This is a genomic window from Pseudomonas sp. T8 (assembly GCF_024610635.1).
Lineage (GTDB): Bacteria > Pseudomonadota > Gammaproteobacteria > Pseudomonadales > Pseudomonadaceae > Aquipseudomonas > Aquipseudomonas chlororaphis_I.
Genome location: NZ_CP102374.1, coordinates 2,444,315 through 2,558,415 on the forward strand (window position 1 = coordinate 2,444,315; position 114,101 = coordinate 2,558,415).

106 protein-coding genes and 1 pseudogene (2 of these 107 running past the window's edge) are annotated in these 114,101 nt (G+C 63.5%); 35 read left to right on the forward strand and 72 right to left on the reverse strand.

Features of this window, described 5'->3' with window-relative positions; all coding sequences use genetic code 11:
* The 50 genes and pseudogenes from fliR to NRG23_RS11160 form a co-directional block, all read right to left on the reverse strand.
* Positions 1–519, reverse strand: partial view of a flagellar biosynthetic protein FliR gene (gene fliR, locus NRG23_RS10915; RefSeq protein ID WP_009047712.1) — the 5' portion only. It extends 264 nt beyond the left edge of the window; 519 of the gene's 783 nt are visible here — the first part of the coding sequence; the start codon lies at positions 517–519; its stop codon lies beyond the left edge, outside the window.
* 3 nt (positions 520–522) lie between these two features.
* Positions 523–792 carry a flagellar biosynthesis protein FliQ gene (fliQ, locus tag NRG23_RS10920; RefSeq protein WP_003184009.1) on the reverse strand — a complete coding sequence of 90 codons (270 nt, stop codon included), beginning with the start codon at positions 790–792 and terminating at the stop codon, positions 523–525.
* Positions 793–816: 24 nt separating this feature from the next.
* Complete coding sequence (gene fliP, locus NRG23_RS10925; RefSeq protein WP_016702247.1) at positions 817–1,566, reverse strand: flagellar type III secretion system pore protein FliP; 750 nt, start codon at positions 1,564–1,566, stop codon at positions 817–819.
* A complete protein-coding gene (gene fliO / locus NRG23_RS10930) occupies positions 1,566–2,003 on the reverse strand; it encodes a flagellar biosynthetic protein FliO (protein WP_053268492.1) in 438 nt (145 codons plus the stop codon). Before fliO ends, fliP begins: the two co-directional genes overlap by 1 nt.
* On the reverse strand, positions 2,004–2,471 hold the full coding sequence (gene fliN, locus NRG23_RS10935; RefSeq protein WP_009042742.1) for a flagellar motor switch protein FliN: 468 nt from the start codon (positions 2,469–2,471) through the stop codon (positions 2,004–2,006). It abuts the gene before it with no gap.
* 54 nt (positions 2,472–2,525) lie between these two features.
* Positions 2,526–3,494 carry a flagellar motor switch protein FliM gene (fliM, locus tag NRG23_RS10940; protein WP_009042741.1) on the reverse strand — a complete coding sequence of 323 codons (969 nt, stop codon included), beginning with the start codon at positions 3,492–3,494 and terminating at the stop codon, positions 2,526–2,528.
* A gap of 9 nt (positions 3,495–3,503) precedes the next feature.
* Positions 3,504–4,007 (reverse strand): flagellar basal body-associated protein FliL, encoded by a 504-nt coding sequence (gene fliL / locus NRG23_RS10945; RefSeq protein ID WP_009047709.1) that lies wholly within the window; start codon positions 4,005–4,007, stop codon positions 3,504–3,506.
* A 167-nt stretch (positions 4,008–4,174) separates the two neighbouring features.
* Entirely contained in the window at positions 4,175–5,539 is a 1,365-nt protein-coding gene (locus NRG23_RS10950; protein WP_257374614.1) for a flagellar hook-length control protein FliK, read from the reverse strand.
* A 110-nt stretch (positions 5,540–5,649) separates the two neighbouring features.
* Positions 5,650–5,994: an Hpt domain-containing protein gene (locus NRG23_RS10955; protein ID WP_009047707.1), complete on the reverse strand. Its 345-nt coding sequence runs from the start codon at positions 5,992–5,994 to the stop codon at positions 5,650–5,652.
* A 30-nt stretch (positions 5,995–6,024) separates the two neighbouring features.
* A complete protein-coding gene (locus tag NRG23_RS10960) occupies positions 6,025–7,731 on the reverse strand; it encodes a fused response regulator/phosphatase (RefSeq protein ID WP_009047706.1) in 1,707 nt (568 codons plus the stop codon).
* 5 nt (positions 7,732–7,736) lie between these two features.
* Positions 7,737–8,042 carry an STAS domain-containing protein gene (locus tag NRG23_RS10965; RefSeq protein WP_009047705.1) on the reverse strand — a complete coding sequence of 102 codons (306 nt, stop codon included), beginning with the start codon at positions 8,040–8,042 and terminating at the stop codon, positions 7,737–7,739.
* Between the two features lie 119 nt (positions 8,043–8,161).
* Positions 8,162–8,611, reverse strand: a complete 450-nt coding sequence (gene fliJ, locus NRG23_RS10970; protein WP_009047704.1) for a flagellar export protein FliJ — start codon at positions 8,609–8,611, stop codon at positions 8,162–8,164.
* A 6-nt stretch (positions 8,612–8,617) separates the two neighbouring features.
* On the reverse strand, positions 8,618–9,976 hold the full coding sequence (gene fliI, locus NRG23_RS10975; RefSeq protein ID WP_016702253.1) for a flagellar protein export ATPase FliI: 1,359 nt from the start codon (positions 9,974–9,976) through the stop codon (positions 8,618–8,620).
* Complete coding sequence (gene fliH, locus NRG23_RS10980; protein ID WP_257374615.1) at positions 9,966–10,787, reverse strand: flagellar assembly protein FliH; 822 nt, start codon at positions 10,785–10,787, stop codon at positions 9,966–9,968. The genes fliI and fliH overlap by 11 nt, the downstream gene beginning before the upstream one ends.
* Before the next feature lie 9 nt (positions 10,788–10,796).
* The gene (gene fliG / locus NRG23_RS10985) at positions 10,797–11,816 is read right to left on the reverse strand and encodes a flagellar motor switch protein FliG (RefSeq protein ID WP_007922630.1); all 1,020 of its coding nucleotides are present in this window, start codon (positions 11,814–11,816) and stop codon (positions 10,797–10,799) included.
* Complete coding sequence (gene fliF / locus NRG23_RS10990) at positions 11,809–13,596, reverse strand: flagellar basal-body MS-ring/collar protein FliF (protein WP_009047701.1); 1,788 nt, start codon at positions 13,594–13,596, stop codon at positions 11,809–11,811. Before fliF ends, fliG begins: the two co-directional genes overlap by 8 nt.
* 15 nt (positions 13,597–13,611) lie before the next feature.
* The gene (gene fliE / locus NRG23_RS10995; RefSeq protein WP_007922633.1) at positions 13,612–13,938 is read right to left on the reverse strand and encodes a flagellar hook-basal body complex protein FliE; all 327 of its coding nucleotides are present in this window, start codon (positions 13,936–13,938) and stop codon (positions 13,612–13,614) included.
* A 128-nt stretch (positions 13,939–14,066) separates the two neighbouring features.
* On the reverse strand, positions 14,067–15,476 hold the full coding sequence (fleR, locus tag NRG23_RS11000) for a sigma-54-dependent response regulator transcription factor FleR (protein ID WP_110176684.1): 1,410 nt from the start codon (positions 15,474–15,476) through the stop codon (positions 14,067–14,069).
* A gap of 5 nt (positions 15,477–15,481) precedes the next feature.
* Positions 15,482–16,693, reverse strand: a complete 1,212-nt coding sequence (locus tag NRG23_RS11005; RefSeq protein ID WP_016702256.1) for a PAS domain-containing sensor histidine kinase — start codon at positions 16,691–16,693, stop codon at positions 15,482–15,484.
* A 110-nt stretch (positions 16,694–16,803) separates the two neighbouring features.
* Complete coding sequence (locus NRG23_RS11010; RefSeq protein WP_007922638.1) at positions 16,804–18,279, reverse strand: sigma-54 dependent transcriptional regulator; 1,476 nt, start codon at positions 18,277–18,279, stop codon at positions 16,804–16,806.
* A 173-nt stretch (positions 18,280–18,452) separates the two neighbouring features.
* Positions 18,453–18,749: a flagellar protein FliT gene (gene fliT, locus NRG23_RS11015; protein ID WP_009047698.1), complete on the reverse strand. Its 297-nt coding sequence runs from the start codon at positions 18,747–18,749 to the stop codon at positions 18,453–18,455.
* A gap of 10 nt (positions 18,750–18,759) precedes the next feature.
* Entirely contained in the window at positions 18,760–19,155 is a 396-nt protein-coding gene (fliS, locus tag NRG23_RS11020) for a flagellar export chaperone FliS (RefSeq protein WP_016702257.1), read from the reverse strand.
* Positions 19,156–19,283: 128 nt separating this feature from the next.
* A complete protein-coding gene (fliD, locus tag NRG23_RS11025) occupies positions 19,284–20,702 on the reverse strand; it encodes a flagellar filament capping protein FliD (protein ID WP_009047696.1) in 1,419 nt (472 codons plus the stop codon).
* An 82-nt stretch (positions 20,703–20,784) separates the two neighbouring features.
* A complete protein-coding gene (locus NRG23_RS11030) occupies positions 20,785–21,150 on the reverse strand; it encodes a flagellar protein FlaG (protein ID WP_009047695.1) in 366 nt (121 codons plus the stop codon).
* Between the two features lie 72 nt (positions 21,151–21,222).
* Positions 21,223–22,074 carry a flagellin domain-containing protein gene (locus NRG23_RS11035; protein WP_009047694.1) on the reverse strand — a complete coding sequence of 284 codons (852 nt, stop codon included), beginning with the start codon at positions 22,072–22,074 and terminating at the stop codon, positions 21,223–21,225.
* A 250-nt stretch (positions 22,075–22,324) separates the two neighbouring features.
* A complete protein-coding gene (locus NRG23_RS11040) occupies positions 22,325–22,594 on the reverse strand; it encodes a hypothetical protein (RefSeq protein WP_028681933.1) in 270 nt (89 codons plus the stop codon).
* Positions 22,591–23,883, reverse strand: coding sequence for a motility associated factor glycosyltransferase family protein (locus NRG23_RS11045; protein ID WP_257374616.1), 1,293 nt, complete (start codon positions 23,881–23,883; stop codon positions 22,591–22,593). The genes NRG23_RS11040 and NRG23_RS11045 overlap by 4 nt, the downstream gene beginning before the upstream one ends.
* Positions 23,884–23,963: 80 nt before the next feature.
* The gene (locus NRG23_RS11050; RefSeq protein WP_009047691.1) at positions 23,964–24,890 is read right to left on the reverse strand and encodes a ketoacyl-ACP synthase III; all 927 of its coding nucleotides are present in this window, start codon (positions 24,888–24,890) and stop codon (positions 23,964–23,966) included.
* Between the two features lie 224 nt (positions 24,891–25,114).
* Positions 25,115–26,167: a pseudaminic acid synthase gene (pseI, locus tag NRG23_RS11055; protein WP_016702260.1), complete on the reverse strand. Its 1,053-nt coding sequence runs from the start codon at positions 26,165–26,167 to the stop codon at positions 25,115–25,117.
* Between the two features lie 82 nt (positions 26,168–26,249).
* A pseudogene (pseG, locus tag NRG23_RS11060) lies at positions 26,250–27,293 on the reverse strand (UDP-2,4-diacetamido-2,4,6-trideoxy-beta-L-altropyranose hydrolase); the annotation flags it as partial.
* On the reverse strand, positions 27,290–27,997 hold the full coding sequence (gene pseF / locus NRG23_RS11065) for a pseudaminic acid cytidylyltransferase (protein WP_009047688.1): 708 nt from the start codon (positions 27,995–27,997) through the stop codon (positions 27,290–27,292). The pseudogene pseG and the gene pseF, both read right to left, overlap by 4 nt.
* Positions 27,994–29,166, reverse strand: coding sequence for a UDP-4-amino-4,6-dideoxy-N-acetyl-beta-L-altrosamine transaminase (gene pseC, locus NRG23_RS11070; protein WP_103331172.1), 1,173 nt, complete (start codon positions 29,164–29,166; stop codon positions 27,994–27,996). Before pseC ends, pseF begins: the two co-directional genes overlap by 4 nt.
* Positions 29,163–30,164, reverse strand: a complete 1,002-nt coding sequence (gene pseB / locus NRG23_RS11075) for a UDP-N-acetylglucosamine 4,6-dehydratase (inverting) (RefSeq protein WP_009047686.1) — start codon at positions 30,162–30,164, stop codon at positions 29,163–29,165. Before pseB ends, pseC begins: the two co-directional genes overlap by 4 nt.
* 30 nt (positions 30,165–30,194) lie before the next feature.
* Complete coding sequence (locus NRG23_RS11080) at positions 30,195–33,143, reverse strand: TIGR00180 family glycosyltransferase (RefSeq protein ID WP_257374618.1); 2,949 nt, start codon at positions 33,141–33,143, stop codon at positions 30,195–30,197.
* Between the two features lie 50 nt (positions 33,144–33,193).
* Positions 33,194–33,931, reverse strand: coding sequence for a cephalosporin hydroxylase family protein (locus tag NRG23_RS11085; RefSeq protein WP_016702264.1), 738 nt, complete (start codon positions 33,929–33,931; stop codon positions 33,194–33,196).
* A gap of 19 nt (positions 33,932–33,950) precedes the next feature.
* Positions 33,951–35,021: a class I SAM-dependent methyltransferase gene (locus NRG23_RS11090; RefSeq protein ID WP_009047683.1), complete on the reverse strand. Its 1,071-nt coding sequence runs from the start codon at positions 35,019–35,021 to the stop codon at positions 33,951–33,953.
* A complete protein-coding gene (locus NRG23_RS11095; RefSeq protein ID WP_029526187.1) occupies positions 35,011–35,868 on the reverse strand; it encodes an NAD(P)-dependent oxidoreductase in 858 nt (285 codons plus the stop codon). The genes NRG23_RS11090 and NRG23_RS11095 overlap by 11 nt, the downstream gene beginning before the upstream one ends.
* A gap of 5 nt (positions 35,869–35,873) precedes the next feature.
* Entirely contained in the window at positions 35,874–37,100 is a 1,227-nt protein-coding gene (locus NRG23_RS11100) for a class I SAM-dependent methyltransferase (RefSeq protein WP_016702266.1), read from the reverse strand.
* A complete protein-coding gene (gene rfbC / locus NRG23_RS11105) occupies positions 37,097–37,657 on the reverse strand; it encodes a dTDP-4-dehydrorhamnose 3,5-epimerase (protein ID WP_007922673.1) in 561 nt (186 codons plus the stop codon). The genes NRG23_RS11100 and rfbC overlap by 4 nt, the downstream gene beginning before the upstream one ends.
* Positions 37,654–38,736, reverse strand: coding sequence for a CDP-glucose 4,6-dehydratase (gene rfbG, locus NRG23_RS11110; protein WP_029526189.1), 1,083 nt, complete (start codon positions 38,734–38,736; stop codon positions 37,654–37,656). The genes rfbC and rfbG overlap by 4 nt, the downstream gene beginning before the upstream one ends.
* A complete protein-coding gene (rfbF, locus tag NRG23_RS11115) occupies positions 38,718–39,491 on the reverse strand; it encodes a glucose-1-phosphate cytidylyltransferase (RefSeq protein WP_009047679.1) in 774 nt (257 codons plus the stop codon). The genes rfbG and rfbF overlap by 19 nt, the downstream gene beginning before the upstream one ends.
* Before the next feature lie 307 nt (positions 39,492–39,798).
* Positions 39,799–43,371, reverse strand: a complete 3,573-nt coding sequence (locus NRG23_RS11120; protein WP_257374619.1) for a glycosyltransferase — start codon at positions 43,369–43,371, stop codon at positions 39,799–39,801.
* 121 nt (positions 43,372–43,492) lie between these two features.
* Entirely contained in the window at positions 43,493–45,067 is a 1,575-nt protein-coding gene (locus tag NRG23_RS11125) for a flagellar hook-associated protein 3 (RefSeq protein WP_009047677.1), read from the reverse strand.
* A 13-nt stretch (positions 45,068–45,080) separates the two neighbouring features.
* The gene (gene flgK / locus NRG23_RS11130) at positions 45,081–47,132 is read right to left on the reverse strand and encodes a flagellar hook-associated protein FlgK (protein WP_257374620.1); all 2,052 of its coding nucleotides are present in this window, start codon (positions 47,130–47,132) and stop codon (positions 45,081–45,083) included.
* A 10-nt stretch (positions 47,133–47,142) separates the two neighbouring features.
* Positions 47,143–48,423, reverse strand: coding sequence for a flagellar assembly peptidoglycan hydrolase FlgJ (gene flgJ, locus NRG23_RS11135; RefSeq protein ID WP_041987116.1), 1,281 nt, complete (start codon positions 48,421–48,423; stop codon positions 47,143–47,145).
* Between the two features lie 10 nt (positions 48,424–48,433).
* Entirely contained in the window at positions 48,434–49,522 is a 1,089-nt protein-coding gene (locus NRG23_RS11140) for a flagellar basal body P-ring protein FlgI (protein ID WP_053268480.1), read from the reverse strand.
* A 27-nt stretch (positions 49,523–49,549) separates the two neighbouring features.
* Positions 49,550–50,245, reverse strand: coding sequence for a flagellar basal body L-ring protein FlgH (gene flgH / locus NRG23_RS11145; protein WP_009047673.1), 696 nt, complete (start codon positions 50,243–50,245; stop codon positions 49,550–49,552).
* 52 nt (positions 50,246–50,297) lie between these two features.
* Positions 50,298–51,083 carry a flagellar basal-body rod protein FlgG gene (flgG, locus tag NRG23_RS11150; protein WP_009047672.1) on the reverse strand — a complete coding sequence of 262 codons (786 nt, stop codon included), beginning with the start codon at positions 51,081–51,083 and terminating at the stop codon, positions 50,298–50,300.
* 45 nt (positions 51,084–51,128) lie between these two features.
* Positions 51,129–51,869: a flagellar basal body rod protein FlgF gene (locus tag NRG23_RS11155; protein ID WP_009047671.1), complete on the reverse strand. Its 741-nt coding sequence runs from the start codon at positions 51,867–51,869 to the stop codon at positions 51,129–51,131.
* 352 nt (positions 51,870–52,221) lie between these two features.
* Positions 52,222–53,787 carry a sigma-54-dependent phenylalanine hydroxylase transcriptional regulator PhhR gene (locus NRG23_RS11160; RefSeq protein WP_009047670.1) on the reverse strand — a complete coding sequence of 522 codons (1,566 nt, stop codon included), beginning with the start codon at positions 53,785–53,787 and terminating at the stop codon, positions 52,222–52,224.
* 305 nt (positions 53,788–54,092) lie between these two features.
* Between NRG23_RS11160 and phhA the strand changes: the two genes are divergently transcribed.
* The 6 genes from phhA (at position 54,093) to NRG23_RS11190 (ending at position 58,443) form a co-directional block, all read left to right on the forward strand.
* Positions 54,093–54,884, forward strand: coding sequence for a phenylalanine 4-monooxygenase (gene phhA, locus NRG23_RS11165; protein ID WP_124323791.1), 792 nt, complete (start codon positions 54,093–54,095; stop codon positions 54,882–54,884).
* Positions 54,885–54,953: 69 nt separating this feature from the next.
* Positions 54,954–55,310, forward strand: coding sequence for a 4a-hydroxytetrahydrobiopterin dehydratase (locus NRG23_RS11170; protein WP_007930096.1), 357 nt, complete (start codon positions 54,954–54,956; stop codon positions 55,308–55,310).
* A complete protein-coding gene (locus NRG23_RS11175; RefSeq protein ID WP_038630990.1) occupies positions 55,310–56,506 on the forward strand; it encodes an amino acid aminotransferase in 1,197 nt (398 codons plus the stop codon). The genes NRG23_RS11170 and NRG23_RS11175 overlap by 1 nt, the downstream gene beginning before the upstream one ends.
* Before the next feature lie 228 nt (positions 56,507–56,734).
* Positions 56,735–56,866 (forward strand): hypothetical protein, encoded by a 132-nt coding sequence (locus tag NRG23_RS11180; protein WP_009047668.1) that lies wholly within the window; start codon positions 56,735–56,737, stop codon positions 56,864–56,866.
* Between the two features lie 81 nt (positions 56,867–56,947).
* Positions 56,948–57,130: a hypothetical protein gene (locus NRG23_RS11185; RefSeq protein ID WP_041987103.1), complete on the forward strand. Its 183-nt coding sequence runs from the start codon at positions 56,948–56,950 to the stop codon at positions 57,128–57,130.
* 113 nt (positions 57,131–57,243) lie between these two features.
* Positions 57,244–58,443, forward strand: a complete 1,200-nt coding sequence (locus NRG23_RS11190; protein WP_257374621.1) for an MFS transporter — start codon at positions 57,244–57,246, stop codon at positions 58,441–58,443.
* Positions 58,444–58,465: 22 nt separating this feature from the next.
* Here the strand turns inward: NRG23_RS11190 and arfB are convergent, their stop codons facing one another.
* The 3 genes from arfB to NRG23_RS11205 all read right to left on the reverse strand — a co-directional run bounded on the left by arfB (position 58,466) and on the right by NRG23_RS11205 (position 61,433).
* A complete protein-coding gene (gene arfB, locus NRG23_RS11195) occupies positions 58,466–58,879 on the reverse strand; it encodes an alternative ribosome rescue aminoacyl-tRNA hydrolase ArfB (RefSeq protein WP_029526192.1) in 414 nt (137 codons plus the stop codon).
* Positions 58,880–58,983: 104 nt separating this feature from the next.
* Positions 58,984–60,405: an amino acid permease gene (locus tag NRG23_RS11200; RefSeq protein WP_124312932.1), complete on the reverse strand. Its 1,422-nt coding sequence runs from the start codon at positions 60,403–60,405 to the stop codon at positions 58,984–58,986.
* Positions 60,406–61,136: 731 nt separating this feature from the next.
* Positions 61,137–61,433, reverse strand: coding sequence for a hypothetical protein (locus tag NRG23_RS11205; RefSeq protein ID WP_257374622.1), 297 nt, complete (start codon positions 61,431–61,433; stop codon positions 61,137–61,139).
* A gap of 14 nt (positions 61,434–61,447) precedes the next feature.
* Between NRG23_RS11205 and NRG23_RS11210 the strand changes: the two genes are divergently transcribed.
* Positions 61,448–61,585 (forward strand): hypothetical protein, encoded by a 138-nt coding sequence (locus tag NRG23_RS11210; protein WP_007930088.1) that lies wholly within the window; start codon positions 61,448–61,450, stop codon positions 61,583–61,585.
* Positions 61,586–61,655: 70 nt separating this feature from the next.
* Positions 61,656–62,615 carry a leucyl aminopeptidase gene (locus tag NRG23_RS11215; protein WP_257374623.1) on the forward strand — a complete coding sequence of 320 codons (960 nt, stop codon included), beginning with the start codon at positions 61,656–61,658 and terminating at the stop codon, positions 62,613–62,615.
* 176 nt (positions 62,616–62,791) lie between these two features.
* Here the strand turns inward: NRG23_RS11215 and rluB are convergent, their stop codons facing one another.
* The 5 genes from rluB to NRG23_RS11240 all read right to left on the reverse strand — a co-directional run bounded on the left by rluB (position 62,792) and on the right by NRG23_RS11240 (position 67,711).
* On the reverse strand, positions 62,792–64,006 hold the full coding sequence (gene rluB / locus NRG23_RS11220) for a 23S rRNA pseudouridine(2605) synthase RluB (RefSeq protein WP_016702275.1): 1,215 nt from the start codon (positions 64,004–64,006) through the stop codon (positions 62,792–62,794).
* A 317-nt stretch (positions 64,007–64,323) separates the two neighbouring features.
* Positions 64,324–65,373, reverse strand: a complete 1,050-nt coding sequence (scpB, locus tag NRG23_RS11225; RefSeq protein WP_028681948.1) for an SMC-Scp complex subunit ScpB — start codon at positions 65,371–65,373, stop codon at positions 64,324–64,326.
* Between the two features lie 12 nt (positions 65,374–65,385).
* A complete protein-coding gene (locus NRG23_RS11230) occupies positions 65,386–66,084 on the reverse strand; it encodes a ScpA family protein (protein ID WP_172667002.1) in 699 nt (232 codons plus the stop codon).
* Between the two features lie 120 nt (positions 66,085–66,204).
* Positions 66,205–66,834, reverse strand: a complete 630-nt coding sequence (locus NRG23_RS11235; RefSeq protein WP_009042694.1) for an L-threonylcarbamoyladenylate synthase — start codon at positions 66,832–66,834, stop codon at positions 66,205–66,207.
* Positions 66,835–66,847: 13 nt separating this feature from the next.
* Positions 66,848–67,711 carry a PHP domain-containing protein gene (locus NRG23_RS11240; RefSeq protein WP_009047660.1) on the reverse strand — a complete coding sequence of 288 codons (864 nt, stop codon included), beginning with the start codon at positions 67,709–67,711 and terminating at the stop codon, positions 66,848–66,850.
* An 87-nt stretch (positions 67,712–67,798) separates the two neighbouring features.
* Here NRG23_RS11240 and NRG23_RS11245 point away from each other — a divergent pair, with 87 nt between their 5' ends.
* The 6 genes from NRG23_RS11245 to NRG23_RS11270 all read left to right on the forward strand — a co-directional run bounded on the left by NRG23_RS11245 (position 67,799) and on the right by NRG23_RS11270 (position 71,979).
* Positions 67,799–68,395 (forward strand): septation protein A, encoded by a 597-nt coding sequence (locus tag NRG23_RS11245; protein ID WP_009047659.1) that lies wholly within the window; start codon positions 67,799–67,801, stop codon positions 68,393–68,395.
* A 1-nt stretch (position 68,396) separates the two neighbouring features.
* Positions 68,397–68,696, forward strand: coding sequence for a YciI family protein (locus tag NRG23_RS11250; protein WP_009047658.1), 300 nt, complete (start codon positions 68,397–68,399; stop codon positions 68,694–68,696).
* Positions 68,697–68,806: 110 nt separating this feature from the next.
* Positions 68,807–69,217: a translation initiation factor 2 gene (locus NRG23_RS11255; protein ID WP_257374624.1), complete on the forward strand. Its 411-nt coding sequence runs from the start codon at positions 68,807–68,809 to the stop codon at positions 69,215–69,217.
* 7 nt (positions 69,218–69,224) lie between these two features.
* A complete protein-coding gene (locus NRG23_RS11260) occupies positions 69,225–69,902 on the forward strand; it encodes a response regulator transcription factor (protein WP_009047656.1) in 678 nt (225 codons plus the stop codon).
* A 233-nt stretch (positions 69,903–70,135) separates the two neighbouring features.
* Entirely contained in the window at positions 70,136–70,573 is a 438-nt protein-coding gene (locus tag NRG23_RS11265) for a Spy/CpxP family protein refolding chaperone (protein ID WP_009047655.1), read from the forward strand.
* 65 nt (positions 70,574–70,638) lie between these two features.
* Positions 70,639–71,979 carry a HAMP domain-containing sensor histidine kinase gene (locus tag NRG23_RS11270; RefSeq protein WP_041987069.1) on the forward strand — a complete coding sequence of 447 codons (1,341 nt, stop codon included), beginning with the start codon at positions 70,639–70,641 and terminating at the stop codon, positions 71,977–71,979.
* 137 nt (positions 71,980–72,116) lie between these two features.
* Here NRG23_RS11270 and NRG23_RS11275 read toward each other — a convergent pair whose 3' ends face one another.
* A complete protein-coding gene (locus NRG23_RS11275; RefSeq protein WP_257374625.1) occupies positions 72,117–72,683 on the reverse strand; it encodes a nitroreductase family protein in 567 nt (188 codons plus the stop codon).
* A 120-nt stretch (positions 72,684–72,803) separates the two neighbouring features.
* On the opposite strand from NRG23_RS11275, the gene NRG23_RS11280 reads away from it, so the two are divergent.
* Positions 72,804–74,258 (forward strand): TrkH family potassium uptake protein, encoded by a 1,455-nt coding sequence (locus tag NRG23_RS11280; RefSeq protein WP_009047652.1) that lies wholly within the window; start codon positions 72,804–72,806, stop codon positions 74,256–74,258.
* Here the strand turns inward: NRG23_RS11280 and NRG23_RS11285 are convergent.
* The gene (locus NRG23_RS11285; RefSeq protein WP_110177057.1) at positions 74,215–75,276 is read right to left on the reverse strand and encodes an AraC family transcriptional regulator; all 1,062 of its coding nucleotides are present in this window, start codon (positions 75,274–75,276) and stop codon (positions 74,215–74,217) included. The two genes, NRG23_RS11280 and NRG23_RS11285, sit on opposite strands and share 44 nt — an antisense overlap.
* A gap of 162 nt (positions 75,277–75,438) precedes the next feature.
* Here NRG23_RS11285 and NRG23_RS11290 point away from each other — a divergent pair, with 162 nt between their 5' ends.
* Together NRG23_RS11290 and NRG23_RS11295 are read left to right on the forward strand one after the other, a co-directional pair.
* Positions 75,439–75,750: a DUF962 domain-containing protein gene (locus NRG23_RS11290; protein WP_016702281.1), complete on the forward strand. Its 312-nt coding sequence runs from the start codon at positions 75,439–75,441 to the stop codon at positions 75,748–75,750.
* Positions 75,751–75,848: 98 nt separating this feature from the next.
* On the forward strand, positions 75,849–76,439 hold the full coding sequence (locus NRG23_RS11295) for an HD domain-containing protein (protein ID WP_028681954.1): 591 nt from the start codon (positions 75,849–75,851) through the stop codon (positions 76,437–76,439).
* A 93-nt stretch (positions 76,440–76,532) separates the two neighbouring features.
* Here the strand turns inward: NRG23_RS11295 and NRG23_RS11300 are convergent, their stop codons facing one another.
* On the reverse strand, positions 76,533–77,354 hold the full coding sequence (locus NRG23_RS11300) for a UDP-2,3-diacylglucosamine diphosphatase (protein ID WP_009042684.1): 822 nt from the start codon (positions 77,352–77,354) through the stop codon (positions 76,533–76,535).
* 132 nt (positions 77,355–77,486) lie between these two features.
* Between NRG23_RS11300 and NRG23_RS11305 the strand changes: the two genes are divergently transcribed.
* The gene (locus tag NRG23_RS11305) at positions 77,487–78,245 is read left to right on the forward strand and encodes an AraC family transcriptional regulator (protein ID WP_257374626.1); all 759 of its coding nucleotides are present in this window, start codon (positions 77,487–77,489) and stop codon (positions 78,243–78,245) included.
* Between the two features lie 93 nt (positions 78,246–78,338).
* Positions 78,339–79,229 (forward strand): DMT family transporter, encoded by an 891-nt coding sequence (locus NRG23_RS11310; protein WP_110177053.1) that lies wholly within the window; start codon positions 78,339–78,341, stop codon positions 79,227–79,229.
* On the opposite strand, the gene NRG23_RS11315 is transcribed toward NRG23_RS11310, so the two are convergent.
* Positions 79,223–79,510 carry a SelT/SelW/SelH family protein gene (locus tag NRG23_RS11315; RefSeq protein ID WP_009047647.1) on the reverse strand — a complete coding sequence of 96 codons (288 nt, stop codon included), beginning with the start codon at positions 79,508–79,510 and terminating at the stop codon, positions 79,223–79,225. The genes NRG23_RS11310 and NRG23_RS11315 overlap by 7 nt on opposite strands.
* A 71-nt stretch (positions 79,511–79,581) precedes the next feature.
* Between NRG23_RS11315 and NRG23_RS11320 the strand changes: the two genes are divergently transcribed.
* Positions 79,582–81,771: a patatin-like phospholipase family protein gene (locus NRG23_RS11320; protein WP_257375069.1), complete on the forward strand. Its 2,190-nt coding sequence runs from the start codon at positions 79,582–79,584 to the stop codon at positions 81,769–81,771.
* Here NRG23_RS11320 and NRG23_RS11325 read toward each other — a convergent pair.
* From NRG23_RS11325 to recQ, 3 genes are all read right to left on the reverse strand, one after another.
* On the reverse strand, positions 81,744–82,979 hold the full coding sequence (locus tag NRG23_RS11325; RefSeq protein WP_257374627.1) for a peptidoglycan-binding protein LysM: 1,236 nt from the start codon (positions 82,977–82,979) through the stop codon (positions 81,744–81,746). The genes NRG23_RS11320 and NRG23_RS11325 overlap by 28 nt on opposite strands.
* A gap of 130 nt (positions 82,980–83,109) precedes the next feature.
* Positions 83,110–83,544, reverse strand: coding sequence for a MarR family transcriptional regulator (locus NRG23_RS11330; protein ID WP_007929752.1), 435 nt, complete (start codon positions 83,542–83,544; stop codon positions 83,110–83,112).
* A 124-nt stretch (positions 83,545–83,668) separates the two neighbouring features.
* Positions 83,669–85,795 (reverse strand): DNA helicase RecQ, encoded by a 2,127-nt coding sequence (gene recQ, locus NRG23_RS11335; RefSeq protein ID WP_009047644.1) that lies wholly within the window; start codon positions 85,793–85,795, stop codon positions 83,669–83,671.
* Positions 85,796–86,268: 473 nt separating this feature from the next.
* Here recQ and NRG23_RS11340 point away from each other — a divergent pair, with 473 nt between their 5' ends.
* The 4 genes from NRG23_RS11340 (at position 86,269) to lapD (ending at position 90,038) form a co-directional block, all read left to right on the forward strand.
* Positions 86,269–86,856: a YecA family protein gene (locus tag NRG23_RS11340; protein WP_007929756.1), complete on the forward strand. Its 588-nt coding sequence runs from the start codon at positions 86,269–86,271 to the stop codon at positions 86,854–86,856.
* A 10-nt stretch (positions 86,857–86,866) separates the two neighbouring features.
* Complete coding sequence (locus NRG23_RS11345) at positions 86,867–87,262, forward strand: YbaN family protein (protein ID WP_016702286.1); 396 nt, start codon at positions 86,867–86,869, stop codon at positions 87,260–87,262.
* Positions 87,263–87,371: 109 nt separating this feature from the next.
* Positions 87,372–88,079, forward strand: coding sequence for a transglutaminase-like cysteine peptidase (locus tag NRG23_RS11350; RefSeq protein WP_009047642.1), 708 nt, complete (start codon positions 87,372–87,374; stop codon positions 88,077–88,079).
* An 18-nt stretch (positions 88,080–88,097) separates the two neighbouring features.
* Positions 88,098–90,038 carry a cyclic di-GMP receptor LapD gene (lapD, locus tag NRG23_RS11355; protein ID WP_257374628.1) on the forward strand — a complete coding sequence of 647 codons (1,941 nt, stop codon included), beginning with the start codon at positions 88,098–88,100 and terminating at the stop codon, positions 90,036–90,038.
* A 62-nt stretch (positions 90,039–90,100) separates the two neighbouring features.
* Here lapD and NRG23_RS11360 read toward each other — a convergent pair whose 3' ends face one another.
* On the reverse strand, positions 90,101–96,475 hold the full coding sequence (locus NRG23_RS11360; RefSeq protein WP_257374629.1) for a retention module-containing protein: 6,375 nt from the start codon (positions 96,473–96,475) through the stop codon (positions 90,101–90,103).
* A 272-nt stretch (positions 96,476–96,747) separates the two neighbouring features.
* Between NRG23_RS11360 and NRG23_RS11365 the strand changes: the two genes are divergently transcribed.
* From NRG23_RS11365 to NRG23_RS11380, 4 genes are read left to right on the forward strand one after another with little or no spacing between them, the layout of a single operon-like run.
* Positions 96,748–97,005: a hypothetical protein gene (locus tag NRG23_RS11365; RefSeq protein WP_135006320.1), complete on the forward strand. Its 258-nt coding sequence runs from the start codon at positions 96,748–96,750 to the stop codon at positions 97,003–97,005.
* Between the two features lie 59 nt (positions 97,006–97,064).
* A complete protein-coding gene (locus tag NRG23_RS11370) occupies positions 97,065–98,423 on the forward strand; it encodes a TolC family outer membrane protein (RefSeq protein WP_009047639.1) in 1,359 nt (452 codons plus the stop codon).
* A 19-nt stretch (positions 98,424–98,442) separates the two neighbouring features.
* Positions 98,443–100,602 (forward strand): type I secretion system permease/ATPase, encoded by a 2,160-nt coding sequence (locus NRG23_RS11375; protein ID WP_039967835.1) that lies wholly within the window; start codon positions 98,443–98,445, stop codon positions 100,600–100,602.
* A gap of 10 nt (positions 100,603–100,612) precedes the next feature.
* Positions 100,613–101,968: an HlyD family type I secretion periplasmic adaptor subunit gene (locus NRG23_RS11380; RefSeq protein WP_016702292.1), complete on the forward strand. Its 1,356-nt coding sequence runs from the start codon at positions 100,613–100,615 to the stop codon at positions 101,966–101,968.
* 130 nt (positions 101,969–102,098) lie between these two features.
* Here NRG23_RS11380 and NRG23_RS11385 read toward each other — a convergent pair whose 3' ends face one another.
* Complete coding sequence (locus NRG23_RS11385) at positions 102,099–102,716, reverse strand: tRNA-uridine aminocarboxypropyltransferase (RefSeq protein WP_028681960.1); 618 nt, start codon at positions 102,714–102,716, stop codon at positions 102,099–102,101.
* A gap of 10 nt (positions 102,717–102,726) precedes the next feature.
* Complete coding sequence (locus tag NRG23_RS11390; protein WP_009047635.1) at positions 102,727–103,620, reverse strand: LysR family transcriptional regulator; 894 nt, start codon at positions 103,618–103,620, stop codon at positions 102,727–102,729.
* Positions 103,621–104,003: 383 nt separating this feature from the next.
* On the opposite strand from NRG23_RS11390, the gene speB reads away from it, so the two are divergent.
* The 6 genes from speB (at position 104,004) to NRG23_RS11420 (ending at position 109,605) form a co-directional block, all read left to right on the forward strand.
* On the forward strand, positions 104,004–104,954 hold the full coding sequence (gene speB, locus NRG23_RS11395; protein ID WP_007920678.1) for an agmatinase: 951 nt from the start codon (positions 104,004–104,006) through the stop codon (positions 104,952–104,954).
* Positions 104,955–104,963: 9 nt separating this feature from the next.
* Positions 104,964–105,386 (forward strand): nuclear transport factor 2 family protein, encoded by a 423-nt coding sequence (locus NRG23_RS11400; protein ID WP_009047633.1) that lies wholly within the window; start codon positions 104,964–104,966, stop codon positions 105,384–105,386.
* A 54-nt stretch (positions 105,387–105,440) separates the two neighbouring features.
* Positions 105,441–106,952, forward strand: a complete 1,512-nt coding sequence (locus NRG23_RS11405; RefSeq protein ID WP_257374630.1) for a cytosine permease — start codon at positions 105,441–105,443, stop codon at positions 106,950–106,952.
* Positions 106,953–107,092: 140 nt separating this feature from the next.
* A complete protein-coding gene (locus tag NRG23_RS11410; protein ID WP_016702295.1) occupies positions 107,093–108,472 on the forward strand; it encodes a sodium:solute symporter in 1,380 nt (459 codons plus the stop codon).
* Positions 108,473–108,556: 84 nt separating this feature from the next.
* Positions 108,557–109,282, forward strand: coding sequence for an MBL fold metallo-hydrolase (locus NRG23_RS11415; protein WP_009047629.1), 726 nt, complete (start codon positions 108,557–108,559; stop codon positions 109,280–109,282).
* A gap of 71 nt (positions 109,283–109,353) precedes the next feature.
* Complete coding sequence (locus NRG23_RS11420) at positions 109,354–109,605, forward strand: hypothetical protein (RefSeq protein WP_009047628.1); 252 nt, start codon at positions 109,354–109,356, stop codon at positions 109,603–109,605.
* Positions 109,606–109,753: 148 nt separating this feature from the next.
* Here the strand turns inward: NRG23_RS11420 and NRG23_RS11425 are convergent, their stop codons facing one another.
* Positions 109,754–109,882 (reverse strand): PA1414 family protein, encoded by a 129-nt coding sequence (locus tag NRG23_RS11425; protein ID WP_009042667.1) that lies wholly within the window; start codon positions 109,880–109,882, stop codon positions 109,754–109,756.
* 138 nt (positions 109,883–110,020) lie between these two features.
* Entirely contained in the window at positions 110,021–110,902 is an 882-nt protein-coding gene (locus tag NRG23_RS11430) for a LysR family transcriptional regulator (RefSeq protein ID WP_009047627.1), read from the reverse strand.
* Between the two features lie 104 nt (positions 110,903–111,006).
* Here NRG23_RS11430 and NRG23_RS11435 point away from each other — a divergent pair, with 104 nt between their 5' ends.
* Complete coding sequence (locus tag NRG23_RS11435; protein ID WP_257374631.1) at positions 111,007–112,167, forward strand: MFS transporter; 1,161 nt, start codon at positions 111,007–111,009, stop codon at positions 112,165–112,167.
* 8 nt (positions 112,168–112,175) lie between these two features.
* Here the strand turns inward: NRG23_RS11435 and NRG23_RS11440 are convergent, their stop codons facing one another.
* A complete protein-coding gene (locus NRG23_RS11440; protein WP_009047625.1) occupies positions 112,176–113,099 on the reverse strand; it encodes a DMT family transporter in 924 nt (307 codons plus the stop codon).
* Between the two features lie 152 nt (positions 113,100–113,251).
* A protein-coding gene (locus NRG23_RS11445; protein WP_016702299.1) for an NCS1 family nucleobase:cation symporter-1 crosses the window boundary here: on the reverse strand, positions 113,252–114,101 show its 3' portion. 599 nt of this gene lie beyond the right edge of the window; the window shows 850 of its 1,449 coding nt (coding positions 600–1,449); the start codon falls outside the window, past its right edge; it ends in the stop codon at positions 113,252–113,254.

The window sequence follows — 114,101 nt, forward strand, 5'->3', positions numbered from 1 at the left end:
TTCCCAGAAATGGTTGACCAGCAGCGCGCTGCCCACCGGCAAGGTGGTGAAGCTTTCGGTCAGCACCTCGAAGACCACCAGATGACCGTTCATGCCGAGGAACAGCAAGGTCACCAGCATGGTCAGGAACTGCCCGATCACCGCCGCCGAAACGCCATTGGTGGGGTCGACCATGGACGCGAAGCCCATGCCCATCTGCGTCGAAATGATCTGCCCGGCGATCACGAAAGCCTGGAAGAACAGCTGCAAGGAAAAGCCGAACAAGGCGCCGATGATGATCTGCTCGGCGATCAGCAGCAGCCCGCTGAGATCCAGCGCATTGACCGCCGGCATGGGCGGCAGGCCCGGCACCAGCACGACCGTGATGGCCAGGGTGAAATACAGGCGGATACGGGTCGGCACCAGGGTCGTACCGAAGACCGGCATGGTCATCAACACGGCGCCGATACGGAACAGCGGCAGCATGAAGCTCGCGACCCAGGTGCTGATCTGCGTATCGGTAAGCGCCAGCAGAGACATGGCTTAGCCGATCAACTGCGGAATACTGCCGTACAACTGCAGGATGTATTCCATGAAGGTTTGCACCAGCCAGGGACCGGCGACGATCAGCGTCACCAGCATCACCAACAGGCGCGGCAGGAAGCTCAGGGTCTGTTCGTTGATCTGGGTGGCGGCCTGGAACATCGCCACCAGCAGGCCCACCAGCAGGCTGGGAATCACCAGGATGGCGACCATCATGGTGGTCAGCCAGAGCGCTTCGCGAAACAGGTCTACTGCGACTTCAGGCGTCATAGCGCGTCACCCGCCAACAAGGTTCTAAACACCACCGAAACTGCCCGCCAGGGTACCGATGATCAGGGCCCAGCCATCCACCAGCACGAACAGCATGATCTTGAACGGCAGGGAAATGATCAGCGGCGACAGCATCATCATGCCCATGGCCATCAGCACACTGGCGACCACCAGGTCGATGATCAGGAACGGAATGAAGATCATGAAGCCGATCTGGAACGCGGTCTTCAGCTCCGAGGTGACGAAGGCCGGTACCAGGATCGTCAGCGGCGCCTGGTCCGGTGTCGCGATGTCGGTGCGCTTGGACAGACGCATGAACAGCTCCAGGTCGCTGCTGCGGGTCTGGGCCAGCATGAAGTCCTTGATCGGCACCTGGGCCTTGGCCACCGCGTCCTGGGCGTTGAGTTTCTCCGCCAGGTACGGCTGCAGGGCATCCTGGTTCACCCGGTCGAACACCGGGGCCATGATGAACATCGTCAGGAACAGCGCCATGCCGGTGAGGATCTGGTTCGACGGCGTCTGCTGCAGGCCCAGGGCCTGGCGCAGGATCGAGAACACGATGATGATCCGGGTGAAGCTGGTCATCAGCATGACGAACGCCGGAATGAAGCTCAGCGCGGTCATGATCAGCAGGATCTGCAGGCTGACCGAGTATTCCTGCTGGCCGTCGGCATTGGTGCCGAGGGTGATCGCCGGGATAGACAACGGGTCGGCCGCCAGCGCCAGCGGCGCCGCCAGCATCAGGGCCAACGTCAAGAGGAGGCGCAACGGCATTACTTCTTATCCTTCTGATCCTTGCCCAGCAGCTCCATCAGGCGCTGGGCAAACTCCGGAGTCGCCTGCTCGGTGCTCGGCACCTGCACCGGCTCCTTGAGCACATGCAACGCCGTGATGGTGCCCGGCGTCAGGCCGAGCAGAATCTGTTCGTTGCCGACCTGCACCAGCACCAGCCGGTCCCGCGGGCCAAGCGCCCGCGAGCCGACCAGCTCGATGACCTGCCCCTTGCCGGCCGGTCCGGCCTGCTGCACCCGGCGCAACAGCCAGGCGAGGAAGAAGATCAGCCCCACCACCAGCAACAGGCCCAGCACCAGCTGGGTCAGCTGCCCGGCCACGCCGCTGCTGCCAACCACTGGCGCGGCGGTACCGGCCGTCGGCTCGGCGGCCAGCGCCCAGAGCGGCCAGACCAGGAACAGCGCGAGTGCCTTTCTCACTTAGCGCAGCTTCTTGATGCGTTCACTCGGGCTGATCACGTCGGTCAGGCGGATGCCGAACTTCTCGTTGACCACCACCACTTCGCCATGGGCGATCAGCGTGCCGTTGACCAGCACGTCCAGCGGCTCGCCGGCCAGGCGATCGAGCTCGATCACCGACCCTTGGTTGAGCTGCAGCAGGTTGCGGATGTTGATGTCGGTGCTGCCGACCTCCATGGAGATCGACACCGGGATGTCCAGGATCACGTCCAGGTTCGGCCCATCGAGGGTCACCGGCTCGTTGTTCTTCGGCACACTGCCGAACTCTTCCATCGGCAGGCGATTGGACGCCGGCGCGCTGGCCGCGTCGGCCGCCAGCAAGGCATCGATATCGTCTTGCCCGGCATCGCCGGTTTCCTGCAGGGCGGCCGCCCACTCATCAGCCAGGGCCTGGTCTTCTGCGGAAGTCATTTCGTGTTCGTCAGCCATGTTGTCCTCGGCGGGCAAAAAATCATTAACAAAGCGAATTCATAACAACGCCGCTCAACGGCGCTCGATCGGCTCGATCACTTGCAGGGCCAGGTTGCCCTTGTGCGAACCGAGCTTGACCTTGAACGCCGGTACGCCGTTGGCGCGCATGATCATGTCTTCGGGCAGTTCCACCGGGATCACATCCCCTGGCTGCATGTGCAGGATGTCGCGCAGGCGCAACTGCCGGCGGGCCACGGTGGCGCTCAAGGGCACATCCACGTCCAGCACGTCTTCGCGCAGGGCCTTGCTCCAGCGCTCGTCCTGGTCGTCCAGGTCCGACTGGAAGCCGGCGTCGAGCATTTCCCGCACCGGCTCGATCATCGAGTACGGCATGGTCACGTGCAGGTCGCCGCCACCGCCATCGAGCTCGATGTGGAAGGTCGAGACCACGATCGCTTCGCTCGGGCCGACGATGTTGGCCATGGCCGGGTTCACTTCGGAGTTGATGTACTCGAAGTTGACTTCCATGATCGCCTGCCAGGCTTCCTTCAGGTCGACGAAGGCCTGCTCCAGCACCATGCGCACCACGCGCAATTCGGTCGGGGTGAATTCACGGCCTTCGATCTTGGCGTGACGACCGTCGCCGCCGAAGAAGTTGTCCACCAGCTTGAACACCAGCTTGGCGTCGAGGATGAACAGCGCGGTACCGCGCAGCGGCTTGATCTTCACCAGGTTGAGGCTGGTCGGCACGTACAGCGAGTGCACGTATTCGCCGAACTTCATCACCTGTACGCCGCCCACCGCCACGTCCGCCGAACGGCGCAGCATGTTGAACATGCTGATACGGGTGTAGCGGGCGAAACGCTCGTTGATCATCTCCAGGGTCGGCATGCGTCCGCGGACGATGCGATCCTGGCTGGTCAGGTCGTAGCTTTTGACGCTGCCGGGCTCGGCGGCGTGTTCGGTCTGTACCAGACCGTCATCGACGCCATGCAGCAGCGCGTCGATCTCATCCTGGGACAGCAGGTCCTGCACGGCCATGTCGTGTTCCTACTGCAGTACGAAGTTAGTAAAGAGCAACTGCTCGACCACCACTTTGCCGACCTCTTTCTGGGCCACTTCCTGCACGCTGGCGGTGGCCTTCTGGCGCAGCATTTCCTGGCCGACCGGAGTCGCCAGGGTGTCGAAGCTCTGGCCGGAGAACAGCATGACCAGGTTGTTGCGGATCACCGGCATATGCACTTTCAGCGCGTCCAGATCGGCCTGGTTGCGCGCCAGCATCGTGATGCTCACCTGCATGTAGCGCTGGCGGCCGTTCTGCGTGTAATTGGCCACGAAGGCCGGCGCCATGGGCTCGTAGATGGCCGCCGGCTTGACGCTGCTGGTCGCCTCGGCCGTCTCGGCAGGCTTGCTCTGGGCACTGCTGTGCATGAAGTACCAGGTAGCCCCGACGGACAAACCGATCGCCAGCAACAAGGCCAGAACAATCAAGAGGATAAGCTTGAGTTTGCCTTTCCCGGCGGGGTTTTTCTCTGCTGCTTCGCTCTTCGCCATGCCAATAATCCGTCACTAATCGGGTTTTCACAGTCGCACGGCAAGGCAAGAGCAAGTGTTATGCCAGATTTGTCTGAACCGAAGGGATAGGGCAGCGCAAAGCAAAAGATCGCCAGCCGCGGTACCACGCGACTGGCGATCTTCTGTTCAATGACGCCTGAAGCGGGTCAGGCGTAATAGTCGACGGCGCTGGTGCCAATGACCGTGCTGGTGCTGGCGGCGACTTCGGCGGCGCTCGGCGGCAACTCTTCATCCACGCCATCCAGGCGCCCGCCACTGGCACTGGCGCCATTGCTGCGATGCTGCCCCTGCTGGGCCTGCTCCTGGCCACCCTGCCAGTTGCGCGACTGGTCGGAGACGTTGACGTCCACCTGCCCCATGCCTTGCTGGTGGAACATGTCGCGCAGGCGATGCATCTGCCCTTCGAGGGCTTCGCGCACGCCGACATGGGCACTCATGAAGGTCACCTGGGTCTGCTGGTCCGGCACCATGTTCACGCGGATATCCAGACGCCCCAGCTCGGCCGGCTGCAACTGGATCTCGGCCGACTTCAGATTGACGCTGGACAGGTACATGACCCGGTTGACCACTTCTTCGGTCCAGCCGCTCTGATGCATGGCCAGCGGCTGGTTCACCGGGACGGCGTTGGCGGTCTTGGGCGTGGCCGCCTGGGTCAGGGCCGCCAGGCGGTTGGCGAAATCGTCGACGCGGGTGTCGCTGGCAGCGCTCTTGAGGTCCTTGAGACCGTCATCGAGCAGACCACTGAAGGCCTTTTCGCCGCCCTGTTCGGTGCTGTCCTTGTCCACCTGCAGGTCCAGCATGTTGGCCATGCCGCTGGCGAAGGTCTGGGCCGAAGTCGGCCCGTCATCGGCCATCACGGTCGGCGCCGCCTTGTTCTGCGCCTGACTGGAAGCCGAGACATGGCCGCTCTGCTCCATCGCCAGGCGTACTACCGGCAGCGCGTCCAGCGGGTCGGCTTCAGGGTCGAATTCCGGATCGACCGGCACCGGTGCCACGCTACTGGCCACCACCGGTACAACCGGCGGCGTTTGCGGTTGCACTGGCGGCTGTGCCGGGACCGGCGCTGCCGCCACTTCCGGCTCGGGCGCCGGCAATGGCACCGGCTGGGCCGCCTGCATCAGCGCCGGATCGAGGGTCGGGTCGACCGGCGTGCCGTCGGCCAGCGCCTGATCGCTGCTCGCGGCCTGGTCATCGGCAACCTTGTCGTCACTGGCGGCGGCCTTGTCGGCAGGCAAGGTTTTGCCGCTATCGGCAACCGCCGGCTCGGGGGCGGCAGCCTTGCCCTTGCCCGGTTCCACCTTGGCAGCGGTTTCGACACCCTTGTCGCGAGCCGGCTTGATGGGGCCGTCGGCGGCCGCTACCGGCTTGCCGAGCGCTTCCTTGGCGAACACCCGGGCAAAGCTTGCGCCTTTATCCCCGGGCTCGGCGGCGCTGGCCTGGGGGATGGCGGAAGCCGCTTGAGTCTTGGCCTGGGAGGCGGCCTGAAGCAGCATGTTCGGGGTAAGGGGCATGAAAACGGTCTCCGCTGCACTGGGATCGTAGGTACAGTTGAGAGACTTGATTGCAAAGGTCGAGCCAGCTTTGCTGGCTCGCGGGAAAAAGCCTGGGTTGCTACGGTTTTTCAGCAGTGAAAACGCTGGCGTTCCTGCTGGCACAGCTGCCGGACAATGGCGAATTCACCATCGATCTCGCCCACCAGCTGCTCGATACCACGCAACGACGAGTCCTGGGCACGCTGCTCCAACTGATGACAGAGCTCGGCCAGGCGAATCGCCCCCATATTGCTGCTGCTGCCCTTGAAGCTGTGTGCAGTGGCGACAAGTTGACGGGGGTCGTCGACCTTGTGCAACTGGCGCAAACGCTCTTCGGAGTCGCAGAGGAAGGTGTCGAGCAACAACGGATACTCATCCTCCATGACTTCCTGCAATGCGTTCAGCACCTCGTGATCCAGATGAATTTCAGCCACTTGCTCACTCCTTGATCAAGAATCGGCGAATTATGCCAGAGGCTCCCAGGAAAACTCCACGCAGGCACTACGACCATCGTCAGACCAGCTGGCACGCCGGCTGAGCTGACGGATCAGGCTGACGCCACGCCCGGACAGGCGGTCGCCATCGACGGGCCGCGCCATCACCCGGCCGACATCGAAACCACTGCCACTGTCCTCGACCCGGATCAGCAAACGACCGCCAGCACCTTGAGGCTCCACCTGCAGGTGCACCCGCACAAACCCCTCCTGCAACGCTTCCAGGCGTACCGCGCGCTCCTGGTAATAGCGGGAAAAGCCCTGGGCATCGCGCTTGAGGCTGGAGTCCAGGCGCAATACGCCATGCTCCAGGGCGTTGGAATACAACTCGGCCAGCACACTGTAGAGCGCCCCGCTCTGCGCCCGCAGGCCATGCACCTCCAGCAACAGTTGCAGCAGGTAAGGCAGAGGATTGAAGCGCTTGAGGGTGGCGGCGCGATACTCGAAACTCACCGACCAGTCCAGCGGGCAGGACTGACCGCTGTCGGAATACACCAGCGCCGGCGGCGTCAGTTGCCGGGCCTCGAGCAGGCTGACCTCGACCATGCTCACATCGTCCCGCGCATCGCCACCAAACTCGCTCAGGGCCCGCTGGATCTCCTCGAACAGCAGGTCCGGCTCGCGGTTGGCGGCAAACACCTGCTGCAGGCGCTCGACACCAAACAATTGCTCGTTGGCGTCGCAGGTGTCGATCACCCCATCGGACAACAGGAACACCCGGTCGCCCAGGGCCATGGGAAAGACTTCGGTGCGGTCGTCGAATGCCTCGGCGCCCAGCACCCCCAGCGGCAGATGGTGGGCCACCAGCGGCACCCGCACCCCGCTTGCCAGGCGATGCAGGTAGCCATCCGGCATGCCGCCGTTCCACACCTCCACTGCCCGCCGCTGGAAACTCAGGCACAGCAGCGTCGCACAACAGAACATGCCCACCGGCAGGATGCGCTTGAGCTTGGCATTCATCTCGCGCAGGGTTTCCGGCAGCCCGTAACCCTTGGCCGTCATGCCGTAAAACACCTCGGCCAGGGGCATCGCGCCCACGGCCGCCGGCAAGCCGTGGCCAGTGAAATCCCCCAACAGCACATGCATGTCGCCCGTCGGGGTAAAGGCAGCCAGCAGCAAGTCACCGTTGAACAGCGCGTACGGCGATTGCAGGTAGCGGATATTCGGCGCGCTCAGACATCCGGAATGCGCCACCTTGTCGAACACCGCCTTGGCCACCCGCTGTTCGTTGAGCAGGTAGTCATGGTGCTGGGTGATCTGGTCGCGCTGCTGCAGCACGGTTTCCTGCAGGCGCCGCAAGCGATCCATGGCCTTGATCTTGGCCGCCAGGATCACCGGACTGTAGGGTTTTGCCAGAAAATCGTCACCGCCGGCTTCGAGGCAGCGCGCCAGCGCCTCGCTCTGGGTGAGCGAGGTCAGGAAAATGATCGGCACCAGCGCTTCGCCAGCCAGGCGCTTGATCTGCCGGGCCGCCTCGAAACCGTCCATCACCGGCATCATCGCGTCCATCAGCACCAGGTGCGGGCGCTGCTGGACGAATAGTTCCACCGCCTCGGCGCCGTTACTCGCCGTCAGCACCTCGTGCCCCTGGCGCCGGACGATGCTCGACAGCAACATGCGGTCGCTCGTGCCGTCTTCGGCGATCAGCACGCACAGGGGTGCCTCGATCGACTGCATGTCGATCAACTGATGTCGAACAGTTTGTCGAAATTGGAAATGGCGAGAATCTTGCGCACGTCCGAGTTGCTGTTGATCACTCGCACGTCGGAATCGTCGCCGCCGGCGTGATCGCGCAGCAACAGCAGCATGCCCAGGGCAGAACTGTCGAGGTAGGTGGCGTCTTTCAGGTCCACCACTATGGATTCGGGCTTTTTGTTGAGGCGCTCGTAGGACTCGCGAAACTCTTGATGTCGGCCAAAATCGAAACGTCCCTTGATCGAAATCGTCAGTTTTTGCCCGTCCGGTGATACTTCAGTAACGACTGACATGATACCGCTTCCTTGTGATTGGCAATCTGTACAAGGTTTAGCACCCCGTACAAGCATGGGCAACCCGAACCGCCGAAGCGTCGCTGACGAGCGCCTGGCGGCGACGAACGGAATGGCGCTCAGTACGGATCCTGGCGCGGCAGGCGCTGGGACAGCTCGTCGAGCAGCTTCTGCTCGCGCTTGTCTTCCAGTTGGCGGGCTTCATCGATGTAGCGCTGCACCAGCTTGCGCAAGCCTTCGACCCGGGCATAGGCCTGCTGCCAGGTTTCCCGGGCGCGATTGAGGTTGTTCTGGTGCCAGGCCAGGCTTTGCCGCTGCTGCCCCACGGCGGTTTCCAGCTGATTGAGGAAGTGCTGGTAGTTCATCAGCCATTGGCCGGAAACCCCGCCGCTGCCCCGCTCGATCCACTGCTGCTGGTATTCGGCACGAAAGCGCTCCAGGTCCCCCAGCTTGCTTTCCGCCAGGCGCACCTGACCCTGGAAATGCCCCAGGCGCTGGGCGGCGGTGCGCTCGGCGCTTTCGGCCATTTCGACCACGGGCGCCAGACGCGCGGCACGGCTGTTGGCCATGGTGGATCAGCCGCCCGGCGCCGGAGCGAAAACCATCTCCAGATGGGCTTCGCTTTCACCCAGGCTGATGCTGTCGTTGAGCCCCTGGCGCAGGTAGGTGACCATCGACGGCTGCAGCGAGATGGCGGTGTCGGTTTCGCGATCGCCGCCCGGTACATAGGCGCCGACGCTGATCAGGTCGCGCGCCTGCTGGTAACGCGACCACAGCTGCTTGAAATACTGGGCGCGGGTCATGTGCTCCGGGGTCACCACCGCCGGCATGACCCGGCTGATGGACGCCTCGATATCGATGGCCGGGTAATGCCCCTCTTCCGCCAGGCGCCGTGACAGCACGATGTGCCCGTCGAGCACGCCACGGGCCGAGTCGGCGATCGGGTCCTGCTGGTCGTCGCCTTCGGACAGCACGGTGTAGAACGCGGTGATCGAGCCGCCACCGGCCTCGGCGTTGCCCGCGCGCTCCACCAGTTTCGGCAGCTTGGCGAATACCGACGGCGGATAACCCTTGGTCGCGGGCGGCTCGCCGATGGCCAGGGCGATTTCCCGCTGGGCCTGGGCGAAACGGGTCAGGGAATCCATCAGCAACAGGACGTTCTTGCCCTTGTCGCGAAAATATTCGGCGATACGCGTGCAGTACATGGCCGCACGCAGACGCATCAGCGGCGCATCGTCCGCCGGCGACGCCACCACCACGGAGCGCTTGAGCCCCTCCTCACCGAGGATGTGCTCGATGAATTCTTTAACTTCACGGCCCCGCTCACCGATCAGCCCGACCACGATGATGTCGGCCTCGGTGAAGCGGGTCATCATGCCCAGCAGCACACTCTTGCCCACGCCGGTACCGGCGAACAGGCCAAGACGCTGACCGCGACCCACCGTCAATAATCCGTTGATGCAGCGAATGCCCACGTCCAGCGGCCGGCTGATGGGGTCGCGCTTGAGCGGGTTGATGGTCGGACCGTCCATCGGCACCCAGTCCTCGGCCTTCATTCCACCCTTGCCGTCCAACGCACGGCCGGCGCCGTCGAGAACCCGGCCGAGCATGCTCATGCCCATCGGCAGGCGGCCGGTATGGGCCAGCGGCACGACCCGAGCGCCCGGCGCGATGCCAGTGACACTGCCGACCGGCATCAGGAATACCTTGCTGCCGGAGAAACCCATCACCTCAGCCTCGACCTGCACCGGGTGATAGCTGTCGTCGTTGATCACCAGGCAGCGCGTGCCCATGGCCGCCCGCAGGCCTTCGGCCTCCAGGGTCAGGCCGACCATGCGCAGCAGGCGACCTTCGAGAATGGGCTGGTTCGGCAGTTCGGTGGCGTCGGCGTAGCTGCTCAGGCGCTTGCCGAAGCTGGTGCGGTCAAGGCGCATCGGTGGGGTCCTGCGCGAGGTCGACAGGGTCGACATCCGCGGCGGGCTTGCCCGTGGCGGCCCCCAGCTCGACGCTCAGGTCCGGTTCGGCGGGATGCAAAGCCTGTTCGTGAAGCTGGTCGGACAGCTTGTCCATGATCTTGGCGATCCGCGTTTCCATGGTCGCGTCGATACGGCTGTGCTCGGTCTCGACCCGGCAACCGCCCGGCAACAGGGCTTCGTCCTCGACGATGCGCCAGCTTTCCTCATGGCGCTCGCGCAGGCTTTTGACCTGGGCGAAGTCCTGCGGATTGATATACAGGCGCACATTGCCCACGCCCAGCGGCAGCAGCTTGAGGGCTTCGCGCATGACATGCTCGATCTGGCTGGAGTCGATGGCCAGCTCGCGCTGGATCACCTGGCGCGTCATGTGCTGCACCAGGTTGACCAGGGCTTTTTCGATCTGTGTGTCCTGTTCGGCGATCGGCTCGAACAAATTGCCCATCAGCGTTTCCAGCGCTGCCAGCTTGGTGCTCAGGGCCACTTCGGCTTCCTGGCGGACCTTCAGCGTGGTGCTGTGGAAGCCTTCCTTTTCGCCCGTGGCGAAGCCTTCGTTATAGGCTTCCTGGCGAATGCTCTCGAGCTCTTCGAGGGTCAGTGGCTGGACTTCTTCCAGCGGCACTTCCTCGATCTCCGCTGGCGGCTCTTCAACCGGTTCCGGCTCGGGCTCGGGGACATGGGGATCGAAACTGGGCAGCGCCCAGACGTCGAAACCACCGACGTCCCGGGCGCGAATCAGGTCGCTGTGGGATTCATCACTGCTGGACGACATAAAGCGACCTTAGATCATTTCTTCGCCGCCCTTCCCGCCGAGAACGATTTCTCCGGCTTCGGCCATACGGCGGGCAATGGTGAGGATTTCCTTCTGCGCGGTTTCCACATCGCTGACGCGCACCGGGCCCTTGGCCTCGAGGTCGTCGCGCAGCAGTTCGGCAGCCCGCTTGGACATGTTCTTGAAGATCTTTTCCTTGACGCCTTCGTCCGACCCCTTGAGGGCAAGGACCAGCACGTCGGAAGACACTTCGCGCAGCAACGCCTGGATGCCGCGGTCATCGACATCGGCAAGGTTGTTGAACACGAACATGAGGTCTTCGATCTGACCGGACAGGTCTTCGTCGACTTCGCGGATCGAGTCCATCAACTGGCCTTCGATCGAGCTGTCGAGGAAGTTCATGATGTCGGCAGCACGCTTGATACCGCCCAGGGTGGTACGCGAGGCGTTGGAGTTGCCGGCGAACTGCTTCTCGAGAATCTGGTTGAGTTCTTTCAGGGCGGCCGGCTGTACGGTATTGAGCGAGGAAACCCGCAGAATGATGTCCAGGCGCGCCTTGTGGTCGAAGTTGCCGAGCACTTCGCCCGCCTGGTCCGGATCGAGGTAGGCGACCACGATCGCCTGGATCTGTGGGTGCTCGTAACGGATCACGTCCGCCACGGCGCGCGGCTCCATCCACTTCAGGCTGTCCAGGCCACTGGTGTTGCCGCCCAGCAGGATGCGGTCGATCAGGCCGTTGGCCTTGTCCTCGCCCAGGGCCTGGGTGAGCATCTTGCGCACATAGTCGTCGGAGCCCACGCCCAGGCTGGTCTGGTCGCCGACGATGTCGACGAACTCGCTCATCACCTGCTCGACCTGCTCGCGATGCACGTTGCCCATCTGCGCCATGGCCACGCCCACTCGCTGGACCTCTTTGGGGCCCATGTGGCGCAGCACCTGCGCGGCATCGGTGGAGCCCAGGGACAGCAGCAGAATCGCGGCCTTGTCGACCCGGGTCAGTTTGGCGGTAGCGGCTCGGTTATCACTCATCTGCGTTAATCCACTCTTTCACGACCTGGGCCACGCGACCCGGATCTTCTGCCACCAGACTCTTGATTGCGTTCAACTGTGCGTCATAGCCTTCGCTCGGGCTAGGCAGCAGGATGCTTTGCGGGCCGCCGAGGCTGACGCGATCGTTGGCCAGCTCGCCATCCAGGCCACCCATGCCGCCGAGTTCGACATCGCTGCCGAGACCCGCCAATTGCTTGCCCTTGCCGCCACCGGTGATGTTGTTGAGCACCGGGCGCAGCACGCCGAACACCAGGACCAGGATAAACAGCACGCCCAGGACCTGCTTCACGATGTCCCAGAACCAGGGCTGCGAGTAGAACGGAATGTCGGCGATCACTTCACCGCGATCGGCCGAGAACGGCACGTTGATCACACTGACGCTGTCGCCACGGCTGGCGTCGAAACCCACGGCGTCCTGCACCAGGCGGGTAAAGCGCGCCAATTCGTCGGCGCTCCAGGGTGCGCGGGTGGTTTCGCCGTTGGCCGCATTGACCTTGACCTGATCGTCCACCACCACCGCCACCGACAGCCGGTTCAGACGACCCTGCTGTTGCTTGGTGTGGCTGATGGAGCGATCCAGCTCGAAGTTCTTGGTGGATTGTTGACGCTTGTCGTTGGGGTACGGCGCCAGCATCGGCTGGCCGGTGGCCGGGTCCATGATCTGCTGGCCGTTGGCGTCCAGCAGCGGCTGGCCTGGCTGCACCATGCCAGCGGCAGCGGTAGAGCCACCGGTAGTCTGAGGCGCGCTGGCCGGCGACGGCGGCTGGTTGCTCAGGGCGCCAGGAACGCCTTGCGGGCCCAGGCTGCTGGAGCGTTGTTCGTTGACCGACTGCTCGCTGCGCAAGGCCGGCTGGTCCGGGTTGAATTGTTCGGAAGTCGACTCGACGGCGCTGAAGTCCACATCGGCGGACACTTCAGCCTTGTAGCGGTCGTTGCCCAGAATCGGTTGCAGGATGTTGTGCACCCGCTGGGTCAGCATGCTTTCCATGCGGCGGCTGTAGTCGAATTGTTTGCCGGCCATGGTCAGTTCGGAGTTTTCCGCCTGGTCGGAGAGCAGGTTGCCCTTCTGGTCGACCACGGTGATCTGCGACTTGCTCAGTTCGGGAACGCTGGTCGCCACCAGATTGACGATGGCCACCACCTGGCCCGGCTCCAGCGAACGACCGGAATACAGCTCGACCAGTACCGAAGCGCTGGGCTTGCGCTCGTCGCGCACGAACACCGAGCTTTTCGGGATCGCCAGGTGCACGCGCGCGCCCTTGACGTTGTTCAGGCTGGAAATGGTCCGCGCCAGCTCGCCTTCCAGGCCGCGACGGTAACGGGTCGCTTCCATGAACTGGCTGGTGCCCAGGCCCTGCTCTTTATCGAGAATCTCGAAACCAATATTGCCGTCGCCTGGGGCCACGCCGGCGGCCGCCAGCTTGAGGCGTGCGCGCGGCAGGTCGTCGGCCTTGACCAGCAAGGCGCCGGAATTGGGCTCGACGGTGTAAGGAATGTCGGCGGAGGCCAGGGTGTCCATGACCTGCTTGGCGTCCATGCCGGCAAGGCTGCCGTACAACGGACGGTAATCGGGTTGCTGGGACCACAACACCACGGCAAAACCAATCGCCACGCTGGCAGCCAGACCGACCATGAGGCCAACCTGACGCAACATGGTCATCTCGGAGAGGTTTTCCAGAAAAGACAATCCGAACAGCGGCGGCTTGCCTTCTGTCGGAGTGGCCTTGGCCGGTACGTTATCGGCGACTGCTTCTGCCATGACTCAATCTCGTCCTTAAACCGGCATCTGCATGATGTCTTGGTACGCCTGAACCAGCTTGTTGCGCACCTGGGTCAACGCCTGGAAGGACACACTGGCCTTCTGCGAGGAGATCATCACGTCGGTCAGGTCGACACCGCTCTTGCCGATCTCGAAGGCACTGGCCAGCTGGCTGGATGCCTGCTGAGTGTCGTTGACCTTGTTCACCGCCTGCCCAAGCATGTCGGAAAAACTGCTGCCGCTCACCTGCGGCACCGCGGCCGATTTTGGCTGGGCCATGGCGTCCATTTGCATGGCCCGCATGTCCAACATCAACCGATTAAATTCAATACCTTGGCTCATGGTCTACTCTCTCCGACGACCCGCAATTTTTTGACACTCACGCAGCGGTTAGTGAGGTGTTAGCAACAAGGGTGCCAGCTCCGCGGAGACACCGAACAAAAGCCTGCGCGGCTTCAGTCTTAAACGACTCATGTCGCAAACAGATACGCCTCGACATCCATTCCGGCATCGCGCATTTGCGCCAACTTGTAGCGCAAGGTACGCGGGCTGATACCCAGGCGCTCGGCCGCCTCCTTGCGCCGGCCGCGCTCGGCCCGCAAGGTGTCGATGATCATCTGGAATTCCCGACGCCGCAGATCGTCGCCCAAGGCCCCCGCCGACTCGGCGGGCGGCACTTCGGCCTCCACCGGCGCACTGCGCGCCGCCGCTACCACGGCTGGGGCCACGGCCGGCAAGGGCGCACAGGCCAGCGGTCCGCCGAGGCAGAAATCTTCCGGCTGGATCAGGCCGCCCTGCTGCAAAATCAGCGCACGCTGGATGGCGTTATCCAGTTCACGCACATTGCCCGGCCACGGATAACCGAGCAGGCATGCCTGCGCTTCGGCGGATAATCGGGCGGCCGCGTGTTTCATTTTATTGACGTGCTTGGCCAACAGACGCTCGGCCAGCGGCAGGATATCGGCGGTGCGCTCGCGCAGCGGACGCCAGGCCAGCGGGAATACCGACAGCCGATAGTAAAGATCCTCCCGGAACCGCCCCGCCGCCACTTCGCCGGCCAGGTCGCGGTTGGTGGTCGCCACCACCCGGATATCCAGGGCAATGGGCTTGCGCGCCCCGACCCGCTCGACTTCGCGCTCCTGCAGCACCCGCAGCAGCTTGGCCTGCAAAGCCAGGGGCATTTCGGAGATCTCGTCCAGCAGCAGGGTGCCGCCATCGGCCTGTTCGAACTTGCCAGGCTGAGCGGCGATGGCGCCGGTAAAGGCACCCTTCTCGTGACCGAACAGTGTGGCCTCGAGCATGTTGTCCGGAATCGCTGCGCAGTTGATGGCGATAAAGGGCTGGCTGGAGCGATGGGACTGCTGGTGGATGTAGCGCGCCAGCACCTCTTTGCCGGTGCCGGACTCGCCCGAGATCAGTACCGTGGAATCACTGCGAGCGACCCGCGCTGCCAGCTCGAGCAACTGCGCACTGGCCGGCTCGAATGCCACCGGCCCTTCACCCTCGGCCGCCCCCAGGCAACCCAGGGCATGTCGCGCCACCAGATCCAGCAGGGCCCTGGGCTCGAAGGGCTTGACCAGATAGTCGGCGGCGCCTTGACGCATAGCCTCAACCGCCCGCTCGACCGCGCCATGGGCGGTCATCAGCAAGACTGGCAATTGCGGTTGGCGCGCACGCAGCAGGCCCAGCAACTGATGGCCATCCATGCCCGGCATGTTGACGTCGCTGACCACCAGGCTGAACGACTCGCCAGACGCCGCCTCCAGCGCTTCTTCCGCGCTGCCGACCGCCTTGTAGTCATGACCGGCCAACAGCAGCGTATCCGCCAGGGCCTCGCGCAAGGCGCGATCGTCTTCAACCAGTAGAACCTTGATTGCCATTACCTTCACTCCACTCCTTGAGCGCCGCAGAACAGTGGCAGAACCACCAGCGCACATGTGCCGCGCCCAGGACGCGAGCGCAGCAGCAATTCTCCCTGATGGGCACGCGCCACCGCCTTGACGACTGTCAGGCCCAGGCCGGTTCCCGTGGTCTTGGTGGTGAAAAACGGTTCACCCAGGCGCTCCAGCACAGCAGCGTCGATACCACTGCCGCTATCGCTGACGCACAGCCGTAGGCTGCTGCCACGGGTATAAAGATGGACTTTCAGGCGCACCTGGCCGGCACTCGCCTGGATCGCGTTCTCGATCAGGTTGAGCACCGCCCCCACCAGCGTGTCGCGGTTGCACAGCAACTCGCCGGCATGGCTGTCGCACTGCCAGCGCACGGGCACGTCCTGCACATGGGTCAGGGCCGCTGCCTGCAGCGATTGCAGCAGCGCCTTGGGCGTCACGCGATCGGTCAGCGGCAGTTCGCCCCGGGCGAACACCAGCATGTCGCGGACCTGATGCTCCAGCTCATGCAACCGCTCCTTCAGCCGCCCGGCAAAGCGCTGCTGGGTGGCGACGGGCAGTTCTTGCTCGGTCAAGTGACTGGCGTACAACAGCGCGGCGGACAATGGCGTACGAATCTGATGCGCCAGGGACGCCACCATGCGCCCAAGGGACGACAGGCGCTCATGACGGGCCAGCTGATCTTGCAGGTGACGGGTTTCAGTCAGGTCATTGAGCAGCACCAGCTGGCCTGGCTCAGCATCCAGAGAACGAGTGGCGATCGACAATCGCCGCCCGTCCTTCAGGGAAATTTCATGGCCGTCGTCTTCTCGTGGCGCGAAGCAGCGGGCGATCACATGCCGCCATAGCTCGCCCTCGAGAGGCAGGCCCAGCAGGTCGCAGGCAGCAGGATTGGCTTCACGGACAATGCCCTGGGCATCGATGACGATGACGCCGCCAGGCAGCAGATCGAGGAGGTTTTGCAGACGGTTGGCCAGACGCTCTTTTTCCGCCAGCTCCTGCATGCGCTGGGCGCTGACCACGGCCAGCTCGCCCTTGAGCTCGGTCACCCTAGCCTCAAGCATGCTGTAGGAGTCGGTAAGCTGGCTCGACATCTGGTTGAACAAGGCGAACGCCTGCTCAAGGCCAAGCCGGCTTGCCTGCTCTACGGACGACGATTGCCCCTGGGTTTCAGGAACAGGAGACATCTGGGCGGCTTGGGGCATCGTGCTCTCTCGCGTGGCTGACCGTCAGTTAAACGGAACGTTGAGAGAGACTTAGCAATACCCGTGCCGAAAAAAAACCGCCCGGTTTTCAACAGGTTAAAAAACAGGCGTCAATCATCCGCCTGTTCATCACCCTCGCGACGGCTCATGCCGTACTTGCGCATTTTTTCCACCAGCGTGGTGCGGCGGATACGCAGGCGCTCCGCGGCCCGCGCGACAATGCCGTTGGCATCGTCGAGCGCCTGCTGGATCAGGCCCTGCTCCAGACCACCGAGGTAGTCCTTCAGGTCCAGGCCTTCCGGCGGCAGCATGGCGGTGGCGGCGAAGTCCGGCGTGTGGCCATTGATCGCCACCCGCTCTTCCAGGTCGCTGCGCAGGCTGTCCACCAGTTGCTCGTCTTCGTCGTCGACATAGCGGAACTTCTTCGGCAACTCGACCACGCCGATAACGCCGTAGGGGTGCATGATCGCCATGCGCTCCACCAGGTTGGCCAGCTCGCGGACGTTGCCCGGCCAGCCGTGGCGACAGAGCGACATGATCGCCGCGGAGTTGAAGCGAATCGAACCACGCTTCTCGTGCTCCATGCGCGAGATCAGCTCGTTCATCAGCAGCGGAATGTCCTCCACGCGCTCACGCAGCGGCGCCATCTCGATCGGGAACACGTTCAGGCGGTAGTACAGATCTTCGCGGAAACTGCCGACCTCGATCATGCTCTCGAGATTCTTGTGAGTCGCCGCGATGATCCGCACGTCGACGCTCTGGGTCTTGTTGCTACCCACGCGCTCGAAGGTACGCTCCTGCAACACGCGCAACAGCTTGACCTGCATCGGCAGCGGCATGTCACCGATTTCGTCGAGGAACAGGGTGCCGCCGTTGGCCAGCTCGAAACGCCCGGCACGGCTGGTGATAGCTCCGGTGAAGGCGCCCTTCTCATGGCCAAACAGTTCGCTCTCAAGCAACTCGGCCGGAATCGCGCCACAGTTGACGGGCACGAACGGCGCTTCGCGACGCTTGGAGTGATAGTGCAGGTTACGCGCAACCACTTCCTTGCCGGTCCCGGACTCGCCGAGGATCAGCACGCTGGCGTCGGTATCGGCCACTTGCTGCATCATCTGCCGCACATGCTGGATCGCCCGGCTGGTGCCGACCAGACTGCGAAAGAGGTTGGGCTCGCGATGGCGACCGCGCTCGCGGGCCTGATCGTACATCTCACGATAGACCTGGGCACGGTGCAGGGAATCGAGCAACTTGCTGTAGCTGGGGGGCATTTCCAGGGTGGAAAGCACTCGACGACGCTGGTCTTCCGGCAAGTCAATGGAAGAATTATCGCCCATTAACAAAACTGGAAGGAACTCATCCCAGGTTGAGAGTGTCTTTAACAGGCCCAAAAGTGCACCAGGAGCATTTACAGTCCCGATGAGGACACAGATTACTTCACGACTTGATGACAATGAGCCGACAGCCTGCTGCCAGTCATGGCTACCGCAGGGTAAATTTTCTTCGCCAAGAAAATTTAAAATCACCGCCAGGTCGCGGCGGCGGACGCTATCGTCATCAATCAGCAGAATTTTGGTTTCACGCCACATGCAATAGCAACTTCCCTAGTCAACTCAATGCCCGGAATCAGGGCAAGCTAGACGCTTGTAGGCATTTTGAGCCTGGTAGACGTCTGAAATCTGAAAACAGCCACTAGTTAAGTCAAAAAAGCGTGCACAGTCAAATTTATGGCGCACTGGATTCGGATTAACTTAGGGGTTAATTAACCGAACAGATGGTAAACCTTTGCTGCGTTCTGTGCTTGATGGATCTGCGACATCTCGTCGACTATCGCCTGACGCTCCCCTGTCGTCACTTCCAGAAGCTGCCGATAAACCCCAAGCAGCTCCTGCAGATTCTCGCGCAACGCGGCTTCATCTTCCGGAGTTTCACTCAAGATGTCTTCCATGCAGGAACGGCAGGCCAGATCCAACTGACCGATCGCTTCCCAGTTACGCTCGGCCAGGGCGGCGACCAGTGCTTCACGGGTTTCTTCGATGCGCTGCAATACAAGACTCATGGTGATCTCCTTAGAACTGCGGACCCGGCGCAGCGATGGCGTCCCAGCCTTCCTTGACGGTGCGCAGCAGATCGGCGACCTCGTCGAGAATCTTTGGATCGGTCTTGATGTTCGCCTCGGTGAGGCGCGTCATCATGTAGGTGTACAAGCTGTCTAGATCACCCAGGGTGTCAGGTGACTTTTCCAGATCGAGCCCTTCACGCAAGCCGCCGATAATGCCGATGGCCTTGCTGATGAATATACCTTTGTTGGGAATATCCTTGCGCTCCATCGCCCCCTTGGCCTGGGCGATACGATCCAGGCCGCCTTCCATCAGCATCTGCACCAGACGATGGGGGCTGGCTTCGGAAGTCTGCGCCTGGGCACCAATCTTCTGGTATTGCCGAAGGGCTAACATCGGATTCATGTTCTACCTCATCAAAACTCAAGGGTTCGTATAACCAGCGTATCGACCTGGCGTCAAAAAACTTTAGATCAAAAGCCAAAAGCCCGGGACGTCATGAACGTTGCCGGGCTTTTGTCGCCTTGTATCAATCAGCCTTTCTGTTGCGCGGTCAACGCCTCGAACATCGAGGTGATGTTGCTGGCGGTGGCTTTCAACTTGCCCACCAGGGTGTCCATGTCGTTGTACTTCTTGGTCAGTACTGCCGTCAGGGTCTCGATACGGCGGTCCAGGGCAGCCTGATCCGAAGCCAGCTTGGTCTTGGTCTTGTTCAGCGCAGTGGTGCGCTGATCGAGAACGCCGCCAGTCTGGGCAAAAGGCGCGATGGCCTTGTCCATGCGGTCCAGCAGGCCGTTTTCACCAGTGAACAGGGTCTGCACCTCGCCACCGAGCTTTTTGTCGTTCATCGCCGCAGTGAACTTGGTGGAGTCGAAGTCCAGGGCACCGGTCTTCTGGTTGGTGGTAATCCCCAACTGCGCCAGAACGGTCAGCTTGTCGCCGGACCCGACTTCCGACAGCGGCGCACGAATGGCCGCCAAGATCGAGCGTGGCAACGAGTCGCCAGTCAACTGGGCCGGGATGGTCGGCTTGCCGTCGTCATCCAGGGACGGCTTGGTCAGCGCGGTAACACTGTTGGCCACTGCGTTGTAAGCATCGACGAACTTCTGGATCGAAGCCTTCAAGCCATCGGTGTTGGCCGCGACGGTAATGGTCGAGGTACCTGGAGCGACCAGGTTGAAGGTCATCCCGGAAACCGCCTTGTCCACCGAGTTGCTCTTGCTGGTCAGCGCCATGCCGTCGACGGTGAACTTGGCATCCACTGCCAGGGCACCAATGGAACCGGCAGAGGTCGCAGTCATCGGCGAACCGGGAGCACCAACGACAGTACTGCCGTCGATTTCCAGGCCAGCAATACCGCTAAGGGAAATATCGGAGCCCGCACCGGTAGTGGTCGAGCCCACCACCAGACGCGATCCAAAGGAGTCGGTCACGATGTTCGCGCTGATACCCGCGCTTTTGAGCGATGCGTCGGCGTTGATCGAGTCACGCACCGACTGCAGGGTAGCGCCGGCTTTTACATCGAGGTTGTAGTTAGTGCCATTTTGACTGATTTTCAGGGTACCAGTCGGAATAGCACTTGTAGTACCGCCAGCGAAGGCAGCACTGGTGACTTTCGAGGAAGTCGCAAGATTCTGCACAGCGACAACATAGTTGCCATTGACCGCGGTATTGCCAGCGACCGCTGTTACATACTTGTTGTCGGAAGTAGTGGCGGCATAGCCGGGAAACTGCGGGTTGGTTTTGCTGCTGAGTTCGGTAATGGTGGTCCGAAAGGTCGACAACAAGGACTTCAAGGTGCCGATGCCGGAGATGCTTGCGGTGTTGTTCGCAGTTCCCCGGTCGATCTGACCTTGCTTGGCCGCTTTGTCAGCGTTCACCAAGGCTTTGACGATAGCACCGGTATCGAGGCCGGAGCCTAGACCGGTACCCGGTAGAATTGGACTTGCCATGGAGATCTCCCTTCAGTGTGTCGCCGGTCTTTTGACCATTACAACGTCCAAAAGAACATAGCAACAATTTTCATGCCAGCTGTCAGACTTTAGCGCTGAACAACAAGCTGCTCGCATCATTCAAACTATTGGCCAACTTCAGGACTTCTTCGTTGGGGATCTGACGAATCACCTCACCGGAGTCACTGGCAATGACCTTGACGACAACCTTGCCAGAAGGCTCGTCGATCGAAAATTCCAGGTTACGTTTGACCGATTGCACAAACTCTTCAATTTCCTTAATGGCCATTTTCAGTTTGTCCTGCTCGGTTTGCGCACTCTTACTCTCTTCCTTGACAGTCGGCAGCGCCACAACGTCCGCTCGAGGCTTCTCCACAGGCTTGTCAGCAACAGGCGTTGCCGGCTTGGCCGCAGGATAAGACAAGTTCAGCTTCATGCTCATATCCATGTCCATCACCTCTTAAAGTAAAAAGCGAGAGAGCACGACCAGCGCACTCCCCCGCCAAAGCTTAGTCAGCTATTACTGAAGCAGCTTCAGTACTGCGGACGGCAGTTGGTTGGCCTGTGCCAGAACTGCGGTGGAAGCTTGTTGCAGAGTTTGTTGCTTGGTCAGCTGTGCAGTTTCAGCAGCGAAGTCGGTATCTTGTACGCGACCCAGTGCAGCACTGGCGTTTTCGTTGATGTTCTGCAGGTTGGAGATGGTGCTGGTCAGGCGGTTTTGTGCAGCACCGAGGTCAGCACGGCTGGAGTTGATGGTTGCCAGAGCCTTGTCGATCGCGTCGATCGAAGCCTTGGAGCTGGCTTCGGCGGTGGTGCTGTTGTTACCGGTAATGGCGATAGCACCGGAGTTAACACCCAGGGTGGTAGCGTCGAAGCCGCTGGCCAGAGTGATGGTGATCTGGTTGGTAGCACCGGTGTTGGAACCGACCTGGAAGGTCATGGTGCCAGCAGTACCGTCGATCAGGTTCTTGCCGTTCAGGTTGGTCGACTTGGCGATACGAGTCAGCTCGTCCGACATCGAAGCGAATTCTTTGTTCAGTGCAACACGGTCAGCAGTACCGTTGGAGTCGTTTCGTGCTTGAACGGCCAGTTCACGCATACGTTGCAGGATGTTGGTGGATTCCTGCATCGCGCCTTCAGCGGTCTGAGCGATGGAGATACCGTCGTTGGCGTTTTTGATCGCCATGGTCTGACCGCGGATCTGCGAAGTCATACGGGTAGCGATTTGCAGGCCGGCGGCGTCGTCTTTTGCGCTGTTGATTTTCAGGCCGGAAGACAGGCGAGTCATCGAAGTCGACAGAGCGTCGGAAGCACGGTTCAGGTTCTTCTGAACGTTCAACGATGTGACGTTAGTGTTTACTGTTAAAGCCATGACGAATTCCTCGTTGGTTGGGTACTGCGGCTTCCGGCCCTGGCAACCGCCGGGTATGGCCTAGAGAACCTTCGTAATAGTTATCGTCGGCAATGCAAGTTGCTTTAGGGGATTTTCAAAAAATTTTGCCATCAGCGTGCCACCCCTCGTAAATCAAGGGCTCGGCGTTCTTAAGCCGTGGAAAAATGACGCCAGAAAAATGCCGGAGAGGGCCCGAGCGAGGAGGTCGCCCGGGCAGGCAGGAAATATTTCAGTCCGTCGAGAGGGAACGCAGCACTTCAACACATTCGTATTGCAGGTAGTCGGCCAGGGCCAGCCAGTTTTGTTCTTGCTGGCATTCGAACATCAGGCCAAGCAATGCCCCCCAGTCCTGGCGCTGCTCTTGCGACGCGCTATCGATCACCGGCTGGATCGCCCCCATCAACTGGACCATGGTCATGGCCGCCTCGACATCACGCCCCAGGCGAAAGCCCTGGGCGCATTGCTGCAAGCGGGCGATCAACCCTTCGATTCCGCTCATTGGCTGAACTCCGGATGGTAGGTCGTCCCGGCGATCATCGCCCCGTCCCGACTGCTGTTATAGAAGCGCACCCGCGGATGACCGGCGATAAAACGCTCCAGCTCGCACAGGTAACTGCGGAAATTGAGCTGGGTCCTGACCCGCTGGCCATGCCCATCCAGCACCCAGTGCCTGGCCGCGCCCAACTGCGGCCCCAGCTCACCGTCGAGCCAGCCGGCATGGGTCTTGTTCATCGGGAAGGCAAAGTCGGCACCGAACAAAGTGACCTGCTCGGCACCCATTTTTACCGCCAGGTCCAGCGCCGGATGAATCACGCTGCCACCGACATACAGCTGCGCCTTAGGCAACTGCTCGCGCATCCGTGTGTAAATCGGGCTGGCGGAATACCCGACATAACGCGGCCCCTGCCAGAGCGCCAGAATCTGCGGATCAACCATCGGCAGATAAACCAGGGTGATGGCTGCCGATTTTTCTGGCGGCAGGTGCAGGCCGGAAATCCGGTGATCGATGCTGACCACAATGTCCGGCTCGATCCCCTGTTTGAGCAGCGGCCGGTAGGCGGTATCGACACAGATAAACAGAGGGCGCCGGGCTTTGGCGCGAATCTCGCGCAGGCGCTCGAAATGCCGTTCCAGGCTCGGCCCGGTGGCAATCACGAAGACCTCGCGCCCCGGCTGGGTGCCGAACAACTGGGCCACGTCACTGTCACTGGCTACCAGTTCGGCACTCGATTGCAGGCGCTGGGTGACCTCCGGGGAATCGGCCACGAAATCACGGTTATTGAAGGCCAGGTGTACCTCGCTAACCAGACGATCGCGGATCTTGGCGTTGTAGTCATCTGCCAGCACCAGCTCGGAGGGCAAGGCAAAGAACGGCAACTGGATTTCCGCCAGATCACCGGCATACCCCAGTTCGACTCGAGGATCGTTCAACCAGGCCTGCTGATCGAGCAATTGCAGTACCAGCGCAAATACGGCGCCGTTCAGGATGTGCACCTGCAAACGTTGCAGCGCCGGGTTTTCCAGCAGTATCTGCTGCAAGTCGCCCAAGCCGGTGCCGTACAGATGGATCACCGGGCTGTCGGCCGGCAGGCTCGCCGCCTGGGTTCGTGCTTCCGCCGTGCGATCGTGGCGGCTGGTGAGCTGAATGCCGGAAATACTCAAGGTCGAACCCAGGCCTTCGACCAGATCCGCCTGCAACCCGGCACTGTCTTCTGCCAGCAACCGTTCAAGCAGTCGTGGCCAGCGAGCCTGTATTGCCTGGGCATTGCCCTCGAAGCTTTCGCTCATGCTGTCTCGCCTATCTTCATGCAAAAAAATAGCGCTCAGGGTACACCCTGGGCGCTATTTTTGGATGCCGCGGGATCAACTCATGGGCGATAGATAATCGCCGACCCCCAGGACAGCCCCACACCGAAGCCACTCAGGGCCACACGTTGCCACTTCGATTCGAGCACGTGCTTTTCCAGCAGCAGCGGAATGCTCGACGACACGGTGTTACCGGTCTCGACCATGTCCTTGATGAACTTTTCCGGCTCGCCTTCGAAACGGCGCGCCACGGCGTCGACGATCGCCGCACTGCCCTGGTGGATACAGAACGCATCGATCTGCTCCTCCTTCAGGCCCGACTCATCCAGCAACTCGTTCAAGTGCGCCGGGACTTTCAGCAAGGCAAAGTTGAACACCTGACGGCCATTCATGAAAAACACGCCATCGGTGACTTTCAGGTGCGGAGCGCCGGAACCGTCGGTGCCGAACTTGGCCTTGCCCAGCTGCCAGGGAGCGTCTTCGCCCATCCAGGTCGCGGTCGCCGCATCGCCGAACAGCATGGTGGTGTTGCGGTCTTCCGGATCGACGATCTTCGAGTAAGGGTCGGCGGTGACCAGCAGGCCGTTCTTCAGGCCCGCGGCTTCCATGAAGCCCTTGAGCGCGTAGATGCCGTAGACATAACCGGAGCAGCCCAGGGAAATATCGAAGGCCGCGACGTGAGTCGGCAGGCCCAGCTTGTCCTGGACGATAGCGGCGGTGTGCGGCAGACCTTCTTCGTCGCCGTTCTGGGTGACGACGATCAGCGCGTCGATCGACTCGCGCGACAGTTGCGGGTTGTTGGCGAACAGCGCATTGACTGCTTCGACACACAGGTCCGAGGTTTCCTGCGTGGCGTCTTTGCGCGGCAGGAAGGCCGAACCGATCTTGCCCAGGATGAACTCTTCATCCTTCTCGAATTTTGCACCTTGTGCGTAATTGTCTACGCCGGCTACAGGCACGTAGCTCGCAATGCTCTTTATGCCAATCATTACGGCTTCCCAATAATAAACAGCTGAATACCCCGACCACCGGGACCGGGGCTGCCGACAAACAGACATCCTGGCGCCCCTGACGGGCGACAGCGGGAAGAATAGAAGGCTATCACTGCACCGTTTACCGGCCAGGCGCCATCTCCCCGGTCAATACAATACAGTGAAGATGCGCGTTATGACTCGCAGGTCACGCTATTTTGCCGAATCAGCCATACAAACGGCTATTCGACAAATGCCCAATCCAGTGCGGTGCCGCGCTTGAGGGCCTGGCGCGCGCAACGCCCGAGGACTGCGTCGATGTGCTTGGGGGCCAGCCCCAGGCCCGGACGAATGGCCCTGACGTTATCGCTGCTGAACACCTCCCCCGCCGCCATATCGCGGGTGACATAGAGGGAACGGCGGTACAACACCGATTGCCGCTCGGCCTCGGTCGCGCCGTAACGCACCTGGCCCAGAGCCTGCCAGGCACGTTCGGTTTCCACCACCAGGCTGTGCAGCTCCGCCGGCTCCAGGGAAAAACTCGCGTCCACCCCGCCGGCGGCGCGGTCGAGGGTGAAGTGTTTCTCCACCACCGTGGCGCCCAGCGCTACGGCGGCCACCGAAACCCCGACGCCCATGGAGTGATCGGACAAACCGACCTCGCAGCCGAACAGCTCGCGCAAATGCGGGATGGTCAGGATGTTGCTGTTCTCCGGCGAAGCCGGGTAGGTGCTGGTGCACTTAAGCAGCACCAGGTCCTTGCAACCCGCCTCCCGGGCGGCGCGCACGCTTTCGTCCAGCTCGGCGATGCTGGCCATGCCAGTGGAAATGATCAGCGGCTTGCCGGTGGCCGCGACCCGACGAATCAGCGGCAGGTCGGTGTTTTCGAAACTGGCGATCTTGTAGGCCGGCACGTCGAGGCTTTCGAGGAAGTCCACCGCGCTCTCATCGAACGGTGTTGAGAACGCCAGCATTCCCAATTCCCTGGCGCGGGCGAAGATCGGCGCGTGCCACTGCCACGGCGTGTGGGCCTTTTCATACAGGGCATACAGCGAGGAACCGGCCCAGAGACTGGCCGGATCCTTGATGAAGAATTCGCCATGCTCCAGGTCCAGGGTCATGGTGTCGGCGGTATAGGTCTGCAACTTCAGGGCATGGGCGCCGGCCTTGGCCGCGGCCTCGACGATCTGCAGGGCAACGTCCAGCGACTGGTTATGGTTGCCGCTCATCTCGGCAATGATGAACGGCGGCGAACCGGCGCCAATCGAGCGCGAGCCGATCTTGAAACTAGTCATTGGGGTTTTCCTTCGATTCACGCGTAAATTCGCCGGTGGCCGGGTCATCCCCAGCACGGCGCAATGGATTGCGGGTCATCTCGAACAGGGCCGCCGCCACCCGCGATGCGCCCTGCCCGTCCACCAGTTGCCGGGAGCGTTGCGCCAGGCTCTGGCGCAGCGGGTAATCGCCAACGAGCGCCGCGACCGCCTGGCGGATCTGCTCGATGCTCACCTGCTCGCAGGGTCCAAGATAGACATGCATGCCCGCCTCAGCCAACAGCCGGGCATTGGCCTCTTGATTGCCAGCGACGCTGATGCACAGGGTTGGCAGGCCCAGGGCGGCGCGCTCCCAGCTGGTGCCGCCGCCGGCACCGATAAACAGGTCGGCCTCGGCCATCAAGCGGGAAAAGTCGCTGACATAGGCGTGCAAGCGCCAATGCCCGCGACCGGCCGCCAGTTCCTGCATCTGCGCCCAGGCCGGGTTACCGGCCCCGGCGACAAAATCCACCTCCAGGCCGTCGAACGCACTCAAGGCCAGCATCGCCTGGTATGTCTGGCTGGCCGCATCGAAACCGCCGAAATTCACCAGCACCCGGCTCGCCCGCTCGCGAATGGCGATCGGCGGGCAGCGAAACTCCTCGCGCAGCAAGGCGAAGTGCGGCCCCAAGAGCGCCCGGCATTCAGCGTCGATCAGGCCTGCATAGGCCTGCGGTGTGCCGCTGAAATTCTGGTCGAGCAACAGATCAACGGCATGCCGTCGATTGGCCAGGTCATCGATGGCGGCAATCCGCGGTGCCCATTGCCGCGCCGCCTGCTGCCACTGCCAGTCGAGGCCGTAGTGATCGACCAGCACCCAGTCGAATCGCGGCTGATCCTGCAACGCAGCCTGCAAGGCAACGATATCCACCTGCCAGGGCAGCGGCGCCTCGATGTCCTGCGCGCATTCACCCGGATAACTCGCCGGCAGGGCGAACGTCAGGAAACCCAGTTCGGCCAGACGGTCCAACTGCTGCCCGGGCAAGCTCCGGCAAGCGAATGCCACCGTGGCGCCCTGCTCGCGCAACGCTCTGGCCAGGGTCAGGCAGCGGGCGATATGGCCACTGCCAATGGCCGGCGAGGCATCGGCCCGGATCAGCACCCTCACTCCAGTTCTCCACCGGCTTTCAGCGCCGCATACAGGTACTCCGCGCGCAGCCAGTCTTCCTCGGTGTCGATGTCCTGCACCAGATGGCGCGGCAGGATCACCGGCAGGCTGAGTGGGGAAAACACCAGGTCGCCGCGCAGCCAGGCCTCGCTGCGCCCCCAGTAGAACTGCCCGGCATCCTGATAGGCCGGCGGCAGGTCCTGGGAGCGCGTGTTGCGAAACTCCGGATAAAGTGAGGTCAGCGCGCCCTGCTCGTCGAGGGTCAGGGCCCGCTGCACCGGAAACGCGAAGCTGCACACGGAAAACGCGAAGGACTTCTCAGGATGAGCCTCCAGCGCCGCCAGGCCCTGGCGCAGGTAGCGCAGCTGCAGCAAGGGCGCGGTGGCATAGATGCAGCAGGTGTAATCGAAGGTCTCGCCACGCTCGCGCAACGTATTCAAGGCATGCACGATCACCGGCCCAGTGCCGGTGAAATCGTCCGCCAGCTCGGCCGGGCGCATGAACGGCACCGTGGCGCCGCTGGCCCTGGCCAGCTCGGCGATCTCCGGGTCGTCGGTACTGACCAGCACCTGATCGAACAACCCGGAGCGCAGCGCCGTCGCAATCGAGCGGGCAATCATCGGCACACCGTCGAACGGCTTGAGGTTCTTGCGCGCGATGCGTTTGCTGCCGCCACGGGCGGGAATGATGGCGATGGCACTCAAGGCTGGGCGGGCTCCTGGATAAGCTGGCGCAATTGCTCGACCACATACGTCTGCTGCTCATCCTCCAGCGCCGGAAACAGCGGCAGGCTGATGGCCTCGGCGTAGTAGCGCTCGGCCTCGGGGAAATCCCCCGCGGCGAATCCCAGGTCGCGGTAATACGGCTGCAGATGCACCGGGATGTAATGCAGATTGACCCCGACCCCGGCCTCGCGCAATGCCTCGAATACCTCGCGATGGGAGCGGCGGATGCGTTCGGGTTGCAAGCGCACCACGTACAGATGCCATGCCGACTGCGCCTGCTCCTGAGCCTGCGGAAGGGTCAGCGGCAGATCGGCCAGCAGGTGGTCATAACGGGCCGCCAGCTGCCGGCGCCTGGCAATGAACGCGTCGAGCTTGTCCAGTTGGGACAAGCCCAGGGCCGCCTGCAGATCGGTGATGCGGTAATTGAAGCCCAGCTCGGTCTGCTGGTAGTACCAGGGTCCGTGGCTGGGCTCGGTCATCTGCGCCGGGTCGCGGGTCATGCCGTGGCTGCGCAAGCGCCGCAGGTGGTCCGCCAGTTGCGGGCTGTTGGTCAGGACCATGCCGCCCTCGGCGCTGGTGATGATCTTCACCGGATGAAAGCTGAACACCGTCATCGCCGCGAATTCGCCACAGCCCACCGGCCGCCCGGCATAGGAGGCACCCACCGCGTGGGAGGCATCCTCGATCAGCACGAAGCCATAACGCTGCGCCAGCTGCGCCATGGCGCGCATGTCGCAGCTTTGCCCGGAGAACGCCACCGCCACCACCACCTTGGGCAGGCGGCCCGTGCGTTCGGCGGCCTCCAGCTTGTGCGCCAGCGCCCGGGCATCCATGTTCCAGGTGTGCGGATCGATATCGACGAAATCCACCTCGGCGCCGCAATAACGGCCACAGTTGGCCGAGGCCAGGAAGGTATTGGGCGTGGTCCACAGCCGGTCTCCCGGTCCCAGCCCGGCGGCCAGGCAGGCAATGTGCAAGGCCGCCGTGGCGTTGCATACCGCCACCCCATGGCCGGCCTCGCAGCGGGCTGCCATGGCCTGTTCGAAGCGTTCGATGGTCGGCCCCTGGGTCAGCCAGTCGGACTGCAGCACCGCGACCACCGCATCGATGTCCGCCTGGTCGAGACTCTGGCGCCCGTAGGGAATCATGCCGACAGCCCGGCATGCAGCTCGGCGATCTGGCCCACCGAGAGAAAATGCGGATTGGTGTCGGAGCGGTATTCGAACTGCTCGTCCACCGGTCGCCCGCGCTCGCCCAGGCCGTCCACGGCGAAATCGACATTGACGTTGGTAAAGCGGATCGACGGCTGGATGGTGTAGTGATCGGCGAACTCCAGGGTCATGCGCGCGTCATCCAGCGGCACCATCAGCTCGTGGAGTTTTTCCCCCGGACGAATGCCCACCTGCTTGTGCGGCAGGTTTTGCGCCATGCCACGCGCCAGGTCGACGATCCGAATCGACGGGATCTTCGGCACGAAGACTTCACCGCCATGCATGCGCGAGAAGCTGTCGAGCACGAACTGCACCCCGTGATCCAGGGTGATCCAGAAACGGGTCATGCGTTCGTCGGTGATCGGCAGCTCGCGGGCGCCTTCGGCGATCAGCTTGCTGAAGAACGGCACCACCGAACCCCGGGAGCCGGCCACGTTGCCGTAGCGCACCACGGCAAAACGGGTCGGCTGGTCGCCGGCGATATTGTTCGCCGCGACGAACAGCTTGTCCGACAGCAGCTTGGTCGCGCCATACAGGTTGACCGGGCTGGCCGCCTTGTCGGTGGACAGCGCGACCACTTTCTTCACGCCATTGTCGATGGCCGCGGCGATAATGTTTTCCGCGCCGTTGACGTTGGTGCGGATGCACTCGGTGGGGTTGTATTCCGCGGCCGGCACCTGCTTCAGGGCCGCGGCGTGCACCACATAGTCGATCCCGCGCATGGCCTGGCGCAGACGCTCGGCATCGCGCACGTCGCCAAGGAAATAACGCATGCAGGGCGCATTGAAGGTCTGCTGCATTTCGTACTGTTTCAGTTCATCGCGGGAGAACACCACCACCCGCTTGGGCTGGTATTGCTCCAGCAGACGCCGGATGAAATTGCGCCCGAACGAACCGGTGCCGCCGGAGATGAAAATCGATTTGCCGTTGAACATGCCTTGAGTCCTTTTTCCTGTCAGCCAGGCTTATGCGAGCAGCTGCGCCCAGTCGACACTGGCAGGAGCGCCAGGGGTGAAGCCCTTGCCGCTCCGGCTCAGGTTCTGGTTGTAGGCCACATCGTGCTCGAAGCGGGCCTGCCATTTGTCACGCAGCGCCGCCGCGGCCTGGGCATCGTCCGCCAGGGTGCCCGGATGGAGGATCTGCACCTGCGGGGTCCAGACCGTCAACAGCCCGGCATCGGCGACCTTCAGGCACAGGTCGACATCAGCGAATGCTTCGGCGAAATGTTCTTCGTCCAGGCCGCCGACGGCGTTATAGACGTCCTTGCGAATCATCAGGCAAGCGCCGGAAACCGCCGAATAGTTCTGTTCGGCCAGCAAGCCGTTCAGGTAGCCACTGGCGCCTTTCGGCTCACCGGCGAATGCCGCGCCCAGATGCTCGTTCAGCCCGAGCACCAGGCCGGCCGAGGTGGTCCCACCCTTGGCATCCACCAGGCGCGCGCCGACGATCCCCACTTCCGGCCGCTGCGCCTGATTGAGCAGGCTCTCCATCCAGTCGGCATTGACCACTTCGCCGTCGGCCGCCAGCAGCACCAGGTAGTCGCCGCGGGCCTCCTGGCTCGCCGCGTTGTACAGCGCCGCGCCGCTCAGGCGCTGCGGGCTGCGCAGCACGCGGATACGATCGCCCTTCTGCTCCAGGCTGGTGAGCCAGTCGGCCAGTTCTGCGGACTGGCTATGGTTGTCGGCGATGACCACTTCGTAACGCTGGTAGCGCGTGCGTTGCAGCACGCTGACCAGGCAAGGCTGCAACTGCTCCAGGTTGTCTTCGCTGCGCAGGATGATCGAGGCCAGCGGACGTTCGCCATGACCGTAGTTGATCTGGTAGACGCCGGTTTGCGCCGAGCTGACCTGGGCCCGGTAGCCACGCTTGCCCAGATGACGGGTCAACACCTGGCTGTACTGGGTGTTCTCCTCTGCTGTCGGGGCCTGGCCGAGCAACAGCGGTTCGGCCAGGTGGGCCAGGCCCGCCAGCCCGCCGTCTTCGATCAGGCGCAGCAGCAGGTCGTATTCCATGGCTTGTGGAAAGGCCGTCGAGTAGCCGCCGGCAGCCGCCAGCACATCCCGGCGAATCAGCCAGTGGCCGGCCATCATGTCCGGCACGCTTTGCAGCAGGTCGAGGTTGATACCCGGGCGGAACACATCCTTCAGCGCGCCATCGGCGCCGTAGTGGATTTCGTCCATGGCCACCGCGCGGCACCCTTGCGCGCCGAGCAGTTCCAGGCTCGCGCGCAGCAGGCCGCTGGCGGTGAAACGCTCGCCGGCACGGGCCAGGAGCAACCAGTCACGGGAGGATTGCGCCGCGACCTGGTTGATTCGCTCCACATAGTTGCTGGTGCTGACCTTGACGAAATGCACAGTGTCCTTGGCGGTGGTGGTCGCCGGCAGGTCGCCCGTGGTGAAGACCACCACCTGGAAGGAGCGGCAATGGCCGTTGACCAGGCTGTCGAAGGTCGCCTGCAACTTGACCATGTCCGCGTCGAGGTCGAGCAGCAGGATGCCGAAGCTCGGTCCACCGTTGTGCCGGGCCAGGTGCTCGTTGATCGCCTTGAGCTGCTGCGCCTCGGGGTTGCGCGCCTCCAGCCACTTCAGCAGGCGACCCGAAGGCATGTTCTCCAGCAGCCCCGGGCCGTCCTGGAAAGGCACCGACGCCAGGCGCTCGGCCCAGGCCTGCAATTTGCGGGCATCGTTCTGCTCCTCGGAGTCCTGCTCCGTGGAAGCCTGCAGCGAGGCCGCCAGACGCCGGACCACCTCAAGGTTGAACAGGTTGCACGACAGCGCCTCCCACAAGCGGCTGCGCAGGGTGCGGTCGGTGTCGTTGGGTTGTACCTGCATCAGTTCCTGCTGCTTGAGCAGTACGCCTTCAAGCTCCTGGAGCTGCAGGCGGCCAGCCGGCATCGCATGCATGAGGAATTCGAACTCGGTCAACAGGTCGAACATCGGCTTGTTGTAGAACGGCATCTCGACGAACTGCTCCGGGCCGAACGAACGCACCGGCTCGGCCCCGGGCTCGACCCAGGCCGAACGGAAAATCATCTTGCCATTGAGCGAGCGCCCGGTGAGCAGGCACTCGGCCATGGCCCTGAAGCTGTCCAGGGCAAGCTGCTTGGCCTGTTGCGGCCCCTGGGCGCTCAAGCCGGTGGGCAACGACGCCAGGAACCCGGCGAACTCCTCGCGCTGGGCCACCGACTTGGCGTCGCCGTAGGTCAGCACCGTCAACACATCGGTGTTGTGCTCCGAGGCGTTGTAGTTGACCTCCCGCACGGCGAACGGGATCGGCAGGATCCGTGCCTTGGCCGAGGCCAGCAGGAAGAAGGTATGGCCGATTTCCTGCCATTCGAAGCTGGTCCCCGGCGGCAGCAGGCTGTACCACTGTTGCAGCAGGTCGGTGCGGGTCACCGCGTAGAACGGCGGCAGGAAATGGCCCATGAACGCCATGACCCGCTCGCCGGCATCTTCCGAGGCGTAGTCCTCGATCACCCGGCAATCGCGCCGGTAGTAGTTCACCTCGGCGGCGCGGGCCAGGTACATCATCCCGTAGCCGTGGCACAGGCCGTAGTCGGGGTTGGCTTCGAGAAACTCCACCGACTCGGTCAGCGCGCCATGCAGCAGGAAGTCGTCGTCGGCGGCAAACACCATGTACGGCGTCGTCACCTGCCCGACACCGTAGGTCAGCTTGTCCTGCAGGCCCTTGTAGGTGTACTGCGGCAGATGCCGGTAGTCGACCTGGGGGAACTGCCCGGCCAGGCTTGCGTCGGCGTGCAGCGAAGAGTCCAGAACCAGGATCTTGCAGGGGTAGGTGCTGTAGTACTGCAAGGTGCGGCGCAAGAACGCCTTGCGATTGTGGGACATCACCACCAGCGTGAAACGCTCGCTCAACGGTGCGCTAGTGTTTTGAGCCTTGTCTTGAACCTGCATCAGTGTTTCCCCACAACCGGCAAAGTGCTGTTACCTGCAAACCATTGAATTCAACGAACGCGACGCAGATAGCCATCCGGCGCCACGGTGATCAGCAGCTTGTTCTGCATCTGGTAGTCGATCTCGAAGTCGCGGTTCTCTTCCAGGTAGGCCCAGACCGCGGTTTTCGGGTTGTCGCCCGGGCCCCATGGACGGTCCGGGAAGAAGTCCGCCGGCATATCCTCGACCACGGTGTCCATCACCACGCAGTAGCTGTCCACCGACACCAGCGGCGCATACAGGCGCAGCTCTTCGAGCACGTGCTCGTGGGTGTGGTTGGAGTCCAGGACCAGGATGACTTTCTTGCCCGCGGCCGCGGCACGCACCTGCTCGGCAATCGCCGGATCGATACTCGAGCCTTCGATCATCTTGATCCGCTTGCTCATCGGATGGCTTTCGATGGCTTCGCGGTTATGGGCGCGGATATCCAGGTCGATGCCCAGCACTTCGCCGTGGCCCTGCAGTTCGAGCAGCGAGGCGTAGTAGATGATCGAGCCGCCGTGGGCGATGCCGCATTCAATCACCAGGTCCGGCTTGACCCGCCAGATGATCTCCTGCATGGCCATCATGTCCTGGGGCAGCTGGATGATCGGGCGGCCCATCCAGGAGAAGTGATAGCTGTACTTGTGGCCGGCGGACTCGTTGAAGAAGTCGCGCGCCAGGCCCTTGAGTTTCTGGTCTTCGCCCTGGGCGCGGATCTGCTCCTGGCACTCGGCTTCGAAGGCTTGGTTGATGCTGTTGTCGGTCATGGTCGGGTCTCAATAAACGTCATTGGAACGAAGCGCTGTCGACTGCGTGATAGACATAACGCCCATCGGTCATGCGCTTGATTTCGTCGAGATAGTTGGAATTCATCACAAACAGGTTGGCGCCCTCGGGCAAGGTCGCCATGACCTCTTCGGGGGACGACACGCGGGCGCCGCTCAGGGGCAGATAACGGCCCTGCTTGGCCGGATTGATATCCACCACCTGGTCCACCGAAACGCCCGCGCGCTGTAGGAACAGCGAATAGATCACGCCCTTGGACGACGCGCCCCAGATCGCCGAACCCGCCTCGGGCTGGGCCTGGATGATCTGCTTGGCGCGCTCGATGCTGGCGGTGAAATCCAGCGGCATCTCCAGGCGCTCGACCGCTGTCTCGCCCGGCTCACGCAAGGTGCCGAGGTCGGCCACCACGTACAGGTACTGGCCGCCGAACAGGTGACCGGCTTCGTGCACGGTGCCGAACATCCGCCGCAGGTCATCCAGGCGGAAGTAGTTCACATGCTCGTAGAACACGTCGAACCAGGCGCGATGCTCGACGATCCAGTCGAAGCACGGCACTTCGATGTAGATCTGCCCGCCCTGGTTGGCCTCGGCCATCTCCGCCAGGAACGCCCGCGGGTCGGCGATATGCTCCAGCACATGGCGCAACACCACGGCATCGGCCGACAGGCCCAGGCCACGGGTAAAGGGCGCCTTGATCACATCGGCGTTATCGCCCTCGTAGGCCGGGTCGATGCCGGTAATGCGGTAGCCCCGCTCACGCAGCAGCTCGAGGAAATAGCCCTTGCCGCAACCGACCTCGATCAACTCGCGGCCCTTGAAATGCCGGGCGATGATGCCCTCGACATCCTGCAGGTGGCGCTGGAACTGCGCCGAGTGGGCCTGCTCGTTCTGGTAGTCGCTGTCGTAGCTCAGCTTGTCGGGGTCGAAAGCCTGGTTGAAGATCAGGCCGCTCTCCTCGTCCTGCACCAGCACCATGTCGGCAGAGGCCGACGCCCTGGCGCTCTGCGCGTCGGCGAAGGTGCGGTTCTGCAGCACCGGCAGGTCCATGACCCGATACAACTCATGCCCCATGTTCTGCTCCCAATAGTTGTTGCAGGCGCTGGTTCGCCCCCCAGAACGCCATGGGCTCATGGGCGGGATAGGGGTAATGCCCCAGGTTCAGGCGGATCATCGAGCCGCGCTCGCGCACCCGTCGTTCGACCAGCGCACGAACCGATATCGGCTGGCCGCTGGAACAGTTGACCACCCCGGAAAAATCCCGCCGTTGCAGCAGCGCCGCAAGGCTGGCGGCGGCGTCCTCGATGGCCAGGTAATCGCGCAGCTGTTCGCCGGCGGACATGTCGAACACCGCATCGCCGGCGTCGATCGCCCGGTCCAGGGCGGCCAGCAGGCTGTTGGGGTTCTGCCCAACACCATGCAGATAGAACAGCCGCGCCCATTGCAAGGTGAAAGGCAGCTGCTGCTGCAGGTTTTCCAGGAACAGCCGCAGGCTGTGCTTGGCCAACCCATAGGGATTACTCGGCTGCGCCGGTGTCTGCTCGTCGAGCGGACCGCTCTGCATACCGTATTCGAAACAGGTACCGGTGATCATGACCTGGGGCACGCCCGCCTCGACCGCGGCCTTGATGAACCGGTAGTCGGCCATCAGGTTGTGCTCGAGATGGAACAGCGCCTTGTAGTTCGGCAGCCCCGGCCAGGCCAGGTGCGCCAGGGCATCGACGCCGTCGACCAGGGAGGCGATATCGCTATCGACGGCATGCACGTCCGCGGCCACCCGCTCCACCGCTCCAGCCCAGGGCATGGCGGCCAGCTTTTGTGGATCACGAGCCAGCGCCCGCACCTGGCAACCACGGGCCAGCAAGGCGGCGACCAAATGCCGACCGACAAACCCGCTGGCCCCGGTGACCAGTACCTTCAAGCCACTCACAGCAGCTTCAACTCGGGCACGGCGATCACGAAGCGCCCGCCCCACTGCCGAACGTGAGCCAGCTGCTCGCTGACTTCCGACAGCAGGTTCCACGGCAGCACCAGCACATAGTCCGGGCGCTCGCTGTCGATACGCTCTGGCGCAACCACCGGAATCCGGCTGCCAGGCAGGAACTTGCCCTGCTTGTGCGGGCTGGCGTCGGCGACCCAGGCCAGCAGGTCCGGCTTGACCCCGGCGTAATTGAGCAAGGTGTTGCCCTTGGCCGCGGCGCCGTAAGCCACCACGCGCTTGCCTTCGGCCTTGGCCTGGAGCAGGAAGCGCAGCAGCTCATGCTTGATCCGCTCGGCGGCCGGCGCCAGGGTTGCGTAGTACTCGGGGGTCTTCACGCCCGCGTCGAACTCGGTTTGCAACTGCTGCTGCACCGCCGGTTGCACGGCGCGGCGTTCGCCGTCCTTGCGCTGGACGAAAACCCGCAGCGAACCGCCATGGGTCGGCAGCTGGCTGACGTCGAAGACTTCCAGTCCGTTGCGCTCGCACAGTGCCTGCACCGCGGTCAGCGACAGATAGGAATAGTGTTCGTGATATAGGGTGTCGAACTGCGCGCCGGCCATCAGCGTCAGCAGTTGCGGGAATTCGAAGGTGGCCACGCCGGTCGGCTTGAGCAGCGTCGCGAAACCACCGAGGAAATCGTTGATGTCCGGTACATGGGCCAGCACATTGTTGGCCGCCATCAGGTCCGCCGCCCAGCCTTGGTTTTTCAGCTGCGCGGCGGTGTCGCGACCGAAGAACAGCTCACGAATCTCCAGGCCTTTTTTCCGCGCGGCTTGCGCGGTGCTGCGGGTCGGCTCGACGCCCAGGCATTTGATCCCGCGAGCGGCCACGTACTGCAACAGGTAACCGTCGTTGGCGGCGACTTCCACCACACGGCTGTCAGCCGTCAAGCCAAAGCGCTCGACCATCTCGGCCACATAGCGCTCGGCGTGGGCCAGCCAAGTGCTGGAGAACGAACTGAAATAGGCGTATTCGGCATCGAACAGGCTTTCGGCGCTGGTGTAATCCTCGGTCTGTACCAGCCAGCATTGCTGGCACACGGCAACCTTCAGCGGCACCCATTGCTCGGCCTGTTCAAGACGCTCGGCATGCACATAGGCGTTGGACGGTGGTGAGGTGCCGAGGTCGATCAACGGCAGGCTCAGCGGTGCGGCGCACCCACGGCAGTTCATAGACGCACTCCAGCAAAGTGTTGATCGAGCGCGGGATGGCTGGAATCCCGGGCCGACAGATTATTGACAGGCAACGGCCAGGCAATCGCCAGCCGTGGATCGTTCACCGACAGACCGCCCTCGTGCTCCGGCGTGTAATCAGCGCTGTGCAGGTAGAGCAGCTCGGCGTCGTCGGTGAGGGTCTGAAAACCGTGGGCGAATCCGGCCGGGATCAGCAGGCTGCGGCCATCGCCGGCCTTCAAGTGCTCGGCGTGCCAGTGCAGAAAGGTCTCGGAGTCCGGACGCAGATCCACCGCCACATCCCACACCTCGCCGCGCAGGCAGGTAATCAGCTTGGCTTCCGGCGCATTGGCGTTCTGGTAATGCAGACCGCGCACACTGCCCTTCTCGCGGGTACAGGAATGGTTGATCTGGCGGATATGAAACTCGCTGCCGAATGCACTCAGACTGCCTTCGCAGAACAGCCGGGCGAAGTGTCCGCGCTGATCTTCGAAGCGTTTGTGCTGGACGCTGAACAGCCCGGCCAGCGGCAGCTGTTTCAAGGAAAACTCGCTCACAGCGCGCCCCGGTACAGGTTCAGTTGAGCGAGGGTCACAGCGCGCATGTCGTCGCCACGCTGCCAGGCCAGGTGCCAATCCAGGGTCTGCGCCAGGCATTGCTGCAGCGACCAGCGCGGTTGCCAGGCCAGCAGCTGGCGTGCGCGGCTGCTGTCCAGGCGCAACAGGCCGGCCTCGTGCAGGTCGCTCGGTTCGATGCGCAAGCCGGGGGCCGCCGGCCAGCGCGCGGCCAGCAACTCGACCACTTCGCCGACGCTGCACATGTCCGCTTCGCTTGGCCCGAAGTTCCAGGCCCCGGCGAACTGCGGCCCTTGTTCGTAGAGCCCGGCGGCCAGTTGCAGGTAGCCGGCCAGTGGCTCCAGGGCGTGCTGCCACGGGCGCACCGCCTGTGGGTAGCGCAGGGTCACCGGCTCGTCGGCCGACCAGGCCTTGAGCACATCGGGAATCAGCCGTTCCGGGGCAAAGTCGCCGCCGCCCAGCACGTTGCCGGCACGCGCCGTGGCCAGGGCCAGGCCGTGTTCGGCGTACTTGTCGGCCGGGAAGAATGAGGCGGCATAGGACTGCGCCAGCAATTCGCAGCACGCCTTGCTGCTGCTGTAGGGGTCATGCCCACCCAGGGCTTCGTTTTCGCGGTAGGGCCACAGCCATTCCTGGTTGGCGTAGACCTTGTCGGTGGTCACCAGCACGCAGGCGCGCACGCCGCCGACCTGGCGGATCGCTTCCAGCAGGTTCAGGGTGCCCATCACGTTGCTCGAGTAAGTACCCAGCGGGTCACGATAGCCCTCGCGTACCAACGGTTGCGCCGCCAGGTGCAGGACGATTTCCGGCTGCGTCTCGGCGATCAGCTCCAGCAAGGCGCCAAGATCGCGCAGGTCGCCACGCTGGTCGTTGATGCCCTCGGCGACCCGCGCCAGCTCGAACAGGCTCGGCTCGGTCGCAGGGTCCAGGGAAAAACCGCTGACTTCGGCCCCCAGGCTTTGCAGCCACAGGGTCAGCCAGCTGCCCTTGAAGCCGGTGTGGCCGGTCAGCAGGACCCGCTTGCCGCGCCAGAATTGCGGGCTCAGTCCCATTGCTTCCATGGGGCCTCCCCACTCTGCCAGAGCTGCTCCAGGTGGTTCTTGTCACGCAGGGTGTCCATCGGATGCCAGAAGCCGTCGTGCTGGAAGGCGTGCAACTGGCCTTGTCGGGCCAGGGTGGTCAGCGGCTCTGCTTCCCACACCGTGTCGTCGGCGCTCAGCAGCGGCAACACCTTGGGCGACAGCACGAAGAAGCCGCCGTTGATCCAGCCACCGTCACCGCGGGGCTTTTCGGTAAAGCCCAGGACGCTGTCGCCGTCGCGCTCCAGAGCACCGTAACGGCCGGGCGGCTGCACCGCGGTGACGGTCGCGTGCTTGCCGTGGGCCAGGTGGAAGTCCACCAGGGCGCCGATATTCAGGTCGGACACACCGTCGCCGTAGGTGAAGCAGAAGGCTTCTTCGTTCTCCAGGTAACGCCCGGCCCGGCGCAGACGGCCGCCGGTCATGGTTTCCTCACCGGTGTCGATCAGCGTCACGCGCCAGGGCTCGCTGTAGTTCTGGTGAACGTCCATGCGGTTTTCCCGCATGTCGAAGGTGACATCGGAGGTGTGCAGAAAGTAGTTGGCGAAGAAGTCCTTGATCGCGTACCCCTTGTAGCCCAGGCAGATCACGAAGTCGTGAATGCCGTGGGCGGAGTACTGCTTCATGATGTGCCAGAGAATTGGCTTGCCACCAATCTCGATCATCGGCTTGGGCTTGAGATGGGACTCCTCGCTGATGCGCGTACCCAGGCCACCCGCCAAAATAACTGCCTTCATCGTCTCCCCTCTTGTTCGTCACAGGGCTCTGCCAAGCTGTACCGAGCTTTTTGCGGGCCTTCTGGATAAAACCTTGTGCCGTTGACGGCGCCTCGCGGATCTGCGGAAACGCTCGTTTTATGGCGATATCGAGGGGGGCTTGCAGGAAACGCGCCAGCTCCTGGGTCCCGGGTCCATGACCCTGGGGCTGTGGAATAGGCCATGGGACAGTACGACAAGAGGTGCTTGAGCGGCGAAACCTGCCCCTGAATCGCCGCCATAAAAAAGCCAGGCGTCTAAGCCTGGCTGGTTGTGTTCCCGCACCCCATCAATCCGGCAACCACCCCTGCAGCCATAGATTCAGGTTGTTGCCCCGCAGCATGTAGTCGCGCAGGACTTCTTCGCGCAGCGCATCGCCCATGCGGTAGCTGGCGTCGGGGTCGGCCAGGTGCATGCGGATCGCCTCGATCCACTCCTGGGTGCTGTTACTCACGACCTTGGTACACGGCAGGTAGCCGCGATAGGCCTCGGTGTCGGTGCAGATCACCGGGTAACCGCAGGCACCGTATTCCAACAGGCGCAGGTTGCTCTTGCAGTCGTTGAAGATGTGAAACTCCAGCGGCGCCAGGGCCAGGTCGAGGTTGAGGCTGGCCAGTTTGAACGGGTAGGCCTGCAGACTAATGACGGAGTGGAACTCATGGACATAAGGCCGCAGCTCGTCCGGACACATGCCGAAGAACACCCACTCGACTTCATTGGCCAGCTCACGCACCACATCGACAATAATTTCCAGGTCGCCGGTGTGGCTGGTCCCTCCCCCCCAGCCTACCCGTGGCTTGCTCGAGGTGCCGCGGCGGCTGGTCAGACTGCCCCAGGGATCGACCGGCAGCATGTTCGGCACGATCCGGATATCGCTGTGCATTCCCGACAGCGTATCGGCCAGCGGTTGCGTGGTGACCACTACCCGATCACACAGAGCAATGCTCTGGCGCAGCATTTCTTCGGTATTGACCGGCGTGTTGCGCGCATGGGAGTTTTTCTTCGGCGCGCTGATCACGTAGTCGTCCAGCTCGAATACCCTCAGGGCACTGGAGTAGTTTTTCATACGCTGGATATCGCTCTCCGCGCCGCCGCTGTAGCGACATTGCAGAATGATCGAATCGGGGGACAGGCGCTCAATCTCCACACTCGACGGGGACTCATAGGCGAACCGACCGAGCAGCCGTCCTTCCTCTTCCAGCGCCATGAGGGGCGCGGTCACCCGGTAATGGCCCACTGCCGTTTTGGTTACCGGCAAGCCGAGCACCAGCGGCAAGGCCCGGGTCGAGAACGGGTTCCAGTTGTCGCGCAGCCCCACCTCCAGACTGAAGCTGGAATACCCCAGGCTCAGGGCCGGGTTGTAGGCCGGATCGCGGGCGACCAGAGGCATCCAGCGGCGATAGAAGGTGTCGTGCTCGCGCTCCTGTCGCTCCAGGGCTCCTGGCTCTTGCGGCGCCTGCTCGACGGGCGCCAGCATCAAGCTGGCATAGGGCGTCCAGACCACCAGGTAACCGTCGCGGTTGACCCGCAGGCACAGGTCGACATCACTCAGCCCCCGGGAATAGCTGACCTCATCCAGCTGGCCGACACTGTCAAAGACTTCCTTGCGCACCATCAGACAATCGCCACTGACCGCACTCCAGCTCTGCGGCACCTGCAAGCGCTGCATGTAACCGCGGGCGCTGGCAGCCTCGCCTTGGAACGGCGAACTGGCAGCGCCGGCCAGGCCAAGGATCAGCCCCGCATGCACAATCGAGCCGTCCAGGCCGAGCATCCGTGCTCCCACCACGCCGACTTCCGGCCGCCGGGCGTGATTGAGCAGTTCGTCCAGCCAGTCGCTGGAGCAGATCAGGGCATTGGCGCTGAGCAACAGCAGGTATTCGCCGCGCGCCTGTTGCGCTGCGTAATTGCGTACCGCCGCCTCAGTACCGCTGCCGGCGAACGGCAACACCCGCAGCATGTCGACGCCCAGCTGCGCCATCGCCTCCAGCCAAGCGGCCATGGCCGGGTCGCGGCTGCCGCTGTCGACGATCAGGATCTCGTAATGGCTGTAGGCAGTCTTTTCGATCAGGCTTTCGGTGCAGCGCTGCAAGGCCGCCAGCGAATCGCCGGCCTGGATGATGATCGACACCAGCGGCCGCTGCGGGAACAGGTAGTCGATGTGGTTGAGCAGCGGCAATTCGTCATGACGAATCCGGTGCTCGACACCGATCCTGTCCAGATGCGCACCGACCAGGCCGGCGTTGCCCTCGATCACTTCGGGCAGCGACAGCCAGTCGGCGAAATTGTATGGGCTCTCGACCTGGATCTCGGCAATGTGTCCGATGGTCTGTGGCCCCGCCTCTTCCACCAGGCGCCACAGCACGTCATGGGGGGCCAGTTCGCCGAAAGCCGGATCGAAACCGCCCAGAGCCAGAAAACGCTCGCGCTCGAATGCCAGCGTCCGGCCGACATAGGGGTAACCGCGCATCAGGTCCAGGTTGAAGTCCGGCTTGAACACCGGATCGCTGGACTCGCCCTCGATCCGCGCGCCTTCATCGCTGTAGATGCACAGCGCGCCCGGCGTCGCGGCGATGCGCTCGGCGAGGATCAGCAGCGCCGATTCCTGGAGGAGGTCGCCGGCGCGCAGCAGGTAAAACCAGTGGCAACCTTCCAGCTGCGGCACCAGCGCATTGAGCTGCTGCGGCCACGGTGTTTCCAGTGGCAGTTGCAGCACGCGTTCGTGCTCCGCGCATTCGGCATTGGACAGGACCAGGATTGCCTGCGGCGCATACAGCTGCTGCGCCAGGCTTTGCAAGGTCGACTCCAGTGCCACACCATCCGCATCCACATCGATCACCACGGGCACGATCTGCGGTCGCGCTGACCAGCTGGCGATACGCTGTGGCAGATGGCGTTTCTCGGTCTCGCTGAAACGCCGGATCGCCAGCCACTCCTGGTAGAAGTCGGCATAACTTTCGCTCTCGCCGCCGACCCGACCACTGACCACAGTGTTGCGGTTGCCGAGCACCCGGGTCACACAGAGTTCGTCCCACTGCCAGGATGGCTCGGACATTTTTGCCAGGTCGACGCAACGCACCCAGCCCGAGGCCGGGGCCGACTCGCCGCTGCGCGCGGCGAGCATCTGCGCCAGCCAGTCCCATTCGATCTTCTCCGCCCGCTGCATTTCCGGCTGCTTGCTCAAGCGTTCCGGATACAGGCGCTCGGTGCTCAGCACAGTGTTAAGTAGCGCCAGGTTGCCACGCCGCATCAGGCACACGAACAGCGCCAGATCCAGCAACGCGAGGAAACCTGCGCCCTCCTGGGTCAAGGCTGGCAACAGCTCGAGCACGTCGGCGCGACGCATCAGGGTCGAACTGAAATTGCCAAGGAAGTTGCGTGGCGTGCTCTCGAGGATCGCCAGCATGTCGTCGCCCTTGAGCATGGCGTCGTTCGGCGACAGCCGGGCGTTCTCGACCCGCGGCGGCAGAATGAAGTTACCGGCATCGCTCATCATGCGCAGGGCGCAGACCAGATTGATCTCGGGATGATCGACCAGCACCCGGGCCTGCAGGGCGATGCTCGGGGCGAACAGGCGATCGTCGTCACAGAGGATCTTGATCAGCTCGCCCCGCGCCTCTTCGACACAGCGCAGCAGGTTCTTCTGCAGGCCCAGGCGTTGCGGGTTGCGCAGATAACGCACCGGATGGGGAGGCTCTACGATGGCCTCGACCACCTCACGAATCTCGTCGCCGGCCGAGTCGTCGCAGATGACGATTTCGACCCGCTCCCAGGTCTGGGCCAGCGCACTCTCGAACGCCTGGCTGAAGAAGCGCGGATTGAAGGCTGGGATGACGATGCTGACTAGAGGGCGTTGATTCACGGCGGGAAACTCTCGAGCGGCGGGCCCGGCCTGGTCAGGCGCGGGCCCCGGAACCGCTTAATGAAGACGGTTGACGGCTCGACGGCGCGGCCGCGCTCACAGGAGCGCGACCGGCTCAGGCTCAGACCTTGTTGAACAGGCCCAGCTGGGCAATCTTGCTGAAGGCCAGTTGCGAAGCTTGCAGCATGGTCTGTTGCAGGGTCAGGCGGGTCATCACCTCGGCCGGGTCGGAATCGCGGATCGCCGACTGGGTCTGGGTGTTGGCCGCGCTCAGGCTCAGGTTGGTCTCGTTCTGGATATCCAGCGCCGAACCCCGGCCGCCGATGTCGCTGACCGCGCTCGCCACCTGGTTGGCGCCGCTGGCCAGGTTGGCCATCCCCGCCTGCAACCCGGCGTTGAGTTTCTGGATGGCGATCGGATCACCGTTGGTGGGGGTATCCAGCACGGTACGCAGTTGGTGAATGGTGTCGAGGACGTTCTGGGTCTGGTGGTTGTTGACCGCCACCACATACTGGTCGCCTGCCGCCGGGGTACCGCTGAAGGTGAAGTTCACACCAGACGCGGTGGCGGTGGAGCCGGCCATGGTGCCGGTGGAAACCGGCTTGCTGTCAGCAGTCAACGGCGACGCATACAGCTCGTAGTCGGTGGCGCTGGTGAACTTGAGGATCGCACCGCCGCTCGGGAAGCTGGCGTTGTAGGCGTTGTTGTTACTGACGCTGGCACCAGTCACCACCGCGGTCGACGGGTTGCCCGGGCTGCGCGAGACGTTGAAGGAGTCGGGCTTGGCCGCCAGGGTGAAGCTGTGACCGGCGATCTCCGTGTTCGGGGGGGTGGCATCGCCGGGTTTCAGGTTGATGCTCAGGCGCAGATCGACGCCACGGAAACTGACGGTCTGTGCCTCGGCGCCCTTGCTGGAGGAGAAGGAGCCATTCTGGCTGGCCTCGGACGTCACGTCGTTGCCGGCGCTGTCGGTGATCTTGAACTGAGTGCTGCTGAGGAAGCTGATGGTGTACGGCTCGCCGCTGCGGAACTCGCTGTTGTACTTCGGATTCGAAGACACCTGGCCGTTGGACAGCGTCACCCGACCGTCATCCACTGCCGGGGCAGTCATGCTGACCTGGCTGCGGCTGGTGTTGATGGCTTGCTGGAAGGCGGCCCAGCCGGTGGTGTTGGTGGCCATGGACATGGTGTCGCCCACTGGCAGGTTCAGCGTGGTCTGGTCGCCGTTGTAGCTGTAGGTGCCGTCGGAATTGCGGGTGAACGGCACGGTGTCGCCCTGGGAACCGGCAAAGATGTATTTGCCGTTTTCGTCCTGGGTGTTCATCAGGCTCAACAGCTGCTCTTCGATCTGCGCCAGTTCGGCGGCATTGGCCTTGCGGTCATCGTCGGTGTAACCGGCGTTGCCAGCTCCGCTCGCCAGTTCCTGGGCACGTGCCAGAACGTTGGTGATGCTGGTCAGGACCGATTCGGCCTGGCCCAGGGATGCCTTGATCGAGGTGGTGTTGGCCGAGTACTGGCTCAACAGCGAAGCCTGCTGGCCCAGTTGCAGCAGGCGCGAGGCGCCTACCGGATCGTCGGCCGCGGTGTTGACGCGAACCAGGCTGCTGGCCTCTTCGCTGCTCTTGACCACATTGGCGAAGTTCTTCTGGTAGTTGGCAGCCGAGGACTCGTAAAACTGGGCGGTGGAAATACGCATGGACTACGACTCCTTAAAGGCTGTTGATCAGGGTGGCGAAGGTTTCCTGCGCCGCCTTGATGATTTGCGAGGACGCGGTGTAGTACTGCTGGTACTTGACCAGGTTGCCGGTCTCTTCATCCAGGTCGACCCCGGACAACGAGTCCCGCGCGCCCTTGGCGTTGGCCAGGATCGCCTCGGTGGCCGCACTGTCGAGCTTGCCCTGGCTGGCCTTGGCACCGACGTTCTCCACCAGCTTGCCGTAGGCGTCGACCAGGGTGATGCCCTTGCTGGCCGAACCGGTATCCACGGTCTGCTTGGTCTGTAGCCCCGCCAGCGCGATGCCGTTGCGGTTGTCGGTGGAACCGGCGCCGTTGAACTTGACGTTCAGTCCTTCGCCGTCCTTCGGCGAGCCGGCGACGCTCATTTCCACGGTGAAGGTTTTCTGCACCGGCGGTGTGCCGCCGTCGGTGATCGGGTTGCCGCTGGCATCGACCATCTTGATCTGCAGGTTCAGCGTGTTGTTCTGCCCCGGTACGATCGAACCGGTGCCCATCAACGTGCCCTTGGCATCGTAGTACTTGTAGCCCTGGCTACCGCCCGCGGGGGCGTCGAAGACCAGCTTGACCGGTACCGAGTTCTTGATCGCGGTCTGCATCTCGGCGTTGGCGGCCGAGTTGTAGATGTCCAGCGCCGGCTTGACTGTCGGCAGGCCTGGAATGCTCAGCGAACCGGTCGCCCCTGGCAGCACTTCGGCATTCAGCGGCGCGGCGATGGCCAGGCGCTTGGCGTCGGTCAGTTCGGTCTTGATCGTGGTCGCCGCGTTGCGGGTCGGGGTGACCTTGAAGCTGTCGCCGGCGCTCATAGCCCCGCCGTTGAGGCTCAGGGTGAAACCGTCGATCACCGGTGGCGGCGTGGTGGTGGTGCTGAACGCGCCCAGGCTGGTGCCGTCGGAGCGCTTGACGGTGTAGTCGGTGGCGCTGGTGAAGGTCACCTGGTAGTCGCTGATGGTCAGCTTGCCGGTGTCCTTGATGGTCACATCGAGGTTGCCCGAGCCGGCGCTGTTGTTGCCGTTGGCAATGCTGCGCTGGCTGATCAGGGCCGCACTGTTGATGTTGTTGAACAGCGCCGCGCCAAACTCGCCGTTCTTGTCGATACCTTGTCCGAGCTGGCTGTTGACCTGGTCGGCGATCACCAGGGCCACGCGCCCCAGTTCGTTCATCGCCGGGTCCAGCACCTCGTTGCGATAGCGCAACAGGCCGCCGATCTCGCCACCGGTGACCACCGAAGTCACATCGATAGTGCTCGAGCCGCGATTGAGTTGCAGCGAAGAACGGGTCGGGTCGGTCTTGCCAGGGACCACTTCCAGCTTGCTGGTGGTGTTACCCACGACCAGCGGCTGGCCGCTGCCCAGGTACAGGTCGACGCTCGAGCCGCGCTCCGAGACATCCACCTTGACGAACTGCGACAGCTGGCGCAGCGTCTCGTTGCGCGCGTCGAGCAGGTCGTTGGGCATGCCGCCGCCGCTGGAGACTTCGGAAATCTTCTGGTTCAGCTGGGCGACAGTGGCCGCCAGCTTGTTGACCTGGTCAGCCATGCTGCTCAGGTTGCCGTTGATGTTGGCGTTCTGCTCGTTCAACTGGCTGGAAACGGAATTGAAGCGGTTGCTCAGGGCTTGCGCGTCGCTGAGCAGCAATTGGCGCGAGGCATCGTCGGCCGGCTTGGCGTTGACGTTCTGCATCGAGGCAAAGAATTTGGTCAGCGCGCCGGTGATACCGGTGCCGCTGTCCGACAGCAGCTTGTCCACCGGGGTGATCTGGCCCAGGTAAGCGGCGGCATCGCTGTTCAGCGAGGTGGTGGTCTGCAGCTGGGCATCCAGGTAGCTGTTGTACACCCGGCGCACGTCGGCCAGGGTAGTACCGCTGCCGATGAAGACGTTGCCGTACTGGTTCGAAGCCTTGCTGCCCTGCACGGTCTGCTGGCGCGAGTAACCGGCGGTATCGGCGTTGGCGATGTTGTTACCCGTGGTCATCAACGACGTTTGGCTGGCTGACAGCCCCGACATCCCGATATTGAGCAAACTCATGATTCAGACCTTATAAATTCGTGGAAGCGCCCGCCGCAGCGTAGTTCTCGTAGCTCTTCATCTGCTTGGCAATCTGCGAAATCTTGCTTGCGTAGTCCGGGTCGGTTGCATACCCGGCTTTCTGCAATTCACGTACAAACTGTTCGGGGTTATCGGCCGCCTTCAGCACTTCTTGATAGCGATTGTTGCTCTGCAACAAGGTCACCAGGTCGTGGAAGCTGTCCTGATACGAGGCATAGGAACGGAACTCGGCCGTCTCCTTGACCATCTGCCCATTTCTGAATTCGCTGGTGATCGCCCGCGCCTGGTCGCCCTTCCAACTGCTGCCGGCCTTGATGCCGAACAGGTTGTGGCTGCTGCTACCGTCCTGCTGGCGCATCACCGATTTGCCCCAACCGGTTTCCAGCGCCGCCTGGGCGACCAGGTAGCGTGGATCGACCCCGATGCGGTCGGCGGCCTGCTGCGCCATCGGTAGCATGGTGGCGACGAATTCGTCCGCCGAACTGAAGGCTTTCTTCGCCGGCGCCAACGGTGGCTGGGCCACGGCGCGGCCGTAGATCTGCATGCGTCCGTGCGGCACCGCGGCAAAGCTGCGCGAGCTGTTCTTGACCAGCGCGTCGGTAGCGGCCGTGGTGCGCTCCGGCAAGGCCGTCCGGTTGGTGGCGGCACTGTCGGCCGACGGCACGATGCCCGCCAGCAAGCGATCGGTCAGCTTGCTCGGCAGGGAAATGCGCCGCTGGTTGAGCAGCGCCATATCGTTATGGGTACCGCTGTCGGCGGCGCGCTGTGGCTCCAGCGCACGGGAGGCCCACAACGGACGCTGGCCATTGACCCGCGACAACGGGCCGCCCAATGCCGTGGTGCCGGCAGCGATGGCGGTTGGCGTCGCGACCTTTTCAGTCAGCGCGACCTTTTCAGCCTGGCCACCGGGCAAGGTCGAGGCCACTGCCGCAGTGGTGGATTTGTTCTTCGACATCTGGCGCATCAGCACATCGGCCAGGCCGATACCACCGCCCTCGCGGGACATGGAAACCGCCAGCTGCTGGTCGTACATTTCCTGGTACTGCTTGGCCGCCGGAGTGTTGAGCGGGTTGTCCTTGCCCAGCGCTTCGGTGGCCGAGCGCATGGACTTGAGCATTTCGTTGAGGAACAGCGACTCGAACTCCTGCGCCACCTTGCGCATGTTGGCGTCGCTGTTCTTGTCGCCGACCTTCAGCTGGTTAAGCCGATTGAGGTCCGAGTAGGAACCCGAATCGCCGCTGCTGACCAGACCGCTCTTGCGAATATCCATGGCCCCTACCTCAAATCACGATCAGGTCGGCTTGCAGCGCGCCGGCCTGTTTCAAGGCTTCGAGGATCGCCATCAAGTCGCCCGGTGCCGCGCCGACCTGGTTCACCGCACGCACGATCTCGTCGAGGGTGGTGCCCGGGCCGAACTTGAACATCGGCTTGGCTTCCTGCTCGGCGTTGACCCGCGAACGCGGCACGACCGCGGTCTGGCCGTTGGACAGCGGACCCGGCTGGCTGACGATCGGGTCTTCGGTGATGGTCACGGTGAGGCTGCCGTGGGTCACGGCGGCTGGCGAGACCTTGACGTTCTGGCCGATGACGATAGTGCCGGTACGCGAGTTGATGATGACCTTGGCCACCGCCTGACCCGGATCGATTTCCAGGTTCTCGAGGATCGACAGGTAGTCGACGCGCTGGCTCGGATCGAGCGGCGCGGTAACACGGATCGAACCGCCGTCGATGGCCTGGGCCACGCCCGGGCCGAGCATGTCGTTGATCTTGTCGACGATGCGCTTGGCGGTGGTGAAGTCGGAACGGTTGAGGTTCAGGGTCAGGCTGTTGCCCTGGTTGAAACCGCTCGGCACCGCGCGCTCCACCGAGGCGCCGCCCGGGATGCGACCGGCCGACGGAACGTTGACCGTGATCTTCGAACCGTCACGGCCCTCGGCGTCGAAACCGCCCACCACCAGGTTGCCCTGGGCGATGGCGTAGACGTTGCCGTCAATCCCCTTGAGCGGCGTCAGCAGCAAGGTGCCGCCGCGCAGGCTCTTGGAGTTACCGATGGAGGACACGGTGATATCCACCTGCTGCCCCGGCTTGGCGAACGCCGGCAGATCGGCGCTCACCGATACCGCCGCGACGTTCTTCAACTGCACGTTGCCGGAACCCGGCGGTACCTTGATGCCGAACTGCGACAGCATGTTGTTGAAGGTCTGCAGGGTGAAGGGTGTCTGGGTCGTCTGGTCGCCGGTGCCGTTAAGCCCGACCACCAGGCCGTAGCCGATCAACTGGTTGGAACGCACGCCGGAAATGCTGGCGATGTCCTTCAGCCGTTCGGCGTGAGCGTTGCAGGCCGCCGAGAGCAACAGCGCGGCCAGCATGAGGCGTTTGAAATTCAACGTAGCCACCTAGAAAGGGAACAGCGGGCTGAGGAAGAAACGGTCGAACCAGCCCGGCTGGCTCGCATCGGCAAAGGCACCGGTACCCGAATAGGTGATGCGCGCGTCGGCGACGCGGGTCGAGGACACCGTGTTGTCGGTGGCGATATCGTCGGCACGCACCAGGCCGGCAATCCGCACCAGCTCGTCGCCGGTGTTGAGGGTCAGCCACTTCTCGCCGCGCACGGCGATGATGCCGTTGGGCAACACGTCGGCCACCGTCACGGTGATCGAGCCGGTCAGGCTGTTGCTCTGGCCGGACTTGCTGTCGCCCTTGGTGGCCCGGTCGCCGCTGTAGCCGACATCGAGGCTCAGGTCACCGCTACCTATCGGGTCATTGGTGCTCAGGCCGCCACCGAAAAACGAAGTCAGGCCGATGCCGGTCTTGCTGTTCTTGTCGATCTGCGAGTTGGCGTTCTTGCTCGCCTGGGTCCGCTCGTTGAGGGTGATGGTGATGATGTCGCCCACGCGGAACGCCTTGCGGTCGCTGTACAGGTTCTGCTCGAAGCCGGCCTGGTAGATCGAGCCGTTGTTGGCCGCAGCCGGCAACGGAGTACGCGGCAACACCGGAGCGTAATACGGGTCATTGGGCTTCGGTGGCGGGGCCACGCAGCCCGCGAGCACGACGAACCCACTCAGTGCGAGAACAGATACAAAGCGATTCATGACCCTACCTCATGGTGCTGCAGGCGGCCGCTGGGCCGCCCCTAGGACTTGATTACAGATTCTGCGTGACGAACGAGAGCATCTGGTCGGCGGTGGAGATCACCTTGGAGTTCATCTCGTAGGCGCGCTGGGTGGTGATCATGTTGACCATCTCCTCAACGGTGCTGACGTTGGAGGTTTCCAGGGTGTTCTGCAGGGTGGTGCCGAAACCGTTGAGACCCGGGGTACCGACTTGCGGCGCGCCACTGGCGGCGGTTTCCAGGAACAGGTTGTTGCCCGTCGCTTGCAGGCCGGCCGGGTTGATGAAATCGGCGGTCTGCAGGTTGCCGATCACTTGCGAGGCCGGGTTGCCGGCGGTGGTGATCGAGACGGTGCCGTCCTGGCCCACGGTGAAGGTCTGGGCATCGTTCGGTACGACGATCGCCGGTTCCAGCGCGAAGCCGTTGGCGGTGACGATCTGGCCATTGGAGTCCAGGTGGAAGGTGCCGTCACGGGTGTAGGAAGTGGTGCCGTCCGGTTGCAGGATCTGGAAGAAACCGCGGCCGTTGATGGCCATGTCCAGCGGCTGCTCGGTGGTCTGCAGGCTGCCGGCGGTGAAGTTCTTCTGGGTGCCGACGATGCGCACACCAGTACCCAGTTGCAGGCCCGACGGCAGCTCGCTGTCCTGGGTCGACTGGGCGCCAGGCTGACGCTTGATCTGATACAGCAGGTCCTGGAACTCGGCGCGATCACGTTTGAAACCCGTGGTCGAAACGTTCGCCAGGTTGTTGGAAATGGTGGTCAGGTTAGTGTCCTGGGCGGACAGACCTGTTTTGGCAACCCACAGAGCCGGAAGCATTCGATTCTCCTCGTGCGCCTGTTTTACGGCGCGACGTACTGGTAATTAGCTGATCTGCAAGACCCGAGCCATGGCCTGGTCGTCTTCTTTGGCAGTGTTCATCATCTTGATGTGTAGTTCGAACTGCTTGGAGAGCGCCAGCACCGAGGTCATTTCCTCGACCGCATTGACGTTGCTCGACTCGAGGAAACCCGAGACCAGTTGCACATTGGCGTCAGCCGCTGCCGGCTTGCCGTCCTTGGTATGGATCGAACCGTCCAGACCCTTGGTCATGTTCTTCAGGTCCGGGTTGACCAGCTTGATGCGGTCGACCTCGGCCATCACCCGTGGGCCTTCACCCATGGCGCGGATGCTGATGGTGCCGTCCTGGCCGACTTCCACCTGCTGCTCCGGCGGCACGGCGATCGGGCCGCCGTTGCCGATCACCGGCATGCCGTTGCCGGCACGCAACACGCCCAGGGCGTCGATATTCAGGCTGCCGGTGCGCACGTAGCTTTCACCGCCATCCGGGGTCTGCACGGCGATCCAGCCATTGCCGCTGACCGCCACGTCGAGATCACGACCGGTTTCCACCAGCGAGCCCGGGGTGAAATCGGTAGCCGGACGCTCGGACATGGCAAAGGCCCGCGCCGGAAAGCTGTCACCAAACACCGGCATCGAACGCGCCTGCTCCAGGTCGCGCTGAAAACCGTTGGTGGAGATGTTCGCCAGGTTGTTGGCATGCGCCTTTTGCGCCAGCGCATTCTGGCTGGCACCGGTCATGGCCACATAAAGGTACTTGTCCACAGTCTTTCCTCTGCATGTCGGACGTTTGCCGTCCACCGCTGTACTGCTGAGCCATAAGCAATAAGCGCACCAACTTGTTTTTCGGGCGGCCGAAGGCAGGAAATCCGGGAGCTTGAGGGCGATCGAAGGAAATCGAGCGATTGTGTCAAAGACGAAAAACCGGCGCAGATATGCCGCTTACGGCAAGGCTCGGCCTCTGCAGCGCAACAAGGCTCTGTAGCCGCTGCCGCAGGCTGCGATTGACTGCGAAGCAGGCGCCAACCCCATACCCGCGATCTGATCGAGGTAATACGCTGCCAGCCTTGCGAGCCCTTCGGACTCGATCGCAGCCTGCGGCAGCGGCTACAAGAGTTCAGCTCTCGCCAGCGCCCTTGCCCACTTCATATTCGCGCAGCTTGTTGGCGATGGTGGTGTGCGACACGCCCAGGCGCTTGCCCAGCTGGCGGCTGCTGGGGTGCTCGGAATACAGGCGTTCGAGGACGGCCTTTTCGAAGCGCCCGACGATGTCGTCGAGGCCGCCTTCCAGGGAGAAATCGCCAAGGGGTTGGCGCACGCCGTAGTCCGGCAGGCGGATGTGTTCGGCCTTGACCGTGCCGCCGTCGCACAGGGACACCGCCTGGAACAGCACGTTTTCCAGCTGCCGCACGTTGCCTGGCCAGTGGTAATGGCTGAGACGCTCCATGGCCGCCGGCGCCAGCTTGGGCAAGGCGCAGCCGATCTGTCGGCTGGCCTGGTCGAGGAAGTGCTCCACCAGCGGCGTCAGGCCGTCGAGGCATTCGCGCAACGGCGGGATATGCAGGGACAGGACATTGAGCCGGTGATACAGGTCCTGGCGGAACTCACCGCGGGCGCACAGTTCCGACAGGTCGACCTGGGTCGCGCAGATCACCCGCACGTCCAGGTACACCTCTTCGTCGCTGCCGACCCGACGAAAGCAGCCGTCCTGCAGAAAGCGCAGGAGCTTGACCTGCAAGCGCGGGCTCATCTCCCCGACCCCGTCGAGAAACAGCGTGCCGCCGGCGGTCAGTTCCAGCAGCCCGAGCTTGCCTTCGGCCCGGGCGCCCTCGAAGGCCCCCGGCCCGTAGCCGAACAGCTCGGTCTCGGCCATGGATTCCGGAAGGCCGGCGCAGTTGAGCGCCATCAGCGGCGATTGTCCGCGCGGGCTGGCCAGGTGGCAGGCGCGCGCCAGCAGTTCCTTGCCGGTGCCGGTTTCGCCCTCGATCAATAGCGGCGCGTCCAGCGGTGCCATGCGCCGCGCTTCGCGCACCACCGCGGCCATGACTTTCGAGCTCTGGAAGATGCTGTCGAAGCCGCGCAACTCCTGCTTGCGCACGTTATAGATGCGCTCGCCGACCCGATCCGCGCGGTGCAGCGTCAGCACCGCGCCGGCCATGGCCTCGCTGTCGTCGTGCTCCGATTGCAGCGGCGCGATGTCCGCCAGAAACACGTCACCCTTGACCTTGACCCGCAGGCCGTTGATCCGCGACTTGTTGGCCCGCACCAGTTCCGGCAGGTCGAAATCCTCGGCATAGCGCGACAGCGGAATCCCCGGTACCTCGTCCACCCGTACGCCCAACAGCTGCGCCGCCGCGCGGTTGGCGGCGACGATGGAACCGCCCATGTCGATGGACAACACCGGGAACTCCAGCGCCCCGAGCAGGGCATTGAGCTCCATATGCCGCCGCTCGCTGGGCATCAGCCCGACCCGCTTGACCCCGAACACCCCGGCGATCGACTCGAACTTCGGCCGCAGCGCCTGGAACTGCAGGTTGATCAGGTTCGGGCAATGCAGATAGATGGCATTGCCATGCTCGCCGCCCACCTCACCCCGGGCGACGTTGATGCCGTACTCCACCAGCAGGTTGAGAATGTCGCGCAGGATGCCGATGCGATTCTGGCAGTGGACTTTGATACGCATAAAGGAAAGGCCCGAAACAGGTAATGGAGGGCGTGAACGCCAGAAAGCGGCGTTTTTGGCACCATCCGACACGAACTTTCTGCGGTGTGGTGCAGATAATCGTCAAGATTATGTGACAGTCACCGGCCTTTTCAAATCGACTATTCTCAGTAATAGCGGACCTGCGACGCTTTCGTAACGAAAACTTTACGAAATCAGCCCCGATCTGCCCATTACGTTCACGTCAACCTGCTGCATGGGCTGCAACCTTGGGTTATCTCTAGCGTCAACTGATAACAAGAAGCAGCCCCTGACAGGAGAGCAGCATGAAGCAGACGCAGTACGTGGCCCGCGAGCCCGACGCGCAAGGTTTTATCCACTACCCCGATGAAGAACACGCGGTATGGAACACCCTGATCACTCGTCAACTGAAAGTGATCGAGGGTCGCGCGTGCCAGGAATACCTGGACGGCATCGAGAAACTCGGCCTGCCCCACGACCGCATCCCGCAGCTGGGCGAAATCAACAAGGTGCTGGGCGCAACCACCGGCTGGCAGGTAGCCCGGGTACCAGCGCTGATCCCCTTCCAGACCTTCTTCGAATTGCTCGCCAGCAAACAGTTTCCGGTCGCGACTTTTATTCGTACCCGCGAAGAACTGGACTACCTGCAAGAGCCGGACATCTTCCACGAGATCTTTGGCCACTGCCCGCTGCTGACCAATCCCTGGTTCGCCGAATTCACCCACACCTACGGCAAGCTCGGCCTGCAGGCCACCAAGGAAGAACGGGTGTACCTGGCGCGCCTGTACTGGATGACCATCGAATTCGGCCTGCTGGACACCCCGCAAGGCCAGCGCATCTACGGCGGCGGCATCCTCTCCTCGCCGAAGGAAACCGTCTACTGCCTGTCGGACGCGCCCGAACACCAGGCCTTCGACCCGCTGGAAGCGATGCGTACCCCGTACCGCATCGACATCCTGCAACCTATCTACTTTGTGCTGCCCAACCTCAAGCGCCTGTTCGACCTGGCCCATGAAGACATCATGGCCCTGGTGCACCAGGGCATGCAGATGGGCCTGCACGCACCCAAGTTTCCGCCCAAACCCAAGGCGGCCTGAGCACCCAGCCCTCGCGCAGCGCTCATAAAACCCGTAATTTCCAACAAGAACCGATTTCAGGAACCCACCATGACCGCTCTCAACCAAGCCCATTGCGAAGCCTGCCGTGCCGATGCCCCACAAGTCAGCGACGAAGAACTGCCGGTGCTGATCAAGCAGATCCCCGACTGGAACATCGAAGTGCGCGATGGCGTCATGCAGCTGGAAAAAGTCTTCCTGTTCAAAAACTTCAAATTTGCCCTGGCCTTTACCAACGCAATGGGTGAAATTTCCGAGGCAGAAGGTCATCATCCTGGCCTGCTCACCGAATGGGGCAAGGTCACCGTGACCTGGTGGAGCCACTCCATCAAGGGCCTGCACCGCAACGACTTCATCATGGCCGCTCGCACCGACGAAGTGGCCAAGACCGCAGAAGGACGCAAGTAATGCATTTCGACGCCATAGGCCGAGTACCCGGCGACCCGATTCTTGGCCTGATGGAGGCCTATGCGTCGGACAGCAACCCACGCAAGTTCGATCTCGGCGTCGGTGTCTACAAGGATTCCCAGGGGCTGACGCCGATCCCCCGGTCGGTCAAGCTGGCCGAGCAGCGCCTGGTCGACCGGCAGACCACCAAGATCTACATCGGCGGCCACGGCGACGCGGCCTTTGGCAAGGTGATCAATGAACTGGTGCTGGGCGCCGATTCGCAGCTGATCACCGAACGACGCGCCGGCGCCACCCAGACTCCGGGCGGCACCGGCGCGCTGCGCCTGAGCGCCGACTTCATCGCCCACTGCCTGCCGGGCCGTGGCGTGTGGTTGAGCAACCCGACCTGGCCGATCCACGAAACCATCTTTGCCGCCGCCGGCATCCAGGTCAGCCACTACCCTTACGTCGGCAGCGACAATCGCCTCGATGTCGAGGCCATGCTGGCGACCCTGAACCAGGTACCCAAGGGCGACGTGGTGCTGCTGCATGCCTGCTGCCACAACCCCACCGGTTTCGACCTGAGCCACGACGACTGGCATCGGGTGCTGGACGTGGTGCGCAGCCGCAACCTGCTGCCGCTGATCGACTTCGCCTACCAGGGCTTCGGCGACGGCCTGGAGCAGGATGCCTGGGCGGTGCGCCTGTTCGCAGCCGAACTGCCCGAGCTGCTGATCACCAGTTCCTGCTCGAAGAACTTCGGCCTGTACCGCGACCGCACCGGCGCACTGATCGTCTGCACCCGGGACGCGGAAAAGCTGCTGGATGTACGCAGCCAGCTGGCCCACATCGCCCGCAACCTGTGGTCCACCCCGCCGGATCACGGCGCCGCGGTGGTCGCCACCATCCTCGGCGACCCGGAGCTGAAAAGCCTCTGGGCCGACGAAGTGGAAGCCATGCGCCTGCGCATCGCCCAGTTGCGCTCGGGCCTGGTGGAAGCGCTGCAACCCTTCGGCCTGGCCGAACGCTTCGCTCACATCGGCGTGCAACGCGGGATGTTCTCCTACACCGGCCTGACGCCGGAACAGGTCGCCACGTTGCGCAACCAGCACAGCGTGTACATGGTCAGCTCCGGCCGGGCCAACGTCGCCGGTATCGACGCCACCCGCCTGGACCTGCTGGCCGAAGCCATCGCCGAAGTCTGCAAACACTGAAAAAAGCTATCGCGGGCAAGCCTGGCGCCTACGGATGTCACCTGATTCCGTAAGCGCGAGGCTTGCCCGCGATGCCGTTAAAAGCCCCCCGTCCGATGAAACTCCTTTCATCCTAAAACCCCAGATAAAAATCTTTTTGTCATTTCCAGTGCTGTATCCTGCCCAGGCTTTTTAAAAGCGCGGATCTACCCAGCGATTAAAAAACAGACTTTGCGAGGAGCAACGAACATGCACGAGATTCCTAATCTCCCCTTCCCAAGCCTGCACGAAACTGAGCAGACAACCCCGCAACAAGCCGGCGCCCAACAGCCCGAGCCGAAAGAAGCCGCCTCCAGCCACAAGGCCGACAGCGAAGACTGACCGCAACACCCAGACAGTGTGGAAAGCGCTCTTTGATGCGCTTTCCACACCGCCTGAAACCCGCTTTCGAGAACCGCCTCCATGACCGACACCTTCAGCGAAACCCAAGCCAGTGTGCTGATCGGCACCGCCGAAAAAATGATCGAGATCTGGAACCGCCTGACGCCGGAAAAACAGGCCGCCCTGCTGACGCGCTTCGGTACCCAGGAAAACGCCCTGGCCGCCCTGGTCACCACGCAATTGCTGGCCCCAGCCCAAGCCTGAGCCCGCGGCGCGCAAAAACTTGCGCCAACCCATCGATTTCTCCACCTGAATCGTTTCAACCCTCGGTATCATAAGCAGCCTATCTATCTCTGCCGCGTCCGTGGACCTTTCCCATGCCAGATACCCAGCGCCCCTTGGCGGTCACGCTGCAAGTCGTCTCCATCGTCCTTTTCACCTTTATCGGCTACCTGAACATCGGCATCCCCCTGGCCGTGCTGCCGGGCTACGTGCACAGCGAGCTGGGCTTCGGCGCGGTGATCGCCGGGCTGGTGATCAGCGTGCAATACCTAGCCACCCTGCTCAGCCGCCCCTATGCCGGGAAGATCATCGACAACCTGGGCAGCAAGCGCGCAGTGATGTACGGCCTGGCCGGCTGCGGCCTGAGCGGCGTGTTCATGCTGCTGTCGGCATGGCTGAGCAACTTGCCGGTGCTGAGCCTGGCCAGCCTGCTGGTCGGGCGCCTGGTGCTGGGCAGCGCCGAGAGCCTGGTGGGCTCGGGCTCCATCGGCTGGGGCATCGGCCGCGTCGGCGCGCAGAACACCGCCAAGGTGATTTCCTGGAACGGTATCGCCAGCTATGGCGCGTTGGCCGTTGGCGCGCCGCTGGGGGTGCTGCTGGTGGATCGCCTGGGGCTGTGGAGCATGGGCGTGAGCATCATCCTGCTGGCGTTCCTCGGCCTGGCGCTGGCCTGGCCGAAACTGGCGGCGCCGATCGTTGCCGGTGAGCGCCTGCCGTTCATCCATGTCCTGGGCCGGGTGTTCCCCCATGGCTGCGGCCTGGCCCTGGGCTCGATCGGTTTTGGCACCATCGCCACCTTCATTACCCTCTATTACGCCACCCAGAACTGGTCCAACGCAGTGCTGTGCCTGAGCCTGTTCGGCGCCAGTTTCATCGGTGCGCGCCTGCTGTTCGGCAACCTGATCAACCGCCTCGGCGGCTTTCGCGTGGCGATCGCCTGCCTGTCGGTGGAAACCCTGGGCCTGCTGCTGTTGTGGCTGGCGCCGGATGCCCACTGGGCCCTGGCCGGCGCGGCGCTGAGCGGCTTCGGCTTCTCCCTGGTATTCCCGGCGCTGGGGGTGGAAGCGGTCAACCTGGTCCCCGCCTCCAGCCGCGGCGCGGCGGTGGGCGCCTATTCGCTGTTCATCGACCTCTCGCTGGGGATCACCGGACCGCTGGCCGGGGCGATTGCCGCCGGTTTCGGCTTTGCCTCGATCTTCCTGTTCGCCGCCCTCGCGGCCTGTAGCGGTTTGCTGCTGAGCCTCTACCTGTACCGCCAGGCGCCGAAGTACCGCGAGGAGCGCGGCGAGCGCTAGGTCGGTACTTGTCGTACAGAGCCTAGTAGTCGACCTTGCCGCGGCCGGCCTTGATGTTGCCGCGCTTGCTCTTGGATTCCAGGCGCCGGGTCTTCGAGCCCAGGGTCGGCTTGGTCGGGCGGCGCTTCTTCTCCACCTTGATCGCGTCGAGGATCAACGCCACCAGGCGCTCCAGGGCATCGGCGCGGTTCTGTTCCTGGGTCCGGTATTGCTGGGCCTTGATGACGATCACCCCATCGCTGGTAATGCGACTGTCGCGCAGCGCCAGCAGTCGCTCCTTGTAGAACGGCGGCAGGGACGAGGCCGGAATGTCGAAGCGCAGGTGCACCGCGCTGGAGACCTTGTTGACGTTCTGCCCACCCGCGCCTTGCGCGCGAATGGCGGTCAACTCGATCTCGGCATCCGGCAGATGCACGTTGTTGGAAATCACCAGCATGGAAAAGGAATCCGCTTTCAGGGCGTTCAGGATACCGCGCCTGCGGATTTGCAGCGCCCACAAAAAACCCGGCCGAAGCCGGGTTTTCCGTTATTGCGCGGATGTCACTTCAGCGAAGCGTTGGCCGCCTGCAGATTGTGCTGCGCGCTGCGCTTGTTCTTGATGCCGTAGCAGACCCACATGAAGGCGACCCAGACCGGAATCGCGTACACCGAGATCTGGATGCCCGGGATCATCAGCATGATGCCGAGGATGAACACCACGAACGCCAGGCAGACGTAGTTGCCGTAGGGGTACCACAGCGCCTTGAACAGCGGCGATTGTTTCGTGCGGTTCATGTGCTGGCGGAACTTGAAGTGCGAGTAGCTGATCATCGCCCAGTTGATCACCAGGGTCGCGACCACCAGCGACATCAGCAGCTCCAGGGCGTGCTGCGGGATCAGGTAGTTGAGCACCACGGCGACGAAAGTCACCAGCGCCGAGGCCAGGATCGACATCACCGGCACGCCACGCTTGTCGATCTTCGCCAGGACTTTCGGCGCGTCGCCCTGCTCGGCCATGCCCAGCAGCATGCGGCTGTTGCAGTAGGTGCCGCTGTTGTACACCGACAAGGCCGCGGTCAGGACCACGAAGTTGAGGATGTGCGCCGCGGTGTCGCTGCCCAGCATCGAGAACACCTGGACGAACGGGCTGCCGCTATAGGCATCGCCGGAGGCATTCAGGGTCTCCAGCAGGCTGTTCCACGGGGTCAGGGACAACAGCACCACCAGGGCACCGATGTAGAAAATCAGGATGCGGTAGATCACCTGGTTGATGGCCTTGGGAATCACGGTCTTCGGCTTGTCGGCCTCGGCCGCGGTAAAGCCGAGCATCTCCAGGCCACCGAAGGAGAACATGATGATCGCCATGGCCATCACCAGGCCGCTGACGCCATTGGGGAAGAACCCGCCGTGTTCCCACAGGTTGCTCACCGAGGCCTGCGGGCCGCCGTGACCGCTGACCAGCAGGTAGCTACCCAGGGCGATCATGCCGACGATGGCCACCACCTTGATGATCGCGAACCAGAACTCGGCCTCACCGAAGACTTTGACGTTGGCCAGGTTGATCAGGTTGATCAACACGAAAAACGCCGCGGCCGAGGCCCAGGTCGGCACCTCCGGCCACCAGTAGTGCACGTACTTGCCGACCGCGGTCAGCTCCGACATGCCCACCAGGATGTACAGAATCCAGCAGTTCCAGCCCGACAGGAAACCGGCGAAACCGCCCCAGTACTTGTGCGCGAAATGGCTGAAGGAACCGGCCACCGGCTCTTCGACGATCATCTCGCCGAGCTGGCGCATGATCATGAAGGCGATGAAGCCGCAGATGGCATAGCCGAGGATCATCGACGGCCCGGCCGACTTGAGCACGCCAGCGGAGCCCAGGAACAATCCGGTACCGATCGCGCCGCCCAGGGCAATCAGTTGAATATGGCGATTTTTCAGGCCGCGTTTCAGCTCGCCTGAATGCGAGTTTTGTCCACTCATGAAAAGGGTCTCACGCAAGGTTTGATGATGTTCGATAGACGTTGCAGCCGACAGCAGGCTTAAGCAGCGCGGATCAAACCCCAGCGCAGGCACCAGGAGTTCAGCGTTTGTTTAACGGTCATGCGTCACCTGTTTGTTTTTATCTGTGACGAAATCGAACCCACCACGCTTGTGACGCGGCGGAGTGAACAAGGCGGATAGCCTTGAAATTATTGGCCCTGGGAGCGTGTCTCGAGCATTCGAGCCAGGGCTCGTCACGCGTCGAAAGCAGTCGTTGGGGCGCAAAATGCGCGGATACGCAGTTGGGTCACAGTTAAAACGCCGCGCATTGTACACCCCTGACTCCCCACCGCCAGACGCGGCTTATCAGCGCGTCGGGTGCCGGAATCGCACGGGGCCTGCTCGATGCTTGGCATCGGCGGCAAGGTTCGGGACAGACCCGTCGGGGTCGTCGACGAAGGTACGACAGGGATCGTCCTTCGGTGGGAATCGGTTGAGGTGAGCCACGGCGTACATTGCGCCTCCTTCTTGTTATGCACCTGCACACAGGCATGGGCTGCATCACACCCGCCTTGAGGCCGCGGAACAAGCGGCTTGGAGCCCGACGGCGGGCAATATCCAGGCAGCGCCGGAAGGTTTTTCTTACAGCGCTGGACGAGGCTCGATTCCATGACTCGATAGCGGTTTTTTCGTCAGTATTTCTTTACAAGGCGGAACGTATTTTTTCCACTTCAGATCGGCATCCGCGGCGACTGCAAATTGACGGCCAGCGGTTTTTTATCTGTCTGTTCGCTCAGCTTTTTGTTTTTTCTTGATAATTTTTCAACACAAAAACAGAACAAAAAGTTCAATAAAAATATTTCAATTATTTTTTTGCATTTCAAAAAACCCTGGACTAGGTTTCCAGCCACTTGCCGGACCACACCCCCGGCAAGCCGAGCGGCCACGTTGAAGCAGCCAGGGTTTTCACGCACTCCTCCGTAGAACACCCGAGCCGTCTCACCGACTGCTTTTATCCGAAAAGTCATCTAGGAGATTCACGATGCAAGCACTGGAAAAAGACTTGGACACTGAACTGCAACTGGACGATTGGTTTGAAGCAGCGACCCACGAGGCCGCGGTGGAAATGATGCAGGCCGATGCGGTAGTACCGTTCGGCACGGCGATGTGGCCTTTGTAAAAACGGCCATCAGGCAGGAGCGGCCCGGCGGTCGCCCCTGCCTCCACTCGCTGTCCGTCAGGGAGGATCCATGGACAACACCGCTGCCATCCGGCATTTCCTTTACTACCTCGAACACCATCCAGCCCTGGCCGACCGCCAGAGCGCCAGGGTCCTGATCGGCCACACCGCCGAATACACCGCCACCAGCGCCGCCATCATCGAGCAGGCCAGTGAGCCCTTTTGCTTCACTGCCCTGCGCCTCGACCTCGAGCCCACCTCGGTGCTGACCCAGGCCATTGCCGACTGCGATCTGTATATCTTCTTCTACGACTCCTCCACCCTCTCGCCGCCCCGCCCGCAAGGCCCGGAATTCATCCAGGCGCTGCAGGGCGTGATGGCCGAAAACTGGAAGAAATCGCTGCTGTTCAAGGACTACGGCGACTACTTCTACGACACCTTCAGCGTCGAGCCGCAACGCATCGCCGAGCTCAACGCGACCCTGATCCGCCATATGTCCGAGGCCACCACCCTGAGCTTTCGCGACGACCACGGCTCGTACTTCGAAGCGCCGCTGGACAGCATCAAGAAGTGGACCAACATCAACGGCGTGGGCAACTACGACCTGGCCCCCGGAGAAATCGCCAGCCACAGCGAGGCCATCAATGGCCGGGTGAAATTCGTCGGCACCTTCCTCGGCACCATCCCCTTCGCGCGCAAGTACGGCGTGCTGCAATCGCCGCTGGAACTGTGGATCGAGAACTCCACCATCAGCCGCATCGCCACCGATGTGCCGGGGCTGGCGGAGGACTTCAACAAATACCTGGACGCCAACCCGTCCAACCGACGCATCGAGGAACTGGGCATCGGCACCAACGAAGGGGTGAAAGACCTCTACGCGCGCAACTCGGGGTTCGAGGAGCGCCATTGCGGCCTGCACCTGGGGCTGGGCGGCGGCGCCAAGGGCAGCCATCACCTGGACCTGATCTTTTCCAGCGGGGTGCTGGCGCTGGACGACAAGCCGGTGTTCGATGGCAGGTTCGTGTTCTGAGCCAACGAGGGTGTCGATATCGATTCCGCTATCGCGAGCAAGCTCGCTCCTACAGGGATGGATCGCTCTTCTGTAGGAGCGAGCTTGCTCGCGATGCGCCAAAGCGCAAAAAAAAAACGCCAACCCTGAGGTTGGCGTTTTTTCTTGTTGCCTACAGCTTGCAGCTCAAGGCTGCCTCACTCAGGCTTGCGGCGACCGAAACCCGGGCGCTGGCCGGAACCGGCCGGGGCGCCGCGGCGCTTGCCCGACGGTGCATCCTTGTCGACCAGGACGATGCCCGGACGCTTGGACTTCGGCGCTGGCTTGGCCGGGCGCTTGGTGTCGCTCGGACGATCCGCCACTGGCGTACCGCGACCCGACTCACCACGACCGGCAGCCGGACGCGGCGCCCGTGGAGCGCGCTCGCCATCCTGGCGTGGCGCGGGCTTGCGGCCCGGACGCTCGCCTTCGATCTGCGGCTCGCGCGACGGGCGCGGAGCACCGGCGGCAGGCGCGCCATGGGCCGGACGCAGGGTCCGCACGCGCTCGCTCTTGCCCACCGGGCGCGAGGATTTGCGCTGCATGCGCTCCAGCTTGTCCTTGCTCTTGGCGTTGAGCTGCGGCAGTGCCACCGGCGTCAGGCCAACCTCGGCGCTGAGGACGTCCACTTCGTACTGGCTCATTTCGCGCCAGCGGCCCATCGGCAAGTCGGAGTTGAGGAACACCGGACCGAAACGCACGCGCTTCAGGCGGCTGACCACCAGGCCCTGGGATTCCCACAGGCGACGTACTTCACGGTTGCGGCCTTCCATCACCACGCAGTGGTACCAGTGGTTGAAACCTTCGCCACCGGGCGCCTGCTGGATGTCGGTGAACTTGGCCGGGCCGTCTTCGAGCATCACGCCGGCTTTCAGGCGCTCGATCATCTCGTCGTCGACTTCGCCACGCACACGTACCGCGTACTCACGGTCCATTTCATAGGACGGGTGCATCAGGCGGTTGGCCAGCTCACCGTCGGTGGTGAACATCAGCAGGCCGGTGGTGTTGATGTCGAGGCGACCGATATTGATCCAGCGGCCTTCCCGTGGACGCGGCAGCTTGTCGAACACAGTCGGGCGGCCTTCCGGGTCGTCACGGGTGCAGATCTCGCCGTCGGGCTTGTTGTACATGATCACGCGGCGGACCGATTCGGACGCTTCTTCGCGCTTGATCACCTTGCCATCGATGGAGATGGCGTCATGCAGGTCGACGCGCAGGCCAAGGGTGGCTTCTTTGCCATTGACCTTGATCCGGCCCTGGCTGATCCAGGACTCCACGTCGCGGCGCGAGCCGACGCCGATACGGGCGAGGACTTTCTGCAGCTTTTCGCCTGCTGGGCCGATTTCCTGTTGGTCTTGCTGATCTTCACTCATCTGGGCACCTCCCGGTGTGTCGATTCAGGCTTGAGTGGCCTGAACGGTAGTAAAAACAGGTCTTGTGGCGAAGGGATCGCCAAAGGGTCGCGAATCATACGCTCATGGCGCCGGTTGCGCATCAGAGACTAGCCGATAAGTGGCGGCCTACCGGTTTTTCCGCTGGCCGGTGGTAGCCCGACATTTGGCCGCCTGACCTGTAGGAGCGAGCGGGCGGCGATCCGGCTTGCCCGCGATCGAGAACGACGCGACATGCCTGGCACACCGCATCAACGTTCATCGCGAGCAAGCTTCGCTCCTACAGAAGCGTGGCGTGATCAGTCTTCCTGTTCGCGTCTTTCGTTCTCGATAGCCTCAGCCAGCGCCAGGGCTTCGGCCTCTTCGTCGCTCAACTCTGGAGCCGGCGGTTCCAATGCCGCCACGGCGGCCAGCAGCTTGGCGCGGGCTTCGGCGACGCCGAGCACATCGTCATCGACCTCCTGCTCATCGCCAGCGTCCGCTTCGAGTTCGGCCTCGTGCTCGGTTTCAAGCTCCGCTTCGTGCTCAACTGGCACTTCGGCTTCGGCTTCGGCACGAGTTTGCGTTTCGGGGTCGATCTCGGCGCCAACCTCGGCGTCGGCAACAAAGTCGTCCCCGGACGAATCCACCGCGCCATCGCGATGCAGGTCGTCGAAGTCGGTCTTGATCCCCTCCTCCATCGAGTCCAGTTCCAGCAGCAAGGTGTGGAAACTGGTCTCTTCCTTCGGTTCTTCCGGCTCGGCACTGGCGTCGGCCAGGGCTTGCAGGCTGGCGGGCACCGGCGCGTCGTCGAAGTCGAGGACCGGCTCGGTTTCGATCTCGCGCAGCTCGGCCAACGGCGGCAGGTCGTCGAGGTTTTTCAGGTTGAAGTGATCGAGAAACGCCTTGGTGGTGGCGAACATCGCCGGCTTGCCCGGCACGTCACGGTAGCCGACCACCCGAATCCACTCGCGCTCCAGCAGGGTCTTGACGATCTGGCTGTTGACCGCCACGCCCCGCACATCTTCGATCTCGCCACGGGTGATCGGCTGGCGATAGGCAATCAGCGCCAGGGTTTCCAGCATTGCCCGGGAATAACGCTGGGGCCGTTCTTCCCACAGCCGACCGACCCAGGGTGCGAACTTTTCCCGCACCTGCAGGCGATAACCGGAGGCCACTTCCTTGAGTTCGAAGGCCCGACCTTCGCAGGATTTACCCAGAATGGTCAGGGCCTTCTTGAAGACCGCAGGGTCCGGCCGCTCACCTTCCTCGAAGAGCTCGAACAGGCGCTCCATGGATTGCGGTTTTCCCGAGGCCAACAGAAAGGCTTCAAGCAGCGGCGCCAGCTCGCGGGGTTCATTCAGATTCATTGTTTCAGCTCGTTATTCGGCTCGCGCCCGCACATGGATAGCCGTGAAAGGCTCATTCTGTACCAGCTCGACCAGGGATTCCTTGACCAGCTCGAGGATCGCCATGAAGGTCACCACCACCCCCAGGCGTCCTTCTTCCGCGGTGAACAGCTCGACAAAGGGCACAAAACCACCGCCCTTGAGCCGCTCCAGCACCTCGCTCATACGCTCGCGGGTGGACAGCGCCTCGCGGCTGATCTGATGGCTTTCGAACATGTCGCCCCGGCGCAGCACCTCGGCCATGGACATCAGCACCTCTTCCAGGGCGACATCCGGCAGCAGCTTGCGCGCCCGGGCTTCCGGGGCGTCGAGCTTGGGCACTATGACGTCGCGGCCGACCCGGCTCAGGCCGTCGATGCCTTCGGCGGCGGCCTTGAAGCGCTCGTACTCCTGCAGGCGGCGGATCAGTTCGGCACGCGGGTCTTCCTCTTCCTCTTCCACCTCGGCCGAGCGCGGCAACAGCATGCGCGACTTGATCTCGGCCAGCATGGCCGCCATCACCAGGTACTCGGCGGCCAGCTCCAGGCGCACCGACTGCATCAACTCGACATAGCCCATGTACTGGCGGGTGATTTCCGCCACCGGGATGTCGAGGATGTCGATGTTCTGTTTGCGGATCAGGTACAGCAGCAGGTCGAGCGGGCCTTCGAAGGCTTCGAGAAAGACTTCCAGGGCGTCCGGCGGGATGTACAGGTCCAGCGGCATTTCCATGACCGCCTGGCCGTAGACCATCGCAAAGGGCAGCTCCTGCTGCGCTCCGGCCTGGTCGTCAACGTGTTCCACTGCGGACATTCAGGCCTCGACCATGAAGGGAGCCGGGTCGCCGCAGCCGATACGGATCACTTCCGGCTCGCCATCGGCCAGGTTGATCACGGTGGAGGCCATGATGCCGCCAAAACCGCCATCGATGATCAGGTCGACCTGATGCTCGAGCAGTTGGCGCATTTCATAAGGATCGTTCATCGGCTCGGTTTCACCGGGCATGATCAGGCTGACGCTCATCAGCGGCTCGCCGAGCTCGGCCAGCAGTGCCAGGGCGATCGGGTGGCTCGGCACCCGCAGGCCAATGGTGCGTTTCTTCGGGTGCAGCAACAGCCGTGGCACTTCGCGGGTGGCGTTGAGGATGAAGGTGTAAGGCCCCGGCAGGTGCGCCTTGAGCAGGCGAAAGGTGCCGGTATCGATCTTGGCGAACAGGCCCAACTGCGACAGGTCGCTGCAGATCAGCGCGAAGTTGTGTTTGTCATCCAGTTGCCGCAGACGCCGCACGCGCTCGACCGCGCTCTTGTCGCCGATCTGGCAGCCAATGGCGTAGGACGAGTCGGTCGGGTAGATCACCACGCCACCTGAGCGGATGATTTCGACAGCCTGTTTGATCAGGCGCGGTTGCGGGTTTTCCGGATGAATCTGGAAAAATTGACTCACATTCTCTACCTGTTCAGACGGCGGCAATAATTGGGTCATGTTTGAACCGACACCAGAGCGGCGGCAGATCCTCCGGAACAGGGCGATACTCGCCTATCTCGGACCAGCCTCCAGGGCCATGAAAATCACTGCCGGCGCTCACCAGCAGACCGAACTCCCGAGCAAGGATGGCCAGGCTGCCCACCTGCTCGGCGGGTTGATGGCCGTTGACCACCTCGATCGCGTGGCCACCTGCTTGAATATAGTCGGCAATCAGGCGGCGACGTTTGCTGCGGGTGAAATCGTAATGCCAGGGATGGGCCAGGCTGACCCAGGCCCCCGCCGCGCGTAGCGTCTCGACGGTTTCCTCGAGGGTCGGCCAGTGCTGCTTGACGTCGCCCAGCTTGCCGGCCCCCAGCCACTTGCGAAAGGCTTCGGCGCGGTCCTTCACGAAACCGGCGCGCACCAGGTAATCGGCGAAGTGCGGCCGGGCCGGCGCATTGCCGCTGTCACCCAGTTCCTGCTGGATCGCCCGGGCCCCTTCGAGGGCACCCGGCATGCCTTTGAGCGCGAGCTTGCGACTTATTTCTTCGGAACGCAGCCAGCGACCGTCGTGCAATTTGCCGATGGCTTCGACCAATGACGGCGCATTGACGTCGAAACCGTAGCCCAGCACATGAATGGTCGCCCCACCCCAGGTGCAGGACAATTCGACGCCATTGACCAGTTGCATGCCCAGTTCCCGGGCCGCGAGGCGAGCCTCGTCGAGGCCTTCCAGGGTGTCATGATCAGTCAGGGCCAGGACTCGCACGCCTTTCTCGAACGCACGCGCAACCAGAGCCGCGGGCGCCAGGGCGCCATCGGAGGCCGTGCTGTGGCAGTGCAAATCAACATTCACGGGACTGTTCAACCTCAAGTCAGCTGGCGCTTTCGCTGCCATGGATGTTTGTTATTATGCCGCCACATCCTGCTTCTGGCTGCCACTGTGAAACAATTCATCGACTTCATCCCGCTGTTCCTGTTTTTCATCGTCTACAAAATCGATCCCCGAGTCGTCGACATTGCCGGTCAACAACTGACCGTAGGCGGTATCTACAGCGCCACGGCGGTGTTGATCATCAGTTCCCTGGTGGTATACGGCGCGCTGTTCATCTCCCAGCGCAAACTGGAGAAAAGCCAGTGGCTGACCCTGGTCGCCTGCCTGGTGTTCGGCAGCCTGACCCTGGCCTTCCACAGCGAAACCTTCCTCAAATGGAAGGCGCCGGTGGTCAACTGGCTGTTCGCCCTGGCCTTTATCGGCAGCCACTTCATCGGCGACCGCCTGCTGATCAAGCGCATCATGGGCCACGCGCTGACCCTGCCGGAGCCGGTCTGGACCCGCCTGAACATCGCCTGGATCGCCTTCTTCCTGTTCTGCGGCGCCGCCAACCTGTTCGTCGCCTTCACCTTCCAGAGCATCTGGGTCGACTTCAAGGTCTTCGGCAGCCTGGGCATGACCGTGCTGTTCCTGGTCGGCCAGGGCATCTACCTGTCGCGCCATCTTCACGACACCGAACCCACCACTTCGAAAACCGAGGACTGACATGCTTTACGCAATCATTGCTACAGACGTCGCCAACTCCCTGGAAAACCGCCTGGCCGCGCGCCCGGCGCATCTGGAGCGGTTGCAGCAGCTCAAGGCCGAAGGTCGCGTGGTACTGGCCGGGCCACACCCTGCCGTCGACAGCAATGATCCCGGTGCCGCGGGCTTCACCGGCAGCCTGATCATCGCCGAATTCGACTCGCTGAGCGCCGCCCAGGCCTGGGCCGACGCCGATCCTTACGTCGCCGCCGGTGTCTATGCCAGCGTTGTGGTCAAGCCGTTCAAGCAAGTCCTGCCGTAAATCCTCTCCCGCGCGGTGAACCTTATGGGTTCATCGCGCTCTCAATCGCTCATTATTCTCGTTTGACTGCCGACAACTTGCCCAACACTCGATTGGAATCAGGAGTTCCGATGCGCCAAGCTCCGTTGTGCCTGTTGTTGGTCATGTTAACGATCGGGGCGAGCGCCTCTGCCGAAGAAACCGCGGACCCGGGACATTCCACGCCTTTGTCCCTGAGTACCGGCAGCCAGATCAGCGAATTGCAGCAACGCCTGAAAGATAGCGAGCACCAGCGCGAAGAGCTGACCCGGCAATTGCAGAGCGCCGACAGCGAGCGCGAAAGCGCCCAGCTAAGCCGCCTGCGCCAGGAGAACCAGCGCCTCAAGCTGCAACTGCGCGAGGCCCAGGCCAGTTCCGCGCCGCGCCTGCTGACCGATCAGCAGCAATGGTTCGTCACCGGCGCCGGGGTAGCGCTATTGGCCCTGCTCTGCGGTATCTTCGCCAGTGGTGGACATAGGAAGCGTCGACAATGGCTAAATTGAGTGATTCATGAGCGAGCTGTTACTGATTGACGATGACCAGGAGCTCTGCGAACTCCTGACCAGTTGGCTGGGCCAGGAAGGTTTTCAGGTACGGGCCTGCCACGATGGCCTGAGCGCCCGGCGCGCCCTGGCCGACCACGCTCCGGCGGCGGTGGTGCTGGACGTGATGCTGCCCGACGGCAGCGGCCTGGAACTGCTCAAGCAGTTGCGCAACGACCACCCGGACTTGCCGGTGCTGATGCTTTCGGCCCGCGGCGAGCCCCTGGACCGCATCCTCGGCCTGGAACTGGGCGCCGACGACTACCTGGCCAAACCCTGCGATCCGCGTGAACTGACCGCCCGCCTGCGCGCCGTGCTGCGCCGCAGCCACCCGACCGCGGTGTCCAGCCAGATGGAGCTGGGCGACCTGTGTTTCAGCCCGGTACGCGGCGTGGTCAGCATCGACGAACAGGACATCACCCTCACCGTTTCCGAAAGCCGCCTGCTGGAAGCCTTGCTCAAGCAACCGGGCGAACCGCTGGACAAGCAGGAGCTGGCGCAGATCGCCCTGGGCCGCAAGCTGACCCTGTACGACCGCAGCCTGGACATGCACGTCAGCAACCTGCGCAAGAAGATCGGCCCGCACCCCGATGGCCGCCCGCGCATCGTCGCCCTGCGCAGCCGTGGCTACTACTACAGCCTCTGAACAGATCCCTGATCCTTGTAGCCGCTGCCGCAGGCCCTCCTGCATTCGCAAGGTCCCTGCGACCGTACCGGTCGTTCGCAGCCTCGCAGGCTCGGCAGCGGCTACAGGGGTTATGTCAGTTTCGCCAAAAACGTCTTTACCCAAGCTTTACCCTTCGCTGACCGCCGCTGACCTTGATCTCCGTAATCTGCACACATCCGGAACTGACCGGGAATGAGACAAGGAGATACACCATGCGCAAGACCCTGATCGCTCTGATGTTCGCCGCCGCCCTGCCGACCGTGGCCATGGCCATGCCGGAAGGCGCAGGTCCCATGGGTCCGATGGATGGCCCGCGCCACAGCGAACACATGCGCGGCAAAGGCCCCTACAGTCAGCTGGACCTGAGCCACGAACAGCGCCAGCAGATTCGCAAGCTGATGGGTGAGCAGATGCACGAGCGCAAAGAGCTGGTGCAGAAGTACCTGGAAAAACTGTCGCCGGCCGACCAGAAGGCCATGAAGGACGAGATCGCCGCCAAGCGCCAGAAAACCGAAGCGGATATCCGCGCCCTGCTCAAGCCGGAACAACAGAAAGAGTTTGACGCCATCCAGAAGAAACACGCTGAGCGCCGCGCCGAATGGGCCGAATTCAAGGCCTGGAAAGCGCAACAGCCGCAAAAAGCGCAATAATGCTCTAGCGCTTATCCCATAGCCCAGTGGCACCCCACTGGGCTTTCCTTGTTTGAGGACTTCCCGTGCGTTCATTGTTCTGGCGCATCCTCGCCAGCTTCTGGCTGGCCATCACCCTGGTTGCAGGGCTGTCGATTCTGCTTGGCCATATGCTGAACCAGGATGCCTGGATCCTCAGTCGCCATCCGGGCCTCAATACCCTGGCCGAGGAGTGGACGCGCACCTACGAAGAACAGGGCGAAGACGCCGCCCAGGAGATCCTCGAGCAGCGCAAGCACCAGTACCACGTCAACGTACAGGTGCTGAACGAAGCTGGCGACCCGGTGGTCCGCGGCACCTTCCCGCGCCGCGCGGCGGCCCTCGAGGCCCGGCAGAACAACGATGACCGGCGCCTGCCCTGGCGGCGCCTGACCGCCGAATACACCAGCCCGAAAACCGGCGACACCTACCTGCTGATCTATCGCATTCCCCACCCGGAACTGGACGCCTGGCACCGCGACAGCCTGCTGTGGCCGCTGAGCGCCCTGACCATCGCGCTGGTGGTGCTGACCCTGTTCAGCCTGCTGGTGACCCTGTCCATCACCCGCCCCCTCAGCCGTTTGCGCGGTGCGGTGCATGACCTAGGGCAAACCACTTACCAACAGAACAGCCTGGCTCGCCTGGCCGCCCGCCGCGACGAATTCGGCGTGCTGGCCAAGGACTTCAACCGCATGGGTTCGCGCCTGCAAAGCCTGATCGGCAGCCAGCGCCAGCTGCTGCGCGATGTCTCCCATGAGCTGCGCTCGCCGCTGGCGCGCCTGCGCATCGCCCTGGCGCTGGCCGAACGCGCCACGGCCGAGGAACGCGAGCGCCTGTGGCCGCGCCTGACCCGTGAGTGCGATCGCCTGGAAGCACTGATCAGCGAAATCCTGGTGCTGGCCCGGGTCGATGCCGACAACGCCAGCGCCGAAGAGGTGGACCTCAATGCCCTGCTCGACAACCTGCTGAAAGATGCCCAACTGGCCTGTCCGGAACAGCCGGTGAAGATCCAGGCCGAATCACCGCTCAGCCTCAAGGGCTGGCCGACCATGATCGAACGGGCGCTGGACAATCTGCTGCGCAATGCCCAGCGCTTCAACCCGGCCGGACAGCCGATCGAAGTGCGGGCATTACGTCAGGGAGACCGAATTGTGCTCAGCGTGCGCGATCACGGCCCCGGGGTGGAAGCCGAACATTTGCGTCAGTTGGGCGAACCCTTCTACCGCGCCCCGGGCCAGACCGCGCCGGGTCACGGACTGGGCCTGGCCATCGCCCGGCGCGCCGCGGAACGCCACGGCGGCAGCCTGACCCTGGACAATCATCCCCAGGGCGGCTTTATCGCCAGCCTGGAGTTGCCGTTGGTGCCTGACGTTACTGCCCAGGCCTGAGAAGCTTCGCGGGCAAGTCGGATCGCCGCCCGCTCGCTCCTGCAGACTCGCGTCGTTCACCTATCTGGCGAACGGCACTAACTTGTAGGAGCGAGGCTTGCCCGCGATTAGCTATCCGCAACACCGCAACTCTACGATCAGGCCTCGCCCGACCAGGCACTGACGAACTCCGCCGTATCCACCTTGGGCGCGACCCGTGGCTCGTTCAGCGGCGTGCCCAGGTACAGGAAGGCGATGATTTCTTCACCGTCGCCCAGGCCGAGCCCCTTGGCCACATGGGGCGAATAGGACAGCTCGCCGGTACGCCACACCGCACCGATCCCCTGGGCGTAGGCCGCCAGCAGGATGCCGTGGGCAGCACAGCCGGCCGCCAGCCGCTGCTCCGATTTCGGCACCTTGACGTGCTCCTGCAAGCGGGCCACTACAACCACCACCAACGGCGCGCGCAGCGGCATGGCACGGGCCTTGTCCAGGGCCGCCTGGGTCACTTCGCCACCCTGCAATTGCACCGCTTCCACCAGCAGCTCGCCCAACTGTTCACGGGCCGCGCCTTCCACCGTCAGAAAGCGCCAAGGCCGCAACTGGCCGTGATCCGGGGCGCGCAATGCCGCCGCGAACAGCGCTTCGCGTTGCGCCGCCGTCGGCGCCGGGTCCACCAGACGCGGTACGGAAACACGGTTGAGCAATGCGTCGAGAGCCTCCATCGGCCACCTCCTGAAAAAAATGTCCGGCCATTCTACCGATAAGTGCCTTCCGGGTGCCGGTTTACATGCTCCGCACCGCAGGTAGAATGGCGCCCTCCTTATCAGCCCCGAGCGGACCTCATGGCGTTGCCGACCCTACGGATCATTGGTTTCATCATCGGCATTTTCCTGATCACCCTGGCCATCGCCATGGTCATTCCGATGGCGACGCTGGTGCTGTTCGAGCGCACCGGCGACCTGCCGTCGTTCCTCTGGGCCAGCATGATCACCTTCATCGCCGGCCTGGCCCTGGTGATACCCGGGCGCCCGGAGCATGTGCACCTGCGTCCGCGGGACATGTACCTGCTGACGGTGTCCAGCTGGCTGGTGGTGTGCATCTTCGCCGCCCTGCCGTTTTTGCTGACCCAGCACATCAGCTACACCGACTCGTTCTTTGAAAGCATGTCCGGCATCACCGCCACCGGCGCCACCGTGCTCAGCGGCCTGGACACCATGTCGCCGGGCATCCTGATGTGGCGTTCCCTGCTGCACTGGCTCGGCGGCATCGGCTTCATCGGCATGGCGGTGGCGATCCTGCCGCTGCTGCGCATCGGTGGCATGCGCCTGTTCCAGACAGAGTCCTCGGACCGCTCGGAAAAGGTCATGCCGCGTTCGCACATGGTGGCGCGGCTGATCGTGGCGGCCTATGTCGGCATCACCATTCTCGGTAGCCTGGCCTTCTGGTGGGCCGGGATGAGCCTGTTCGACGCGATCAACCACGCGATGTCGGCGATTTCCACCGGCGGCTTCTCCACCTCCGACAGCTCGCTGGCGCACTGGCCGCAACCGGCGGTGCACTGGGTGGCGGTGGTGGTCATGATCCTCGGCAGCCTGCCGTTCACCCTGTACGTCGCCACCCTGCGCGGCAACCGCCGGGCGCTGATCAAGGACCAGCAGGTCCAGGGCTTGCTCGGCATGCTGCTGGTGACCTGGCTGGTGCTCGGCACCTGGTACTGGTGGACCACCCAGCTGCATTGGCTGGAAGCCCTGCGTCACGTCGCGCTGAACGTCACCTCGGTGGTCACCACCACCGGTTTCGCCCTGGGCGACTACAGCCTGTGGGGCAACTTCTCGCTGATGCTGTTCTTTTACCTGGGCTTCGTCGGCGGCTGTTCCGGCTCGACCGCCGGCGGGATCAAGATTTTCCGCTTCCAGGTCGCCTACATCCTGCTCAAGGCCAACTTGAACCAGCTGATCCACCCGCGCGCGGTAATCAAGCAGAAATACAACGGTCACCGCCTCGACGAGGAAATCGTCCGTTCGATCCTGACCTTCTCGTTCTTCTTCGCCATCACCATCTGCGTGATCGCCCTGGCGCTGTCGCTGCTGGGAGTGGACTGGATGACCGCCCTGACCGGCGCGGCCAGTACGGTGTCGGGGGTCGGCCCGGGCCTGGGCGAAACCATAGGCCCAGCCGGCAACTTCGCCACCCTGCCGGACGCCGCCAAGTGGATTCTGTCCCTGGGCATGCTGCTCGGCCGGCTGGAGATCATCACCGTATTCGTGTTGTGTATTCCGGCATTCTGGCGTCACTGATCGAGGCCGAGGACTCCAGCAGCCGCGCCCGGTATTCGCCGGGCGTGGCATCGAACCAGCGGCGGAAAGCGCGGAAAAAGTTGCTCGGGTCGGCAAACCCCAACAGATAGGCAATCTCCAGCAGGGTCATGCTCGGCTGCGCCAGGTACTGCTCGGCCAGCTCACGGCGGGTGTCGTCGAGCAGGGTCTGGAAACTGGTGCCCTCCTCCTGCAGACGCCGTTGCAGGGTGCGCTGGGACAGGTGCAGGGTCTGGGCCACGGCTTCGCGCTTCGGCTCGCCCTGGGGCAACAACCGGCACAGCGCCTGGCGCGCCTTGTGCGTCACCCGGCTTTCGGAGAACCGCGCCAGGTATTCACCGGCGAAGCGGTCATGCAGCAGCGCCATGGCCTCATTGGCGGTCGGCAATGGCGCTTCCAGATCGGCACGCTCGAAAATCAACGCATCGTAAGGCGCGTTGAACACCAGCGGCGCATGAAACGCCTGCTTGTAAGGCTCCAGATCGACCGGCACCGCCCCCTGCATCAGTACCTGGCGCGGCTGCAGCGTCCGCCCGGTCAACCAGCCACACAGCGCCAGCGCACAGGCCAGCGAGGCTTCGGCACTTTGCCGGGTCGGCGGCAGATGATCGCCGTGCACCGTCAGAATCAGCGCATAACCTTCAGGTAAAAGCCGGAAACTCAGATCAGCGCTTTCCGCGATGATCCGCTGGTAGCGCACCAGGCGCTGGAACCCCTCGGCCAGGGTACGGCTGGACATCAGGGCATATCCGGCCACGTTGAAGGAGGCCGGTCGCACCACCTTGCCCATGTTCAGGCCGATCGCCGGGTTGCCGGACTGTTCCACCGCTCGTTGCCAGAGACGGGTCATCGAGTCCTGCGGGAAACGCGCGTCCGGATCGTCCAGCGCGGCATAGTCGAGCCCGATCTGCTTGAACAATGCACGGCAATCCAGGCCGTCCATCTCCAGAGCTTTGACAATTCCCATCGCCCAGCTTGCAGAAGTCGTTCGTTCGCTCATGGTGGGTTCTTTTACATGATGAGCCGCATGCCACGGCCGATTTCTCAAGGATACTAAAGTGGCGCCTATTGTCACTGGCCCCAGCCATTGATGACTCTAGACTCAAATAAGCTCCCCGCAGAGCGTCCCGCTGACAGAACAACAACCACAGAGATCGCAGTCGTGGATAACATCAAGCAATTCAACAGCTTCGCCGAGTTCTATCCTTATTACCTGAGCGAACACAGCAACAGCACCTGCCGCCGCCTGCACTTCGTGGGCACGACCCTGGTGATCTTCATCCTCGCCTTCGCCATCGGCAAAGGCGCCTGGCTGTTGCTGCTGGCGCTGCCGGTGGCCGGCTACAGCTTCGCCTGGGTCGGTCATTTCTTCTTCGAGAAGAACCGCCCGGCCACCTTCCAGTATCCGCTCTACAGCCTTCTGGGCGATTTCGTCATGTACCGCGACATGCTGACCGGCAAGGTGCCGTTCTAGGCCTGGCCGGACAGCAAGCCGTCCCGCGCAGCCAGTGCAGGATTGGATCCAAGGCATAGACTCCAGTCGTTGCGCAAAAAACAACAAGAGGATTGCCGATGAACGCTCATGCCCGTTTCACCCACATGAAGGATGGCACCCAGGAAGACTGGGCGATCATCGCCGCGGATTTCAGCGCCTACGCCAAGCAGTTGCCGGCACGCATCGTGGCGCACCTGAAGTTGCTCGAGGGCGATTTTGGCGGCTTCCCGGTGGACCGCCTGACCCACTCGCTGCAAACCGCCAGCCGGGCCTGGCATGACGGTCGCGATGAGGAATATGTGGTCTGCGCCCTGCTCCACGACATCGGCGACACCCTGGGTTCCTACAATCACCCGGACATCGCCGCGGCGATCCTCAAGCCCTTCGTCAGCCCCGAGAACCTGTGGATGGTGGAGAAGCACGGGATTTTCCAGGGCTACTACTTCTTCCATCACCTGGGCATGGACCGGCACCTGCGCGAGCAATTCAAGGACCATCCGCTGTATCTGCGGACCGCTGAATTCTGTGCCAAGTACGACGCCGCGGCATTCGATCCAGAGTACGACAGCCTGCCCCTGAGCTTTTTCGAACCCATGCTCGAACGCCTGTTCGCCCAGCCGAAAAACTCGATCTACAAGGCGGCCATGCAGGAACACGCGCCGGCCTGAGGCCTGCTGCGCAGGCCATCGCGGGCAAGCTCACCCCTGCTTCTGTAGGAGCGAGGCTTGCCCGCGATAACCTCAGATCAGGCGACCGAACCCTCAAGCCAGCTCCGCGACCTTCGCCAGTTCGGCCTTGCGCTGCGCCTCCCGCGCCTGGGCATCGGCCAGGCGATACAGCTCGATGGTGCCGTCCCAATGCTCGATCAGGGCGGTGCACGACTCGACCCAATCCCCGCAATTGAGGTAGTCCACTTCGCCGACCTTGCGGATCTCGGCATGGTGAATGTGCCCGCACACCACGCCGTGCAGCTCACGCTTCACGCATTCGTGAGCGATGGCTTCCTCGAAGTCGCTGATAAAGCTGACCGCGGTCTTGACCTTGTGCTTGAGGTAGGCCGACAACGACCAGTAACCGTAGCCGTAGCGCGCCCGCCAATGATTCAGCCAGCGGTTGAGGGTCAGGGTGAATTCGTAGGCCGAGTCGCCGAGAAAGGCCAGCCAGCGGTGGTAACGGGTGATGACATCGAACTGGTCGCCGTGGATCACCAGCAGGTGGCGGCCATCGGCGGTGACGTGCACCGCCTCGTCCACCAACTGGATATTGCCCAGGATCAGCTTCGAATAGCGGCGCAGGAATTCGTCGTGGTTGCCGGTGACATAGATCACCTCGGTGCCGCGCTTGCTCATGGTCAGCAGGCGGCGGATCACATTGGTGTGTGCCTGGGGCCAGTACATGCCGCCGCGCAGCTTCCAGCCGTCGATGATGTCGCCGACCAGGTAGATCCGGTCGGCGTGATAGCCCTTGAGAAACTGCGACAGATGCTCCGCCTGGCAGTCCCGGGTGCCCAGATGCACATCGGAAATCCACAAGGTGCGCACGCGTTGTTTACGGCTGGGTCTGGCGAGTTCGGCACTGGTCATGGGCACACTCCTGCATTTTTTGCGAGCTTGCACCCGGGCGATTAATCGCCTGTGACAGAAATACGGCAGTCCGATGACAGCGCTTGACCCCAGGCCGCCGGTGTAGACTGCCGTTCTGCCAAGGAGACTGCGATGAGACCGATCCTCACGCTACGCCAATACAGCCACGACCTGATCGTCCACAGCCACGAACACGCGCAACTGGTGTTCGGCCTGTCGGGCCAGCTCGATTTCGAGGTCGACGGCCAGGGCAGCCAGGTGGTCCAGCAGAGTTTCGTGGTGGTGCCCTCCGGCGCCCACCATGCCTGCGGCAGCCCCAACGGCAGCCGCTGCCTGGTGCTCGATGTGCCCGATGAACATTGGCTGGTGCAGTCGCTGGGCGATCACGCCGATGCCAGTCGCCGCCTGCTCGACAACGCCGGGCGCCTGCCCCTGGATACGGCGCAGAGCCAACTGGTCAACTGGCTGGCCGGCAGCCCGGTCAACGACCCGCTGATTGCCCAGCAAGGCGCCGTGCTGTTGCTGGCCAGCCTCAACCAGGCCAGCCCCGCCAGCGCCGGCGGCCGACGCCTGCCCTATGCCGCCCTGAATGCCCATATCGACCAACACGCCGCCCATCCGCTACAGGTGGCCGACCTGGCGCGGATCGCCGGGCTGTCCAGCGCTCGCCTGCATGCACGGTTTGTCGCCGAATGCGGGCAGACGCCGATGGACTACATCCGTAGCCGGCGCCTGCACATGGCCGCCGGCCTGTTGCGCGACTCGGCACTGCCCATCGGTGAAATCGCCAGTCGCGTCGGCTACAGCTCCCAGAGTGCTTTCGCCGCGGCGGTGCTGCGCGAGTTCGGCGTCTCCCCCGGCAAGCTGCGACGCACCACAGGCCACCGCTAGGCTGTCGACAAAAAACGCGAGGATCGCGACAGACCGGATCCCGCCAGGCTTTTAGACTGGCACCGCTCCGCTCAACCGTCTTGAAGGATTGAAATGACTCCGCGTACTGCCCTTGGCGCCCTGCATATCGGCGCATTGATGTTCGGCCTCACCGGTGTATTCGGCAAACTCGCCGCCGCTTCGCCGGCCATCATCGTCTTCGGGCGCGCGGCGTTCGCGGTGCTCGCCCTGGCGTTCTTCGCCCGCTGCGCCAGCAGCATCCGCTGGCAACGGCTACAGGCTACGGACTGGTGGCGCCTGCTGCTCAGCGGCCTGCTGCTGGCCGGGCACTGGGTGAGTTTCTTCATCGCGGTGAAAGTCGCAGGCGTGGCCATCGCCACCCTGGGTTTCGCCAGCTTCCCGGCCTTCACTGTGATCCTCGAGGGGCTGATTTTCCGCGAGCGCATCCGCCTCAACGAAATCGTTTTGGTGGCACTGGTCAGCGTCGGCCTGGTGCTGGTCACGCCGGACTTCGACCTCGCCAGCCAAGCCACCAGCGGGCTGCTCTGGGCCGTGGGGTCGGGCCTGCTGTTCGCCTTGCTGTCGCTGAACAACCGCGCCAGCTCGGCGCGCATCCCGGCGGTGCAGGCAGCGCTGTGCCAGAACGTGGTGGTTGCCTTGTGCCTGCTGCCGGTGGCGGCGCCGGGCCTGAGCGAGGTGCGCACCATCGACTGGTTATGGATCAGCCTGCTCGGCATCTTCTGCACCGGCCTGGCCCACAGCCTGTTCGTCGCCAGCCTCGCGGTGATCAAGGCGCGCACCGCGGCGGTGGTGTTTGCCCTGGAGCCGGTCTACGGGATTACCGTGGCCTGGCTGCTGTTCAACGAAACGCCGACGCTGCGCATGCTGATCGGCGGCGTCTTGATCATCCTTGCCATCGTGGTCTCCAGCAGCCTGTCCGGCTCAAGCAAAAAAACCGTAGCAGCAGAAGCAGCGTCTCACTGAGTGCGGTCGTTGTGACCGAGGTCGCGCTGCGGGTCGATCTGGTCGCGCACCCGCTGCTTGAGCACCTTGGCTTCGGGGAAACCGCCATCGGCCTTGCGCTCCCAGATCTGTACGCCGTCGCAGGTAATGCGGAACGTGCCGCCGGTGGCCGGTTCCAGGGACACCTTGCCCAGGTCGTCGCTGAAGGTGCTCAGCAGTTCCTGGGCCAGCCAGGCGGCGCGCAGCAGCCACTGGCACTGTGTGCAATAGGTGATGACCACTTCCGGTTTACGTTCTGTCATGGTGCTGCCGACTCCTGGGCTCAAGGGCGTCGTTATAATAGCCGCCTTTATCGCTCGCCCCGAGATCCATGATGCGTCGTTTGCTGTCCTGCCTGCTCCTGTGTTTGCTCCCCGTGTTCCTGCACGCCGCCGAGGCGCCACGGCCGAAGATCGGCCTGGTGTTGTCCGGTGGCGCGGCCCGTGGCCTGGCACATATCGGCGTGCTCAAGGCCCTGGAAGAGCAAGGCGTGAAGATCGATGCGATTGCCGGTACCAGCATGGGCGCGGTGATCGGCGGGCTGTACGCCTCGGGCTACAAGATCGACGAGCTGGAAAAACTGGCCCTGGGCATCGACTGGCAACAGGCGCTGTCCGACGCGCCGCCTCGGGAAGACATACCCTTTCGGCGCAAGCAGGACGACCGCGACTTCCTGGTGAAACAGAAACTCAGCTTCCGTGACGACGGCAGCCTCGGCCTGCCGCTGGGGGTGATCCAGGGCCAGAACCTGGCGCTGCTGCTGGAAAGCATGCTGGCCCACGCCAGCGACACCCGGGACTTCGACAAATTGCCGATCCCCTTCCGCGCGGTCGCCACGGACATCGCCAGTGGCGAGAAAGTGGTATTTCGCAAGGGCCACCTGCCCCGGGTGATTCGCGCCAGCATGTCGATCCCGGCGGTGTTCGCCCCGGTGGAGATGGATGGCCGGCTGCTGGTGGACGGTGGCATGACCGACAACATTCCGCTGGATGTGGCCCGTGATATGGGCGTGGACATCGCCATTGTGGTCGACATCGGCACCCCGCTGCGCTCGCGCCAGCAACTGGCGACCGTGGTCGATGTGCTGAACCAGTCGATCACCTTGATGACCCGGCGCAACTCCGAGGAACAACTGGCGTCCCTGCACAAGAGCGACGTGCTGATCCAGCCTCCCCTGGCCAGTTTCGGGGTCACCGACTTCGGCCGCGCCCAGGAAATGATCGACGCCGGCTACCGCGCCACCCGCATCCTCGACGCACGCCTGGCGCCGCTGCGCCGGGCCGAACCTATGGATGCCGAACTCAGCGCCGCGCGCACGCCCAGCCAGCGCACCCCGATCATCACCGCAATCCGGGTGGAAAACGATTCGAAGGTCAGCGACGACGTGATCCGCTACTACATCCGCCAGCATATCGGCGAGCCTCTGGACCTGGGCCGGCTGCAGACCGACATGGGCACGCTGTACGGCCTGGACTACTTCGAGCAGGTGCAATACCGCGTGGTCCACAGAGGCAATGACCACACCCTGGTGATCAACGCCCGGGGCAAACGCAGCGGCACCGACTACCTGCGCCTGGGGCTGAACCTGTCCGACGACATGCGCGGCGACAGCGCCTTCAACCTGGGCGCCAGCTACCGGGTCAACGGCATCAACAGCCTCGGCGCCGAATGGCTGACCCGGGTGCAGATCGGCGATCAGCAGGAGCTCTACAGCGAGTTCTATCAGCCATTGGATGTCGGCTCGCGCTACTTCATCGCGCCTTACATCGGCATCGAATCGCAGAATATCGAAGCCGTGCTGGATAACGACCCGATCGCCGAATACCGCCTGGAGCGCTACGGTTTCGGCCTCAATATCGGGCGCCAGATCGGCAACAGCGGCGAGATCCGCTTCGGCGTCGGCGAGGCCTGGGGCAAGGCCGATGTGCGCGTCGGCGACCAGGACCTGCCCAGCGAAAGCTTCAACGAGGGTTACTACGAACTGCGCTACTCGTTCGACTCCCTGGACAATGTCTACTTCCCGCACGCGGGCGAGGACATCGGCCTGTCGCTGCGCCAGTTCGAACCCAGCCTGGGCTCGGACAAGCGCTACCGGCAGTGGGAGTTCAAGCTGGACAAGGCCCTGAGCAGCGGCCCGAACACCTTTATCCTCGGCGGTCGATATGGCCGGACCCTGGATGAGGCCGAAGTGGTGACCTCGAGCTTCGTGCTCGGCGGCGCCCGCCAGCTGTCGGGCTTCCGCCAGGACGCCCTGTCGGGCCAGAACATCAGCCTGATGCGGGGCGTCTACTACCGGCGGCTGACACCCCGCTCCTACCTGCCCCTGGACTTCCCGCTGTATATCGGCGGCTCCCTGGAGCGAGGACGGGCCTGGAACAACGACAACGAGTTCGACAGCGGCTACATCAACGCCGCCAGCGTCTTCCTCGGCTTCGACACGCCGCTGGGGCCGCTGAACTTCAGTTATGGCATCAACGACGACAACCAGAAAGCGGTCTACCTCAACTTGGGCCAGACGTTCTGAGGCTGGGCGTCCGACTCGGCTTCGGCCTTGGTGCCGGAGCCAGGCTCGTCTGGTTCCTCCAGGCGCCAGACGATCGAGTCGGCATTGAAGGGCGCCGGTGTGGCAGCGGGAGACGCCGGAACGCTGGCGGGCTCGGAAGGTGCGATCAGGTCCCAGTCGACATCGATCGAAGGCTCGCGATCGGCAAGCCGCTCTCCTGCCACGGGCTGTACCGGAGCAACCGGGGGCGTTGATCTCAACGACTCCCGGGCTGCCACTGTCGTCACAGCAGTGGCCAGCGTTCGTGTGGGCCGGTTCTCGGGGGTCAACCGCGCGTCCGCTACGGCTGCGGACTGACGACGGCGACGCATGACCAGCACCACCAGCAAGGCCGTCAGCAGCAAGGCGGCAAGCATCAGCCAGGGATTCGAGCCTTCGGCCTCTGGCGCCTGTTCGGTTGGCGGAGGTGGACTGACGGCGGTGGGCGTCGCGGGTACAGGTGCGGAAGCCGGGGCAGGATTATCAGCAGGCTTGCTCCGGACTTCGGCCAACTGACGTTGCAGCTCCACCAGCTGTTGCTGCTGGCGCGCCAGTTGTTCGTCCCGCTGCTGCAATGTGTTCTGCAGCGCTCGGGCCTGGTCCTGCAATTGCTGGTTGGCCTGCAGGGCTTGCGCCAACTGTCCGGCCACCGGATCAACCGCCTTGGCCGCCGCTGGGGGAGCCTGGGTGGCAATCGTCGGTTCAGGTTTCGCGACCTCCCTGGCCGGGGCCGGCACTATCTCAGGGCTGCCCGGGGGATCGATCAGCAGCGTGTATTCGCGCAACTGCCGGCCATTGGCCTGGTTCACCTGCAACAGGAAATCCAGGAACGGCTCGTTCACCGGCTTGCTCGACACCACCCGGATCACCCTGCGTTCACCCTGCAGGATCGGGGTAAAGCGCAAGTCCTCGAGAAACGGCAAGCGCTCGATACCGGCCTGCTTGAACTCGCCGGCCGTCGCCAGGCTGACCGCCAACTCGCCCTCCTCCAGGCCTTGCGCCTGCACCAGGGCGATCTCCGCCTCCAGCGGCTGGTTCAGCGCCGAATGCACGGTGATTTCGCCCAGGCCCTCCGCCGAGGCCAGGGGCGAATACAGGGTCGCCAGCAACGGCAGAAGGAGCCAGGGACGATTCCCCAGACAAGATGACCCGACGGCGCCGCGCAGAGCGGCCAGCAGACTCTGGAACATGAGCAACCTTTTTTGAGGACCGAAAGCGACCACAGCGGCGATACGCTGGCTGCGCATGCCGCTGTGGACCTGGTATTTCTTATAGTCCGCCGGTGTCGGTAGCTCAAAAATCCGCGGCGCTAGTTATGCCTCAAGACTTTTCCAGATTGGCCAGAATATGCGCGTGAACCCGCATGCATACCCGCATATCCTCTTCATCGACACCGACGAACAATTCACTGCGCAAGGCGGTGGCGATGGTTTCGATCTGCTCGATCAAGGGCAGCGCCGGGGCGCACAGAACGATCTTCTTCGCCCGGCGATCCTCGACCACCGACTGCCGTTGCACCAGGCCCTGGGTTTCCAGGCTGTCGAGCAGCCGCGCCAGGGTCGGTCCTTCGACGCCGACACTCTGGGCAAGTTCACGCTGGGTCGGAGCTTCATCGAAACGGGCGAGGTGCAGCAGCACCAGCCAGCGGGCCTGGGACAGGCCAAGTCCGGCCAGACGGCGATCCAGTTCGGCGCGCCAGCCTCGGGACATCTGCGCCAACTGCATGCCAAAACGGTGTTGATCGGTTAACGGCATAGACAACTCATGAGTTAGTAGACTGAAAATTAAGAAAAACTAATTATTAGTCAGCTAAGCATGACAGTTGCCGAGTGGCAAGGTTTGCCATGAACTGAATCGTTACATCTTGCCGCCGGACAATTCACATTTCGAATTCCGATTCCAGCGCCGCACGCACGCAATACAGCACACCTTCCGGCACGCGACCGGCAAACAGCTCGGCCACTTCGCTCACCGAAGGCAGCTCGCCTTCGCCGTCGAGAAAGGCGTCCTGGATCTCGCCGAGCAGGTCTTCCGGCAAGTCCAGCGCCTGCTCCAGGGACAGCTGCTGCTTGCCCACGGCTTCGGCGAGCATTGTGTAAACGTTCTTTTCCGAGCACTGCAATTGCCCGGCGATCTGCAGCGGCGTCATACCGGCGCGGGCCAGGGTAATCAGCTCGTGGCGGATGTCGGCCACCACTTTCGGCACTTGGGCCTGGCCGCCCAACACTTCGAGGAACGCCTCGCCGTAGCGCTCCAGTTTGCGCGCGCCGACGCCGCTGACCCGGGCCATTTCCGCCAGGGAGCCGGGCTGGCTGCGGAGCATTTCCAGCAGGGTAGAGTCGGGGAAAATGACATAGGGCGGCACGCCATGTTCTTCCGCCAGTTTGCGCCGCAGGGCGCGCAAGGCTTCCCACTGTTCGCGCTCTTCGCCACGTACCAGTTGGCTGGCCTGGCTGGTGCTGCTCTTGGCGGCGGTCTGCGGCTTTATGTCGCGGCGCAGCTCCAGGCTCACCTCGCCCTTGAGCAGCGGCCGGCAGCTGTCGCTCAGACGCAGGCCGCCGTAGCCTTCCAGATCGATGTCGGCCAGGCCGCGGGCCACCAGTTGGCGGAACAGCGAGCGCCATTCGCCTTCGCTACGCGCCTTGCCCACGCCGAACACGGAAAGATGCTGATGGCCGAAGCTGCGGACCTTTTCCGTGTCCTTGCCCAGCAGCACGTCCACCAGGTGGCCGACGCCATAACGCTGGCCGGTACGATAGATCGCCGACAGCGCCTGGCGCGCCGGCTCGGTGGCATCCCAGGTCTGCACGCCATCGACACAGTTGTCGCAATGGCCGCATGGCTGCGGCATGTCTTCGTCGAAGTAGGCCAGCAGGGTCTGGCGCCGGCAGCGGGTTTCCTCGCACAACGCCAGCATGGCATCGAGCTTGTGCTGCTCCAGGCGCTTGTGGCGCTCGTCGCCCTCGGAGTTCTGCAGCATCTGCTTGAGCATCAGCACGTCCTGCAGGCCGTAGGCCATCCAGGCATCGGCAGGCAGGCCGTCACGCCCGGCACGCCCGGTTTCCTGGTAATAGGCCTCGAGGGACTTGGGCAGGTCCAGGTGCGCCACGAAACGCACGTTGGGCTTGTCGATACCCATGCCGAAGGCGATGGTCGCGACCATGATCAGCCCTTCCTCGTTGAGGAAACGCTTCTGGTGATAGGCGCGCAGTTCGCTGGGCAATCCAGCGTGATAGGGCAACGCCGGGAAGCCCTGCTCGCAGAGGAATGCGGCCACCTCGTCGACCTTCTTGCGCGACAGGCAGTAGACGATGCCGGCGTCGCTGCGCCGTTCGCTGAGGAACGCCAGCAGCTGCTTGCGTGGCTGCTCCTTGGGAACGATGCGATAGAAGATGTTCGGACGGTCGAAACTCGAGAGGAAACGCTCGGCATTCTGCAAGTGCAGGCGATTGACGATTTCCTCGCGGGTCCGCTTGTCGGCGGTGGCGGTCAAGGCGATGCGCGGTACCTGGGGGAACATTTCCGCCAGTTGGCCCAGTTGCAGGTATTCCGGGCGGAAATCATGCCCCCACTGGGACACGCAATGCGCCTCGTCGATGGCGAACAGGGCGATGTCGAGGTTCTGCAGGAAGGCCAGCATCCGCGGCTGCACCAGGCGCTCCGGCGCCAGGTACAGCATCTTCACTTCGCCACGCCGGATGCGCGCGGCCAGGTCGCGCTGCTGCTCGGCGCTCAGGGTGGAGTTCAGCGCCGCCGCGGCGACCCCGAGTTCTTCCAGGGTCGCGACCTGATCGTCCATCAGCGCGATCAACGGCGAGACCACCACCGCCAGGCCCTCGCGCAGCAGGGCCGGGACCTGGAAGCACAACGACTTGCCGCCGCCGGTAGGCATCAGTACCAGGGCGTCGCCGCCACTGGCCACACGCTCAATGATCGCACCTTGGCGGCCACGGAAACTGTCGTAGCCGAAGATGTCCTTGAGGACGCGCTGAGCCTGTTCGAGCATGAAAAACTCCAAAAATCGCTGAAATCCCTGTGTGCAGGCTGGCCGAAAAGACCACGGTTTTCACTGACAAATCCGTTAGCGGACTTTTCCTGGACCGTTACGACGCCTGCCGGGCATCACAAAACGCGCAAGTATACCCGAGCACTTGCCGGCGAAGGGCGACGACAATGGACCGCTGGTAACCTTCAGGCTCTGCATGAAAAGTGGCTGCACGCTGGGCGCCTTCGGCGCTACGCAGGCCATGCTGCGCGCTAGACGCCTACGGCGTTACGCAGAAACAGGCTCGGAATGCTCATGTAGGTCCCTACAGTCGGGCGCGACCCCGGCCGTTCCTCGCCTGTTTTTGCCTTGCCTGGCCTTCGCTCGCCGACTTTCCTGCAAAGCCTGGAAGCGCGCAAATATGCGCTGCGGCTGGCCTGAGCGCTCAAGAAGGCCTAGAATTCAGCATCGTTTATTCCCAAGGTAGTCCTTCAATGTCCTTCGCTGAGCAATTAACCCGCCTGCAAGCCTTCCTCGACGCCGATGAGCTGCATGACGAGGCGCTGGACTATGTGGCCGCCCACGGCTACCTGACTGCGCTGTCCATCTGTTCCGAAAGCGTTCCCGACCGTGAGTGGATCGACGCCCTGTTCGCCGAGGAGCCGCACTACAGCGACGCCGCCCAGCGCGAAGAGATCGAATCCACCCTGATTGCCCTCAAGGCCCACATCGCCCGCCAACTGGCCTCCGACGAAGAGTTCGAGCTGCCGTGCGACCTCGACCTCGGCGACGAGCCGGACGACTCCGACCTGCGCGGCTGGTGCATCGGCTTCATGGAAGGCGTGTTCCTGCGCGAAGCGGCCTGGTTCGAGACCGCCGAGGAAGAAGTCAGCGAGATGCTCCTGCCGATCATGGTTGGTTCCGGCCTGTTCGACGAGCAACCCGAGTTCTCCGACATCGCCAGCGATGCCAATCTGATGGACGACATGATCGTGCAGATCCCGGAAGCCCTGACCGCGCTGTACCTGCTGTGCAACGCGCCGGACGAAAAACCGGCCATTCTCAAGCCCCGCCACCACTGAGTCACTGCCTATGGCCAAGCCCATAGGCAACCGCCCCCTGATCCTGCGTTACGTTCTGCTGGCCATCGGCTGGCTGAGCGTAGTGCTGGGGGTGACCGGCATCTTCCTCCCGGTATTGCCCACTACCCCTTTCCTGCTGCTGGCCGCCGCCTGCTTTGCCCGCAGTTCGCCGCGCTTCTATCAATGGCTGGTGGACCATCCGCGGCTCGGCCCATGGATCCGCGATTACCTGGACGGCCACGGCATTCCGCTCAAAGGCAAGGTCTACGCCATCGGCCTGATGTGGCTGAGCATCGGCCTGTCCTGCTACCTGGTGCCCCTGCCCTGGGCCCGCGGCTTCATGCTGACCAGCGCGGTGCTGGTGACGATCTACATCCTGCGCCAGAAGACCCTGCACAGGCCTTGAGCCCGGCCCCTGCGCGCCTCCTTCCTCTGCTCGTGGCAACCCGACCAGCTGCCCATGCTCGCGAAAAATACCGCCTAGACTTCAGAAACCTGCATTCGAGCAGCCCGCCATGCCCGCACGTTCGCGTCGCCCCGAGTGGACACTGCTCCGGCCTCGGCTGGCCGGCTGGTCGCTGTTGCTGGTCTGTTTATGGACCGACCCGGGCAATGTGCGGGCGAACTGGGAATTCGTTTCTGTCCTGAGCACCTTCGAGCACCGCCATCAGGTCCTGGGCCCGGCCCGGGAGCGTCTCGACGCCTGGAACCAGTTATTGCAGGACGTGACCGGGCAACCGGAAGACGAACAACTGAATGCCATCAACCGCTTCTTCAACCAGCAACTGAGCTTCAAGGAGGACCAGCGCACCTGGCAGCAGAGCGACTATTGGGCCACGCCGATCGAGGCCCTGCTCAAGGGCGCCGGGGATTGCGAGGACTATGCGCTGGCCAAGTATTTCAGCCTGCGCAGCCTGGGGGTTTCCAGCGACAAACTGCGCCTCACTTACGTCAAGGCCAGGCGCGGCAACCGGCCGCACATGGTCCTGGCCTATTACCCCAGCCCCGGCGCCGGACCGCTGATACTGGACAACCTCAGCAACGACATTCGTTCCGCCGCCCAGCGCCAGGACCCGAACCCGGTATACGCCTTCAATGCCGAGGGGCTGTACCTGCCCGGAGCCGCGGGCGACACGCGCAGCATCGATCCGAAAAAACTCTCGCGCTGGCAGGACGTGCTGAAAAAGATGCAGGACGAGGGCTTCACCGTGGGTAATGGCTGATCCGACAAGGAGTGCCGAATGTCGCTACTCAAGCAACTGTTTCTCGCCATCTGCCTGTTCCTGCTGGTGGCCTTCAGCGGCAGTTTTTTTGTCAGCCTGGAAAGCTCCCGCGAGCAGATGCTCAGCCAGTTGCGCTCCCACGCCCAGGATGCGGCCACCGCCCTGGGCCTGTCCCTGACCAGCCAGGTCGACGACCCGGCGATGATGGAACTGATGGTCAGCTCGATCTTCGACAGCGGCTACTACAACAGCATCCGGGTGGTGAACATCGAAGACGAAAGCCTTCTGCTGGAGCGTTCGGTGCCCGCCAACATCGAAGGCGTCCCCCAGTGGTTCGTCAGGCTGGTGAACCTGCACCCGCAAGGCGGCGACGCCCTGGTCATGCGCGGCTGGGAACAGGTGGCGCGGGTGGAGGTGCTGAGCAACCCGCAGTTCGCCCTGGCCAGGCTCTGGGACAGCAGCCTCGGCGGCCTGCTCTGGCTGCTGGTCTGCGGGCTGCTCAGCGCGGTGTTCGGCGGCTGGCTGCTGCGGCGCCAATTGCGACCGCTGGATGCCATGGTCAGGCAGGCCGAAGCCATCAGCCATCGTGAGTTCATCAGCCTGCCGACGGCGCCACGCACCCCCGAACTCAAGCGGGTGGTCCTGGCCATGAACCAGATGGTGGAAAAACTCAAGGCCCTGTTCACCGAGGAGGCTGCGCGCAGCGAGAAGCTGCGGGCCGAGTCCTATCAGGACAGCCTGACCGGCCTGGCCAACCGGCGCCTGCTGGACGAACAGCTCGGCGATCAGTTGCTGCTCAACGAGCAGAGTGGCGATGGTTACCTGCTGATGCTGCGGGTCAACGACCTCAGTGGCCTGAACCAGCGCCTGGGCGGCCAGCGCACCGACGCCCTGATCAAAAGCATCGGCGACCTGCTCAAGCGCATCGGCACCCAGGCCGACCGGCGCCACTGGCTGGCGGCGCGCAATCGCGGCGGCGAATTCAGCCTGCTCACGCCGGGCCTGGACAGCCGCGGCGCCGAGCGCCTGGCCATGGAAATCAGCGCCACCCTGGAGAACCTGCGCCTGACCGGGGCCAGCGACTGCACGCCGGTGGCGCACCTGGGCATCGTCGCCTACCGGCCGGGCGACCCGCTGAGCGGCGTATGGCTGCGTCTGGACCAGGCGCTGGCGCAGGCCCAGCAGCACCCCGAACGTCCCTGGGCGCTGCTGCAGGACTTCGCCGCCGGCCCCAGCCAGACGCAGCATGACTGGCGCGCCTGGATCGACGACGCCCTGAGCAACGGCAAGTTGAAGTTGTATTTCCAGCCGGTGGTGCAGTGCGCCGACACCAGCGAGGTGCTGCATCACAAGGTGCTGGCGCGCTTGCTCGACCCGCAGGGCGAAGCCATCGCCGCCGGGCATTTCCTGCCCTGGTTCGAGCGTCTCGGCTGGTCGGCGCGCTTCGACCTGGCCATGCTCGAACACACCCTGGATTATCTGGTCGAGCATGCCTGGCCGCTGGCCCTGAGCCTGTCCGGCAGCACCCTGCGCGACCCCGACGCCTTGCAGCGGATCCTCGACCAGCTCAAGGCCCTGCCCGACCTGGCCAGGTTACTGACACTGGAGATCGACGAACGCCAACTGCCCTCGGCCAGCGAGTTGCAGCAATTGAGCCAGCGCCTGCGGGACAGCGGCTACCGGATCGGCCTGCAACATTTCGGCGGCAACTTCAGCCAGATCGGCAACCTCGCCCACCTCGGCCTGGCCTACCTGAAAGTCGATGGCAGCTACATCCGCGACATCGACCGGCAAAGCGACAAACAGCTGTTCATCGAGGCGGTATTTCGCGCCACCCACAGCATCGACCTGCCGCTGATCGCCGAACAGGTCGAAACCCAGGGTGAACTGGACACCCTCAAGGCCCTGGGCCTGTTCGGGGTCATGGGGCGTCTGATCGGCCCACCGCAACCGATGTAGCCCCTCCCCCGCCCGACCCCGACGCCAGCCTCGGGCGAGGCTGGCGCCGGGCCCGTCGGGCCTCAGACGGTATCGACCTTCAACGAATGGTCGTTGAGCATGCCGTTGATGATGGTCGCGGTATCCGCGCCACCGGCGATCACCCCGCCAGCGCCCGGCGTCACCCCGTAATGCGCCGCCAGGTTGACCCCGGCCAGGTCGATGGTCTGGCTCGGCGTGGCCCCCGCCGCCGCGCTGACATCGATGCTGGTGACCAGCGACGGGCCGCTGCCGGTGACGGTGAAGTGCAGGTAGTCATCCAGCGATGCGCTGCTGGCGTTCTCGCCTTGCAGCAGTTGCGACAGGTCGAGCTTGTCGGTGCCCGGCGTAAAGTCGGTGACCAGGTCATGCCCGCTGTTGCCCTGCTGCCACTGGAAGGTGTCGCTGCCGCTGCCACCGGTCAGGGTGTTGTTGCCCAGCCCGCCGATCAACAGGTCGTCGCCGCCACCGCCGTTGAGCACATCATTGCCCAGGCCGCCGGTGATGATGTTGGCGTTGCTGTCGCCGGTCAGGCTGTCGTTGTAGTTGGAGCCCACCAGGTTTTCGATGGCGGCCAGGATATCGGTGCCCGCGCCGCCGGTGTTCTGCGCACCGAGCAGCGCGAGGTCGACCGTGACCCCGGCACTGGCATGGGCGTAGCTGGCAGTGTCGTTGCCCGTGCCACCGTCGAGCAGGTCGTTGCCCGGCCCGCTGAACAGCAGGTCGTTACCAGCGTCGCCGTGCAGGATGTTGTTGCCGCTGCCGGCGACGAGCACGTCGTTGCCGTCGCCGGCATTGATCAGGTTGTCGCCGCTACCGGCCAGCAGCACATCGTCGCCAGCGGTGCCGGTCAGGGTATGGCCGCCTTGATAGCTGATGCTCACCGCCGCGCTGTCGCTGCCGCCATGGCTGTCGCTGGCGGTGTAGGTACCGTGGTAATCCGGCGTGGACTCCTGGCCGCCAGCGTAGTTGACGGTCATGGTCAGTTGGTAGTTTTCCGAACCGTTGGCGTTGCCGCCGCTGGGGTTGGTCAGGTTGGTGATATGGATCTGGTAGGTGCCGTCCGCCCCCGCGGTGAACGAGCCACCGTCGGTAATCGCGGTGTAGGCCCCGCCATTGAAGGCGTACTCCATGCCCACCCGGCCCGCCGTCAGGTTGTGATCCAGGTTCAGGGTCTCGCCCTGCTTCAGGTTGACGCTGATCACATCCTCGTCGTTGTCATTGCCGTTGTTGATGCTGCCCAGGAAGCCGCTGATCACCACCGCGGCCGTCATCGCCGCCGTATTGGCATTGAACGAGGCCCGGGCGACGGTCAGGGTCTGGCTGGACCCTCCGGTGAAGCCGATGGTCTGCAGGCTGCCGGCGGTAAAGTCCGCCCCCGGGGACAACCAGCCGGTGTTGAAGCTGGTCGGCGCGGCCGTCAGCGGATCGCCGTTGGCGTCGCTGTCGTTGGCCAGCAAGGCATCGGCCGGTACCACGATAGTGCCCGACAGAATGTTGGTGATGATGTGGTCGTCGCCCGCCACCGGCGCCGCGTTCGGATTGACCTTGACCACCAGGGTCGAGCTGGCCAGGTCGCCGTCGTTGTCGCTGACGGTGAAGCCGACCGTCTCGGTCAGCACCACGCTGGTGATTTTCTGCGAGGTGTAGGTGTAGTCGCCCGTGTCGAGTTTCACCACCAGCGTGCCGCCATTGTTAGTGGCGATGCTGAGGCTGTTGTCCAGGGTGTTGAAGGTGCCGTGGTTGACCCCACCGCTGAAGCTCAGCGAGCCCTGGTTGCTATTGCCGTTGGGGTCATAGGTGTAGGTGGTGCCATCGACCACCAGGGTCTTGATGAAACCGCCGTCGGCGCCGAACGAGCCGCCTTCGCCGAGCAGCGAGCCGGTGACCGGGGTGCCCTGTACCGTACCGGCCAGCACCGAGTCGAGCTGGTTCAGGTCGGTGACCACCACGGCATTGGTGTCGATGTGGGTGCTGCCGTCATAGGCCAGCGGGTCGAGGTTGCTGTTGCTGACACCGCTGCCCAGGCCGATTGCATAGTTCTTGATGCCGTTGGCGTCGAGGAAGGCTTTCCAGGCGGTCTCGTCAGCGGCGCCGATTTCCTGGCCATCGGTGGGCTTGCCGTCGGAGAAGAAATAACCGACGTTCTGCGCGCCGCTGATCTGGCCACTGGTGCCGAACGCCAGCTTCGCCGCGGCCACGGCCGCATCGTAGTTGGTGCCGCCGCCCGCGCTCAGTGAGGCAATGATCGACTTGGCCGTCGCCACATCGACCCAGATCGGCGTCTTGTCCGTGGCGCTGCTGCTGAAGGTGACGATCTGCACCTTCACATCGCCCATGTCGTCGTACTTGTCGAGCAAGGTGCTGATCGCCTGCTTGGCCAGCTCCAGGCGCGACAGGCCCGGTACCCCGGACGGATCGGCCATGCTGCCGGAGACGTCGATCACCAGCAGCAGGTTGGAATCGACTTCCAGCGCGGTGACCGCACGCTCGCTGGCGACCGCCTGGGGCACGTCGTCGACAATGCTGATCTGGATGGTGCTGGTGGTGGTATTGCCCACCGCGTCGGTGGCCTTGTAGGTGAAGCTTTCGCTCAGCACGTTGGGGCCGTCGTTGGCAATCGGCGAGGTTTTTGGCGCCGAGGTCAGGGTGTAGCGGTAGGTGCCGTCGGGGTTGAGCAGGATCTGCCCGTAAGTGCCAGTGGCGCTGCCGACCAGGGTGTAGGTGATCGCCCCACTGCCGCCGATGACCGAGCCGACCAGGGTGCCGGTGGCGGTTTCGCCGGTATTGCCCGGGTCACTGCCGATCACCGTGCCGGCCGCCAGGTCCTGGCCATCCTTGTTCAGGTCCAGGGCTTTTTCGAAGACAGTGACATCCTGGTCAGTGACCGCCCTGAGCTCGTTGCCGCAGATCTGGATGGTGATGGTGGTGGTGCTTTCATCGCCGTCCGCGTCACGCACGGTGTAGACGAACACATCCTCCGAATCGGGAGCGGTGACCGAGTTCGGATAGCTGTGATAGGTCGCGTTGCCGAAGGCGTCCAGGGTCAGCGTGCCATACAGGCCGTTGATGGTGGTGTTCAAACCGCCAATGGCCGAGGTCGAGGTATCGCTGCCGGCGCGCACGCCGACCACCGCGCCCGTGGCTGCCGGCCCATCGGCTCCCCCAACGTCGTTACCCAGCACGTTACCGCTGATGGTGGTGCCTTCGTCGGCCATCACCACGTCAGGATTCGCGGTGGGCAAGTCATCGACGATATTCACATCGATCACCCCGGAGGCACTGCTGCCGTCGCCATCGCTGGCGAACACAGTGAAATGCTCGGCGATGCTGTTGGCCCCCAGCCCCGTCGGGTGATTTTCATTGTCAAGCAAGGTGTAGCTGTAACTGACGACACCGGTGCTGGCGTCGTAACCGTTAATGGTCAGGACGTTGCCCAGGGCGGTCATTATCGATTGCGGGAAGCCCGCGGCCACTCCGCCGGTCACCACATTGATCCCGCCCACGGTCAGGGTTTGCAGGCCGTCCGGCGCGCTAACGGCGAAGAAGCCGCTCTGGGTCAAGGCCGGGGCATTGGGGCTGGTACCGTCGCTGAGGTGCTTCTCGTAGACCGTCAGCTCGCCACCCGGGACATCCAGGCAGTAGAGGGTCACGCAGTCATCGTTGTTATGGATGTCCAGCACCAGGTTGGCGGTGCTGGAGTCGCCGTCGGCGTCGGTGATGGTGTAGGCGAAGGTCTCCGTGCCGTTGCCATTGCCGTACAAGGCCTTGAAGTCGGCATCCTCGGCATTGAGGGTATAGGTGTAGGTGCCATCGGCTGCGAGAACCAGGGTGCCGTAGGTGCCGGTGAAGGTGCCGGCGGTGACTGGACCAGTAGGTACCCGGTCGGCGCCTTGTATATCGTTGGTCAGTACGTTGCCACTGAGCACCAGCTGGCTTTCCGAGGCGACGCCGTTGCTGTCATTGACCGCTGTTGGCAGGTCATCCACCACGTTCACATCCAGCGAACCGCTGGCGGTGCTGCCATCGACATCGGTCGCCAGCACACTGAAATGTTCGCTGAGGCTGTTGGCGCCGTTGGCGGTTGGGTGATCCTCGTTGTCCACCAGGGTGTAGCTGTAGCTGATCACCCCGGTAGCCGCGTTGTAGCCGGTGATGGTCAGGGTATTGCCCAGGGCGGTGGTCACCGATTGCGGGAAGCCCGCGGGCACCCCGCCGGTCACCACATTAACTCCGCCTACGCTCAGGCTCTGCAGGCCGTCCGGCGCGGTCACGGTGAAGGTGCCGCTCTGGGTCAGCGCCCCCGCATCCGGACTGCTGCCGTCCGCCAGGTGCTTCTCGTAGACCGTGACTTCGCCGCCTTCGGCATTGAGGCCCTGAATCACCACCGAGTCGTCGTTGTTGTGCACCTGCAACACCAGGTTGGCGCTGCTGGTATCACCGTCGGCATCGGTCAGGGTGTAGGTAAAGGTCTCGGTGCCGCTACCGCCGCCCTGAAGGGCGAGGAACGCCGAATCACCAGGGTGCAGGGTGTAGGTATAGGTACCGTCGGCCGCCAGTACCAGGGTGCCGTAGGTACCGTTGAAGGTGCCGGCGGTGATCGGCCCGCTGGACACCCGGTCGGCGCCCTGTACATCGTTGGTCAGCACATTGCCGCTCAGGGTCAGCTGGATTTCCGAGGCGACACCATTGCTGTCGTCGACCGCCGTCGGCACGTCATCGACCACATTGATATCCAGCAGGCCACTGATAGTGCTGCCGTCGACGTCCGTGACGGACACCGTGAAACTCTCACCCAGCGCGTTGCTACCGTTGCCGGTCGGGTGCGCGTCATTGGCGGCCAGGGTGTAGCTATAGCTGACCACGCCAGTGCCGGGGTCGTAGCCGGTGATGGTCAGGGTATTGCCCAGGCCGGTGGTGATCGATTGAGGGAAGCCCGCAGCCACTCCGCCGCTGACCAGGGAGAGACCGCCGACCGTCAGGTTTTGCAGGCCGTCGAGCGCCGAGATGCTGAAGGTGCCGCTCTGGGTCAGCGCGCCCGCATCCGGGCTGCTGCCGTCCGCCAGGTGCTTCTCGTAGACCGTGACCTCGGCGCCTTCGAGGTTGAAGCCGCGAATCACCACCGGATCGTCGTTGTTGTGCACCTGCAGCACCAGGTTGGCGGTGCTGCTGTCACCATCGGCATCGGTCAGGGTGTAGGTAAAGGTTTCAGTGCCACTGCCGCCGCCCTTGAGCGCGAGGAATGCCGGATCGCCAGTGTGCAGGGTGTAGGTATAGGCACCGTCGGCCGCCAGCACCAGGGTGCCGTAGGTGCCATTGAAGGTACCGGCGATGATCGGTCCGCTGGGCACCCGGTCGGCGCCCTGCACATCATTGGTCAGGACATTGCCAGTGAGTACCAGCTGGCTTTCCGAGGCGACACCATTGCCGTCGTTGAACGCCTGGGGCACATCGTCGGTAATGTTGATGTCCAGCGAGTTGTTCGCCGAATCGCCATTGCTGTCGCTGGCCAGCACGGTGAAATGCTCGCTCAGGTTGTTGGCGCCATCGGCGGCGGAATGGATTTCGTTGCCGACCAGGGTGTAGCTATAGCTGACCGTACCCGTGGCAGGATCGAAACCGGTGATGGTCAGGGTGTTCCCCAGGGCAGTGGTGATCGACTGGGGAAAGCCCGCGGCCACCCCGCCACTGACCACGACGATCCCGCCCACACTGAGGTTGAGCAGGCCGTCGGGCGCGGAAACACTGAAGGTGCCGTTCTGCACCAGCGCCGCCGGATTGCTCGCCGAGCCTTGGGGCAGATTGGCTTCGCTGAGGGTCAACTCGCCATTGGCGACCGACAGGCCGCCCAGGGTGACCGGGTTGTTCGGTGGGGGTGGCGGTGCGATACCGCTGTCGTCGCTTGGCGGTACCGCGGCAATCCGCTCAGGCACGAATTCGGGAATTCCGTTGAAGCCCGCGGTGGGGAAACCAATGACCGGCTCGACCCGACCCGCGACTTCTTCAAGCAGTACAAAGGTGTGCCCGCCGCCCAGGGCGCCGGCGGTGCCACCCGTGGCACCGGGGCCGGCCGCCGTGGCTTCGCCGGTTTGCGTCGGGTCGGCACCGGCAGCAATGGCTTTCTGCAGTTGCTCGACATCGGTCAGCTGCGCCGCGCTGGGGGTCACGGCTTCCGGAGTCTGTACATGGGGCGCCTGGTGCGCCAACAGTTGCGGAGTCAATTGCAGGCTGCTGTCGCGCCCGAGGGTCAGTTCCTGGCCGTTCTGCAAATGCACGGCCACCGCGCCTTGCGCACCGGTCACCAGTTGATCCCCTGCGAACAGACGATCGCCTTCTACCAAGACGCGCCGGCTGCCATCCGCCGCGACCGCTACTACCTGCCCGATTACCTTACTGACGACGCCGATCAACTTAGCCATGAGCACTTCCTCCGCTGCCGACCGCTATCGGCATCTGGTTGCACGGAAAAGTGCTATGGCGTTATCGGGTCAGCGACGGGAAACGCCAGCCTGAAGGCTCGCTGATGTCTGCTCAGTCGAACCTGCGCACCGGCCTGTCCCTCTCGCTCGTCCCTCGCTGGCCTGCTGTTTCTGCCGAAGGCAAAACCGAATGCAGTCAAGCGCATTCCGGCTTCGGACAGCCCTCCCGCGAAAGTCGCGACACGGATTAAAACACTACAAGTGACAAAAAAATGTCGCTCAAAAATCCGTATCGCACCCTCCTCACCGCTCCTTTCCCGCCCTATGTCGCAAATTTTGTTGAACCTTTTCAAGTCCCCAAAAAGCTCCCTAGAGCCTATAAATACGGGGCTTTCGAACTGAACAATGTGCTGGATTTCACAGAGTGCATAAGTTTTTTTCAGCATAAGGCTTATGAAAAATTCTTCTTAGCTTCCGCTCAGGATGTTCTTAGCTCTGTTGTTACAAGCCTGAAACGGTTTGACCTATAAATTTCGTCATTTTTTTGGCGACTGCAAAGCACCATACATGGACCAGGGAGATGTACCTCATGCGCGTTTTTACCCCCCTCAGTAGCGCGATTTTATTAGCCATGGCCTGTATTCATCAGGCCCAAGCCATGTCTCTGACGGAGGCGATTCAAAGCACGCTGGACAACCACCCGGAACTGCGCGCGAGCCAGAACAACCGTCTGTCGGCTGATGAGGACGTCAAGGTCGCCAAAGGGGGCTTCTATCCATCGCTGGACCTGAATGCTGCCTATGGCCGTGGCTACAGCGACAACACCACCACGCGCGCGTTGGGCAACCATCACACCGAGACGCTGACCTATACCCAGTCGGAGTTGCGCCTGCGGCAAATGCTCTTCGACGGCTTCAATACCGCCAACGAGGTCGGGCGCACCCAGTCGGTCTCCAACTCGCGGGCCTACTACACCCGCGGTACCGCCGAGAGCCTGGCCCTGCGCACCATCGAGGTGTACCTGGAAGTGCTCAAGCGCCGCGAACTGGTGACCCTGGCCAAGAACAACCTGCAGGCGCACCTGCGGGTCAACGACCAGATCAGCCTGCGCAGCGAACGCGGTGTCGGCAGCACCGCCGACCTCGACCAGTCCAAGGCCCGTCGCGCCCTGGCGGAAAACAACTACGACACCGCGCAGGTCGACCTGGCCGATGCCGAGGCCAACTTCTTCAGCGCCGTGGGCCGTATGCCCGACGAACTGGAAAGCCTGCCTTCGGTGCGCGGCGAGATCCCCGCCAGCCTGCCGGACGCCCGGCAGAGCATGCTGGAGAACAACCCCTACCTGAAATCGGCCCAGGCCGACGTGCACGCGGCCGAAAGCCAGTACGAGGTCGCCAAGTCGCCGTTCTACCCACGCTTCGATGCCGAGGCCGCGGTGGGCGCCAACGACAACGTGCAGGGCGACAAGGGCCACGACAATGAATGGCGGGTGGGCGTGGTGATGAACTACAACCTGTTCCGCGGCGGCAGCGACAAGGCCCGCCTGCAATCGGACGCGCACAAGATCAACCAGGCCATGGACATCCGCAACAACGCGCTGCGCATGCTCAACGAGAACATCACCCTGGCCTGGAACGCCATGCTCAACGCCAAGAAGCAGACCCCCACCGCTCGCGAATACGCTGAAACCACCACCCGCGTACGGGCCGCCTACCAGGACCAGTTCGGTCTCGGCCAGCGCACCCTGCTCGACCTGCTGGACAGCGAAAACGAGCTGTACAACGCCAACCGCCGCTACACCGAAGTGCGCTACACCGAGGAGTTCTCGATGTATCGCGTGCTGGCGAACATGGGCGAGCTGTTGAACAAGGAAAAAGTCGTGGTGCCAGCCGAAGCGATCGCCCAGACCGAAGTGAAGAGCGACGCCCGTCTGCCGGAGATGCGTTAAGTCCTCGGAGGACTTCAATGTGACCAGCATGGAACCCGGGAGCTCAGGCGTCGATCCGCGCCTGAGCTTTGATGACCCGTTGTTGGACGGATTGCTGATCCTCTGCAAACTGCATGACTGCACCGTCAGCCGTGCCAGCCTCAGCGCGGGGCTGCCCCTGGCCCAGCAACGCCTGAGCCTGGACCTGCTGCCCCGCGCCGCGGCCCGCGCCAGCCTGCAGGCGCGCCTGCTGCGCCGCGAGCTGTCGGCGATTTCCAAGCTCAACCTGCCGGTGCTGCTGATCCTCAAGCATGGCCGCTGCGCGGTCCTGCGCCGCTGGGGCGATGACGGCCAGGCGCTGATCCTGCCCAGCGAAGCCGAGGGCGGCGAACAGTGGGTCAGCCAGGCGGAGCTGAATGACGACTACAGTGGCCAGGCGCTGTTCGCCCGGCCACGCCATGAACTGGAAGAACTGCGCAATTCCCTGGTGCCGCGGGTCGAAGCCTGGTTCCGCGACACCCTGAAACTCTCGCGCTGGCTGTACAGCGACGCGATCCTCGCCAGCCTGTTGATCAACCTGCTGGGGCTGATGGTGCCGCTGTTCGTCATGCAGACCTACGACCGCGTGGTGCCCAACCAGGCCACCTCGACCCTCTGGGTGCTGGCTATTGGTCTGTTGATCGGCACTGGCTTCGAGCTGGTGCTGCGGGTGGTGCGCGCCCATCTGCTGGACAGCGCCGGCAAGCGCACCGACGTGATCCTCTCCGCCACCCTGTTCGAGCGCATCACCGGCATGGCGATGAAAGCCAAGCCGGCGACCATCGGCGGCTTCGCCCAGAGCATCCATGACTTCCAGGGCCTGCGCGAGTTTCTCACCGCCGTGACCCTGACCAGCCTGATCGACCTGCCCTTCGCCGTCCTGATGCTGCTGGTGATCGGCCTGCTCGGCGGCTGGCTGGTGGTGATTCCGCTGCTGGCGTTTCCCCTGACCATCGTCTTCGCCATGCTGATCCAGGCCCGCCTGCGCGACACCGTGCAAAAGAGCCTGAGCCTGGGCGCCGAACGCCAGGCGCTGCTGATCGAGACCCTCGGCGGCCTGGAAACCCTCAAGGCCTGCAGCGCCGAAAGCGAACGCCAGCACCGCTGGGAAAGCACCCACGGCGCCCTCACCCGCCTCGACAGCCACGCGCGCAATCTCTCGGCCCTGGCCACCAACGGCACCCTGTTCATCCAGCAGTTCTGCGGCATGGCGACCATAGTCGCCGGGGTCTACAGCATCATCGCCGGCAACCTCAGCGTCGGCGCGCTGGTGGCCACCTACATGCTCGGCAGCCGGGTCCTGGCGCCGCTGGGGCAGATCGCCGGGCTGATCACCCGCTACCAGCAGGCGCAACTGACCATGCGCAGCACCGACGCCCTGATGGCCCTGCCCCAGGAGCGCGATGCCCGCCAGCGCCCGCTGGAACGCACGCAACTGCAAGGCGCGCTGGCGCTCAATCAGGTGACCTTCCGTTATCAGGGGCAGAATGCCGCGGCCCTGAGCAATATCAGCTTCAGCATGCAGCCCGGCGAACGCATCGGCATCATCGGCCGCAGCGGCTCCGGCAAGAGCACCCTGGGGCGCCTGGTCATGGGTTTCTATGCCCCCGAGGAAGGCCAGTTGCTGCTGGACGGCCTCGACCTGCGCCAACTGGACGTGGCCGACCTGCGCCAGCAGATCGGCTATGTCGCCCATGACCTGCCGCTGCTGGCCGGCAGCCTGCGCGACAACCTGACCCTCGGCGCCCGCTATATCAGCGATGCACGCATGCTCGAGGTCGCCGAGCTGACCGGAGTCACCGAACTGGCCCGCCAGCATCCCCAGGGCTTCGACCGGCCGGTGGGCGAGCGCGGCCAACTGCTGTCCGGCGGCCAGCGCCAGGCGGTGCTGCTGGCCCGAGCGCTGCTGCTGGACCCGCCGATCATGCTCTTGGACGAACCCACCAGCGCCATGGACAACAGCAGCGAAGACGCCCTGCGCCAGCGCCTGCACGCCTGGGTACAGGGCAAGACCCTGCTGCTGGTGACCCACCGCACCTCGATGCTCAGCCTGGTGGACCGGCTGGTGGTCCTGGACAACGGGCGGATCGTCGCCGACGGGCCGAAAGAAGCGGTCATCGATGCACTGCGCAAGGGCCGTGTCGGCTCTGCGGCGGTCTAGGAGTCGCCCCATGCCTGCCTCATCGCAATCACGCGGCTACTTCGCCAGCCTGCGCAAAAGCGCGGAAAGCGAGTTCATGCCCGAAACCGCCGGTGCCTCGCTGCAGGACTCGCCCCGCGGCTCGCGCATTGTCGTCTGGCTGACCACCGGGCTGCTCATCAGTGCCCTGCTCTGGGCCAAGTTCGCGGTGCTGCAGGAGGTGACCACCGGCGAAGGCAAGGCCATTCCGTCGAGCAAGGTGCAGGTGGTGCAGAACCTGGAGGGCGGCATCGTCACCGAGATCTTCGTGCGCGAAGGGCAGATGGTGAACAAGGGCGACACCCTGCTGCGCCTGGACGACACGCGCTTTTTGTCGAACAAGGGCGAAAGCGAGGCCGACCGCTATGCCTTGATGGCCCAGGTCGAACGCCTGTCCGCCGAAGCCGAGGGCCGGCCGTTCAAGCCATCCGACGAGGTGGTGGCCAAGGCGCCGCAGGTGGCGGAGGACGAACGCTCGCTGTACGAACAGCGCCAGCGTCGCCTGGCCAGCGAACAGCGGACCTTGAGCGAACAGCTGCGGCAAAAGACCCAGGAGCTGGCGGAGTTCCGCTCGAAACAGGGGCAATTCAGTTCCAGCCTGGCCCTGCTCAACCAGGAGATGAACATGTCGGCGCCACTGGTAAGTACCGGCGCGGTGTCACCGGTGGAGATCCTGCGTCTCAAGCGCAGCGCCGTGGAGATCCGCGGCTCGCTGAATGCCACGACACTGGCCATTCCCCGGGCGGAATCGGCGATCAACGAAATCCGGAGCAAGATCGACGAGTCCGAACAAGGCTTCCGCTCCGACGCCGCCAAGGAGCTCAACGAGAAACGCACCGACCTGTCGAAAATCACCGCCTCGAGCATCGCCATCGACGACCGGGTGACCCGCACCACCGTGACCTCGCCGGTGCACGGGGTGATCAAGCAGCTCAAGGTCAACACCATCGGCGGCGTGGTCCAGCCGGGCAGCGACATGCTGGAAATCGTGCCGCTGGAGGACAACCTGCTGATCGAGGCCAAGGTACGGCCGCAGGACGTGGCCTTCCTCCATCCCGGGCAGAAAGCCATGGTCAAGTTCAGCGCCTACGACTACACCATCTACGGCGGCCTGAGCGCCAAGCTGGAACTGATCGGCGCCGACACCATCACCGACGACAAGGGCAACAGCTTCTACCTGATCCAGGTGCGCACCGACAAGAACCACCTGGGCGGCGACCTCAAGCCGCTGCTGATCATCCCCGGGATGGTCGCCACGGTGGACATCATCACCGGCGAGAAAAGCGTGCTCGACTACCTGCTCAAGCCGGTGCTCAAGGCGCGGACCGAGGCGATGCGCGAGCGTTAACCTGTAGCCGTTGCCGCAGGCTGCGACCGACCGCGAAGCGGGCGTCAATCAGGCGCCTCGGTCTTTCAGATGGTATGAGGCATGGGCGTTTTGGGGCCGCTGCGCAGCCCATCGCAGCCTGCGGCAGCGGCTACAGGGAGTCGTCTTGCGCCCGCAGGTGGTTACGCTGATAGGTGTCCTCCCCCATCGCCGCAATCTGCCCGTCGATCAAGGCCTCGAAAGGTTTCAGCAAGGGCTCGAACAAGGTTGGCGCCTCCAGGGTCTGCAGGGCCTGGACGATGGCTTCGATGGTCGACAAGGCCCCCGGTCCCGGCGCCTTGCGCAGCCGGTAACGAGACACCGCGCCTGCGGCCAGGGTCACTCGCGGCAACGCGGCCAGCAGCGGATTGAGGTGCAGCAACTTGCGCGCCTTGCGCCAGGTGCCGTCGGGTACCACCAGCAGCAAGGGCTGCGCGTCCGGCGTGCTGGAATAGGCCTGCAACGGCTGCGCGTCTTCCGCCGGGAACAGCAGGCGCGCCTGATACCCGGGGCAGTTCAACAGCTTCGGCAGGTCGTCAAACACCTCCCCCACGATCAACTCTGCATTGTTCAGCCCCAGCGCCGCCAAGCGCGCAGTATTCAGCGCGTGGTTCACTTCGCTGGGATGCTGCAACAGCAGGATCCGGGTGCGACTGTCCAGCCGTGGAATCAGCGGGCACAGGCAATGGGTTTTCGGACGCAGGCAACGCGGGCATTGGGTTCTGGACACATCGGCCTCCTCAGACCTGGTTGAGCTGCGCCTTGAGCAGGTCGCGGAACGTCTGGATCAGCGGCTCACGGCTACGCCCGCGGCGCACGATCATCGAAAACGGCGCCTGATAGCCGAAGGTGGCCGGCAGCAGCACGCGCAAGTCGCCCTTGTCGGCCCAGGCCTGGGCGTAATGCTCCGGCAGGTAGCCGATATAGGCGCCGGACAGCACCAGGATCAGCTGCGCCTCCATGCTCTCCACCGTCGCCGCGCTGTGCTTGAAGCCATGGCGCGCCAGTTCGGCCTGGCTCCAGTAGCCACGGCCGACCATGCGCTGCTGGGTGATCACCTGCTCGGGAATGCGCCGTTCGTTGAACAGCGGGTGCCGGCTGCTGCAATACAGCCAGTGCTGCTCGCGGTACAGCGGCATGTACACCAGCCCGCTCATGCGCGTGGAGAACGCGCCGATGGCCAGGTCCAGGCGGTTGTCCTGCACGCCGAGCTGCAATTCGTAGGGGCTGAGCACCGACAGATGCAAGTGCACCGCCGGGTGTTCCTGGCTGTAGGCGCCGATGGCTTCGGCGAACGGCAGGGCCTTGTCGCTCACCGTCGAGTCGATCACCCCCAGGTTGAGGGTGCCGCGCAGTTCGCCCTTGAGCGCCGCGGCGTACTGCTCGAAGCCCTCCAGCTCGCCCAGCAGGCGCAGGGTTTCCTGGTGGAACAGCTCGCCCTTGCTGGTCAGGCTGAAACCGCCGCGGCCACGGTGGCACAGGACCAGCCCCAGGGCCGATTCGAGCTGGCTCATGTAGGTGCTGATGGCCGATGTGGAGAGGTTCAGTTCGTGCTGGGCATTGGCGAATCCCTGATGCCGCACCACGCTGACGAAGATGCGCAATAGTTTCAGATCAGGTAAAGCGTTGGCCATGGGAGCTCCACAAGGAAAATCGACAACGGGGATCGAGTGTCAGGGTCATCCTGCCCCATCGGCGTTCCTCCATAGAGAATCTGGCGATCTTGATTATGGCTGCCATGCAGCCAATCGCGGGCAAGCCTCGCTCCTACAGGACCGTGCGTTTCTGTAGGAGCGAGGCTTGCCCGCGATTGCATCAGCCCTGACGCCACCCACCCTCGACAGCGGGAAGTCTATCCTCTAGCGCCGCCCTTAGTTTAGAAAAATCTGAACTAAGTATTTGCCCGTAGCGATTCTTCCCGCCCACTACATTTCGCAGAATCGGCCCCACTCGGTTTCGCCGGCACTCATTGCTGCGCTGAAAACCCCATAAATAAAACAACGATGAGGCCAATCCCGTGGACAAGATTCTCCACCAACCACTGGGCGGCAACGAAATGCCGCGCTTCGGCGGCATCGCCACCATGATGCGTCTTCCCCATGTGCCGACCCCGGCCGGCCTGGATGCCGCCTTCGTCGGCGTCCCGCTGGACATCGGCACCTCGCTGCGCGCCGGCACCCGCTTCGGGCCTCGTGAGATCCGCGCCGAATCGGTGATGATCCGTCCGTACAACATGGCCACCGGCGCCGCGCCCTTCGACTCGCTGAACGTGGCCGACATCGGCGACGTGGCGATCAACACCTTCAACCTGCTGGACGCCGTGCGCATCATCGAAGAAGCCTACGACGGTATCCTCGAGCACAACGTGATCCCGCTGACCCTGGGCGGCGACCACACCATCACCCTGCCGATCCTGCGTGCCATCCACAAGAAACACGGCAAGGTCGGCCTGGTGCACATCGACGCCCACGCCGATGTCAACGACCACATGTTCGGCGAGAAAATCGCCCACGGCACCACCTTCCGCCGCGCCGTCGAAGAAGGCCTGCTGGACTGCGACCGCGTGGTACAGATCGGCCTGCGCGCCCAGGGCTACACCGCCGAAGACTTCAACTGGAGCCGCAAGCAGGGTTTCCGCGTGGTGCAGGCCGAAGAGTGCTGGCACAAGTCGCTGGACCCGCTGATGGCCGAAGTGCGGGCAAAAGTCGGTGACGGCCCGGTGTACCTGAGCTTCGACATCGACGGCATCGACCCGGCCTGGGCGCCTGGCACCGGCACCCCGGAAATCGGCGGCCTGACCACCATCCAGGCGATCGAGATCGTCCGTGGCTGCCAGGGCCTCGACCTGGTCGGCTGCGACCTGGTAGAAGTCTCGCCGCCGTACGACACCACCGGCAACACCTCGCTGCTGGGCGCCAACCTGCTGTATGAAATGCTCTGCGTACTGCCGGGCGTGGCGCGTCGCTGAGGCCCGGCCATGAACGAGCGCGAGCAGGTTCTCAAAGCCGCCGCCGAGCTGGTGGCGGCCTTCGCCCGTAACGATCGCGAAGCCTACTTCGGTGCGTTCAGCGTTGACGCCAGCTTCGTCTTCTACACCCTCGCCCAGCCCCTGCTGTCCCGCGACGCCTACCAGGCGCTGTGGGACAGCTGGCGCCGCGAGGATGGCTTCGAGGTGCTGTCCTGCACTTCGAGCAACGCGTTTGTCAGCCTGCTGGGGGACACCGCGGTATTCATTCATGACGTCGCCACCGAGCTGCGCATGCAAGGGGAGCAACACTTCAGCCAGGAGCGCGAGACCATTGTTTTTTGCAGACAAGGGTCCGGCACACAACAACAAGGCCTATGGCTGGCCTGCCACGAACATTTGTCCGCAATGCCGGAAGGGCTGCCACCCCCTTAGCCAGAAAGGTGACGCTCACACACGATGAGCGCGCCTTTGTGATCGGAGCAGATCATGAATAACAACAACAAAGAAAAAAGCCTTAGCAGCATCGAAACAAACGGGGTCGAACAGATTCCCGACCATGAACGCGACGCCCGGCCCAGCGACCTGTTTCGCCTGATCTTCGGCGGCGCCAATACCTTTGCCACCGCCGTGCTCGGCAGTTTCCCGGTGCTGTTCGGCCTGTCGTTCCAGGCGGGTGTCTGGGCGATCGTGCTGGGCGTGATCCTGGGGGCATTGATCCTCGCGCCCATGGGCCTGTTCGGGCCGATCAACGGCACCAACAACGCGGTCTCTTCCGGTGCGCACTTCGGCGTGCACGGGCGGATCATCGGCTCGTTCCTGTCGTTGCTTACCGCCATCGCCTTCTTCTCGCTCTCCGTGTGGAGTTCGGGGGACGCCCTGGTGGGCGGCGCCAAGCGCCTGATCGAGCTGCCGGAAACCGACCTGACCCTGGGCCTGGCCTACGGCCTGTTCGCGATCCTGGTACTGACGGTGTGCATCTACGGCTTCCGCTTCATGCTGTGGGTCAACCGCATTGCCGTATGGGCCGCGAGCTTGCTGTTCCTGCTGGGGATCTTCGCCTTCGCGCCGGCCTTCGACAGCCAGTTCGCCGGGACCGTGGCCCTCGGCCAGGCGGGTTTCTGGGCGGCCTTTATCGGCGCCGCGCTGGTGGCCATGAGCAACCCGATTTCCTTCGGCGCGTTCCTCGGCGACTGGTCGCGCTACATCCCCCGCGAAACGCCGAAGGGCCGGATCATGCTGGCGGTGATCGCCGCGCAGATCGCCACCCTGATTCCCTTCCTGTTCGGCCTGGCCACCGCCACCATCGTGGCGATCAAGGCACCCGACTACATCGCCGCCAACAACTACGTCGGCGGCCTGCTGGCGGTCTCGCCGAGCTGGTTCTTCCTGCCGGTGTGCCTGATCGCGGTGATCGGCGGCATGTCCACCGGCACCACCTCGCTGTATGGCACCGGCCTGGACATGTCCAGCGTGTTTCCGCGGGTGCTGTCGCGGGTCAAGGCGACCCTGCTGATCGGCGTGCTGTCGATCGCCTTCATCTTCATCGGGCGCTTCGCCGCCAACCTGGTGCAGAGCGTGTCGACCTTCGCCGTGCTGATCATCACCTGCACCACCCCGTGGATGGTGATCATGCTGATCGGCCTGCTGGTGCGTCGCGGCTTCTACTGCCCCGACGACCTGCAAGTCTTCACCCGTGGCGAGCGAGGTGGCCGCTACTGGTTCCAGCATGGCTGGAACTGGCGTGGCCTGGGGGCCTGGATCCCCAGCGCGCTGGTTGGCCTGTGCTTCGTCAACCTGCCCGGGCAGTTCGTCGGTCCGCTGGGCAACCTGGCCGATGGCATCGACATCAGCCTGCCGGTGACCCTGGGCCTGGCCTCGCTGGTGTACCTGGCCCTGCTCAACCTGTTCCCGGAACCGCCCGCGGTCTACGGCCCCAACGATCCACGCAGCAAGAGCACGGATTCGCTCGGTAAACCGGTCATGCGCCAAGCCGCCTGACTCAAGCATGACCTGTAGCGGCAGGCTCGCCGGCAATCACGCCTCACACGACGGGTCCGCCAGACCGCGTCGCCTTGATTGCGGCAAGCCTCGCTTCTACAGCAAGCCACTATAAGAAAGACAATCGGAGACACGCCATCATGGCTTTAGATCTACTCGTCGTACTCATCTATGCCGCCGGCATGCTGGTGCTCGGCTATTACGGCATGCGCAAGGCCAAGACCCACGAGGATTACCTGGTAGCCGGCCGCAACCTGGGCCCGACCCTGTACATGGGCACCATGGCCGCCACCGTGCTGGGCGGGGCCTCCACCGTCGGCACCGTGCGCCTGGGCTATGTCCACGGTATCTCCGGTTTCTGGCTGTGCGCGGCGCTGGGCCTGGGCATCATCGCCCTCAACCTGCTGCTGGCCAAACCCCTGCTCAAGCTGCGGATCTTCACCGTTACCCAGGTCCTGGAAAAACGCTACAACCCGATGGCCCGCCAGGCCAGCGCGGTGATCATGCTGGCCTACGCGCTGATGATCGGCGTGACCTCGATCCTCGCCATCGGCACCGTGCTGCAAGTGCTGTTCGGCCTGCCGTTCTGGATCTCGGTGCTGCTGGGCGGCGGCGTGGTGGTGATCTATTCGGCGATCGGCGGCATGTGGTCGCTGACCCTGACCGACATCGTCCAGTTCGTGATCAAGACCGTCGGCCTGATGTTCATCCTGCTGCCGATCTGCCTGTACCGCGTCGGTGGCTGGGATGAGCTGGTGGCCAAGCTGCCAGCAGCCAGCTTCAGCTTCACCACCATCGGCTGGGACACCATCGTCACCTACTTCATGATCTACTTCTTCGGCATCCTGATCGGCCAGGACATCTGGCAACGGGTGTTCACCGCCAAGACCGAAAAAGTCGCGCAATACGCCGGCACCGTCGCTGGCTTCTACTGCATCCTCTACGGCCTGGCCTGCGCCCTGATCGGCATGGCCGCGCACGTCTTGCTGCCGGACCTGGACAACGTCAACAACGCCTTCGCCGCCATCGTCAAAGCCTCGCTGCCGGACGGCATCCGTGGCCTGGTGATCGCCGCGGCCCTGGCCGCCATGATGTCCACCGCCAGCGCCGGCCTGCTGGCCGCCTCCACCACCCTGACCGAAGACCTGCTGCCCAAGCTGCGTGGCGGCAAGCAGTCGAGCCTGGGCATCAACCGCCTGTTCACCCTGCTGACCGGCATCCTGGTACTGGGCATCGCCCTGGTGGTCAACGACGTGATCAGCGCCCTGACCCTGGCCTACAACCTGCTGGTGGGCGGCATGCTGATCCCGCTGATCGGCGCCATATTCTGGAAACGCGCGACCACCGCCGGTGCCATCGCCAGCATGGGCCTGGGCTTCCTCACCGCCCTGGCGTTCATGTTCAAGGACGGCCTGGATGCCAACACCCCGATCTACTACAGCCTGGCTGTCGGCCTGATCAGCTTCGTGGTGGTGAGCCTGCTGTCTCGTCGTCCGGCAACCCTGGCCAACGCGATCTAACCTCAGGTCAGACGCCGTACATTTTTCTTCGGCGGGTGCAGCGTCGGTGGCTGCACCCGTTTTTTTTCGCCTGGAGGAAAGTCGATGAAGATTGTCAGCCGCGACCGCTGGTTCGAAGTCAGAAGCCTGAGCGACGGGATTCGACTGATCCACGAGCCCTATATCCGGCCGTTCTATCGCTGCAACCTGTGGCATATCCAGGGCCGCGACAGGGACTTGCTGCTGGACAGCGGCTCCGGCCTGGTCAGCCTGCGCGAGCAGTTGCCCTGGCTCACCGAACGGCCCTTGCTGGCGGTGGCCAGCCATTGCCATTTCGACCATATCGCCGGACATCACGAATTCCCCGAACGCCTGGTGCACCCGGCCGAGGCGCAGATCCTCGCCGCGCCCGACGGCGCCAATACCCTGTCTGCCGCCTACGTTGGCGACGCAATGTTCGAGGCCCACCCGGATTGCCCGTTGTGCTACGCCGAATATCGGGTCAAGGCCGCCCCGGCAACGCGCCTGATCGAGGAAGGCGACGTGCTCGACCTGGGCAACCGTAGCCTCCAGGTGCTGCATACGCCCGGTCACTCCCCCGGGGGGATCAGCCTCTGGGAAGCGGCCAGCGGCACCCTGTTCAGCGGCGACATCATCTACGACGGTCCGCTGGTCGAAGACGCCTATCACTCCAACCTGGAGGACTACGCCACCAGCCTGGAACGCCTGTACCAGCTGCCGGTGCGTACTGTGCACGGCGGCCATTTCGGCAGTTTTTCGGGAGCGCAGCTGCGCACGATGATCGAGGATTGGATCCGTCGGCACCCCTGAAGCTGTGCTGTACTGCACACAATCCCGCCCGCTTCAAAGCCCCTGCGCAGGCCCCTGGCGAAAAGAGCAACATGAATAGAGCCGAAGTCCGACAAGCCGTGCATGACTTCATCAGCCGCCTGCTGGATGGCAATGACGGATTTTCCGACGACGTGAGTCTGCAGGAATTGGGGTTGGACAAGCAGGATATCGAGGACCTGATCTTCCACCTGGAAGATGAGTTTGGAGTGACCGCCTTCACCCACGAAGAAGACCAGATGCTCAAGGCGGCGAACAGCGCCAACGACCTGAGCCGGTTTCTGCTGACGATTTCACGGCGCTAAGGATTTCATGGCGCTGGGCGCCATTGGCGGGTTGCGAGTTGACGGGTTTGAATCAGAAGGCGGCAACCGATCGCGAGTAAACCTGCCCTCGCGCGGCTGAAAAGTGACGGGAGCAGGCTGGATGCCTGCTCCACTCCCGAGCCGATGGTTAGCGGCGACGCTGTTGCCGACGCCGTTGTTCGTCGTCTGTGCGAATTGGCACCGGCTGCAATGGCGGCTCGATCAGCCCCAGTGCGACCCCGAGGTCGTGAAGCCAGTTTTGCAGTTTCTCTTTCATAGTGCCCCCCTTAAGGGTCGTGCCCAGCGGCAGGGTTCTGGAGCCGCTTAGCTCTGATAATAGCGCTAAGTTCCGCGCATTGCTCAACCTGGATGGCAATGATCTGTTACCGGATTAATCTGAATCAGCCCGCCCGTTTCAGGCCGTCGCCCGCTGATCCGTCTGACTCGCCTGTTGCAACTCGATCCAGGCATTGAGGTTGGCGCCGAGCATGCCCTTGCGCCACATCAGCCAGGTGGTGGCACTGGCGAATGGCTCGGCCAGTGGATGGACCGCCACGCTTTCGCGACCGGGCAGGCTGGCGAGCATCGACTCCGACATCAGCGCCACCCCGGAGCCGGCAATCACGCAGGCCAGCATCCCCTGATAGGACTCGATTTCTATCGCCCGCCCCATGGCCGCATGGTAGTGGGCGAACCACGACTCCAGGCGCAGGCGGTACGAGCAGCCGCGGCGAAAGGTGAACACCGCGCGCCCTTCGACATCCCGGGCGCTGCGGATCGGCGGATGATCCGCCTCGCTGATCAGCACCAGCTTTTCATCGCACAGCGGCACCCCGTCCAGGCTGGCCAGCTCCAGAGGGCCGTCCACCAGCACCGCATCCAGGCGCCCGGCCAGCAGGCCTTCGAGCAACTCGCTGCTGGGCGCCGATTGCACCTGCAGGTTCACCGCCGGGTAGGCGCGGTGGTAACGCGCCAGCAGCGCCGGTAATTGAATCGCCGCCGTGCTGTACATGGTGCCCAGTACGAAATCCCCGGCCGGCTGACCGCCCTGCACTGCCCCATGGGCCTCATCGCGCAGGGCAAACAGGCGCGCGGCGTAATCGAGCAGTACCTTGCCCGCTGGCGACAGTTGCAGCCGCTGCCGTTCCCGCAGGAAGAGCTCGACGCCCAGTTGCTCTTCCAGTTGCTTGAGCCGCGTCGACAGGTTGGACGGCACCCGATGCAGGCGCTCGGCCGCCCGGGTGATGGAACCTTCCTCGGCGACCGCCTGGAAGATGCGCAACTGGCTGAACTCCACGACCATTCTCCAAAAACGAACAAGTTACTTAATATTATTCATTTTTATAGAAAGTCAATCAGTCCTAGCCTGACGGTCATTGCCCACTCGACGGAACCCGGACCATGTCACCGCTGATTCGCTTACTCGCCAGTTTCATTGCCCTGATGATGGCCATGGGCATTGGTCGCTTCGCCCTTACCCCGCAACTGCCGCACCTGCTGAGCGAAGGCCAGGTCGACCTGACCGACACCGGCCTGATCGCCGCCGCCAACTACCTGGGGTATTTCATCGGCGCGCTGGATGCCATGTTCGCCCGCCGCCCGGCCCAGGTCCGTCGGCGTTTGTTGGGCGGGCTGTGGCTGTGCGTGCTGCTGACCCTGGCCTCGTTCTGGGCCAACGGCTTCTGGGCGCATGCGGTATTGCGCTTCGGCACCGGCGTGGCCAGTGCCTGGGTGATGGTGATGATCGCCGCCCTGAGCCAGTCGCTGGCCCTGGCCACCGGCCGGCCACGCCTGGGCGCCCTGGTGTTTGCCGGGCCCGGGCTGGGGATTTTCCTAACCGGCCTGCTGGCCCTGGGCTCGAACCTGCTGGGGCAAAGCTCCGCGACCCTGTGGCTGGTGTACGCCGCGGCCGGCCTGCTGATGCTGCTGGTGATCCTGCCGATCCTGCCGCAACCTGCCATGCCCGCACTGACCGCCCAGATGCCACACGCCTCGAGCCACAGCGGCATCCCCCGCCTCGGGCTGGTTTATGCGCTGTACGGCCTGGGTTACATCATCCCGGCGACCTTCCTGTCACAGATGGCCAGCGCGCGCTTTCAAGGGCAATGGCAGGCCGACCTGTTCTGGCCGTGCTTCGGTCTGGCGGCAGCCATCGGTGTGGGGCTGGTGAGCCTGCGCCGGCACAGCCCGAACGCCACCCGCCACTGGCTGATGGCGACCTTGTGGCTGCAAGCCGCCGGGGTGTTTGCCTGCCTGCTGGGCAATGGCGCCGGTCTGGCGCTGGGGGTGATGCTCTGCGGCACGCCGTTCCTGGCCTGCATGCAACTGGTGATGCAGCGCTCGCGGGAGCTGGCGCCCCACACCACCCAGCGCAACGCTGGTTTGCTCACGGCCAGCTTCGCCGTGGGCCAGTTGAGCGGGCCACTGCTGGCGGCCCTGAGCAGCCATTTCAACGGTGGCCTGCAACCGGCGCTGATCGTCGCCGGCAGCAGCCTGCTGCTGGCGGGGGTCTTGCTGTTGAACCAACAACCGCTTGCCCGGGAGTGCCACGCCACCGCCTGAGCCTGGGGTTACAGCAAACTGCGGATCCGCCGGCGCAACCACTGTTCGGCGCTGACGAAGGTGATGCCCAGCAACACCAGCACCGCACCGATCACGAAGTTGAGACTCAGGGGTTCGCCCAGCAACAGGACCCCGAAGGTGACGCCGAACAGCGGCGTCATGAAGGAAAACACCGCCAGGTTGGCGGCCAGGTAACGGCGCAGCAGCCAGAACCAGGTCAGGTAGCTGAAAAACGACACCACCAGCCCCTGGAACAGCACGCTGGCCACCGCCACCGGGGTCAGGCTGACATGGGTGACCTGGCCGCTCAGCACGGCGATCAGCAGCAGGCCGACAAAACCGACGATCAACTGATAGAACAGGGTCAGGGTCGCGGGCGCCTCGGACAGGCGCGACGCGCGCACCACCACCGTGGTCGCGCCCCAGGCCAGGCCGGCCAGCACGCCCAGGGCATCGCCAAGCAGCATGCGCGTGTCCAGGTTATCCAGCGAGATGCCGCCGGCGAAGGCCACGCCGATGCCGACGAACGCCAGCAGGATCCCCAGCCATTGCAGGGGCCTCAGGCGTTCGCTGGGCAGCAGCCAGTTCACCCCCAGCGCGGTGAAGATCGGCGCGGTATAGAGAAACACCGACATGTGCGCGGCGCTGGTGAGCTTGAGCCCTTCGGCGATAAACAGGAACTCCAGGCCGAACAGGCTGCCGGCCAGCAAGCCGCCGCGCCAGGTACTGCCGATCTGCGACCAGCCGCCCTTCCAGCACATCAGCAAGGCCACCAGCAGCGCCGAAATGCCCGAACGCGCGGCCGCCTGCATCACCGGTGCGATATCCGCCGCGGCCCACTTGATCATCACTTGCTGTACGCCCCAGATCAGGCACAGCCCCAACATCACTTGCAGTGCAAAACCGTCGGCGCTGCGCCGCTCGATGCTCACCGCAGCCCCTCGGGCAGATTCATAGACATGGCAGTTACTCGACAGAAACGACAAAGCCCCGGAACCGGTCCGGGGCGAAGAATTAATGTGCTGTCGATTATCAACCAAACGGACAGAAAAAAACGCCTGGAAAAAGACCTTTATCCTGACCGTCAGCTCGAGGCCGTCGGGCTCAGCCTCAGGGATGGCGAGGCCTCATGGCGCGCGAGGAGGAAAAACAGCGCGCCACCGAGGAAACACCCGGTGAACCAGGCGAAGTTGGCCATCGGCTGCAATGCTGGCGTGAAGGTGATCGCCACGCCCACCAGGGTCGCCGGCACCAGCGCCTTGACCGCGGTCCAGTTGACGCCGCCGCTGTAGTAATAACGCCCGTCCGGGCCGTCGTTGAACAGCGAGTCGACATCGATCTGCTGCTTTTTGATCAGGTAGTAGTCCACCAGCAGAATGCCGAACAACGGGCCGATAAAGGCGGCCAGCACGTCGAGGGTGTAGTGGATCACCTGGGGGTTGTTGAACAGGTTCCAGGGGGTGATGAAGATCGACGCCAGGGCCGCGATCATGCCGCCGGTGCGCCAGCTGATCCGGCTCGGGGCGACGTTGGCGAAGTCGAAGGCCGGCGAGACGAAGTTGGCGACTATGTTGATGCCGACGGTGGCGGTGACAAAGGCGAAGGCGCCGAGCAGCACCGCGACGTCGTTGTCGATCCGCGCCACGGTGGCGATCGGGTCATGGAGCATTTCACCGAACACCGGCAGGGTGCCGGAGACGATGACCACGGTCACCAGGGAGAACGCCAGGAAGTTCACCGGCAACCCCCAGAAGTTGCCACGCCGCACATCCTGCATGCTGCGGCAGTAGCGGCTGAAGTCGCCGAAGTTCAGGGTCGGCCCGGAAAAGTAGGACACCACTAGCGCCGTGGCGACAATCACCTGGCCGAATGCCTGCCAACCCGACAGCGACTTCTCCCCAAGGGTGAAGCTGATGTTGCTCCAGCCCGCCTTC

Bases quoted from the DNA above. Each gene is read 5' to 3' on its own strand.
- fliQ (WP_003184009.1), bottom strand. From the start codon at position 792: ATGACGCCTGAAGTCGCAGTAGACCTGTTTCGCGAAGCGCTCTGGCTG.
- fliP (WP_016702247.1), bottom strand. From the start codon at position 1,566: ATGCCGTTGCGCCTCCTCTTGACGTTGGCCCTGATGCTGGCGGCGCCG.
- fliN (WP_009042742.1), bottom strand. From the start codon at position 2,471: ATGGCTGACGAACACGAAATGACTTCCGCAGAAGACCAGGCCCTGGCT.
- fliM (WP_009042741.1), bottom strand. From the start codon at position 3,494: ATGGCCGTGCAGGACCTGCTGTCCCAGGATGAGATCGACGCGCTGCTG.
- fliL (WP_009047709.1), bottom strand. From the start codon at position 4,007: ATGGCGAAGAGCGAAGCAGCAGAGAAAAACCCCGCCGGGAAAGGCAAA.
- NRG23_RS10950 (WP_257374614.1), bottom strand. From the start codon at position 5,539: ATGCCCCTTACCCCGAACATGCTGCTTCAGGCCGCCTCCCAGGCCAAG.
- NRG23_RS10960 (WP_009047706.1), bottom strand. From the start codon at position 7,731: ATGCAGTCGATCGAGGCACCCCTGTGCGTGCTGATCGCCGAAGACGGC.
- NRG23_RS10965 (WP_009047705.1), bottom strand. From the start codon at position 8,042: ATGTCAGTCGTTACTGAAGTATCACCGGACGGGCAAAAACTGACGATT.
- fliJ (WP_009047704.1), bottom strand. From the start codon at position 8,611: ATGGCCAACAGCCGTGCCGCGCGTCTGGCGCCCGTGGTCGAAATGGCC.
- fliI (WP_016702253.1), bottom strand. From the start codon at position 9,976: ATGCGCCTTGACCGCACCAGCTTCGGCAAGCGCCTGAGCAGCTACGCC.
- fliH (WP_257374615.1), bottom strand. From the start codon at position 10,787: ATGTCGTCCAGCAGTGATGAATCCCACAGCGACCTGATTCGCGCCCGG.
- fliG (WP_007922630.1), bottom strand. From the start codon at position 11,816: ATGAGTGATAACCGAGCCGCTACCGCCAAACTGACCCGGGTCGACAAG.
- fliF (WP_009047701.1), bottom strand. From the start codon at position 13,596: ATGGCAGAAGCAGTCGCCGATAACGTACCGGCCAAGGCCACTCCGACA.
- fliE (WP_007922633.1), bottom strand. From the start codon at position 13,938: ATGAGCCAAGGTATTGAATTTAATCGGTTGATGTTGGACATGCGGGCC.
- fleR (WP_110176684.1), bottom strand. From the start codon at position 15,476: ATGGCAATCAAGGTTCTACTGGTTGAAGACGATCGCGCCTTGCGCGAG.
- NRG23_RS11005 (WP_016702256.1), bottom strand. From the start codon at position 16,693: ATGCCCCAAGCCGCCCAGATGTCTCCTGTTCCTGAAACCCAGGGGCAA.
- NRG23_RS11010 (WP_007922638.1), bottom strand. From the start codon at position 18,279: ATGTGGCGTGAAACCAAAATTCTGCTGATTGATGACGATAGCGTCCGC.
- fliT (WP_009047698.1), bottom strand. From the start codon at position 18,749: ATGAGTCTTGTATTGCAGCGCATCGAAGAAACCCGTGAAGCACTGGTC.
- fliS (WP_016702257.1), bottom strand. From the start codon at position 19,155: ATGAATCCGATGTTAGCCCTTCGGCAATACCAGAAGATTGGTGCCCAG.
- fliD (WP_009047696.1), bottom strand. From the start codon at position 20,702: ATGGCAAGTCCAATTCTACCGGGTACCGGTCTAGGCTCCGGCCTCGAT.
- NRG23_RS11030 (WP_009047695.1), bottom strand. From the start codon at position 21,150: ATGGATATGAGCATGAAGCTGAACTTGTCTTATCCTGCGGCCAAGCCG.
- NRG23_RS11035 (WP_009047694.1), bottom strand. From the start codon at position 22,074: ATGGCTTTAACAGTAAACACTAACGTCACATCGTTGAACGTTCAGAAG.
- NRG23_RS11040 (WP_028681933.1), bottom strand. From the start codon at position 22,594: ATGAGCGGAATCGAAGGGTTGATCGCCCGCTTGCAGCAATGCGCCCAG.
- NRG23_RS11045 (WP_257374616.1), bottom strand. From the start codon at position 23,883: ATGAGCGAAAGCTTCGAGGGCAATGCCCAGGCAATACAGGCTCGCTGG.
- NRG23_RS11050 (WP_009047691.1), bottom strand. From the start codon at position 24,890: ATGATTGGCATAAAGAGCATTGCGAGCTACGTGCCTGTAGCCGGCGTA.
- pseI (WP_016702260.1), bottom strand. From the start codon at position 26,167: ATGACTAGTTTCAAGATCGGCTCGCGCTCGATTGGCGCCGGTTCGCCG.
- pseC (WP_103331172.1), bottom strand. From the start codon at position 29,166: ATGATTCCCTACGGGCGCCAGAGTCTCGACCAGGCGGACATCGATGCG.
- pseB (WP_009047686.1), bottom strand. From the start codon at position 30,164: ATGTTCAACGGCAAATCGATTTTCATCTCCGGCGGCACCGGTTCGTTC.
- NRG23_RS11080 (WP_257374618.1), bottom strand. From the start codon at position 33,143: ATGCAGGTTCAAGACAAGGCTCAAAACACTAGCGCACCGTTGAGCGAG.
- NRG23_RS11085 (WP_016702264.1), bottom strand. From the start codon at position 33,931: ATGACCGACAACAGCATCAACCAAGCCTTCGAAGCCGAGTGCCAGGAG.
- NRG23_RS11090 (WP_009047683.1), bottom strand. From the start codon at position 35,021: ATGGGGCATGAGTTGTATCGGGTCATGGACCTGCCGGTGCTGCAGAAC.
- NRG23_RS11100 (WP_016702266.1), bottom strand. From the start codon at position 37,100: ATGAACTGCCGTGGGTGCGCCGCACCGCTGAGCCTGCCGTTGATCGAC.
- rfbG (WP_029526189.1), bottom strand. From the start codon at position 38,736: ATGGAAGCAATGGGACTGAGCCCGCAATTCTGGCGCGGCAAGCGGGTC.
- rfbF (WP_009047679.1), bottom strand. From the start codon at position 39,491: ATGAAGGCAGTTATTTTGGCGGGTGGCCTGGGTACGCGCATCAGCGAG.
- NRG23_RS11125 (WP_009047677.1), bottom strand. From the start codon at position 45,067: ATGCGTATTTCCACCGCCCAGTTTTACGAGTCCTCGGCTGCCAACTAC.
- flgK (WP_257374620.1), bottom strand. From the start codon at position 47,132: ATGAGTTTGCTCAATATCGGGATGTCGGGGCTGTCAGCCAGCCAAACG.
- flgJ (WP_041987116.1), bottom strand. From the start codon at position 48,423: ATGGATATTCGCAAGAGCGGTCTGGTCAGCAGCGGCGATTCGGGTTCC.
- NRG23_RS11140 (WP_053268480.1), bottom strand. From the start codon at position 49,522: ATGCTGGCCGCGCTGTTGCTCTCGGCGGCCTGCAACGCTCACGCCGAA.
- flgH (WP_009047673.1), bottom strand. From the start codon at position 50,245: ATGAATCGCTTTGTATCTGTTCTCGCACTGAGTGGGTTCGTCGTGCTC.
- flgG (WP_009047672.1), bottom strand. From the start codon at position 51,083: ATGCTTCCGGCTCTGTGGGTTGCCAAAACAGGTCTGTCCGCCCAGGAC.
- NRG23_RS11160 (WP_009047670.1), bottom strand. From the start codon at position 53,787: ATGCGTATCAAAGTCCACTGCCAGAATCGCATCGGCATCCTGCGCGAC.
- phhA (WP_124323791.1), top strand. From the start codon at position 54,093: ATGAAGCAGACGCAGTACGTGGCCCGCGAGCCCGACGCGCAAGGTTTT.
- NRG23_RS11170 (WP_007930096.1), top strand. From the start codon at position 54,954: ATGACCGCTCTCAACCAAGCCCATTGCGAAGCCTGCCGTGCCGATGCC.
- NRG23_RS11175 (WP_038630990.1), top strand. From the start codon at position 55,310: ATGCATTTCGACGCCATAGGCCGAGTACCCGGCGACCCGATTCTTGGC.
- NRG23_RS11180 (WP_009047668.1), top strand. From the start codon at position 56,735: ATGCACGAGATTCCTAATCTCCCCTTCCCAAGCCTGCACGAAACTGAG.
- NRG23_RS11185 (WP_041987103.1), top strand. From the start codon at position 56,948: ATGACCGACACCTTCAGCGAAACCCAAGCCAGTGTGCTGATCGGCACC.
- NRG23_RS11190 (WP_257374621.1), top strand. From the start codon at position 57,244: ATGCCAGATACCCAGCGCCCCTTGGCGGTCACGCTGCAAGTCGTCTCC.
- arfB (WP_029526192.1), bottom strand. From the start codon at position 58,879: ATGCTGGTGATTTCCAACAACGTGCATCTGCCGGATGCCGAGATCGAG.
- NRG23_RS11200 (WP_124312932.1), bottom strand. From the start codon at position 60,405: ATGAGTGGACAAAACTCGCATTCAGGCGAGCTGAAACGCGGCCTGAAA.
- NRG23_RS11205 (WP_257374622.1), bottom strand. From the start codon at position 61,433: ATGACTTTTCGGATAAAAGCAGTCGGTGAGACGGCTCGGGTGTTCTAC.
- NRG23_RS11210 (WP_007930088.1), top strand. From the start codon at position 61,448: ATGCAAGCACTGGAAAAAGACTTGGACACTGAACTGCAACTGGACGAT.
- NRG23_RS11215 (WP_257374623.1), top strand. From the start codon at position 61,656: ATGGACAACACCGCTGCCATCCGGCATTTCCTTTACTACCTCGAACAC.
- rluB (WP_016702275.1), bottom strand. From the start codon at position 64,006: ATGAGTGAAGATCAGCAAGACCAACAGGAAATCGGCCCAGCAGGCGAA.
- scpB (WP_028681948.1), bottom strand. From the start codon at position 65,373: ATGAATCTGAATGAACCCCGCGAGCTGGCGCCGCTGCTTGAAGCCTTT.
- NRG23_RS11250 (WP_009047658.1), top strand. From the start codon at position 68,397: ATGCTTTACGCAATCATTGCTACAGACGTCGCCAACTCCCTGGAAAAC.
- NRG23_RS11255 (WP_257374624.1), top strand. From the start codon at position 68,807: ATGCGCCAAGCTCCGTTGTGCCTGTTGTTGGTCATGTTAACGATCGGG.
- NRG23_RS11260 (WP_009047656.1), top strand. From the start codon at position 69,225: ATGAGCGAGCTGTTACTGATTGACGATGACCAGGAGCTCTGCGAACTC.
- NRG23_RS11265 (WP_009047655.1), top strand. From the start codon at position 70,136: ATGCGCAAGACCCTGATCGCTCTGATGTTCGCCGCCGCCCTGCCGACC.
- NRG23_RS11275 (WP_257374625.1), bottom strand. From the start codon at position 72,683: ATGGAGGCTCTCGACGCATTGCTCAACCGTGTTTCCGTACCGCGTCTG.
- NRG23_RS11280 (WP_009047652.1), top strand. From the start codon at position 72,804: ATGGCGTTGCCGACCCTACGGATCATTGGTTTCATCATCGGCATTTTC.
- NRG23_RS11285 (WP_110177057.1), bottom strand. From the start codon at position 75,276: ATGAGCGAACGAACGACTTCTGCAAGCTGGGCGATGGGAATTGTCAAA.
- NRG23_RS11295 (WP_028681954.1), top strand. From the start codon at position 75,849: ATGAACGCTCATGCCCGTTTCACCCACATGAAGGATGGCACCCAGGAA.
- NRG23_RS11300 (WP_009042684.1), bottom strand. From the start codon at position 77,354: ATGACCAGTGCCGAACTCGCCAGACCCAGCCGTAAACAACGCGTGCGC.
- NRG23_RS11305 (WP_257374626.1), top strand. From the start codon at position 77,487: ATGAGACCGATCCTCACGCTACGCCAATACAGCCACGACCTGATCGTC.
- NRG23_RS11310 (WP_110177053.1), top strand. From the start codon at position 78,339: ATGACTCCGCGTACTGCCCTTGGCGCCCTGCATATCGGCGCATTGATG.
- NRG23_RS11315 (WP_009047647.1), bottom strand. From the start codon at position 79,510: ATGACAGAACGTAAACCGGAAGTGGTCATCACCTATTGCACACAGTGC.
- NRG23_RS11320 (WP_257375069.1), top strand. From the start codon at position 79,582: ATGCGTCGTTTGCTGTCCTGCCTGCTCCTGTGTTTGCTCCCCGTGTTC.
- NRG23_RS11325 (WP_257374627.1), bottom strand. From the start codon at position 82,979: ATGTTCCAGAGTCTGCTGGCCGCTCTGCGCGGCGCCGTCGGGTCATCT.
- NRG23_RS11330 (WP_007929752.1), bottom strand. From the start codon at position 83,544: ATGCCGTTAACCGATCAACACCGTTTTGGCATGCAGTTGGCGCAGATG.
- recQ (WP_009047644.1), bottom strand. From the start codon at position 85,795: ATGCTCGAACAGGCTCAGCGCGTCCTCAAGGACATCTTCGGCTACGAC.
- NRG23_RS11340 (WP_007929756.1), top strand. From the start codon at position 86,269: ATGTCCTTCGCTGAGCAATTAACCCGCCTGCAAGCCTTCCTCGACGCC.
- NRG23_RS11345 (WP_016702286.1), top strand. From the start codon at position 86,867: ATGGCCAAGCCCATAGGCAACCGCCCCCTGATCCTGCGTTACGTTCTG.
- NRG23_RS11350 (WP_009047642.1), top strand. From the start codon at position 87,372: ATGCCCGCACGTTCGCGTCGCCCCGAGTGGACACTGCTCCGGCCTCGG.
- lapD (WP_257374628.1), top strand. From the start codon at position 88,098: ATGTCGCTACTCAAGCAACTGTTTCTCGCCATCTGCCTGTTCCTGCTG.
- NRG23_RS11360 (WP_257374629.1), bottom strand. From the start codon at position 96,475: ATGGCTAAGTTGATCGGCGTCGTCAGTAAGGTAATCGGGCAGGTAGTA.
- NRG23_RS11365 (WP_135006320.1), top strand. From the start codon at position 96,748: ATGTCGCTCAAAAATCCGTATCGCACCCTCCTCACCGCTCCTTTCCCG.
- NRG23_RS11370 (WP_009047639.1), top strand. From the start codon at position 97,065: ATGCGCGTTTTTACCCCCCTCAGTAGCGCGATTTTATTAGCCATGGCC.
- NRG23_RS11380 (WP_016702292.1), top strand. From the start codon at position 100,613: ATGCCTGCCTCATCGCAATCACGCGGCTACTTCGCCAGCCTGCGCAAA.
- NRG23_RS11390 (WP_009047635.1), bottom strand. From the start codon at position 103,620: ATGGCCAACGCTTTACCTGATCTGAAACTATTGCGCATCTTCGTCAGC.
- NRG23_RS11400 (WP_009047633.1), top strand. From the start codon at position 104,964: ATGAACGAGCGCGAGCAGGTTCTCAAAGCCGCCGCCGAGCTGGTGGCG.
- NRG23_RS11405 (WP_257374630.1), top strand. From the start codon at position 105,441: ATGAATAACAACAACAAAGAAAAAAGCCTTAGCAGCATCGAAACAAAC.
- NRG23_RS11410 (WP_016702295.1), top strand. From the start codon at position 107,093: ATGGCTTTAGATCTACTCGTCGTACTCATCTATGCCGCCGGCATGCTG.
- NRG23_RS11415 (WP_009047629.1), top strand. From the start codon at position 108,557: ATGAAGATTGTCAGCCGCGACCGCTGGTTCGAAGTCAGAAGCCTGAGC.
- NRG23_RS11420 (WP_009047628.1), top strand. From the start codon at position 109,354: ATGAATAGAGCCGAAGTCCGACAAGCCGTGCATGACTTCATCAGCCGC.
- NRG23_RS11425 (WP_009042667.1), bottom strand. From the start codon at position 109,882: ATGAAAGAGAAACTGCAAAACTGGCTTCACGACCTCGGGGTCGCACTG.
- NRG23_RS11435 (WP_257374631.1), top strand. From the start codon at position 111,007: ATGTCACCGCTGATTCGCTTACTCGCCAGTTTCATTGCCCTGATGATG.